Annotated in this window: 112 protein-coding genes, 2 tRNA genes and 1 riboswitch (1 of these 115 only partly in view); of the genes, 57 read left to right on the top strand and 57 right to left on the bottom strand. The window is 60.1% G+C overall.

Annotated elements, in window-relative coordinates; all coding sequences use genetic code 11:
- From ACR1XV_RS08010 to ACR1XV_RS07975, 8 genes are all read right to left on the bottom strand, one after another.
- A protein-coding gene (locus ACR1XV_RS08010) for an Ig-like domain-containing protein (RefSeq protein ID WP_480530057.1) crosses the window boundary here: on the bottom strand, positions 1-2,183 show its start. It extends 3,580 nt beyond the left edge of the window; the window shows 2,183 of its 5,763 coding nt (coding positions 1-2,183); it begins with the start codon at positions 2,181-2,183; its stop codon lies off the left edge, out of view.
- A 45-nt stretch (positions 2,184-2,228) separates the two neighbouring features.
- Positions 2,229-2,867 carry a hypothetical protein gene (locus tag ACR1XV_RS08005; protein WP_480530055.1) on the bottom strand — a complete coding sequence of 213 codons (639 nt, stop codon included), beginning with the start codon at positions 2,865-2,867 and terminating at the stop codon, positions 2,229-2,231.
- On the bottom strand, positions 2,864-3,541 hold the full coding sequence (locus ACR1XV_RS08000; RefSeq protein ID WP_480530053.1) for a hypothetical protein: 678 nt from the start codon (positions 3,539-3,541) through the stop codon (positions 2,864-2,866). Before ACR1XV_RS08000 ends, ACR1XV_RS08005 begins: the two co-directional genes overlap by 4 nt.
- Before the next feature lie 302 nt (positions 3,542-3,843).
- Positions 3,844-4,395 (bottom strand): recombinase family protein, encoded by a 552-nt coding sequence (locus ACR1XV_RS07995; protein WP_480530051.1) that lies wholly within the window; start codon positions 4,393-4,395, stop codon positions 3,844-3,846.
- Between the two features lie 254 nt (positions 4,396-4,649).
- Positions 4,650-5,819 carry a hypothetical protein gene (locus ACR1XV_RS07990; RefSeq protein WP_480530049.1) on the bottom strand — a complete coding sequence of 390 codons (1,170 nt, stop codon included), beginning with the start codon at positions 5,817-5,819 and terminating at the stop codon, positions 4,650-4,652.
- Between the two features lie 202 nt (positions 5,820-6,021).
- Positions 6,022-6,339: a helix-turn-helix transcriptional regulator gene (locus tag ACR1XV_RS07985; protein ID WP_480530047.1), complete on the bottom strand. Its 318-nt coding sequence runs from the start codon at positions 6,337-6,339 to the stop codon at positions 6,022-6,024.
- A gap of 337 nt (positions 6,340-6,676) precedes the next feature.
- A complete protein-coding gene (locus ACR1XV_RS07980; protein WP_480530045.1) occupies positions 6,677-7,045 on the bottom strand; it encodes a DUF3768 domain-containing protein in 369 nt (122 codons plus the stop codon).
- A 534-nt stretch (positions 7,046-7,579) separates the two neighbouring features.
- On the bottom strand, positions 7,580-8,311 hold the full coding sequence (locus ACR1XV_RS07975; protein ID WP_480530043.1) for an HNH endonuclease: 732 nt from the start codon (positions 8,309-8,311) through the stop codon (positions 7,580-7,582).
- 85 nt (positions 8,312-8,396) lie between these two features.
- On the opposite strand from ACR1XV_RS07975, the gene ACR1XV_RS07970 reads away from it, so the two are divergent.
- Positions 8,397-8,804: a very short patch repair endonuclease gene (locus ACR1XV_RS07970; protein ID WP_480530041.1), complete on the top strand. Its 408-nt coding sequence runs from the start codon at positions 8,397-8,399 to the stop codon at positions 8,802-8,804.
- A 61-nt stretch (positions 8,805-8,865) separates the two neighbouring features.
- The gene (locus ACR1XV_RS07965; protein WP_480530039.1) at positions 8,866-10,137 is read left to right on the top strand and encodes a DNA cytosine methyltransferase; all 1,272 of its coding nucleotides are present in this window, start codon (positions 8,866-8,868) and stop codon (positions 10,135-10,137) included.
- Here ACR1XV_RS07965 and ACR1XV_RS07960 read toward each other — a convergent pair.
- On the bottom strand, positions 10,134-10,973 hold the full coding sequence (locus tag ACR1XV_RS07960; protein ID WP_480530038.1) for a hypothetical protein: 840 nt from the start codon (positions 10,971-10,973) through the stop codon (positions 10,134-10,136). The genes ACR1XV_RS07965 and ACR1XV_RS07960 overlap by 4 nt on opposite strands.
- 335 nt (positions 10,974-11,308) lie before the next feature.
- Here ACR1XV_RS07960 and ACR1XV_RS07955 point away from each other — a divergent pair, with 335 nt between their 5' ends.
- Together ACR1XV_RS07955 and ACR1XV_RS07950 are read left to right on the top strand one after the other, a co-directional pair.
- Complete coding sequence (locus ACR1XV_RS07955; protein ID WP_480530036.1) at positions 11,309-11,776, top strand: hypothetical protein; 468 nt, start codon at positions 11,309-11,311, stop codon at positions 11,774-11,776.
- A 2-nt stretch (positions 11,777-11,778) separates the two neighbouring features.
- Positions 11,779-12,810, top strand: coding sequence for a serine/threonine-protein kinase (locus ACR1XV_RS07950; RefSeq protein WP_480530680.1), 1,032 nt, complete (start codon positions 11,779-11,781; stop codon positions 12,808-12,810).
- Between the two features lie 927 nt (positions 12,811-13,737).
- On the opposite strand, the gene ACR1XV_RS07945 is transcribed toward ACR1XV_RS07950, so the two are convergent.
- The 7 genes from ACR1XV_RS07945 to ACR1XV_RS07915 form a co-directional block, all read right to left on the bottom strand.
- Complete coding sequence (locus tag ACR1XV_RS07945) at positions 13,738-14,445, bottom strand: hypothetical protein (RefSeq protein WP_480530034.1); 708 nt, start codon at positions 14,443-14,445, stop codon at positions 13,738-13,740.
- Positions 14,433-15,059: a terminase large subunit domain-containing protein gene (locus tag ACR1XV_RS07940; protein WP_480530032.1), complete on the bottom strand. Its 627-nt coding sequence runs from the start codon at positions 15,057-15,059 to the stop codon at positions 14,433-14,435. The genes ACR1XV_RS07945 and ACR1XV_RS07940 overlap by 13 nt, the downstream gene beginning before the upstream one ends.
- Positions 15,060-15,198: 139 nt before the next feature.
- Positions 15,199-15,780, bottom strand: coding sequence for a hypothetical protein (locus tag ACR1XV_RS07935; protein WP_480530030.1), 582 nt, complete (start codon positions 15,778-15,780; stop codon positions 15,199-15,201).
- Positions 15,780-16,169, bottom strand: a complete 390-nt coding sequence (locus ACR1XV_RS07930; protein ID WP_480530028.1) for a hypothetical protein — start codon at positions 16,167-16,169, stop codon at positions 15,780-15,782. The genes ACR1XV_RS07935 and ACR1XV_RS07930 overlap by 1 nt, the downstream gene beginning before the upstream one ends.
- A gap of 102 nt (positions 16,170-16,271) precedes the next feature.
- A complete protein-coding gene (locus ACR1XV_RS07925) occupies positions 16,272-16,934 on the bottom strand; it encodes a hypothetical protein (protein ID WP_480530027.1) in 663 nt (220 codons plus the stop codon).
- Complete coding sequence (locus ACR1XV_RS07920; RefSeq protein ID WP_480530025.1) at positions 16,931-18,313, bottom strand: DUF4055 domain-containing protein; 1,383 nt, start codon at positions 18,311-18,313, stop codon at positions 16,931-16,933. Before ACR1XV_RS07920 ends, ACR1XV_RS07925 begins: the two co-directional genes overlap by 4 nt.
- Complete coding sequence (locus tag ACR1XV_RS07915) at positions 18,310-18,585, bottom strand: hypothetical protein (RefSeq protein ID WP_480530023.1); 276 nt, start codon at positions 18,583-18,585, stop codon at positions 18,310-18,312. Before ACR1XV_RS07915 ends, ACR1XV_RS07920 begins: the two co-directional genes overlap by 4 nt.
- Before the next feature lie 807 nt (positions 18,586-19,392).
- Between ACR1XV_RS07915 and ACR1XV_RS07910 the strand changes: the two genes are divergently transcribed.
- Positions 19,393-19,557: a hypothetical protein gene (locus tag ACR1XV_RS07910; RefSeq protein ID WP_480530021.1), complete on the top strand. Its 165-nt coding sequence runs from the start codon at positions 19,393-19,395 to the stop codon at positions 19,555-19,557.
- Here ACR1XV_RS07910 and ACR1XV_RS07905 read toward each other — a convergent pair.
- The 5 genes from ACR1XV_RS07905 to ACR1XV_RS07885 form a co-directional block, all read right to left on the bottom strand.
- Positions 19,545-20,525, bottom strand: coding sequence for a hypothetical protein (locus tag ACR1XV_RS07905; protein WP_480530019.1), 981 nt, complete (start codon positions 20,523-20,525; stop codon positions 19,545-19,547). The two genes, ACR1XV_RS07910 and ACR1XV_RS07905, sit on opposite strands and share 13 nt — an antisense overlap.
- On the bottom strand, positions 20,525-20,683 hold the full coding sequence (locus ACR1XV_RS07900) for a helix-turn-helix domain-containing protein (protein ID WP_480530678.1): 159 nt from the start codon (positions 20,681-20,683) through the stop codon (positions 20,525-20,527). Before ACR1XV_RS07900 ends, ACR1XV_RS07905 begins: the two co-directional genes overlap by 1 nt.
- 204 nt (positions 20,684-20,887) lie before the next feature.
- Complete coding sequence (locus ACR1XV_RS07895; RefSeq protein WP_480530017.1) at positions 20,888-22,117, bottom strand: tyrosine-type recombinase/integrase; 1,230 nt, start codon at positions 22,115-22,117, stop codon at positions 20,888-20,890.
- A 3-nt stretch (positions 22,118-22,120) separates the two neighbouring features.
- A complete protein-coding gene (locus ACR1XV_RS07890; RefSeq protein WP_480530015.1) occupies positions 22,121-22,384 on the bottom strand; it encodes a hypothetical protein in 264 nt (87 codons plus the stop codon).
- Positions 22,385-22,525: 141 nt separating this feature from the next.
- Positions 22,526-22,601: transfer RNA gene (locus ACR1XV_RS07885), tRNA-Lys, on the bottom strand.
- 212 nt (positions 22,602-22,813) lie between these two features.
- Between ACR1XV_RS07885 and dapF the strand changes: the two genes are divergently transcribed.
- Positions 22,814-23,656, top strand: a complete 843-nt coding sequence (gene dapF, locus ACR1XV_RS07880; RefSeq protein WP_480530676.1) for a diaminopimelate epimerase — start codon at positions 22,814-22,816, stop codon at positions 23,654-23,656.
- Positions 23,653-24,909 carry a tRNA (N(6)-L-threonylcarbamoyladenosine(37)-C(2))-methylthiotransferase MtaB gene (mtaB, locus tag ACR1XV_RS07875; RefSeq protein WP_480530013.1) on the top strand — a complete coding sequence of 419 codons (1,257 nt, stop codon included), beginning with the start codon at positions 23,653-23,655 and terminating at the stop codon, positions 24,907-24,909. Before dapF ends, mtaB begins: the two co-directional genes overlap by 4 nt.
- 142 nt (positions 24,910-25,051) lie before the next feature.
- Here mtaB and ACR1XV_RS07870 read toward each other — a convergent pair whose 3' ends face one another.
- Genes ACR1XV_RS07870 through petA form a run of 3 tightly spaced genes read right to left on the bottom strand, consistent with a single transcriptional unit; the run spans position 25,052 to position 27,779 of the window.
- Positions 25,052-25,834 (bottom strand): cytochrome c1, encoded by a 783-nt coding sequence (locus ACR1XV_RS07870; protein WP_480530011.1) that lies wholly within the window; start codon positions 25,832-25,834, stop codon positions 25,052-25,054.
- Between the two features lie 17 nt (positions 25,835-25,851).
- Positions 25,852-27,183 (bottom strand): cytochrome b, encoded by a 1,332-nt coding sequence (gene petB / locus ACR1XV_RS07865; RefSeq protein WP_480530009.1) that lies wholly within the window; start codon positions 27,181-27,183, stop codon positions 25,852-25,854.
- A gap of 11 nt (positions 27,184-27,194) precedes the next feature.
- Entirely contained in the window at positions 27,195-27,779 is a 585-nt protein-coding gene (petA, locus tag ACR1XV_RS07860; RefSeq protein WP_480530007.1) for a ubiquinol-cytochrome c reductase iron-sulfur subunit, read from the bottom strand.
- Positions 27,780-28,268: 489 nt separating this feature from the next.
- On the opposite strand from petA, the gene ACR1XV_RS07855 reads away from it, so the two are divergent.
- Positions 28,269-28,715 carry a c-type cytochrome gene (locus ACR1XV_RS07855; RefSeq protein WP_480530005.1) on the top strand — a complete coding sequence of 149 codons (447 nt, stop codon included), beginning with the start codon at positions 28,269-28,271 and terminating at the stop codon, positions 28,713-28,715.
- Between the two features lie 21 nt (positions 28,716-28,736).
- Here the strand turns inward: ACR1XV_RS07855 and ACR1XV_RS07850 are convergent, their stop codons facing one another.
- Positions 28,737-29,351 (bottom strand): FMN-binding negative transcriptional regulator, encoded by a 615-nt coding sequence (locus tag ACR1XV_RS07850; protein ID WP_480530003.1) that lies wholly within the window; start codon positions 29,349-29,351, stop codon positions 28,737-28,739.
- Between the two features lie 55 nt (positions 29,352-29,406).
- Positions 29,407-29,556: riboswitch (FMN riboswitch) on the top strand.
- Positions 29,557-29,627: 71 nt separating this feature from the next.
- Between ACR1XV_RS07850 and ACR1XV_RS07845 the strand changes: the two genes are divergently transcribed.
- The 5 genes from ACR1XV_RS07845 to cobO all read left to right on the top strand — a co-directional run bounded on the left by ACR1XV_RS07845 (position 29,628) and on the right by cobO (position 33,591).
- Positions 29,628-30,065 carry a 6,7-dimethyl-8-ribityllumazine synthase gene (locus tag ACR1XV_RS07845; protein ID WP_480530001.1) on the top strand — a complete coding sequence of 146 codons (438 nt, stop codon included), beginning with the start codon at positions 29,628-29,630 and terminating at the stop codon, positions 30,063-30,065.
- Positions 30,066-30,207: 142 nt separating this feature from the next.
- Positions 30,208-31,308: a chorismate synthase gene (gene aroC / locus ACR1XV_RS07840; protein ID WP_480529999.1), complete on the top strand. Its 1,101-nt coding sequence runs from the start codon at positions 30,208-30,210 to the stop codon at positions 31,306-31,308.
- Positions 31,292-31,954 carry an HD domain-containing protein gene (locus tag ACR1XV_RS07835; protein WP_480529997.1) on the top strand — a complete coding sequence of 221 codons (663 nt, stop codon included), beginning with the start codon at positions 31,292-31,294 and terminating at the stop codon, positions 31,952-31,954. The genes aroC and ACR1XV_RS07835 overlap by 17 nt, the downstream gene beginning before the upstream one ends.
- A gap of 43 nt (positions 31,955-31,997) precedes the next feature.
- Entirely contained in the window at positions 31,998-32,933 is a 936-nt protein-coding gene (locus ACR1XV_RS07830; RefSeq protein ID WP_480529995.1) for a DMT family transporter, read from the top strand.
- 58 nt (positions 32,934-32,991) lie between these two features.
- Entirely contained in the window at positions 32,992-33,591 is a 600-nt protein-coding gene (cobO, locus tag ACR1XV_RS07825; protein WP_480529993.1) for a cob(I)yrinic acid a,c-diamide adenosyltransferase, read from the top strand.
- On the opposite strand, the gene ACR1XV_RS07820 is transcribed toward cobO, so the two are convergent.
- The 4 genes from ACR1XV_RS07820 to ACR1XV_RS07805 form a co-directional block, all read right to left on the bottom strand.
- Positions 33,588-33,770, bottom strand: a complete 183-nt coding sequence (locus ACR1XV_RS07820; RefSeq protein ID WP_480529991.1) for a hypothetical protein — start codon at positions 33,768-33,770, stop codon at positions 33,588-33,590. The genes cobO and ACR1XV_RS07820 overlap by 4 nt on opposite strands.
- 247 nt (positions 33,771-34,017) lie before the next feature.
- Entirely contained in the window at positions 34,018-34,383 is a 366-nt protein-coding gene (locus ACR1XV_RS07815) for a hypothetical protein (RefSeq protein ID WP_480529989.1), read from the bottom strand.
- Positions 34,384-34,494: 111 nt separating this feature from the next.
- Complete coding sequence (locus ACR1XV_RS07810; RefSeq protein WP_480530674.1) at positions 34,495-35,445, bottom strand: AraC family transcriptional regulator; 951 nt, start codon at positions 35,443-35,445, stop codon at positions 34,495-34,497.
- 108 nt (positions 35,446-35,553) lie between these two features.
- Entirely contained in the window at positions 35,554-36,420 is an 867-nt protein-coding gene (locus ACR1XV_RS07805; protein ID WP_480529987.1) for a branched-chain amino acid aminotransferase, read from the bottom strand.
- 157 nt (positions 36,421-36,577) lie between these two features.
- Here ACR1XV_RS07805 and ACR1XV_RS07800 point away from each other — a divergent pair, with 157 nt between their 5' ends.
- The 14 genes from ACR1XV_RS07800 (at position 36,578) to ACR1XV_RS07735 (ending at position 48,527) form a co-directional block, all read left to right on the top strand.
- Positions 36,578-37,090 (top strand): MarR family winged helix-turn-helix transcriptional regulator, encoded by a 513-nt coding sequence (locus ACR1XV_RS07800; RefSeq protein WP_480529985.1) that lies wholly within the window; start codon positions 36,578-36,580, stop codon positions 37,088-37,090.
- Entirely contained in the window at positions 37,087-37,788 is a 702-nt protein-coding gene (locus ACR1XV_RS07795; RefSeq protein ID WP_480529983.1) for a response regulator, read from the top strand. The genes ACR1XV_RS07800 and ACR1XV_RS07795 overlap by 4 nt, the downstream gene beginning before the upstream one ends.
- 67 nt (positions 37,789-37,855) lie before the next feature.
- Positions 37,856-38,782: a histone deacetylase family protein gene (locus tag ACR1XV_RS07790; RefSeq protein WP_480529981.1), complete on the top strand. Its 927-nt coding sequence runs from the start codon at positions 37,856-37,858 to the stop codon at positions 38,780-38,782.
- Positions 38,779-39,021: an exodeoxyribonuclease VII small subunit gene (locus tag ACR1XV_RS07785; protein WP_480529979.1), complete on the top strand. Its 243-nt coding sequence runs from the start codon at positions 38,779-38,781 to the stop codon at positions 39,019-39,021. Before ACR1XV_RS07790 ends, ACR1XV_RS07785 begins: the two co-directional genes overlap by 4 nt.
- A complete protein-coding gene (locus tag ACR1XV_RS07780) occupies positions 39,022-39,888 on the top strand; it encodes a polyprenyl synthetase family protein (RefSeq protein ID WP_480529977.1) in 867 nt (288 codons plus the stop codon).
- A 14-nt stretch (positions 39,889-39,902) separates the two neighbouring features.
- Positions 39,903-41,831, top strand: coding sequence for a 1-deoxy-D-xylulose-5-phosphate synthase (dxs, locus tag ACR1XV_RS07775; RefSeq protein WP_480529975.1), 1,929 nt, complete (start codon positions 39,903-39,905; stop codon positions 41,829-41,831).
- A gap of 204 nt (positions 41,832-42,035) precedes the next feature.
- The gene (gene napF, locus ACR1XV_RS07770; RefSeq protein WP_480529973.1) at positions 42,036-42,545 is read left to right on the top strand and encodes a ferredoxin-type protein NapF; all 510 of its coding nucleotides are present in this window, start codon (positions 42,036-42,038) and stop codon (positions 42,543-42,545) included.
- Positions 42,542-42,814, top strand: a complete 273-nt coding sequence (locus tag ACR1XV_RS07765) for a chaperone NapD (RefSeq protein WP_480529971.1) — start codon at positions 42,542-42,544, stop codon at positions 42,812-42,814. The genes napF and ACR1XV_RS07765 overlap by 4 nt, the downstream gene beginning before the upstream one ends.
- 17 nt (positions 42,815-42,831) lie before the next feature.
- Complete coding sequence (gene napA, locus ACR1XV_RS07760) at positions 42,832-45,324, top strand: nitrate reductase catalytic subunit NapA (protein ID WP_480529969.1); 2,493 nt, start codon at positions 42,832-42,834, stop codon at positions 45,322-45,324.
- A gap of 27 nt (positions 45,325-45,351) precedes the next feature.
- Complete coding sequence (napG, locus tag ACR1XV_RS07755) at positions 45,352-46,170, top strand: ferredoxin-type protein NapG (protein ID WP_480529967.1); 819 nt, start codon at positions 45,352-45,354, stop codon at positions 46,168-46,170.
- Positions 46,167-47,084 (top strand): quinol dehydrogenase ferredoxin subunit NapH, encoded by a 918-nt coding sequence (napH, locus tag ACR1XV_RS07750; protein ID WP_480529964.1) that lies wholly within the window; start codon positions 46,167-46,169, stop codon positions 47,082-47,084. Before napG ends, napH begins: the two co-directional genes overlap by 4 nt.
- Before the next feature lie 12 nt (positions 47,085-47,096).
- Positions 47,097-47,525 carry a nitrate reductase cytochrome c-type subunit gene (locus tag ACR1XV_RS07745; RefSeq protein ID WP_480529962.1) on the top strand — a complete coding sequence of 143 codons (429 nt, stop codon included), beginning with the start codon at positions 47,097-47,099 and terminating at the stop codon, positions 47,523-47,525.
- 29 nt (positions 47,526-47,554) lie between these two features.
- The gene (locus ACR1XV_RS07740) at positions 47,555-48,253 is read left to right on the top strand and encodes a NapC/NirT family cytochrome c (protein ID WP_480529960.1); all 699 of its coding nucleotides are present in this window, start codon (positions 47,555-47,557) and stop codon (positions 48,251-48,253) included.
- 13 nt (positions 48,254-48,266) lie between these two features.
- Positions 48,267-48,527, top strand: coding sequence for a hypothetical protein (locus ACR1XV_RS07735; RefSeq protein WP_480529958.1), 261 nt, complete (start codon positions 48,267-48,269; stop codon positions 48,525-48,527).
- 35 nt (positions 48,528-48,562) lie between these two features.
- On the opposite strand, the gene ACR1XV_RS07730 is transcribed toward ACR1XV_RS07735, so the two are convergent.
- The gene (locus ACR1XV_RS07730) at positions 48,563-49,264 is read right to left on the bottom strand and encodes a Crp/Fnr family transcriptional regulator (protein ID WP_480529956.1); all 702 of its coding nucleotides are present in this window, start codon (positions 49,262-49,264) and stop codon (positions 48,563-48,565) included.
- 183 nt (positions 49,265-49,447) lie between these two features.
- Between ACR1XV_RS07730 and hemA the strand changes: the two genes are divergently transcribed.
- Positions 49,448-50,671, top strand: a complete 1,224-nt coding sequence (gene hemA / locus ACR1XV_RS07725) for a 5-aminolevulinate synthase (protein WP_480529954.1) — start codon at positions 49,448-49,450, stop codon at positions 50,669-50,671.
- A 60-nt stretch (positions 50,672-50,731) separates the two neighbouring features.
- On the opposite strand, the gene ACR1XV_RS07720 is transcribed toward hemA, so the two are convergent.
- From ACR1XV_RS07720 to ACR1XV_RS07690, 7 genes are all read right to left on the bottom strand, one after another.
- Entirely contained in the window at positions 50,732-51,019 is a 288-nt protein-coding gene (locus ACR1XV_RS07720; RefSeq protein WP_480529952.1) for a cytochrome C oxidase subunit IV family protein, read from the bottom strand.
- Between the two features lie 5 nt (positions 51,020-51,024).
- Positions 51,025-51,573, bottom strand: coding sequence for a cytochrome c oxidase subunit 3 (locus tag ACR1XV_RS07715; protein WP_480529950.1), 549 nt, complete (start codon positions 51,571-51,573; stop codon positions 51,025-51,027).
- A complete protein-coding gene (locus ACR1XV_RS07710) occupies positions 51,570-53,492 on the bottom strand; it encodes a nitric oxide reductase activation protein NorD (RefSeq protein ID WP_480529948.1) in 1,923 nt (640 codons plus the stop codon). The genes ACR1XV_RS07715 and ACR1XV_RS07710 overlap by 4 nt, the downstream gene beginning before the upstream one ends.
- 9 nt (positions 53,493-53,501) lie before the next feature.
- On the bottom strand, positions 53,502-54,311 hold the full coding sequence (locus ACR1XV_RS07705; protein WP_480529946.1) for an AAA family ATPase: 810 nt from the start codon (positions 54,309-54,311) through the stop codon (positions 53,502-53,504).
- A gap of 5 nt (positions 54,312-54,316) precedes the next feature.
- Positions 54,317-55,684: a cbb3-type cytochrome c oxidase subunit I gene (locus ACR1XV_RS07700; protein ID WP_480529944.1), complete on the bottom strand. Its 1,368-nt coding sequence runs from the start codon at positions 55,682-55,684 to the stop codon at positions 54,317-54,319.
- A gap of 16 nt (positions 55,685-55,700) precedes the next feature.
- Entirely contained in the window at positions 55,701-56,150 is a 450-nt protein-coding gene (locus ACR1XV_RS07695) for a c-type cytochrome (RefSeq protein WP_480529942.1), read from the bottom strand.
- A gap of 120 nt (positions 56,151-56,270) precedes the next feature.
- Positions 56,271-57,458: an NnrS family protein gene (locus ACR1XV_RS07690; protein ID WP_480529940.1), complete on the bottom strand. Its 1,188-nt coding sequence runs from the start codon at positions 57,456-57,458 to the stop codon at positions 56,271-56,273.
- Positions 57,459-57,689: 231 nt separating this feature from the next.
- On the opposite strand from ACR1XV_RS07690, the gene ACR1XV_RS07685 reads away from it, so the two are divergent.
- From ACR1XV_RS07685 to ACR1XV_RS07585, 21 genes are all read left to right on the top strand, one after another.
- Complete coding sequence (locus ACR1XV_RS07685; RefSeq protein ID WP_480529938.1) at positions 57,690-59,366, top strand: cytochrome D1 domain-containing protein; 1,677 nt, start codon at positions 57,690-57,692, stop codon at positions 59,364-59,366.
- 122 nt (positions 59,367-59,488) lie between these two features.
- The gene (locus tag ACR1XV_RS07680; RefSeq protein ID WP_480529936.1) at positions 59,489-61,279 is read left to right on the top strand and encodes a NapC/NirT family cytochrome c; all 1,791 of its coding nucleotides are present in this window, start codon (positions 59,489-59,491) and stop codon (positions 61,277-61,279) included.
- 50 nt (positions 61,280-61,329) lie between these two features.
- Positions 61,330-61,737, top strand: a complete 408-nt coding sequence (locus ACR1XV_RS07675; RefSeq protein ID WP_480529934.1) for a cupredoxin domain-containing protein — start codon at positions 61,330-61,332, stop codon at positions 61,735-61,737.
- A gap of 189 nt (positions 61,738-61,926) precedes the next feature.
- Positions 61,927-62,688, top strand: a complete 762-nt coding sequence (gene cobA, locus ACR1XV_RS07670; RefSeq protein WP_480529932.1) for a uroporphyrinogen-III C-methyltransferase — start codon at positions 61,927-61,929, stop codon at positions 62,686-62,688.
- The gene (locus ACR1XV_RS07665; protein WP_480529930.1) at positions 62,681-63,049 is read left to right on the top strand and encodes a c-type cytochrome; all 369 of its coding nucleotides are present in this window, start codon (positions 62,681-62,683) and stop codon (positions 63,047-63,049) included. The genes cobA and ACR1XV_RS07665 overlap by 8 nt, the downstream gene beginning before the upstream one ends.
- A complete protein-coding gene (locus tag ACR1XV_RS07660; RefSeq protein WP_480529928.1) occupies positions 63,046-64,191 on the top strand; it encodes a cytochrome D1 domain-containing protein in 1,146 nt (381 codons plus the stop codon). The genes ACR1XV_RS07665 and ACR1XV_RS07660 overlap by 4 nt, the downstream gene beginning before the upstream one ends.
- 3 nt (positions 64,192-64,194) lie before the next feature.
- On the top strand, positions 64,195-65,184 hold the full coding sequence (ahbB, locus tag ACR1XV_RS07655) for a siroheme decarboxylase subunit beta (protein ID WP_480529926.1): 990 nt from the start codon (positions 64,195-64,197) through the stop codon (positions 65,182-65,184).
- Positions 65,181-65,630: an Lrp/AsnC family transcriptional regulator gene (locus ACR1XV_RS07650; protein ID WP_480520008.1), complete on the top strand. Its 450-nt coding sequence runs from the start codon at positions 65,181-65,183 to the stop codon at positions 65,628-65,630. The genes ahbB (ACR1XV_RS07655) and ACR1XV_RS07650 overlap by 4 nt, the downstream gene beginning before the upstream one ends.
- Positions 65,627-66,109, top strand: coding sequence for a siroheme decarboxylase subunit beta (ahbB, locus tag ACR1XV_RS07645; RefSeq protein ID WP_480529924.1), 483 nt, complete (start codon positions 65,627-65,629; stop codon positions 66,107-66,109). Before ACR1XV_RS07650 ends, ahbB (ACR1XV_RS07645) begins: the two co-directional genes overlap by 4 nt.
- 3 nt (positions 66,110-66,112) lie before the next feature.
- Positions 66,113-67,327 carry a heme d1 biosynthesis radical SAM protein NirJ gene (gene nirJ, locus ACR1XV_RS07640; protein WP_480529922.1) on the top strand — a complete coding sequence of 405 codons (1,215 nt, stop codon included), beginning with the start codon at positions 66,113-66,115 and terminating at the stop codon, positions 67,325-67,327.
- The gene (locus ACR1XV_RS07635; RefSeq protein ID WP_480529920.1) at positions 67,302-68,855 is read left to right on the top strand and encodes a cytochrome D1 domain-containing protein; all 1,554 of its coding nucleotides are present in this window, start codon (positions 67,302-67,304) and stop codon (positions 68,853-68,855) included. The genes nirJ and ACR1XV_RS07635 overlap by 26 nt, the downstream gene beginning before the upstream one ends.
- Positions 68,812-69,075: a hypothetical protein gene (locus tag ACR1XV_RS07630; RefSeq protein WP_480529918.1), complete on the top strand. Its 264-nt coding sequence runs from the start codon at positions 68,812-68,814 to the stop codon at positions 69,073-69,075. Before ACR1XV_RS07635 ends, ACR1XV_RS07630 begins: the two co-directional genes overlap by 44 nt.
- A 124-nt stretch (positions 69,076-69,199) precedes the next feature.
- Entirely contained in the window at positions 69,200-69,664 is a 465-nt protein-coding gene (locus ACR1XV_RS07625) for a DUF2946 family protein (protein WP_480529916.1), read from the top strand.
- A gap of 44 nt (positions 69,665-69,708) precedes the next feature.
- Complete coding sequence (locus tag ACR1XV_RS07620; RefSeq protein WP_480530672.1) at positions 69,709-71,832, top strand: 4Fe-4S binding protein; 2,124 nt, start codon at positions 69,709-69,711, stop codon at positions 71,830-71,832.
- Positions 71,833-71,846: 14 nt separating this feature from the next.
- Positions 71,847-73,754, top strand: a complete 1,908-nt coding sequence (nosZ, locus tag ACR1XV_RS07615) for a TAT-dependent nitrous-oxide reductase (protein WP_480529914.1) — start codon at positions 71,847-71,849, stop codon at positions 73,752-73,754.
- Between the two features lie 2 nt (positions 73,755-73,756).
- Positions 73,757-75,013, top strand: coding sequence for a nitrous oxide reductase family maturation protein NosD (locus ACR1XV_RS07610; protein ID WP_480529912.1), 1,257 nt, complete (start codon positions 73,757-73,759; stop codon positions 75,011-75,013).
- The gene (locus ACR1XV_RS07605; protein ID WP_480529910.1) at positions 75,003-75,896 is read left to right on the top strand and encodes an ABC transporter ATP-binding protein; all 894 of its coding nucleotides are present in this window, start codon (positions 75,003-75,005) and stop codon (positions 75,894-75,896) included. Before ACR1XV_RS07610 ends, ACR1XV_RS07605 begins: the two co-directional genes overlap by 11 nt.
- Positions 75,893-76,714 (top strand): ABC transporter permease, encoded by an 822-nt coding sequence (locus tag ACR1XV_RS07600; RefSeq protein ID WP_480529908.1) that lies wholly within the window; start codon positions 75,893-75,895, stop codon positions 76,712-76,714. The genes ACR1XV_RS07605 and ACR1XV_RS07600 overlap by 4 nt, the downstream gene beginning before the upstream one ends.
- The gene (locus tag ACR1XV_RS07595; protein ID WP_480529906.1) at positions 76,711-77,226 is read left to right on the top strand and encodes a nitrous oxide reductase accessory protein NosL; all 516 of its coding nucleotides are present in this window, start codon (positions 76,711-76,713) and stop codon (positions 77,224-77,226) included. The genes ACR1XV_RS07600 and ACR1XV_RS07595 overlap by 4 nt, the downstream gene beginning before the upstream one ends.
- The gene (locus tag ACR1XV_RS07590) at positions 77,223-78,122 is read left to right on the top strand and encodes an FAD:protein FMN transferase (RefSeq protein ID WP_480529904.1); all 900 of its coding nucleotides are present in this window, start codon (positions 77,223-77,225) and stop codon (positions 78,120-78,122) included. The genes ACR1XV_RS07595 and ACR1XV_RS07590 overlap by 4 nt, the downstream gene beginning before the upstream one ends.
- Positions 78,123-78,314: 192 nt before the next feature.
- Positions 78,315-78,866 carry a hypothetical protein gene (locus ACR1XV_RS07585; RefSeq protein WP_480529902.1) on the top strand — a complete coding sequence of 184 codons (552 nt, stop codon included), beginning with the start codon at positions 78,315-78,317 and terminating at the stop codon, positions 78,864-78,866.
- A gap of 167 nt (positions 78,867-79,033) precedes the next feature.
- Here the strand turns inward: ACR1XV_RS07585 and ACR1XV_RS07580 are convergent.
- A tRNA-Thr gene (locus tag ACR1XV_RS07580) sits at positions 79,034-79,109 on the bottom strand.
- A 158-nt stretch (positions 79,110-79,267) separates the two neighbouring features.
- Here ACR1XV_RS07580 and ACR1XV_RS07575 point away from each other — a divergent pair.
- The 4 genes from ACR1XV_RS07575 to ACR1XV_RS07560 all read left to right on the top strand — a co-directional run bounded on the left by ACR1XV_RS07575 (position 79,268) and on the right by ACR1XV_RS07560 (position 84,141).
- Complete coding sequence (locus ACR1XV_RS07575; protein WP_480529900.1) at positions 79,268-80,461, top strand: YcaO-like family protein; 1,194 nt, start codon at positions 79,268-79,270, stop codon at positions 80,459-80,461.
- Entirely contained in the window at positions 80,458-81,780 is a 1,323-nt protein-coding gene (locus tag ACR1XV_RS07570) for a TfuA-like protein (RefSeq protein WP_480529898.1), read from the top strand. Before ACR1XV_RS07575 ends, ACR1XV_RS07570 begins: the two co-directional genes overlap by 4 nt.
- A gap of 42 nt (positions 81,781-81,822) precedes the next feature.
- Positions 81,823-83,121 (top strand): gluzincin family metallopeptidase, encoded by a 1,299-nt coding sequence (locus ACR1XV_RS07565; RefSeq protein WP_480529896.1) that lies wholly within the window; start codon positions 81,823-81,825, stop codon positions 83,119-83,121.
- A 153-nt stretch (positions 83,122-83,274) separates the two neighbouring features.
- Positions 83,275-84,141, top strand: a complete 867-nt coding sequence (locus ACR1XV_RS07560) for a pentapeptide repeat-containing protein (RefSeq protein WP_480529894.1) — start codon at positions 83,275-83,277, stop codon at positions 84,139-84,141.
- 64 nt (positions 84,142-84,205) lie between these two features.
- On the opposite strand, the gene ACR1XV_RS07555 is transcribed toward ACR1XV_RS07560, so the two are convergent.
- From ACR1XV_RS07555 to ACR1XV_RS07540, 4 genes are all read right to left on the bottom strand, one after another.
- Positions 84,206-85,975 carry a tetratricopeptide repeat protein gene (locus ACR1XV_RS07555; RefSeq protein WP_480529892.1) on the bottom strand — a complete coding sequence of 590 codons (1,770 nt, stop codon included), beginning with the start codon at positions 85,973-85,975 and terminating at the stop codon, positions 84,206-84,208.
- 78 nt (positions 85,976-86,053) lie between these two features.
- Positions 86,054-86,698, bottom strand: a complete 645-nt coding sequence (locus ACR1XV_RS07550; protein WP_480529890.1) for a GNAT family N-acetyltransferase — start codon at positions 86,696-86,698, stop codon at positions 86,054-86,056.
- A gap of 108 nt (positions 86,699-86,806) precedes the next feature.
- A complete protein-coding gene (locus tag ACR1XV_RS07545; RefSeq protein WP_480529888.1) occupies positions 86,807-87,106 on the bottom strand; it encodes a lipid-A-disaccharide synthase N-terminal domain-containing protein in 300 nt (99 codons plus the stop codon).
- A complete protein-coding gene (locus ACR1XV_RS07540; RefSeq protein WP_480529886.1) occupies positions 87,103-87,864 on the bottom strand; it encodes a glycosyltransferase family 2 protein in 762 nt (253 codons plus the stop codon). The genes ACR1XV_RS07545 and ACR1XV_RS07540 overlap by 4 nt, the downstream gene beginning before the upstream one ends.
- Before the next feature lie 117 nt (positions 87,865-87,981).
- On the opposite strand from ACR1XV_RS07540, the gene ACR1XV_RS07535 reads away from it, so the two are divergent.
- Positions 87,982-89,472: an ArnT family glycosyltransferase gene (locus ACR1XV_RS07535; protein ID WP_480529884.1), complete on the top strand. Its 1,491-nt coding sequence runs from the start codon at positions 87,982-87,984 to the stop codon at positions 89,470-89,472.
- A gap of 5 nt (positions 89,473-89,477) precedes the next feature.
- Here ACR1XV_RS07535 and ACR1XV_RS07530 read toward each other — a convergent pair whose 3' ends face one another.
- The 4 genes from ACR1XV_RS07530 to ACR1XV_RS07515 form a co-directional block, all read right to left on the bottom strand.
- Positions 89,478-91,034 carry a hypothetical protein gene (locus tag ACR1XV_RS07530; protein ID WP_480529882.1) on the bottom strand — a complete coding sequence of 519 codons (1,557 nt, stop codon included), beginning with the start codon at positions 91,032-91,034 and terminating at the stop codon, positions 89,478-89,480.
- Positions 91,035-91,436: 402 nt separating this feature from the next.
- Complete coding sequence (locus ACR1XV_RS07525) at positions 91,437-93,221, bottom strand: FkbM family methyltransferase (RefSeq protein WP_480529880.1); 1,785 nt, start codon at positions 93,219-93,221, stop codon at positions 91,437-91,439.
- A 1-nt stretch (position 93,222) separates the two neighbouring features.
- Positions 93,223-94,029, bottom strand: a complete 807-nt coding sequence (locus ACR1XV_RS07520) for a class I SAM-dependent methyltransferase (RefSeq protein WP_480529878.1) — start codon at positions 94,027-94,029, stop codon at positions 93,223-93,225.
- A 12-nt stretch (positions 94,030-94,041) separates the two neighbouring features.
- A complete protein-coding gene (locus ACR1XV_RS07515; protein WP_480529876.1) occupies positions 94,042-95,199 on the bottom strand; it encodes a GSCFA domain-containing protein in 1,158 nt (385 codons plus the stop codon).
- 219 nt (positions 95,200-95,418) lie between these two features.
- On the opposite strand from ACR1XV_RS07515, the gene ACR1XV_RS07510 reads away from it, so the two are divergent.
- Positions 95,419-98,580 (top strand): glycosyltransferase family 2 protein, encoded by a 3,162-nt coding sequence (locus ACR1XV_RS07510; RefSeq protein WP_480529874.1) that lies wholly within the window; start codon positions 95,419-95,421, stop codon positions 98,578-98,580.
- Here ACR1XV_RS07510 and ACR1XV_RS07505 read toward each other — a convergent pair.
- The 8 genes from ACR1XV_RS07505 to ACR1XV_RS07470 form a co-directional block, all read right to left on the bottom strand.
- Positions 98,577-99,641: a glycosyltransferase family 2 protein gene (locus tag ACR1XV_RS07505; RefSeq protein ID WP_480529872.1), complete on the bottom strand. Its 1,065-nt coding sequence runs from the start codon at positions 99,639-99,641 to the stop codon at positions 98,577-98,579. The genes ACR1XV_RS07510 and ACR1XV_RS07505 overlap by 4 nt on opposite strands.
- A 1-nt stretch (position 99,642) precedes the next feature.
- Positions 99,643-100,632, bottom strand: a complete 990-nt coding sequence (locus tag ACR1XV_RS07500; protein ID WP_480529870.1) for a C45 family autoproteolytic acyltransferase/hydolase — start codon at positions 100,630-100,632, stop codon at positions 99,643-99,645.
- 8 nt (positions 100,633-100,640) lie between these two features.
- A complete protein-coding gene (locus tag ACR1XV_RS07495) occupies positions 100,641-102,089 on the bottom strand; it encodes a biotin carboxylase (protein WP_480529868.1) in 1,449 nt (482 codons plus the stop codon).
- Between the two features lie 17 nt (positions 102,090-102,106).
- Positions 102,107-104,839, bottom strand: a complete 2,733-nt coding sequence (locus tag ACR1XV_RS07490; protein WP_480529866.1) for an aminotransferase class I/II-fold pyridoxal phosphate-dependent enzyme — start codon at positions 104,837-104,839, stop codon at positions 102,107-102,109.
- Positions 104,840-104,883: 44 nt separating this feature from the next.
- Entirely contained in the window at positions 104,884-105,852 is a 969-nt protein-coding gene (locus ACR1XV_RS07485; RefSeq protein ID WP_170449058.1) for a carbon-nitrogen hydrolase family protein, read from the bottom strand.
- A 113-nt stretch (positions 105,853-105,965) separates the two neighbouring features.
- Positions 105,966-106,316, bottom strand: coding sequence for a hypothetical protein (locus ACR1XV_RS07480; RefSeq protein ID WP_480529864.1), 351 nt, complete (start codon positions 106,314-106,316; stop codon positions 105,966-105,968).
- 70 nt (positions 106,317-106,386) lie between these two features.
- Positions 106,387-106,908 (bottom strand): VOC family protein, encoded by a 522-nt coding sequence (locus tag ACR1XV_RS07475; protein ID WP_480529862.1) that lies wholly within the window; start codon positions 106,906-106,908, stop codon positions 106,387-106,389.
- 138 nt (positions 106,909-107,046) lie between these two features.
- On the bottom strand, positions 107,047-107,613 hold the full coding sequence (locus tag ACR1XV_RS07470; RefSeq protein ID WP_170674640.1) for a cupin domain-containing protein: 567 nt from the start codon (positions 107,611-107,613) through the stop codon (positions 107,047-107,049).
- 151 nt (positions 107,614-107,764) lie between these two features.
- Here ACR1XV_RS07470 and ACR1XV_RS07465 point away from each other — a divergent pair, with 151 nt between their 5' ends.
- Both ACR1XV_RS07465 and ACR1XV_RS07460 read left to right on the top strand, forming a co-directional pair.
- Positions 107,765-109,042, top strand: coding sequence for a 4-aminobutyrate--2-oxoglutarate transaminase (locus ACR1XV_RS07465; RefSeq protein ID WP_480529860.1), 1,278 nt, complete (start codon positions 107,765-107,767; stop codon positions 109,040-109,042).
- Positions 109,043-109,044: 2 nt separating this feature from the next.
- On the top strand, positions 109,045-110,520 hold the full coding sequence (locus ACR1XV_RS07460) for an NAD-dependent succinate-semialdehyde dehydrogenase (protein WP_480529858.1): 1,476 nt from the start codon (positions 109,045-109,047) through the stop codon (positions 110,518-110,520).
- A gap of 59 nt (positions 110,521-110,579) precedes the next feature.
- On the opposite strand, the gene ACR1XV_RS07455 is transcribed toward ACR1XV_RS07460, so the two are convergent.
- The 3 genes from ACR1XV_RS07455 to ACR1XV_RS07445 form a co-directional block, all read right to left on the bottom strand.
- A complete protein-coding gene (locus ACR1XV_RS07455) occupies positions 110,580-111,785 on the bottom strand; it encodes an MFS transporter (protein ID WP_480529856.1) in 1,206 nt (401 codons plus the stop codon).
- A 184-nt stretch (positions 111,786-111,969) separates the two neighbouring features.
- A complete protein-coding gene (ggt, locus tag ACR1XV_RS07450; protein ID WP_480529854.1) occupies positions 111,970-113,718 on the bottom strand; it encodes a gamma-glutamyltransferase in 1,749 nt (582 codons plus the stop codon).
- Positions 113,719-113,785: 67 nt separating this feature from the next.
- Positions 113,786-113,913 (bottom strand): universal stress protein (locus ACR1XV_RS07445; RefSeq protein WP_480530670.1); only part of this gene is annotated, 128 nt, incomplete at its 5' end.

The raw sequence follows: 113,913 nt of genomic DNA, 5'->3' as shown, positions 1-113,913 counted from the left end.
ACGATAACATCGGTCGTGTTGAAGCCTTCGAACCGGACTGAGTCAACAAAGCGCCCGTCTCCCTGGATCAGGTCGTGACCAAAATCGGCGCCATCATCGCCCAGGACAATCGTTAAATTATCGGATGCAGCATTGCTGATCCCGGCGAGCTCGGTCGCTGTATAGAGGTCATTGCCCTTGCCACCGTAGTAGGTGTCGGTGCCACCGGAATATACCAGGATATCCGAACCATCTCCCGCGCGGATCTCGTCATTGCCTTCGCCATCGTAAGCAAGCGTCCGGCCCACATATTGGTCGAGAGACTCTCCCTCCCGGATGCCATCATCCACGCCACGGTCATAAATGAAATCAGCGCCAGCTCCGCCAGTGATGATGTCGTTCCCAAGTCCGCCATGGATTTCGTCGTGACCTTCACCGCCATCTATCGTGTCGCCCTCATCGCCACCACGCAGGTTGTTGCGGCCGCTTCCACCGGTGATCGTGTCCGCATGCTCAGAACCGGTCACGTTATCAAAATTGGCCAGTGTTAGGGTTGCGCCGTGAGACGAAATTGAACCGGCAGAACCATCCGGCTCTTCAAGCGTAATCTCGAAGCCTTCGTCGAGTTTTGAGCCGTCTAGAAGATGGCCTTCTTCGAGTGCGTCGTCCGCCTTAAAGGTATAGTTGCCCTCAATCTGCAAATCATAAAACGCTGGGTCGAATTCAATGACATTGGCTTGGTTGTTTAATATGATTGTTTCGAAGTTCGTGAAACGATCTTCCCATAGTGAGGGATCATTTACATCTGTGGCACTGAAGACCGCAGCAGTGTCACCAAACGCTTCTTCGTGAACACTAATACGAACCCCAGATGTCAGGTTTGCATACGATAGAGTATCGTTGTCTTCAGTACCGTTGGAGTTTTCGCCGCCGCTTAAAACGTCGCTGCCCAATGATCCGAAAACAGTGTCATTTCCGCCCTCGGTCGTGATATCATTATCTTCTAAATTTCCATGAACTTCATCAGACTGTTCAGAACCAATAACGTTTTCAAACCCTGTTATGGCGATGCTGTCTTCTTCAATTTGTATGGAACCCTGATTGTCGCCTAAAACAACGACAGTCTCGCTGTCCGAGACACTTAGAATCAAAGTGTCTCCGTTTTCCTCAAGATCGTCGACCAGCGTATCATTTTCATTGTATGCATCCGCAGTAAGTTCAACGGTTTCCGTCGCCACAGCAGAAAGTGATCCAATAATCTCAAAAATATCATCTCGCGCTGAGCCGACAATTACTTCAACGGAGGTTAGTGTGTCAGAGCCCCCGTAACCGTCAAAAACAGTATCGACACCAAATCTTAATTCAGCGTAGATGCCCACATTCGATATGGGGCCTGCGTCTTGATCATTGTGGTAGTATAGAGCAGCGTCTTCACCTGATCCGCCGTGAATATAATCGTCACCGCTCCCACCTCGAATAAAGTCGTTGCCGCCATAGGCGTAAATGAAATCGTTTCCTTGACCAGTCGCAATTAGATTGTCAAGGTTGGCGGGGTCCATTATCAGGTCTCGAATTTTCTCTTCATTTCGAGAGGTGTTTATATCAGGTCCCGGAAGTTGCGTTCCACTATCACTCACGGTTCCTTCCGACGCGGTTAAGAAAAGATCAATATCATTGCCGTTTGTGAGATTTTCTCCCAACGTAAGATAATCCAAACTGTTTCCAATTAGGTCAGCACCAGCGTAAGAAAGTCGTTCGTCCTGTGCCAAATCCTGGAGAATGCTATTCGTCTTATCGACCGTATCGCCTCGATAGTTTGGATCAATTACGGCTCCGGTCAAATCTTGCCGAGGATCCAGGAGACCCAGAACAGCGTGAACGACTTCATGCATCACAAGTCGCTCAAGTCCGCCATCAACGACACTCCCCTGGTCGTTGACATAGTAGATCGTCAAATCCGGATCTATCGAAACAACGTGGCTAGAAGGAAAGGCTTCGGCGCTCTGTGATTTATACTCAAAATGCAGTACCTTGCCGTTTGCGCGAACACTATCGAAAATGTTAGAAGCTTCAACGGACCCCACATCAACAGGATCATCTTTATATAGAAGATGCAGAGCCGAAATTATCTTTTGTTTCTGTTCGTCGCTAAATGCTTGATCAAACGTAATTATCTCATCATCGAGAAGCTGCTGCATGCTCATTTGAAGTTCCTTAGTACATATTAAAATTTGATATAGATGAGGTCTTCAATAGGGCGCGGGAGGCGATTCCTTTAAAGACTTAAAGGGTTCAAGATTGTTTCTATGAAGGTTGCCATCGCCATCCATGACACTTCGACACGAGTAATAAAGTGTCGGCCCGTCTTTTTGCTTTAGCTTAATGCCTATGTTTACATTGCATGTCTTCGCTGCGAGCTCGAATTCTGGGAGCCAATTAAACAGATTGACCCATCCGTTCGTGCTACCGGATAGCAATTTTTCTTCTCCAGTTTCAGGAGAAGCCCAGCAGTCGACATAATACACATCGTCTAGTTTCGTCACGACATGGCATCTTAGTGCCCGATCACTTAAGAAAGCTGAAGTTCTAATAGAGTTCGTGATTTCCATACCCCAAAATCGAAAAGGACCAACCAAGTCGCTTGGCCTTTGCAGTGAGTACGAAAAGGAAACGACACCACCATCCGAGAGGTCAGCAATTCCCCAAAACTCTAAAATATCGGTAATAGTATGTATCTGCTCATTTTCCTTTTCACTTGATTGAACGGGTTCGACTGAAAACACATGCGCAAACAATGATAATGCAATTACGCACGCCAGTTTACATTGCTTTAGGAGGCATCCGAAACTGCTGTTTCCATAATTCGTTACTGCACTTTCAATGATCATACTGTTGATCCGTGATATTGTGAGTTTTGGTTTTGCTTCAGTAAGAATACTAAAGGAAGCTGCAATAAATGGCGGCATGCTACGCACGTGTTTCCTGTCATTTTCGCGTGGCGACACAGCCTGGCTAGGTACTGGTCGAGGGACTCCCTCTCCCGGATATCGTCATCCGCCCCGAGGTCACAAAAGAAAGCAGCGCCAGCATCGCCAGTGACAATATCGTCGCTGAGGTCGCCATGAATCTCATCATGGCAGTCGCCACCGGCTGCCAGAATGGTTCCAGCACGCCGTGCTTCAATATCTTCGGTAGCTTTTGGCCCAGGCGAGAAAAACCTTACGGATCTGACGCGCACACCCTCGATACCTGGGACGCTGAATTTCCCGTGACCCAGCCTTGGATCAATGAAACCACCCCAAAGGCCAGTTGCATTTATCGGCTCGACTTGGCAGGGCAGGAAATTCAAAAGCTGCCCGCCGGTTCCGAGGACAGTCACCAGCCAGCCATTCGGGTTAGGGAACGCGAAAACCGTCCGCTCAAGTACCGTACCGTCAGCATCAATCACTGAACGTAGTGAGACTTCCAATTCATCACCGTAACATTCAGCCAGATCCGTTTCGTCGGAAGAAGCTAATAAAATCACATGCTCAGAATCAGATCTGCCGACTAGTACTCCCATTCCAATTTCTGCTGGGAAAGCCAGTCCTGCGCCCTCATATCCGAGTGTATTAGACGCATTTGCATATGCCTGTTGGCCAGCCAGACATATTAACACTATGCAAATTGAGAGATAGGCGCTCAAACGGTATTTTATCAATAAATTCAATTTTGTGCACTCCACTGGAGGTCACCACGGCAATCCCTGCCATGCATGCATAAATTGAAAAGTGAGTCAAAAGAAATCTCACTGATTGTCGAGGGATCTCCTCAACAACTGATCTAAAGCCCTAACAATTCCGAGTCTGTTCAGGAGCAAGTGGATCAGGCTTCGTCCTTGGCCAACGCCCGGTAGACGGTCATTCTCGAAACCCCCAGCTTTCGCGCGATCTGTGCCTTTGCAACGCCCTGACTTGCCAATCGTCGGATTTCCTCATCATCAACGGATTTCCGCCTCCCCTTGTAAACCCCCTTGCTCTTGGCAGCTTCAATCCCAGCACGTTGCCTGTCACGAATGAACTTGAGCTCCATGTCGGCGACCATGCCGAGAACCGTGATAACCATGCGACCCATGTCTCCGGCTGTGGTAACTTCGGGTTCCAGTACGCGGAGAGATGCGCCTTTGGCATCCAACTCATGGACCAGGTTCAGCACATCGCGGGTGGATCGGCCAAGGCGGTCGAGGCGATGAACAACCAGTTCGTCGCCTTCTCGCAGGAATTCCATCACCGTTGCCAGTTCGGAGCGATCATCACGAAACGAACCAGAAACTGTTTCCGAACGGATCACCTCACATCCTGCCGCCTTAAGTTTGGCTTTCTGGATATCCAGATCCTGACTTGACGAGCTGACGCGGGCATATCCAATCTTCGGCATGGCAAACCGTCACATTAGGGTAGTTTGGATCCTGATACTGTAACAATTGACGTTTAGCCACTCATTTGTGACATTTCACGTTGTAACATCAGCCTGTCTACTGCGGGTGTACCCATATGTTGCAACTGGACAGACTAATCTGACTTATCACGCAGTTCTCGGCCTGCGTGGAGCTGGGTTTGTTAGCAGTGTCGACACCACCATCTTCTTCTCAGAACACCATAGGCGGGATATTACTCCCGCCTAGATATCTATCACTTGCGTTTTGTGGGCTTCTTCCAATTAACCTTAAACGGCCGGTAGTTCTTAAACCTCTTATTGTCCGAGAAAAAACGTTTGAACACATTGTTGATCCGGTTTCCAAGTTTGACTTCGGTGCCCTCTCTCTGTGATTGCCATTTCTTAAGGCCAGAGACAATTTTGTTTCTGAGCTTGGCGCCGTCACGCACGCCGAAGATCGTCTGTTCCATCGGCACCTTTGCACAATACTCAAACAGCCGAAAATCATGGTGTTTGTTCAACTCCCGCGACGGGAACAGACAAGGTTCACCCGTTCCAAATTTACGGTAATCAACCTCTTTACCTAGGTAGGGTGGCTTAGTCATGTACCGTCCAAGTTTGCTGAAACTGCCTTCAAGAACGGTTGCCGTTTTGGAGAGTATCGGCAAGTCGGAGATGTTGCTCTTGAAGCCTTTAGCGTGATCCTTGAGCGCCTTGGGGTCACAAGTATCGTATCCCCAGCAGAGGACGTGAGCATGTAGAGAAAAGAACTTCCCTTTCTGATCTTTGGGATAGTTTTTCATCGCCTGAACTTCGAGAACGCCAAGGGCGCTCATAGACGTGTAGTTGCGGATTGCTGATTGAACCTTTTGCTTAAACTTAAATACCTGAAACGTGCCGCGTCTCTCGTTGACCATGTTGGCTTCATCAACGAAGGTTATCCAATACACCTTCAGAAGCGGATCTTTCTTGGCTCTGAGATGAAGGTGATGGAGTTGATCAATCGTCAATTCTCCAAACTTTTTCCGCAACTCAAGATCACTGGCTGGCATGTGATCTGCGTAGAGGCCGTTGCGGCCCAACAGCGCATCAAAGTCTGAAATATCAGTTTTTACAAACCTGCGCTTCTCGTAAGAACTGAAAACAGTTTCGCTGTACTTGTCGCAAGTTTCTCTGTGGATTTCTTTGCTGTGAGCCCGGTCATCGTCGAAGCGTGTAACATTATTTTTTAGGCTGAGTTTAGGGTGGGAAGTACTGATATCCTTTAGTGAACTCCCTAAATTAAAGCGTGTATCCCAATATTTAGACTGTTTCTTAGTATTACTCGTTGCCTTACAAGCATTGTCGCTTTTTTCCTTCTCCTGACGCTTCTTCTTCGTTGTTCGAGTGGGCTCAGATTTTGAGTTTCTTTTCTCAGGTCGCATCTTTGGATGCCCTCTTTGAATGGCAGCCACACCTGAGCCAGCGGTTACAAAGGCAACCGTTTGGTTCTGCGCTGAGGCTGGGCTGTTTGATTTGGTGGCAACCGACCAGAGGGAAGGACTTCGTCAATGCTCTGGTCGGCCTCTTGCCGACACGTCTACAAATCTGCTGTTTGCAAGCTTTACAATCTAAACGGATCAGGCGTTAGAAACGTACCTTAGTTCCAGAGCTAGATTTCCAATCTCTTGAAGTGGCGACACATTGGTCAGCCCTTTCTACATCCTGCCCAGTAAACTGGCGGCTTGATTGCGAGATGTAGTTTTGAAGATCGGCGATGGGATAACGGATAGCTTGACCAAATTTCTTCCATTTGGGCCCAGTCCCGTTTGATCGGCACTTTCTTAGCCACTGCACCGACATATTGAGATAGGATGCGGTTTGCTTCTCAGACAGAAACGCGGGTGCGAGTGCTCCCTTGGGTTTGATTTGGCAAACCTCTACCAACCCCTTTGCTTGGGTCATAGCTTTCTCCAGCAATGATTGCAGGCTTGTGCGGTCTTTTCCTTGAGACCTTCAGCCTTCCAACCAACAGTGCTCGATTTCGTATCTGGTATAATCAGAGTTTTTGTCGGTCCATGTTTGACTACAGCTACATAGAAGATGTTATGAAAATCTTACGTAAATTTTCGTTTCACACCCAACGCATCGATAACAACTTCGGCCAAAACTGATCGCAGCGTTTTATGCGGCGAGTTTTGCATACACGTAAGGCGCTAGTGTTCGATAGCTCGGGATGAAAGCACCAATGCTCGCCAGAAAACAAAAAAGCCAACTCTCACAGGAGAGTTGGCTCGCATAGTCAGTATTCCGTGGACAGCAAAACAGTCATATGCCTTGTTGTCTGCAGCGGGTCCGTCGAATCCGGGGATTCATCATCAAGGTCTTTGTTGTAGTAGTTGATTTCCCAATCCACGGTTCGATTGTTCACCTTGATTGAACCCACATCATGTTCGCCGCCAGATTCTACGCTTTTGTCGCCCGCATCCCCGGCAAGCTGTTTCATGATCGCGTCAACGGTGGCTCTTCCCAGAAGATGTATTCCCATCGAGATCATGACAATGCCACCTTCCCCAGTTTTTCGGAAATGATCGTTCAAAACTCGGTTCTTCTGAGTGGGGGACATATCTGCTGACAGTTTGACATGCGAAGAGATTTTGCTGTCCGTCATGGAAAGCTCCTGTGCTTTTGAGATTTTGATTGTTGTGATGAGGTACAGGCAGGCACGCCTGCGCATTTTTGGGCGCAGCCGTTCCAGTTTTCCGTGCTCTTTTGGAAGGTGCACGCGACAGTCGATTGCCGCTCTGTACATAGTCAGTGTACCAGAAACTCTTCGAATTGTCAAAAAGCATCAAAATAACAATGCCTTACGGTTTCATCAAAAGAGGGAGGTCACGCGTTCAATGAAACGGTTTTCTACACGTTTCTACGTCAATCTATGCCGCGTGGTTGCTAGGTGGTTGCTGTAGGCGTGAGAAATTCTCGCCTATTCTTGCTAACCCTTTGAAAAAAGTGGTGAGCCGTGCAGGATTCGAACCTGCGACCCACTGATTAAAAGTTCCTAGCGCTAGGGCCTAACCCACTTGAAATCAGGCAGTTTTTCGAGGCGACCGAGCCGCGTTACAAGGATGTCACAAGGACAACGCGGTGGAGAGCAGAACGAGCGTGAAACGGTTTAGAACGTTCGACAAGTTGGCTCTAGCCGTCATCTCGACGTTTCGACGGCAATCTTAAGTTCCTCCACCGTCCACCACGGGCGAGCGGCATGAACCATCCGATGACAGTTGGCGCAGAGCAGTGCCAGATCCGTCAGTTTCGTCGTATCGCCTGTAACCAATTCCGAAACCGGCTTCGTGTGGTGGCACTCAATGAAACCGTCTCCGCGCTCTCCATAGGTTTCGCGGAAGTCAAAACCGCAGGCTTCGCAGCAGAGGTGCCCGTTTTGTTTCAAGAATGACGCTTTCTTCCTTTTCACGAGGGCCGCATTGCGCTCGCGGTAACGATGCATACGGGTAAGCAACTGGCCTTCCTTAGCCTCAGTCACATCATCATCAGGCAATACCGGTGCATCATGCGCGGTTGCAGCCTGGGTCACGCCCAGAATGCCGGCCACAGCATTTTTCAATGCCTTCCGGTCGTCGGCGAACTCGGACCAAATGACCTCCTCTAACTTGTTGCCTCGACTGAGGCCCTTCGTATCGTGGTTCGGATCGTGAGAGCGGAAGTTCAGCAGCTTCATCGAAACGCCGTTTGCGTTCCGCAGCGTGTCCGAACCGGTTAAACCCAACGCCTTCGCGACCTGACTGATCTTCACTGTTAGTTCGAGGAGACCCTCACCTGTGGGCGAGAAGTAATCATCTGGGTTGTCCAGGTAATAGTCGAGAGCGACGAGTAGTTCATCGCGGGTCCAAGGAGGGTTGCGGTTCGTTTCAGCCATAGTCGTACGCTAAGTTACCCTTCCTAACTCAGCAAGTTACCGTTGTGCTCGAACCGCTGCCGTCTAGCCACTATCTTGATATTCGATGCCCGATCACGTCACACCCGAACGCCGGTCCTTCATCATGTCCCAAGTGAGGCAGAAGGACACCAAGCCTGAGCTCGCACTGCGTCGTGCGTTGCACAGGCTCGGGTACCGTTACACACTCCACCGGCGCGATCTTCCCGGACGACCAGACATCGTTTTTCCATCCCGACGCAAAGCGATATTTGTGCATGGCTGCTTCTGGCACGGCCACGGATGTCGTTGGGGCCAGTTACCCAAGTCTCGACCCGAGTACTGGGCTCCCAAGATCGAAATGAACAAAGAGCGCGACAAGCGGGTGTTAACCGACTTGCAGCAAACTGGCTGGGGAGCGATGGTCGTTTGGCAGTGTGAACTACGCGATCTCGACGCTGTTGTGTGCCGCGTCGAGGACTTCTTGAAACGCTAGGTTTCGCTGGTCAACGACTCGTCGCGCCGATATGTTGTTTGAAAACGGCGGGAGGCAGAGCATGGCACGACCGATTGGTGTCGATCTCTTTTCAGGTGCAGGCGGAATGAGCCTCGGCTTTGAGCAAGCCGGGTTTGATGTCGTCGCCGCTGTCGAGCTCGACCCAGTTCACGCCGCCGTCCACAAGTACAATTTCCCCGAATGCGCCATCATCCCAAAGTCGGTCACGGATGTGTCCGGCAAAGACATCCGAAAGGCCGCAGACATCAGGAACCGAAAGGTCGATGTCGTGTTCGGTGGCGCACCTTGCCAAGGCTTCTCGCTGATTGGTCAACGTGCACTCGACGATCCGCGCAACTCGCTTGTGAAGGACTTCGTGCGCATCGTGAAGGAATTGGACGCCACCTATTTCGTCTTTGAGAACGTGAAAGGTCTGACCGTCGGCAAGCATCGCAAGTTTTTGTTCGAGCTAATTGAGGAATTTGAGGCGCTCGGATACGACGTTCAAAAGGACTGGCGTGTCCTAAATGCTGCCGACTACGGCGTTCCGCAGGATCGGCAGCGTTTGATCCTGATGGGCGTCAAGCATGGTAGCAAGCTGCCTAGCTATCCGAAAGTGATATCAAGACGCCCAACCTGCGAGGATGCGCTCGGCGATCTGCCCGACGCGGAAGCCTTCGAACAGCTTCGAGTGACAGATGCGGTCCAGGGTGTGGCATTCGGTGAACCGAGCAGGTACGCGGCAGCCTTGCGAGGGCAAGGGAACGACGCTTGGGGCTACGGCCATCCGCGCAACTGGGACCAGGGGTCGCTGACGTCCAGCGCTCGGACAGAGCACACCGAAATCTCGCGGCGGAGGTTCCACGAAACTGAACAAGGTCGCGTTGAACCGATCTCGCGCTTCTTCAAACTGCCAGCGGACGGCGTGTCCAATACACTGAGAGCCGGGACCGATTCCGCTAGAGGCGCGTTCACGAGCCCGCGCCCGATCCATTATGCCTACGACCGCTGTGTGACCGTCCGCGAGATGGCGAGGCTACACGGTTTTCCCGACTGGTTCCGCTTCAACACAACGAAGTGGCACGGGGCACGGCAGATAGGAAACGCCGTACCACCACCACTTGCCCGCGCCGTTGCGAACTCGATCATCACAGCTTTGGGCAAACGCCGCACCCGCCCAGCGGAGGCACTCGACCTTGGCGATGTGGCGTTGCTGACGATGGGCAATACAGAGGCAGCAGCGCACTTTGGGGTAAAGAACCCAATCGGTCGTCGCGACAAGAAGAGCGGCGCGAAGAAGCGCAAGCAATCCGAGATCGAGGCCGCTGCCTAGATGCCTTTTACCGATGGTTTAAGTTGGTAGATAGCGTCACTCGCTAGCTTTAATTCTTGCAAGCTGTCGGCGTCTTCCCGTTTTACAGCTTCAAATTCGGTCAGATAGAACCCAATATCTTTAATCGCTCTCAGCCCTATTGGCACAACGGTAGACACCTCTGTTTCACCAAAAGCTGCCTGAACCTGATTTATAATTTGCTGTGGAATAATTGGGTCATTATAGTGCTTTGCTTCGCAAGTCACCAAAACCGGATAGTTGTCTTTTTCAGAGCCAGCTTTTCCTAGGAACAATGCGTCAATTTCAGTTTGGCGTAGTTTAATCCCCATTTGCAGGTGCGCAAGTTCGAGGAGCGGAAAAGCCGCTGCCACCGAAAAGTGAGTTTCTACAACGCGCAGATTGATTGCTGTTTGCACCAACCAAGTTTCGTCCACGCGGCCCAGCGATTTCGTGACAAGCGGTAAGCTAATGGACTGAACAAAGAACGTCTCGGCGTCTTCTCGAACCTTGAACGCGTCTGGAAAAGGCTCGGTTTGGCCTGGGCGGTAAGGGATGAACTCAAACACATCTCCGGTGCCGGTGCGCTGCACTGCGGTGTAGCCAAGAGCTGCGACTGACGCAGGCCAATTCTTTGAAGCGTTGGCACCTCGCATGAGGTCCTTCATAAAGTTCGCTGGATTTCGATCACTCAGTGAACGGCCCAGAAGCTTGTTACATTCACGAATAGCTTGAGCGACGTCTTCAAGACTCATTAGAGATTTGGTCAACCGCCCAGCATTCTTATCCCAGTGTTTCTGGAACAAGTGCTCTACGACTTCTGTTTTGTGCGATGCCATCGACCACCTCTAACTTCTTTTCAATGAGATACCCGGTAAGCGCAGACAATGGAAGCACGGCATCTATAATTGTCGACCAAACCAGCGTCGGATAGATGGTCGTGTCGGTGAAGATGCGGCGTATGCCCTGCAGAGCGCGTCAGAGACGCGCGATAGCAGCAGAGTAGGCATCAACATGGGGCAGCGTTTGCACTCACAACCGACGCGCCTGATGCGGTTCTGCGAGTAGTGGAAAACAGGTCTAAGTAGAAGATTCGAGTGGTAGAACCTTCCATGAACACAGCTTTTCAGGTATCTAGGAATCGGCGAGAAATCGAAAATGAAAGAGCGAGTAGATGCCTGAAAGATGGGTTGGAATTGTTGTGAGTGGCGACAAGGTGATCGCTGTCGATGCAGAAATCCCAGATGATGGTCCCATTGTTCTGCAAGCTGACCAGACGTTTCAACTTCAAGAAGGTGAAAAATCCGCTGCCTTGAATCATCTGTTCCATCAGCTTTCCGACTACTTTCGAGAAAACGAGATTTCTCGAGTTGTGGTGAAGGCGAGCGCGGTGGCCAAAGGTGGTGGCTTGTCACATCTTCATAGCGCGGAACTTCGAGGCGTCGTTATGGCAGCAGCTTCTGAGAGCTGTGTGGTAAGTGTTTTGCAAAAGGCTCAAGTCAGTAAGCGCTTCGGCAAACGAAAGGCCGATGAATACATATCTGATGGTGATTTTTGGGACGAAAATGTCGACGGCGTTAAAATGCGAATTGGTAGTCGCGAGGCGGCACTGATGCTGCTTTCGGATAGGAAGCTAAATTGACTGTGCCTAAAACAACGCTTGGAAAGCAGCTTGGTGCCGGTCACTTTGGAAAAGTCTACCTGGCAAACGACCCGGTGCACGGAGAAGTTGCTGTTAAGGTAATCGAACGAGACGCCAGCAAACCTTCTGCCAAATGGGATGAACAGAAAGATCGCTTTCTAAAAGAAGCGCAGAACCTCGCCAAGGCGACGCATCGAAACACAGTGCGGGTTTTCCACCTTGAGGAAGCCGATGGGGGCAATAGTGTAAGAATCTGCATGGAGTTGTGTCGGGGAGGATCGCTGCAAGGCGCTTATGAGGCAGGTCCGATGAATCTCTTGCAGGTTCGCGATATTGGATCGCAAGTGTTACTCGGCCTCGGCGCTTTGCACGCGAGGGCAATGCTCCACCGAGATTTGAAACCAGGAAACATCCTCGCGGATGAACATGGGAAAATCAAAATCGGCGACTTCGGTTTGGTCACGGATGACTTGATCCTCGGCTATGCTGATGTCGGAGGCTACATCTACGTTGACCATCTCGCCTATGAAGTCTGGCATGGGCGCGGCACCAGCGAAAAGAGCGATGTATGGGCGTTTGGTATGACGATGTTCCGTCTGCTTCACGGTCACGATTGGTACCAGTATGCACCGAAACCACGCGGGGAAATTGTCAACGGCGGTTTTGCGGACACTTTGGAATGGCTCCCTCACATCCCAAAGCGCTGGCGGCGTGTGATAAGAGAGATGTTGCGTGACGACACGTCGACACGGCTCCAAAATGTAAGTGCGGTTCAGGCAAAGTTTGCAAACCTGCCGGTCGCGCCGCTTTGGAACTGTAAGGTCGAGACAGACAAGGTAGTCTGGGAGCGTCGTGCAAAAGGTCGCCGGATCGTAGTTGATTGGTTGCGACACTCGGCAACTAGGCATGAATGGTCAGCGCGCAGCGAGCCGACGACAAGCGGTAGGACGCGAAAACTTGGTGGATCGGCTGGCGTTATTGGGCGCCGAATGGCAATCAAGCAGTTAGAGAACTTCTTCGCCAATAGCACCTAAGCGGTTTTTCGAAGGTTCTTAGGTAGCAGGTATCCGTTCTCGACATCTGCGGGTTTCAGCTCCCGCAAGTCAAACTTGCTTTTGGCGATGCTGCGGCGCTCCGCAGCACACGCTCCACAGTAGCTCTTTGCGGCGACAATACCCTCTTGTGGATGCCACACACGTCCGCAGTATCTGCACTTTGGTAAGCACAAAGCCTTCACAACTGTAACAGCATAATGGTTGGTCCTCCCGAATAATTGAGAACATACATCGAACATAGGCAAAACGCAATTTTTCGGAAAGGTGCCGCGACGAAGTGACTCGCAAATGAGTCCGAAGGGCAACTGCCGTTTCAATCCGATTGGCGCTTGTTTCGATGCCGATGGCATCCTGGCAAGCAGCACGGCGTTGAGGCGGGACGACGTAGCTTAAGGTATGTCGATGCCCAAAATCCCGAGTCGCCGGTCAGCGCCGCAAAAAATCCGGGTCGCTCGTCGAACTCAAGGCACGTCGAACGAGGCAGCTACCTCACGGCCACCAAGATCAGCGAGTTTCGCGCGGGAACAGTGTTTTTGGATTGTGGAGCGGGTGGCACAACGGCCACCCACGCTGGGTGTCAAAGTACCAACACCCACATCCATTCCATCGAGCTCGCGCACTGCATGTATCGGTAAGTCAGAAGTTGCTCACTTTCCGGGCAGTAGTACTCAAAACTTGCTTCGGTAAGTTCGATTGCGCCATCAGGCTCGGACAGAAATCGGAGAGCGCTTATGAAGTCATTTGCCATTGTGTGGGTCCTTTCCCTTTGCTGTACCCACACTTCAAAAACAACACGATTGTAAGTTCGCGCAAGAGCTAAGTTTCCATTAAATAACAGATACTTGAATTCTAGTTGTGCCGTTTAAACACTGAGTGCCTTTTTGCATGCTGGCTGATTCTGTGGCCTTACGCCCAACCACGTATTCGGTGAGCAACGGAGCTGAGTTGCGTTTCAAGGTGCGTGACGGATAGGTACGCCAGCGCGGTCGCGATGGCGCGGTCGGCGTGGTGTCCTTTGCCTCCGCCTTGCAGGACGAGGTTGCCAGCCGACGTGGACGCGAGTTCAAAGCTGGCGATCTCGTTGAGCAGGTCCTGCTTGCCTTCGAGATCGTGCGCGACGGTCAGTGCGCCGGTCTCGAGGCCCACGGCCATGTTCTCGAGCAGGATCGTTTTCGCGACGGTGACGTTCTTTCCCTTCTTCGACATGTTCGCGCCTGCGGTCATCACGACGGCGTGGTGCTCGATCCCGGCTTGGTCGAGCGTTGACGAGAACGGCGCGCCAAGGCCTGATGCGTCGATGGTCAGCGTCCAGTTCGGTATCTGCCCGAGGCGCTTTGCCAGGAAGTCGGCGAGGTCGGTGTAGGAGTAGAGTTGGATCGACTCTTGGAACACGATGGTGCAGCGGCGTTCGCCGAGCTCCTGCTCGAAACCGCGTCCCGAGAATTGCGGATAGCATTCGTCGCGGATGACGACGATGGCAGACGGGTCGTTGCGCCCAAGGTCCATGCCGACGTGATGCCGCACCCAACCAAGGACGGACGTGCCTGCGGCGGCGGGATCGGCATTCGACGGGAGCGACACGCGCCCGTCCTTGTGGAAGGTCAATTCAGGCATAGCGCGGACACCTCCTTGTTGCTCGTCTTCTCGAGAGTCTCCCAGGACAGGAGCGGCGATCCTGATCCGACAAACTCGCAAAGGTGCTCGCGGCGGAACGTCGTCTCAGACATCGTTGCGCGGTCGAACTCGACCTGCGCCCGACGCCTCGGAATGTCGATGGATCGCGCCGTGATGCGTCGCACCTGTTTTCCTGATGTCCAGGTCTCATAGAAATAGCCTTGGCGCAGGTTCGGCGTGGACAGGAGGAAAATGCGACCTGACTCCTTCCGCATCGGAAAGAACGCGGTAAGCGCGTCGTCGTCCAGGAAACATGCCTCGTCGGCTAGGATCGTGTCGGCAGTCATGCCGCGCGCCTGATCGGTCGCGGGCACGACAATGATCCGCCCGCCGTGTGACGGGTGGGCCTCGAGTTCGGTTTGCGTTTGGCGCACGATGGGCGGGCAGAATGGATCGGTGTTTTTGAATTCCAGGATGCGCCGGAATAACTCAGTTGATTGCCGCAGCGACGGCGCGGTCAGGATCACCGTTTTGCCAACAGAGAAGTCGTCATAGGCGAGGCAACCGCATGTCGTCGATTTGCCGGATTGCCGCCCGCACAGAGCCTGGACCATTCGGTCCTCCTCGTTGGTGCCAGGATCTGTGCGGAGCAGCTCCACCTGCCAAGGATCGGGTTCACCGATTGTCATCCGGAAACGTTGCACCGGGTCTAGGCTGACAGTCAGCCCCTGGAGGAAGGATAGGAGGTGTGGGTTATGGACGGTCATCGACAAGCACGGGCTCTTGGATCACGCCCAAAGCGTCCATCTCGTTCAGGAAGTCGTGTTTCGCCTCCGGGTGGCGTTCCAGGACTCGAATGATGATCTGGCGCAGTTGGATAAATTGCGGTGACTCGTTCAGGTTCAGATGGATGTCCATCTTCTTGTTCAGCTTGCCGTGGAGGTCAGCCAAGGCCATGAGGCTCTGCCGCAGCTCCTTCAGCGTGCCGAGCGCCAAGGTCTTGTCGTCGTCGCCTTTCGCGTCGGTCAGTAGCACCTTGAGTTCACGCAGGACCCACTTCAAGTCCTTGTCCGTGTCCTCGCCGAACTGATTGACCAGGTCTGCCTTCTCCTGCAGCTCGGCCATCTTCGCCTCGCCCATGGCGGTCGAGATGATGTGCAGGCGCTCGTCCTCGTCGACCGTCGCCATGTAGCGCCCGACTGTCGTGTCGGATACTTCAAGCCGCTTCGCCGCCGCGTGCATCGACAACCGCCCGAGGACAATATCGCGGACGATGGCGTCGCGCCGGCCTCGTGGAAGTTTGTCGAGCTTTGACTGTTGACCGCGCGCGCCCATCACTCGTCGGCAACGATCTCGAGCTTCCGGCCTTCTTTCTCGGCCAAGGCGCGGGCGTCGCGATACTTCGTGACGTCGCGAGCGTCGGTGCGGGAGATTTTGATCGAGTCAGAGGGTGAAGGCGGACGGTAATTGCCATCAGCGTCGAGGCGCTTCTGGTGTGCGGCTTCCGCGTTGTTGAGCAGCTTCTGAGCCGAAGCGACCAGGCTCTTGTGGTCGTCGTCAGCTTTCTGCTTCGCGATCTTGTCCAGGAGCTCGTTGTTCTTTTTCAGAACGCCGCCAATCTGTTCTTCGACCTTCTCGGTGATTTGGGGAATGATCACATCGGCGATCTTTGGAGCAAGCGCCGCAATCAGCGCCTCAGCTTGCTTGTCATTGTCTTCTGCCATGATTCTGGTCCTTGTGTTGGGAGCGAGTCAGCCCCGCTCCCAGGTCACACAAAGGAGCAGAATTCGAGCCTAACCCGGCACTCTGTAGAACAACGTTCGGCCCTATCCGCAGTTGGCTGCAAGCGCAGTTTGAGGTGGAGTAAGCGAGTATTCCCACGACTTCGGGTCTTGCTCGACTGTGCCTCTCTCGATCTCTTCTTTCAGCACAATGCGCGCGACGCTGTCGGACATGCCGTCTGCCGCGAGCATGAGGTCCTTGAACTTCATTGGACGCGCGTCGAGCAGGGAAAGTATGGTTTCGCGGATTTCTTCCTTTGCGCGGATTTTGTTCAGCGCTTTCTCTCTTTTCATCTGCACGACCTTCGCCTGCTGCTTGCGCGCGGCGGCGGCAAGAATCGGTTTGCGCTTCTCCTCGAACCAGAGTTTTCGCGCCGCCTCGATGTGGGTCAGGAGCTGCCGCTCGTCATATACAGCGAGCGCTTTTATTTCGCCTTCCAGGACTTTGATGACGCGCTTCCGCATGTCGTTGCCGTCAATACCCACGCTGTCGCAGAGTTCCGTCCTACGTTTCGCCCAAGGTCCGGTTTCGCGTGTGAGAAACAGGAGCGCATCCTGTCTGACGGTCCTGCCTTCTTCCTGCGTGCTCAACTGGGCGACACTACCGAACAGATCGAGGACTGCGCGACTGAGCACAGCCAGGATCAAGTCGATCTCGGGCTGGCGGCGGGATTCGTGACTACCAAAATCTGGATCGAGAATTGTCATGTCGCCGTTGGCAGTGTCGAGAACGGCAGCACGTTTTCATCTTCTTCGATCAAGTCACGCTCTGCGTCGAGCGCGCGGTTCACGTCCATCAGTTCTCCCTTCTTGAGATTCATCAGGAGCGTGTCGTGGCTGATTGCTCCGGCCTGCCATGCTTTGACCAAGGCTGTGAGAACAGCTGGGTCCATCTGGGCCGTCACGAAGTCGCGGTGCAGTTTGAACGAAACCTGATCGGCCGTGCCGGGCGCGGTCCATTCAGCCGCGAGGCGCAGGAGTTTGACGACTGCCGCTTCGACCATGTTTACGGATGAGGCGAGCAGTGAGAGCTCGGAGCGTGTGCGCAGTTTCGCCGTGTCGGTCGTCTCATTGCGGCCTTTGCCGTCATAGACCATGCGCGCGCCCAAGGTCGCCATTTGCGCCGTCAGATCGTCGAGCGCCGTCTTCTGGGCGGCGATACCGGCCCCGCTGAATTCCAGCATCCCCGCCTTCGCGTTCTCAGGTAACACCCAAAACGCACCGCTGCCGATTTGCGTCGGTTTGTTCTTCTCGTTGATCGCGCCTGCGATCCACGGCGTTGGTTGGGAGGTCAAATACAGCGACCAGTAGTAGTCCGCCGATACGCGCCAGTGGGCAAGATTGACGTTGACGAGATCGAGAAACGGCGGCTTCTCGACGTCCACTTTCAGGTTGTAGGGACTGACGACGACCGCCGGAATGTCAAACAGAGGAGAGCCGTTGACTGTCGGAATGATGTCTTCGCCGACCTGGACTTCTGTGGTGGTTCCAACCTGACGGTCGTGCTGAACGTGATAGCGGCGCACGGTGTAGGCCGGGTCCAGTGTCAGAACCAGGTGCTGCTCGACGCCCGTGTCTTCGAGGTCTGCGTTGAACTCGTGCAGGCGTAGGTAGGTCAGCTTCTGCCGACCATCGAGCAAGCTCTCAGTCCAATCGAGGATCGACTCGGCGTTGAAAGTCGAAATGAATGGCGCAGAGCCTGGTGCGCTTTGCTCCTTCGGGTAGTCGAGAACCATTGCATAGCGACCCAGGGACATCGTTTCGCGCAGGCAATCCTCGACGAGCACGTCCATTGAATTGCCTTCGAAGCTCGCCGCGTTGCGCATCGGTTCGAGGCGCGGTGGCAATTCCAGGACTGCCTCGTTGCGGGTGATCGCACCGACCATGCCGCGAAGCGTTCTCTCGGCGACCGCATAAAACGATCCGCCTGCCAGATACCGCGTGTACTGCGCTTGGGTCATGCCTTCCGGTTGCGGCAGATAGATTGTGCCTTGCTTCTTGAGGCGATCCTCACCTGCCACAACGTCCCTGATTTTGTCGTAGGCGGCGCGGTTCTCAGCATACGAGCGGTGCTGCATCTTGGTCATTTGAGATGGATTCCTCGTGCGATGATCTCCCAGGGAATGTCGAACCAGGAGTTGTTTGCGACGACGCGGAGGCGGACGCCGCTTTGGGTCCGGTCGGCGATCACGCCACTGAGTTCGACGCGCGGTTGGTCGTCGGGAGACCGGAAAGCGGCCTTGATCATGGTGTGCAGGTCGGTCGGTGAGACTGGCACGTCCAAGTGGAAGACGGTGTGAAGCTCTTCGCCGAGTAGGCGAGAACCGTGGGGAGTTGGTAGGATGCGGACAGATTTCACTTTCAGTTCCTTTGAGGCGTTGTCGGCGGGCCCATGTGATCAGGCGGAAAGGTATGCCTGGTGCGAGCGACCCGCCGACTGGGCCATGCACGCACATGCAGAACATAAGTGGAACATGCGGGTTGCTGTTACCGGAGTTTCAGGTCTTTTTGAGGAATTTTCGGACAGCATTGTCGGGCGTGTTGCGCATGCTGAAAGCAAACCGGACAGAGCTCGGCAGAGCTCATCGCTAAGGCGGTTTGTGCGGTTTTCGGGCACGACGGTGGGGCAGAGGTATTTGCGCGCCTGTACGCGTTGCTGAGGCGGCGGCGGGATATTTCGGAGATTGTGATCTTCTAAATCTGCCCGGGGCCGGAGGGCCGATGGTCAGAAAGAGGGTGGTCGAGGCGCAGCATCTTTGCTGCCTTGTAATTCGCGCAGTTTACAAGGCGATGCGCCCGCCAACCGGTTGATGAACCAGCGTGTTTTTGGCTAGCGCCAGGTATTGCTGATCACTTGAGCAGCATCGAACGCGTCAGAGGACGGATTTCTGCCGGGAGTGAGGCCTCGGAATGCTGCATGCTTACGCGTACGCGCGCGCGTGAATAATAATATGATGATGCAGAAACCGACCAGAAATACATCATCATAATATTATTTACGTGCGCACGCGCGCGAATATGGTGCAGCACCAATCCTGCCTCTGGATCCTGGCACCTATAACTGTTTTGTCGCCACCTGTGTTCGCCGCTCGGATACCGCCGTCCTGAAATGCTAAACGCACACCATCGTTGCAATGCAACGACAGTGACAACGGAGACCGCGCCAATGCCATTCGACATGATCCCGAACCTCGTCCTGACCACCGCCCAAACGAAACACGCCGCAGGCGCTACTCAAAGCGAACTGCGACGCTGGCTGACTACGCGCACGACACGCGACGTCCGCAACGCGATACTCACCAACCTGTATGGATCGGTCTACACGGCGTAGTAGGCGCTTATCTGCTGACGACGTTCCTCGCGCAGCTCCGCCCAGAAACCCTCTTCCCAGCCTTTCGATTCTCGCTTGGTCGGCTCGCGACCTTCGACCTCGATCACCGTCTCCTCGGTGACGAGATAGGCGCGGTAGTCTCGATTCCAGGACTTCACCTGGCGCACTTTGTAGTGCTTGCGGTATAGCGGGATATTGTAGTTCTTGGGATCTGCCCACGGACCGCTCCACTGCTTGTCGACCACCTCCTCCTGTTGCCACACGTCGTCGGGTGGCAATGTAGACTCGACGGTTGACCAATCTGCTGGGATCAATTCGCGCAGTTCATCGACGACGCTCTGAGGCGCTGGGTCATACGAGTGACCGCACTTCGGATTCTGCCAGTCGATCACTTCTGGATCATGCCAGTGAACGGACGCGACTTTGGTCAGGAGTTCGTCGTTGATCGGTTCACCGTCTTCGTGTCGCTGCTTCAGGAGGTTCAGTAACTTCTCATCTGATGATGCCCAGGCGCGAGCATATCTGGACAAGAGAGACGTTTCATTCGCCGCCTCGATCAATTGCGCGTACCAATCCTGGACACCGGCAACAATGTCAGCCTCGATCTTCTTCGCGCGACCAGCATACCATCCTTGCAGTTTCGCCTTGTCGATTTGCAGTGTCTCGGACCACCACGGGACGGCCGCAATTTCCATCATCCAGGCACGCAAATCCTCGCCTGGAGATTCAGGCATGTACTGGGATGGGTCGGAACATTGCTCGAACAGGAGATACTCGAGGTCGCCGACCAATTCATCGGGTGCCGGTTTACCGTTGAGCGCCTTGTTCCATGAGCCTTGTGCGCGTTGGTCGACCACGGGATCGTCTTCTGGGTCAACAAGCGCAATGATGTGCTTCTCGCGACGATTGAACTTCAGGAGCTCGTCCTTGTGCTCAAACCGCGTCTCGTGATGTCTGGTCGCTCGCATCACTGACTCTCCTCCAACCACGCAACCACGTCATCGCGTAGGTACCGGACTATCCGGCAATTTGGCTGAGAGTATGACGGACCGAATCCGTCTTTGCGCCACCGGAGCATCGTTTCGTCCGAGACGCCGAGGAAAGCAGCGGCTTCTGCGCTTGTCATTACTAGTGGTGGGTTTGAGCGGATCGGGTCCGCGCGGAGTGCGTCGAGTTGCGACGCGAGGTCGTCGAGGGTCATGTTTCTGTTCCTTGTGTGGAACCCACATGACCGCCGCGTCTCCTGCTCCTGGGCGCAATGCCCGCTCACGCGTCGGCCTCACGTCTGGTCAGGTCACTACACCCAAGCGTGGAGGCTTATCAGTTTGATTTAGGCACTGTCTCGGCGCAATTCAACAACGGATGAAGGTGCCATTCCCAACCGCGAATTGATCGCCGCCGCAATCGCATTTGCCGCCGACTTCTGCTCGTCCATGGTCGGTTCGCCGTAGTGGCCGAGCATTCGAAGATCGTTGTCAGTCATCGTTTGCTGAGCAAGCCACCTGTGAACATGTCGCGGCGCGACTTCGCGCGCGGCGGTCATCCAGAAGTGGCGCAGGTCGCCAGGTTTCGTCAGACTCAGAGCATCCATCTGCCCGAGGTGCCCGCGGCGATCACCGACTATACGGCGAGACGGAAACACCCAATCGCAATCGTCGTATCTGATCTTGGACAGGCGTCTAAACAGCCTGACCGCGTCATCCGAAATTGCGATCTCCCGGTCATAAGTGTGCTTGCTGCGCCGGAATGTGATCGCGCCTGTTTCGAGATCAACCTGATTCCAAGTCAGTGTGCGGAATGTCTCCTGCCGGAAGCCCGTGTACCAGGTCAGCATCCACCAAAGGCGAATGTGCTCATTGCCGATCTGCTCGATTTCGGCCCAGCGATCCGTCCACGGAACCGACATATCCAGTTTGCCAGTCTCGACACGGCTCCTGATCGTTGTGTTGTCCAGCAGCGACGGAATCGGCAAGGCGAGCGCGCAGAGGCGATTGATGAACCGGACGACCGCGCCCGCAACAACAGACGCTGTTCTTGCACCGTGCGGGCGCGTCAGCTGAAGCGTGTTCAGATATTGATTGATCTCGAGGATCGGCAATTCGTCCACGTATGTGTCGGTCCAGCGCTTGAAATGCAGGTTGAACGAGTTGCGATAATCCTGCGCCGTCTTCTCGACCATCGGTGCCTTGCCAGATGCACGCTCACTCGTGCGGTGCTCAATGTACTGATCAAGCGCCTCCGCGAAGGTCGGGATGCCGAGTCGATTCTTTTCAGCTTGTCGTTCCTTGCGCGTGTGGACATTGCCTTCCTGAATATCGAGCAGCGCTGCGCCCATTTGCTTCTTCGCCCAGGCGCAGTGTGTGCCTTTGCTTGCCCATTGGCCAAGCCTAACAGCCCGTGTCTTTTGCGCGCCTGGATCCCACTTGCTGACCCACCAAGTTTTGACGCCACCTTTGGTGACGCAGAGGCGCAGACCTTTGACGGTCGGGTCTGTGAACCACGTGGTCTTATCCGCCGACAACTTGCCAAGTGTCGAATCCTTGAACTTGATCTGTGGCATCGTTCACGCCTCCTTCTTTGAGGCGAGTTCGCGGAGAGCGGCGCGAAACCTGTTTTCCAACTCACCGCCTTTGCACGAAATCAGACAAGACCAACCTGCGATGCCGCCTGCGGCAACCAGTGCACCATGCTTTTCGGCGATACCTTCAAGCAAGTTGTTGTAGGCGTCACGCGGCATACTCAGCCGCATGTTGATGAGCTTCAATTCGAGGCTCTGTTGGTCTTCGTCGATACCGAAGTCTTCGAATCCGTGCTTGTCTTTAGCCATAGTCGTGATCCTTGTAATGACCGTTTCGTTACAAGGTTCATGTTATGTTCTAACCACACTCAAACCCAACCACAGTTTCAGGAAGCACCTCAAACTATTGAGGAAACTTGTTTGAAACTCGGTATTTGATCGGTGTTTCAGTGGTGAGCCGTGCAGGATTCGAACCTGCGACCCACTGATTAAAAGTCAGTTGCTCTACCAACTGAGCTAACGGCCCACTCTTTTTGATGGATCTGCGCGATCCGTAGCACTCAGTAAGGTATTTCCCCGACCGGGTTCAAGACCTTAACTTGCACCTCGTTTCGCCAGCATTCAACAGGATACCAGCGCCCCGATAGGCGGCCTAATTAGGCAGGTGGCGCGGGGGGGTCAAGCCCTTTTTTCAGGAATCTGCGCGGCGGGGTGGATTCATTTCAGACCCGGCGTTATATGCCCGCCATGCAACGCTCAATCGATACCGGTTTGCCCTTTATGAAGATGCACGGGCTAGGCAATGACTTCGTCATTGTCGACGCGCGGGCCCAGTCTGTGCCGATCACCCCGGCTCTGGCAAAGGGAATCGGGCACCGGCAGTTCGGAGTAGGGTTCGATCAGCTCGCCGTGATCGAAACCGGCGAGGCTGATGCGCATCTGGTGTTCTATAATGCCGACGGTTCGAGCTCGGCCGCTTGCGGCAATGCCACGCGGTGCATCGCGCGGTTCCTGATGGACGAGACCGGGGCATCCGACCTGACACTCACCACCGAACGCGGCACCCTGCACGCCCGGGATGCGGGCGATGGGCTGACCTCGGTCAACATGGGCCAGCCGCAGACCCATTGGCGCGACATCCCGCTGGCCGAAGATGTGGATACGCTGGAGCTGCCGATTGAGGGCGGCCCCACGGCCACCGGCATGGGCAACCCGCACTGCACGTTTTTCGTCGAGGACGCCGAGGCCATCCCACTGGCCGAATTCGGATCGCGGTACGAATATCATCCGCTCTACCCCGAGCGCACCAATGTGCAGGTGGCGCAGGCGATCGGGCCCGACCACATCCGTATGCGCGTGTGGGAACGCGGCGTTGGAATCACGCTGGCCTCGGGCTCGTCCTCCTGCGCGACCGCCGTGGCCGCCGCACGGCGCGGGCTGACCGGGCGCAAGGTGCGGATTGATCTGGATGGCGGCACAATCCGGATCGACTGGCGTGAGGATGGCGTCTGGATGACCGGACCCACGGCGCATGTCTTTTCGGGCACGCTGACGCCGGACTTTCTGAGGGCGCTTGGATGAATCCGCCCAAATTCACCACTTTGGGCTGCCGTCTGAACGCCTATGAGACCGAGGCGATGAAGGAACTGTCGCAGCAGGCCGGTCTGGGCAATGCCGTGGTGATCAACACCTGCGCCGTCACCGCCGAGGCCGTGCGCAAGGCCCGGCAGGAGATTCGCAAGCTAAGGCGCGACAACCCCGATGCGCGCCTGATCGTGACCGGTTGTGCCGCTCAAACCGAACCCGAAACCTTCGCCCGGATGGACGAGGTCGACGCGGTGATCGGCAACACCGAAAAAATGCGCCCGGAAACCTGGCAGGGCATGGCCGCCGATTTCATCGGCCAGACCGAGGCGGTGCAGGTCGACGACATCATGTCCGTCACCGAAACCGCAGGCCACCTGATCGATGGCTTCGGCACGCGGTCGCGTGCGTATGTGCAGGTCCAGAATGGCTGCGACCACCGCTGTACCTTCTGCATCATCCCCTATGGCCGCGGCAACTCGCGCAGCGTGCCTGCGGGGGTGGTGGTGGATCAGATCAAACGGCTGGTGGACCGGGGCTATAACGAGGTCGTGCTGACCGGGGTCGATCTGACCTCATGGGGGGCAGACCTGCCCGCGCAGCCCAAACTGGGCGATCTGGTGATGCGCATCCTCAGGCTGGTGCCTGACCTCCCGCGCCTGCGGATCAGTTCCATCGACTCGATCGAAGTAGATGAGAACCTGATGCAGGCCATCGCGACCGAGCCGCTCCTGATGCCGCATTTGCACCTGTCGCTGCAACATGGCGATGACCTGATCCTCAAACGCATGAAACGCCGCCACCTGCGCGACGACGCCATCCGCTTTACCGAAGAGGCCCGCAAGCTGCGCCCCGACATGACCTTCGGTGCCGACATCATCGCAGGCTTCCCGACCGAGACCGAGGCGCATTTCGAGAACTCGCTGAAGCTCGTCACCGATTGCAACCTGACCTGGCTGCACGTCTTCCCCTACTCCAAACGCGAAGGCACACCCGCCGCCCGCATCCCGCAGCAGATCAACGGCACCATCATCAAAGCCCGCGCCGCTCGCCTGCGCGCAGCCGGCGACAAGCAGATCGCCAAACACCTCGCAGCCCAGACGGGAAAGACCCATCACATACTGATGGAAAACCCCCATATGGGCCGCACCGAACAATTCGCCGAGGTCACATTCACCACCCCCCAACCCGAAGGCCAAATCGTCCACGCCCCGATCACCGGACACACAGCAACCCAACTGCTGGCCTGATCCACCCTTCATCTGGCCAAAAATATCCCGGGGATGAATTGGCCGCAGGCCAAGAAGGGGCTGGCCCCTTCAACTCGCTCTCAACAAAAAACCCCCGCGGCCAGCGGCGCGGGGGCTCTCATCAAGCGGATAGAAGAACGCTTTAGTCTTTCTTGCCCTTCACGGGTGCCCACAGACGCTTGTTCACAAGATACAGCAGCACCGACAGAACGGTCAGGAACAGAACACCGACAAAGCCTGCATTCTTGCGATCCATCATCTTCGGCTCGGCCGCCCACATCAGGAAGGCGGAAACGTCTTCCGACATATGCTCGACCGAGTTCGAGTGGCCATCGGCAAACTCGACCTGCTCATCCGACAGCGGCGGGGCCATCGAAATCCAGCCGCCAGGGAAGGCTTTGTTCTCATAAAGAACCGTGCCGGCCTCTTCCTTTTCCTCACCGGTATAGCCATCCAGCAGCGAGGCGATGTATTCCGCGCCACCCATACCTTTGACTAGCTGGTTGATGCCCAGACCGTAGGGCCCGTGGAAGCCCGCGCGGGCCTTGGCCATCAAGCTGAGGTCCGGCGCGCCAACACCGTCATTGGCTGGGAAGTGGTCGGTCGGAATGGCCGGACGGAAATCATCCAGCTCGGGATCGAACACTTCGAAGTTGCCCGCCGCATAGGCGATCACTTCTTCTTCCGAATAGCCCAGCGCTTCCAGATCCCGCAGAGGCACATAGCGCAGGCCGTGGCAGGCCGCGCAGACCTCGGTATAGATCTGAAGACCACGTTGCAGCTGGTTCTGATCCCAGGTCCCGAACGGGCCCTCGAACGAGAACTGGAAGTCCTCGATATGCTGCTCACCGCCACCTGCCGCAAAGGTCGAGGCGGGCGCAAGGGCCAAGGCAAACGCGGCACCGATTGCAAGTTTCTTGAACATGATTCCGGTCCCTCTTCTTACTCGGCCGGCGTGGCGTCGGCATCAGCCTTGCCATAATGCGCGTTGAAGTCTTCTTCGATGGTCTCGGGCTGCGCCTCGGGCTTCTCGATCACGCCAAGGATCGGCAGGATCACGAAGAAATAGGCGAACCAATAAGCCGACGCGATCAGCGAGAAGGTCGCATAGGGCTCCTCGGCGGGCATCGCACCCAGCCACATCAGGGCAAAGAAATCGATGACCAGCAGGTAGAACCACCATTTGAACATCGGACGGTACTTGCCCGACCGCACGCTCGAGGTATCCAGCCACGGTGCCAGCGCCATCGCCAGGATGGCACCGAACATCGCGATCACACCAAAGAACTTGGCGTCGATGATGCCACCAGTGATGAAGCTGGCGAATTGCACAACCCAGACCTCACCGGTGAAGGCGCGCAAGATCGCGTAGAACGGCAGGAAGTACCATTCGGGCACGATGTGTGCAGGCGTGACCAGCGGGTTGGCCTCGATATAGTTATCGGGGTGGCCCAGATAGTTCGGCATAAAGCCCACAATCGCCCAGAACACCACGAGGATCACGGCCAGCGCAAACAGGTCCTTGATCACGAAGTAGGGCCAGAAGGGCAGCGTGTCTTTCTCGGCCTCGGCTTTCGAGCCACGGCGCACTTCAACACCTGTCGGGTTGTTGTTGCCAGTGGTGTGGAAGGCCCAGATATGCACGATGACCAGCGCCGCAATCACGAACGGCAGCAGGTAGTGCAGCGAGAAGAAGCGGTTCAGCGTGGCGTTGTCCACCGCGGGTCCGCCCAGCAGCCAGGTCTGGATCGCGTCACCAACAAAGGGGATCGCGCCAAACAGGCCGGTGATCACGGTCGCACCCCAGAAGGACATCTGGCCCCAAGGCAGAACATAACCCATGAAGGCGGTGCCCATCATCATCAGGTAAATCAGCATCCCGACGATCCACGTGATCTCACGCGGGGCTTTGTACGAGCCGTAGAACAGGCCACGGAAGATGTGGATGTAAACCGCAACAAAGAACAGCGACGCGCCGTTCATGTGCAGATAGCGCAGCATATAGCCGCCATTCACGTTGCGCATGATGTGTTCGATGCTGGCAAAGGCCAGATCAACATGCGGGGTATAGTGCATCACCAGAACGATACCGGTGACGATTTGCAGCGCCAGGCAGAACGCCAGGACGATGCCCCAGATCCACCACCAGTTCAGGTTCTTGGGGGTGGGGATCATGATGGTGTCGTAAATCAGGCCGACAACGGGCAAGCGGCTGTTCAGCCACTTCTCGCCGTTTGTCTTCGGCTCGTAATGATCGTGGGGAATTCCGGACATCTGGGTCTCCCTTAGCCGAGTTTGATGGTGCTGTTGTCGACCCACTCGGCGGGCGGGACAGGCAGGTTTTCAGGCGCGGGGCCTTTGCGGATACGACCGGCAAGGTCATAGTGCGAGCCGTGGCAGGGGCAGAACCAGCCGCCAAAATCACCGGCATCGCCCAGCGGCACACAGCCGAGGTGGGTGCAGACACCCATCTGAACGATCCACGCGCCGGGCGCTTCGCCCTCGGGCGAGGGCATCACGCGGTTGGCGTCGGTCGCAGGCGCATCCGCCGGCTGGTTGAAGTTGCGGGCCAGCGGATCTGGCAGCGCATCGACACCTTCGGCATCCTGCTCTTGCGCCTTCTGGATTTCGGCACCGGTGCGGTGACGGATAAAGACGGGTTTACCCAGCCATTTCACGGTCAGCTGCGTACCCGGCTCGACCCCGCTGACATCCACGCGGATCGACGACAGCGCTTGAACGTCTGCCGATGGGTTCATTTGATTCACCAGGGGCCAAACGGCTGCCCCCGTCGCAACGACACCTGCGCCGCCAGCGACGTAGTAGAGGAAATCTCTGCGGGTGCCTTCGTGGTCTTCTGCGTGGGACACGAGGTTTTCTCCGATTCCGACGCCCGGGGTTTCGGGCAAACATGCATAAGCACCGCATCAAAGCGGCATCATATCGCGGCTATCTAGCCGGGAGAAATCGGTTCGTCCAGCGGTCAAAGGCGCGCACTACGCCGCATCCGGGCATTCATGTCACTACGAAGGGGTGAAATTTCAAGTTCTGCGCCCGGTTTCGGCGGTGGACCCCACAAAAACCACCGAATCATCCGGCAGATGATTCGGCACGTGCCTACCGGCGACGCCGCATCTTTCATCCGGCAATCGCGGGGCCTTAAAAATGGCGCGGTGTCGCCCAGGTCTCGTCACGGATTTGCCAGCGTGTTTTCAATTTTCAGACGAAGAAGGGCCTCGTAAATAACTAGTCCAAAATAGATATTTCACGGGTCCCGGTTCCCTCCAGATTTCTGTTGCACTTTATGCGCGAGCCGTCCAACCCGATCCGCAACTCCAACTCGCAACACGGGAAAAGCCATGTCAAAGATCACAGCCATCGCCGCGCTGCTTGCGCTCGTCACATCCGGTCATGCTCAGGCCGCAGGCGACCCCGCGAAAGGCGAAAAGCTCTATAATCGCTGTTCCTCCTGCCACGCGATCATCAAGGACGGTGAGGTTCTGGTCAAAGGCGGCATCACAGGCCCGAATCTCTATGGGGTGGTCGGGCGCACAGCTGGCACCGAATATGACTACCTGAACGGCAGTGAACGCCTGCCTGTTGGCATGTTCACCGACGACATGATCCGCGCGGGCGCAGAAGGGCTGGTCTGGACCGAAGAAAACATCGCGGCCTATTCCAAAGACCCGATCGGGTTCATCAAGGATTATCTCGACGACGAGAAGGCCCGCCCGAACATGAGCGTCAAGCTGAAGAAAGGGGCCGAGGATATCGCGGCCTATCTGGTCACGTTCAGCGACCAATAAGCCCGAACCACCGGGCGACGATCAAAGGTCGCGCATCAGCGCGGCCAATTGCCCGATCTCCGATCCGATGCCACTGGCATCAACCTGATCCGCCGCCGCTTGCCGCACCGCATCCGGTTTGTTCTGGCTCAGCTTCCAGGTGCCCTGAATATCCCCGATCACCAGACGGCAAGGCACGATCATCCGCATCATCCTGTCCAGCGCCTCTGCGGTCATCTTGCGCGTCATCCAGGGCGGCTTAGGCAGCAGACGGTTCTCAAACGCCGCGGACTGCCGATCCAGCAACGCCCTCAACTCCTCTGCGGGCCGCAATTCCAAACGGCCTGCCAGATGCACCGCCACATAGTTCCAGGTGGGCACCTGGTCCTCGATCCCGTACCAGTCGGGCGAGACATAGCTATCAGGCCCCGACACCGCGATCCGCGCAGGCTGGGCCTGCTGCAGCGCCCGTACAATCGGATTCGACCGCACCAGATGCAGTTCGGCCAGCGTTGCATCCTCGCTCAGCAGAAACGGCACATGGCTCAACAATGGCGCCTCGGTGCCAGAGACGGCCAACACACCAAAACCCCGGTCGCGGGCAAAGGCGATATGACGCGCGCGGTCCTCGGCGCGGAAGGCAGGGTTGGGGTGCATCGGCGGTCCTCCTGTCAAATCTCTTGCAGAGCACAGCGGTCCTTGGCAAGGTCCGTTCTGTTCTCAGGGCGGGGCGAAATTCCCCACCGGCGGTATGCGGGCTGCGACCCGTAAGCCCGCGAGCGGCTTCGGATCATCCGAGGTGTCAGCAGATCTGGTGAGACGCCAGAGCCGACGGTCATAGTCCGGATGAAAGAGAACGTGCAGCGCGTCGCACAGCGGCGCGTCTGCCCGTGATCGCCTTGGGTGACGTGTCTGTTGCGAAAGGAGATCACCATGACACACACCCGCTATGCTTTCATCAAAGCCAACTGGCATTCCGACATCGTTGACCGCGCGCTGGATGGGTTCCTAGAACTCATCCCCGCCGACCAGATCGACGTCTTTGACGTCCCGGGCGCGTTCGAGATGCCTCTTCTGGCCCGCGATCTGGCCCAAACCGGACGCTACGCCGCGGTCGCCTGCGCCGCCTTTGTGGTGGATGGCGGCATCTACCGCCATGATTTCGTGGCTCAAGCCGTGGTCGACGGCCTGATGCGCGCGGGGCTCGACACCGGCATACCCATACTGTCGGTCTCGCTGACCCCGCACCAGTATCAGGAAACCGACCACCACAACGCCATCTACCGCGATCATTTCGTGCAAAAAGGCCGCGAGGCCGCGCAAGCTGCGCTCAGCATCACAAGAACCCGGCTGGCCCTGAAAGCGGCCTGATCCTTCTTCTGTTCAAAAATACTTCGGGGGAGTCGCGCCTGCGCGACGGGGGCAGCGCCCCCTCCCCCGCTTTCCACATGCAAATCCACTTGAGGCCAAGGGCTCTCCCCGCTAATCACAACCCCGCAAAGGAGCACGCCCCATGTCGATGAACAGTTTCGGACATCTCTTCCGCGTCACCACCTGGGGCGAAAGCCACGGGCCCGCCTTGGGCGCGACGGTGGATGGCTGCCCTCCGGGCGTAACAATCGACGAAGCGACGATCCAGCACTGGCTGGACAAGCGCAAACCGGGGCAGAACAAGTTCACCACCCAGCGGCGTGAACCCGATCAGGTGAAAATCCTGTCCGGCGTGTTCGAGGGCCAGACCACCGGAACCCCGGTCCAACTGATGATCGAGAACACCGATCAGCGCTCGAAAGACTACGGCGATATCATGGACAAGTTCCGTCCGGGCCACGCGGATATCACCTACTGGCAGAAATACGGTATCCGCGACTATCGCGGTGGCGGGCGCAGCTCGGCCCGTGAAACCGCATCCCGCGTCGCCGCTGGCGGGCTGGCCCGCGAGGCCATCAAACAGATCGCGCCGAATGTGCAGATCACCGGCTATATGACGCAGATTGGCCCGCACAAGATTGATCGCGCCAATTTCGACTGGTCGCAGATCGAACAGAACCCCTTCTGGACCCCAGATGCCCAGGCCGCCAAGAACTGGGCCGCTTATTTGGACGACCTGCGCAAATCCGGCAACTCGGTCGGTGCCGTGGTCGAGGTCGTGGCCCGCGGCGTTCCCGCCGGGATCGGTGCGCCGGTTTACGCCAAGTTAGACACTGATCTGGCCTCCGCGATGATGTCGATCAACGCGGTCAAAGGCGTCGAGATCGGCGAGGGCATGGCCGCCGCCGAACTGACCGGAGAGGCCAACGCAGACGAGATTTTCATGGGCCAGAACGGCCCGCAATACAGCTCAAACCACGCGGGCGGCATTCTGGGCGGCATCTCGACCGGGCAGGATGTCGTGGTGCGCTTTGCGGTCAAACCGACCTCATCGATCCTGACCACCCGCAAGACCATCACCAAGTCCGGCGAAGAGACCGAGATCATCACCAAGGGCCGCCACGACCCTTGCGTCGGCATCCGCGCCGTGCCGGTCGGTGAGGCGATGATGGCCTGCGTGATCCTCGATCACCTGCTGCTGCATCGCGGTCAGATCGGCGAGAATCGTGGGCATATCGGCTGATCTGCGCACCCGCCTGCGCGGCATTGTTGCCCAGCGGATGGAAACCGATCCGGCGCATGATCTTGCGCATCTGGACCGGGTCTGGATCAACGCGCAGGCCATTGCGGATGCAGATACCGACAGGGCGGTTCTGCTGGCGGCCAGCTATCTGCATGATCTGGTGAACCTGCCCAAGAACGACCCTGAAAACCATCTGGCCTCACGGCAATCTGCGGTGAAATCAGAGCCTATTCTGCGGGAACTGGGCTATTCATCGGCCGGCATCGCTGCCGCGCAACACGCGATTGAAGCGCATAGTTTCTCGGCCCAGATCCCCCCGGAAACGCCCGAGGCCCGCATTCTGCGCGACGCAGACCGTCTGGACGCGTTGGGCGCGGTCGGGATCGCGCGTACTTTTTCGGTAGCAGGCGCGCTGGGGCGAGCACTTTACGATTCTGCAGATCCTTTTGCCGAGAACCGCCCGCTGGATGATCTGCGTTACTCGATCGATCACTGGAAGGTGAAACTGCTGACGCTGCCCGGAGACATGCTGACCGATGCGGGGCGGGCCATGGCGCAGGACCGGGTGGATGTCATGCTGCGGTTTCTGGAGCAATTCGCCCGGGAAATCGCGGCCACGCTGCCAGCGGATTGGAAAGCCCCCTAGCCAACCGTTGATCTTTTGGCCGTAAAAGCGCAGGTTCGCGCCAATGGCAAAACCCTTAACATCGCATCGACCCGTCCTGGCCGTGGTCCTGAAGCTGTGTGCCTTGTTCCTGTTCACCTCGATGGGTGCGCTGGTCAAGGCGCTGTCGGCCGAGTTCCCGCCGGGCCAGATGGTGTTCTTCCGGTCTCTGTTTGCGATTCCCGTCATCATCGGCTGGCTGCTCTTGCGCGGGGAACTGGCGCAGGGCTTTGTGGTGAGGAAACCCATGGGCCATTTCTGGCGCGGCGTTCTTGGGACCAGCGCCATGGGCCTGACCTTCACCGGCCTCAGCCTGCTGCCGCTGCCCGAGGTGACCGCGATCGGCTATGCCACGCCGATCTTCACCCTGATCCTTGCCGCCGTAATGCTGGGCGAGCGTATCCGGTTGATCCGCATCGGCGCGGTGGCCATCGGCCTACTTGGGGTACTGATCATGATCTGGCCCAGATTGGGGGGCAACAACATCGAGGCTACGGCCACTATCGGCGCGCTCTGCGTGCTGGCGGCGACCATCGCGCGCGCTTTTGTGCAGATTCACATCCGCCAGCTGGTGCAGGTCGACCACCCCGCCGCCATCGTGTTCTATTTCTCCCTGACCGCCACGCTGCTGTCGGGGCTGACCGCGTTCTGGGGCTGGACGATGCCGAACTGGCAGCACGCCGCCACGCTGATCGCCATGGGCCTGACCGGGGGTGTGGCGCAAATCCTTGTCACCTCGTCCTATCGGTTCGGGCAGGCGTCGATGCTGGCGCCCTATGATTACACCACGATGCTGTTTGCCATCGTTATCGGTTATGTCTGGTTCGACGAATTGCCGACTCTGGTGATGCTGGCGGGGGCGGCGCTGGTGATCGCGGGCAATGTGCTGGTGATCCTGCGCGAACGGCAACTGGGGCTGGAACGCGGCAAGGCGCGGTCGGTCACCGATCCCAAAGGCTGATCTTTACCTTTCCCGAACTTCGCTTACCTTGGGCCGGACAATCAACAGAGGTTTCCCGATGAGCGACGCGCAGGACCACAAGGAAAAGATGCAGAAGGTGCAGGCCCAGCACCGCAAGAAAGTGTCCGAGGCCGTTGATCCCGGCCGCGGTCTGGTGCTGATCAACACCGGCAAGGGCAAGGGCAAATCCTCGGCCGCGTTCGGCGTGGTGATCCGGGCGCTGGGCTGGGGTCAGAAGGTCGCCGTGGTGCAGTTCATCAAGGGCAAGTGGAAAACCGGCGAGCGGCGGTTCTTCGAGGACCGCGATCTGGTCACATGGCACACGATGGGCGAAGGGTTCACCTGGGACACACAGGACCGCGAGCGCGACATCGCTGCCGCCAACGCCGCCTTTGACAAGGCCCGCGCGCTGATGGAGAGCGGAGAGTATGATCTGGTCGTTCTCGACGAGATTAACATCGCGCTGCGTTACGAGTACCTCTCGGTCGCGCAGGTGATCGACGGGCTGAAGGCCCGCTCGGACAAGACCAGCGTGTTTCTTACAGGGCGCGATGCACCACAGGACTTGCGCGATTACGCCGATCTTGTGACGGAAATGACCGAAGAGAAGCACCCGTTTCAGGCCGGGATCAAGGCGCAGCGCGGGGTGGATTTCTAACCTTTCGATCCGTCTTTTGCGGCTGGATCTGTCGACGGTTTCTGGTGATCGCGCCTGCGGCAGCGTTCGGCGTCACAGGTCTTGTGATCCAGATAGGCCGCAACGTCCAAGGCCAGCCCATCGCAATCGCAGGACGTGCAGCAGGGATCAGCCAGCAGTTCTTCGAAACGGTCGCGCAAGCGGGCCTCCTTAGGGTCGTTTCCGGGGCGGTGGCGGGCCGTCACGCGTCATTGCTAAGCCTACTGACCGCCCCGAAAGCCGGGGCTTGATGCCGGGGCATCTGGCGTTGCGTTATATCTGATTGTTTTTGTCGGAATTTTCAAGGGTGAAGTTTCAGCACCAAAAAAGCCGGTATTAGTGCCAAATGATGAGCCGCGCGTGGGCAACGCGCGGCTCGAAACAACGACGGGCAGTGTATGGGATGGCTCACGCCGCCGCTGTTTGCTCGGGCGCGCTCAGCGAGATCACGGCCACCACGGCGGCACCGTTCAGCCAGTAGAACCACGCATCCAGACCCGAAAAGCCGAACAGGCTGGGTGTCAGCAGGAACACGATGCCCACGGTCAGATCCACGGCCAGATGGAACTTATAGGGCAGGACGCGCCAAATCCCCAGATGGTGATCGGTCAGCACGGTCAGCACAAAAGCCGCAACGCCGGTGGCAACCGACAGCCACAGCGCCAGCGGGTTGGATTGACCCAGCCCCAGCAGAAACGGCAGCCCCATCAGCGCAAAGGCGACGGGATAATCGAGATACGCATGGACCGAGCGGGTGACGAAACGCAGGGACATCAGAACTTCCTTTCCTGAAACAGTGATACCCCAAAGATAGGCCCGGATTCGGGACCCGTGCAGGCCAGATCGTTTCAGAGATATTGCCGATCGTTCAGAAGTTCCGGCGGATCAATGCATCGCCCGGTACGCGGCGGGCGACAGGCCGACCTGTTTCTTGAAGACGCGCGAAAAGGCGGCCTCGGACGCATAGCCGACCTCGGCCGCCGCATCGGCCACGTTCCAGCGGCTTTCGGTCAGCCCGTGGCAGGCGATCTGCATCCGCCAGTCGGTCAGGTATTGCATCGGCGTGGTGCCCATCTTCTCGGCAAAAAGCTGGGCAAAGGCGGTGCGCGACATCCCCGCCTCACGCGCGAGGGTCGCCACGCTCCAATCCTCGGCCGGGGACTGGTGAAACGCAGTCAGCGCGCGCGAGATGCGGGGGTCGGCAAACCCGGCCAGCGCCGCGCCGTCGGGGCTTTGGTGTTCCAGATAGGCGCGGATGGCCTGCGCAAACAGCACTTCGGACAGTTTCAGCGCGATCAGGTCGCCGCCGATGCGCGCGCCCGATACCTCGGATCCGATCATACGCAACGTGGCCTCGATCCAGGCGCCGGCCTCTTCGCCGTAATTCTCAATCAGAATATAGGGCGGCAGGCGGTCGATCAGCATATGCCCGGTGCCGCCGCGCCCCGCCGGACCGGTGAACGAGAAATGGCCACAGATCAGCTGCGTATCGCGCTCTTCTTCGTTGCCGCCATAGATCAGAACGCCATCCCCGTTATAACCCGCCAGTTCCAGCACCTGTTCCAGCGGCAGGGCATCGACGGGCTTGACCTCGTTGCACAGCAGGGCATGGGCCGCTCCGTGGGGGATCAGGATCAGATCACCCTGCCGCAGGCGCAGGGTCTCGCCCGTGGTCGAGATATATACTTTCATCTCGCCGCGCTGGACGAAATGAAACCGCGCCACGTTTTCGAACGCAGGCACCTGAATGCCGAAGGGCGGCGTGAAGGAGGTGCGGAAATAGAACGTGCCCCGCAGGGACAGACGGGTGAGGATATCGCTGAGAAGGTCCAACATGGGCGTCATGTTAGGCGTTTCCGTGCGTTCGTCCAGCCAGCGGGACGCTCTGCACGTAAAATTGCACGGGCTGCAACAAGAACCCCCGCCGGGGCGGGGGTTCGTTGGTCAGGCGCGGACCAGCTTTTCGTAGTCTTCGGCGATCTCACGGGTCAGGTCGCCGACCTCGAACGTATAGTCACCGATCTGCCCGACCGGCGTGACCTCGGCGGCGGTGCCGGTCAGCCAGCATTGTTCGAAATCGGCCATCTCTTCCGGTTTGATACGGCGTTCGTGGACGGTGATGCCCTTGTCTTTCAGCATCCCGATCACCGTTTGGCGGGTGATGCCGTTCAGGAAGCAATCGGCCAGCGGGGTATGCACCTCTCCATCCTTGACGAAGAACACGTTCGCGCCGGTCGCCTCGGCCACATTGCCGTTGAAATCCATGAACAGCGCGTCCGAGCAGCCCTTAGCCTCGGCCTTGTGCTTCGAGATGGTGCAGATCATGTAAAGGCCCGCCGCCTTGGCGTGAACCGGGATGGTCTCGGGGCTGGGGCGTTTCCATTCTGCAATGTCCAGCTTGGCCCCCTGCATCTTGGCGTCGCCGTAATAGGCCCCCCACGGCCAGACCGCGATGGCCATCCGCACCGGGTTCTTGGCAGACGCGACACCCATATCCTCGCCCGAGCCGCGCCAGACCAGCACGCGAACATAGGCGTCCTGCAACCCGCTGGCTTTCAGCGCCTCGTCCTTGGCGGCTTCGATCTGGTCCACGTCATAGGGCATCGGCATGTCCAGCGCCTCGGCCGAGGCGATCAGACGCTCGGAATGTTCGCGGCTTTTGAAGATCTTGCCGTTATAGGCGCGCTCACCCTCGAACACGGATGAGGCATAGTGCATCGCGTGCGACAGGATGTGCACGTTGGCCTCGCGCCAGGGGACAAGCTCTCCATCCATCCAGATGACACCGTCACGATCATCATATCCCGCCATGCGAACCTCCTGCGCCGGGTTAGATTTACAATTATTGCGCAAATTAAGTCCGATCTGGTCATAAAATTGCGCAAATTCTGCGATTCGATACCTGTTCGCTCTTGGAATGTCAACAACACTGACATAAACTCGGGCGCAGCAACACATGAGGCCCATCATGTCCGACACCCGGCCTGCCCCGGTTTTTGGCGGCGAAAGTCTTTTGTTTCTGACGGATGAGCAGCTTCGTCAGGGGATCGAGGCGATGTTTTTCGCCTATCGCGGCTTTACCGCCGACCCTGACCGCATTCTGGCCGAGATGGCCTATGGCCGCGCCCATCACCGGGCAATTCACTTCATCAACCGCGCGCCGGGCACGACAGTCAATAATCTGCTGGCGATCCTGGGGGTGACGAAACAGTCTCTGAACCGAGTATTGCGGGCGCTAATCGAGGACGGGTTGGTCGAAAGCCGGGTGGGAACGGTGGACAAACGCGAACGACACCTATTTCTGACTCAGAAGGGCAGCGCGCTGGAGGCCACCCTGTCGGACGCCCAGCGCGCCCGGATGCGCGCCGCCTACAAGGATGCGGGCCCCGAGGCGGTGGCCGGGTTTCGCAAAGTGCTTGAAGCGATGATGGATGCTGATATGCGTCGTGCATATACCAAACTGCGGGATACCACCTCATGAGCGATATGGACGCCCATCTGCTGATCGTCGACGATGATGAACGCATCCGCGACCTGCTCAAGAAGTTCCTGATGCGCAGCGGCTTTCTGGTGACGGCCGCGCGGGATGCGGCCCATGCGCGACGGGTGCTGTCGGGGCTGGATTTCGACTTGATCGTGCTGGATGTGATGATGCCGGGCGAGGACGGGGTCAGCCTGACCCGCGCCTTGCGCGACAGCAACGCAACGCCGATCCTGCTGCTGACCGCCAAGGGCGAGACCGAGCATCGCATCGCGGGGCTTGAGGCCGGGGCGGATGATTATCTGGCCAAACCGTTCGAGCCCAAAGAGTTGCTGTTGCGGATCAATGCGATCCTGCGGCGGATGCCCGAGACCCCGGCGCAGGAGACCGCGGCCAAGATCCTGACTCTGGGGCCCATCCGGTATGACATCGAGCGCGGAGAGATGTGGCAGGGCGAGGATCCGGTGCGTCTGACCGCGACCGAGAGCCAGTTGATGAAGATTTTCTCGGCCCGGCCCGGCGAGCCGATCAGCCGCGCCAAGCTGGTTGAGGATCTGGGCCGCGACAAGGGGCAGGCGCAGGAACGGGCGGTGGATGTGCAGATCACCCGTCTGCGGCGCAAGATCGAGCAGGACCCCAAGCAACCCCGCTATTTGCAGACCGTTCGGGGCGCGGGGTATATGCTGGCGCCTGATTGATTTGCCGCTGCGCGGCGATTCTTGCCTTCGGCGAGGATATTTTTAGCCAGATGAAGAGGGGATCCCGATGGCAACCGCGCTTTTGACCCATGCCGATTGTCTGGGCCATGTGACACCGGATGGACATCCCGAGCGGGTGGCGCGGTTGGAACATGTGTTGCATGCGCTGGAAGGATTGGACCTGAAGCGCGTCACCGCCCCGTTGGCCGCCGAGGACGATCTGTTGCGGGTGCATCCGCAGAGCCATATCGACGAGATACGGCGCAGCAGGCCGGTTGACGGGTTCACGCAGATTGATGGCGATACGTTTATGTCACCGGGCTCGGTCGATGCGGCTTATCGCGCGGCGGGGGCGGCAGTGCGGGCGGTGGATCTTGTACTGGGCGGAGACGTGCAGAATGCGTTCTGTGCCATTCGTCCACCGGGGCATCATGCGGAATCCGAGACGGCGATGGGGTTCTGCCTGTTCGGCAATGCCGCGCTGGCCGCGAAACATGCGCTGGATCACCATGGGCTGAGTCGCGTGGCGGTGGTCGATTTCGATGTGCATCATGGCAATGGCACGCAGGACCTGTTGTGGGATGAGGCCCGCGCGCTGGTGATCACCAGCCAGCAGATGCCGCTGTGGCCCGGGTCGGGGCGACCGGATGAGACCGGGGTGCATGACACTGTTCTGAATATCCCTCTGGCCCCCGGCACCGGCGGGGCCGAGATGCGGGCCGTCTACGCGGCGCAGGCCTTTCCGCGTCTGCGGGCTTTCCGGCCCGAGTTGATCATTGTCTCGGCCGGCTTCGATGCGCATCAGGACGATCCGTTGGCCAATCTCAACTGGTCCACCGGCGATTTTGCCTGGCTGACCGCCGAGCTGTGTAAGATCGCCGATGAGATGTGTGAGGGCCGTATCGTCTCGACTCTGGAAGGCGGGTATGATCTGAACGCGCTGGCCGAGGCGTCCCGCGCCCATGTAGAAGAACTGATGAAGGCAGCCCGATGACCGATACTCCCGTAGATCAGATGACATTTGAACAGGCGATGAAAGAGCTTGAGGCCGTGGTCGGCCAGTTGGAACGCGGCGATGTGGCTCTGGATCAGTCGATTGCCTTGTACGAGCGCGGCGCGGCGCTGAAGAAGCGCTGTGAAGATGAGTTGAAGCGGGCCGAGGAAAAGGTGGCCGCAATCACTCTGGATGCCGGAGGGCAGCCGACCGGGACGACACCTGTCGACGGTCAGTAAATGTTTCGTGAGCAACTGGCGCAGGATGCGGCGCGGATTCAGGATCACTTTGATCTGGTTCTGGGGGCGTTTGACGATCTGGATGTGACGCGCGCGATGGCTTATGCCGCGCAAGGCGGCAAGCGGCTGCGCGGGTTTCTGGTGCTGGAAAGCGCGCGACTGCATGATGTTGACGGGACCCGCGCGATCTGGCTTGCCGCAGGGATCGAGGCGCTGCACGCCTATTCGCTGGTGCATGACGATCTGCCCTGCATGGATGATGACGACCTGCGGCGCGGACGGCCCACCGTGCATGTGAAATGGGATCAGGGCACCGCTGTTCTGGCGGGTGATGCGCTGCAGACGCTGGCCTTTGAGCTTTGCACCCGGCCCCAGGTCGGGGACGCTGAAATACGTGCCGAACTGGCTCTGACATTGGCCAAGGCGAGCGGTGCGCAGGGCATGGTGTTGGGGCAGGCGCTGGATATTGCGGCAGAAACGGCGGCAGCGCCGCTGACGCTGGAGCAGATTACACGGCTTCAGGCCGGGAAGACCGGTGCGCTGATCGAATGGGCGGCCTGCGCGGGCGCGCGGCTGGCACAGGTCGATCCGGAACCGTTGCGCCAATATGCCCAAGCTCTTGGCCTTGCCTTTCAGATCGCCGATGACATTCTGGATGTTGAGGGCGATGCCGAAAAGGCCGGAAAGCGGCTGCAGAAGGATGCCGATGCGGGCAAGGCGACCTTTGTTTCGCTGCTGGGTTTGGATGCGGCGCGGACCCGTGCCACGGAACTGGTCGACGAAGCCTGCGCTGCGCTGGACACCTATGGCGCGCGCGCCGAAACCTTGAAGGACGCCGCCCGCTTCGTTATTGCCCGGGACAGCTAAGCCAGGAACGCCATATGTCTGACCGCCCGAATACGCCTCTGCTGGACCTTGTGAACCGCCCTGCGGACCTCAAGCAGTTTTCGGACGCGCAGTTGCATCAGGTGGCGCAGGAGTTGCGGGCCGAGACGATCTCGGCTGTCTCCGTCACTGGCGGGCATCTGGGGGCGGGTCTAGGCGTGGTGGAACTGACCACGGCGCTTCATGCGGTGTTCGATACGCCGCGGGACAAGATCATCTGGGATGTCGGCCACCAGTGTTATCCGCACAAAATCCTGACCGAACGGCGGGATCGTATCCGTACCCTGCGGATGAAGGACGGCCTCAGCGGTTTCACAAAGCGCAGCGAGAGCCCTTATGACCCGTTTGGCGCGGCCCATTCCAGCACCTCGATCAGTGCGGCGCTGGGGTTTGCCGTGGCGCGCGATCTGGGCGGTGTGACGCCCGAGGGGTTGGGGGATGCGATTGCGGTGATCGGCGATGGCTCGATGTCGGCGGGCATGGCCTTTGAGGCGATGAACAATGCAGGCCATCTGAAGAAGCGCCTGATCGTGATCCTCAACGACAATGAAATGAGCATTGCGCCCCCCGTAGGCGCGCTGTCCAACTACCTGTCGCGCATCTATGCCGAGGAACCGTTTCACGAGCTGAAGGCCGCCGCCAAGGGCGCGGTGTCGCTGCTGCCCCAACCGTTCCGCGAAGGGGCCAAGCGCGCCAAGGAGATGCTAAAAGGCATGGCCATGGGCGGCACCCTGTTTGAAGAGCTGGGTTTTTCCTATCTGGGCCCCATCGACGGGCATGATCTGGACCAGTTGCTGCCGGTGCTGCGGGCGGTCAAGGCGAAGGCGACCGGGCCGATCCTGATCCATGTGCTGACCAAGAAGGGCAAGGGCTATGCCCCCGCCGAGCAGGCCCGCGACAAGGGCCATGCGACCGCCAAATTCGATGTGGTGACGGGTGAGCAGAAAAAGGCACCCTCTAACGCGCCGTCCTATACGTCTGTCTTTGGCAAGACGCTGGTCGAGGAAGCGGCGCGCGATGACAAGATCGTGGCCGTCACCGCCGCAATGCCGGATGGCACCGGGCTGAACCTGTTTGCCGAGCGCTACCCGTCGCGTTGTTTCGACGTGGCGATTGCGGAACAGCATGGGGTGACCTTCTCGGCGGCGCTTGCTGCAGGCGGGATGAAGCCCTTCTGCGCGATGTATTCGACCTTCTTGCAACGCGGGTACGATCAGGTGGTGCATGATGTGGCGATCCAGCGCCTGCCGGTGCGCTTTGCCATCGACCGCGCGGGGCTGGTGGGGGCAGATGGGGCTACCCATGCGGGCTCGTTCGACATCGCCTATCTGGCCAATCTGCCGGGCATGGTGGTGATGGCCGCCGCCGATGAGGCAGAACTGATGCATATGGTCGTCACCGCCGTGGCCCATGATGACGGCCCCATCGCGTTCCGCTATCCGCGGGGCGAGGGCGTGGGCGTCGACCTGCCCGAACGTGGCGAGGTGCTTGAGATCGGCAAGGGCCGGATCATCCAGACCGGCGCACGGGTGGCGCTGTTGTCCTTCGGCACCCGTCTGGCCGAAGTGCAAAAGGCGGCCGAGGCTCTGTCAGCCCGCGGCATCACCCCCACCATTGCCGATGCGCGCTTTGCCAAGCCGCTGGATCGGGACCTGATCCTTGATCTGGCCGCGAACCATGAGGCGCTGATCACCATCGAAGAGGGCGCTGTGGGCGGGTTCGGCAGCCATGTGGCGCAGCTCTTGGCGGATGAGGGCGTCTTTGATGCGGGGTTGAAATACCGCTCGATGGTGCTGCCGGATATCTTCATCGACCAGGCCAGCCCCGCGGATATGTACGCGGTCGCGGGCATGAATGCGGAACAGATCGAGGCCAAGGTGCTCTCGGTTCTGGGTGTCACGACCATCGGCGAAAAACGCGCCTAGGCGGTGCCGGGGCCGATTCCCGGATTGGTGTGAGGCGTTGAAAACACCCGGAAATACGTATTTTCGACTCACCATTATGCAAACCTGCCTGAAAAATAAACTTTTTCAGAAATGACATAAGTCAAGTAGCAGCCTTCCCACCTGCGCTAACAGCAGACTCGGGGTGCATCCAACCACCGCCCCACCGCACAAGGTCGCAAGCGTATGAGTAAGCTAGCCAGCCGCCGCGCATTTCTACGGGGAGAAGTGCTGCGGTCCGACAAGGCATCCATCTACCCCCCGGGGGCAGAGCCTGATTTTACCGGGCTGTGTACGCAGTGCGACGAATGCCGCGAGGCCTGCCCCGAGGATATCATCACCTTCGACGCGCAAGGCTGGCCCGTGGTTCAGCTCGAAGCGGGTCCCTGCACCTTTTGCGGCGATTGCGTCAGCGCCTGCCCCACCGGCGCGCTCAACGCCGATCTGATGGCGGACTGGCCATGGCGCGCCAAGGTGTCCGCCTCGTGCCTGTCGATGAACCGTGTCAGCTGCCGCGTCTGTCAGGACGTTTGCGACCACAACGCCATCCGGTTCCGTCTTCAGACAGGCGGCCGCGCCGAACCCGTTCTGGACACCGACAACTGCACCGGATGCGGAGCCTGCGCCAGCGCCTGCCCCGCCGGATCGGTCAGCTTTGAACGCCACACCCCACCCGCACCGGAGGTTGCCTTATGAACATCTGTGGATGCCTCGTGCATGTGACCCCCGAAACCACCCAAAGCGCGCAGGACGCGATCGCGCGTACGAACGGGGCCGAAGTTCACGCGGCGGCCGAGGATGGCCGCCTTGTTGTCGTGGTCGAGGATACGCCGGAAAAACTGGCGTCCGAGACGATCATGGATCTGCACCAGATCCCGGGCGTGATCTCTCTGTCCCTGACCTATCACCATTTCGAAGACCTTGCGGAGACCCGTCCGCACCTCAACGCTTCCCGCCAGATATAAAGCCGGAGACCCATGTCATGACCATCTCTGAATCCCGCCGGACATTCCTGAAATCAACCGCGGCCGCCGCGACGGCCTCAGCCGCCGGTCTGCCGCTTGCGACCGGGCAGGCCAACGCGCAGATCGGCAACCCGGATATCCGCTGGGACAAGGCCGCGTGCCGGTTCTGCGGCACCGGCTGCTCGGTCCTGATCGGCACCAAGGACGGGCGCGTCGTCGCCACGCAGGGCGACCCGGACGCGCCGGTGAACCGGGGTCTGAACTGTATCAAGGGCTATTTCCTGTCCAAGATCATGTACGGCAAGGACCGCCTGACCACACCGATGCTGCGCAAATCCAACGGCCAGTACGACAAGAACGGCGAATTCGAGCCCGTTTCGTGGGACGAAGCCTTCGACGTCATGGCCGCCAAATGGAAAGAAGCGCTGGCCAAGAAAGGCCCGACAAGCGTGGGTATGTTCGGCTCGGGCCAGTGGACCGTCTGGGAAGGCTATGCCGCCGCCAAGATGATGAAGGCGGGCTTCCGCTCGAACAATATCGACCCCAACGCGCGGCACTGTATGGCCTCTGCCGTGGTGGGCTTTATCCGCACCTTCGGTATCGACGAGCCGATGGGCTGCTATGACGACCTTGAGCACGCGGATACCTTCGTGCTGTGGGGCTCGAACATGGCCGAGATGCACCCGATCCTGTGGTCGCGCCTGACCGACACGCGCCTGACCAAGCCGGGCTGCGAGGTGCATGTGCTATCGACCTATGAACACCGCTCGTTCGAGCTGGCCGATAATGGCATGATCTTTGCGCCGCAGACCGATCTGGCGATCCTGAACTATATCGCCAACTACATCATCCAGAACGGCGCGGTGAACGAGGAATTCGTCAAGAACCACGTCAACATCACCAAGACCGCCACCGATATCGGCTATGGCCTGCGCGACAATCACCCGCTGCAAGAGGCCGCCGAGAACCCCAATGTCGGCAAGATGGAACCGATCAGCTTCGAGGAATATGCCGAAGCGGTTTCGAAATACACGCTGGAATATACGTCCGAGCTGTCCGGCGTCCCCGCCGCCTCACTCGAACGTCTGGCCCAGCAATACGCCGATCCCAACCGCAAAGTGATGAGCCTGTGGACCATGGGCTTCAACCAGCACACCCGCGGATCGTGGGTGAACTCGCTGATGTATAACGTGCACCTGCTGGTGGGTAAGATCTCGGAACCCGGCAACTCGCCCTTCTCGCTGACCGGTCAGCCGTCGGCCTGCGGCACAGCGCGCGAGGTCGGCACCTTTGCCCACCGTCTGCCCGCCGACATGGTGGTGATGAACGACAAGCACCGCGAGATTTGCGAGAAAGCCTGGAACGTGCCCGCCGGCACTATCCCGGCCAAGCCCGGCTTCCACGCCGTGCTGCAGCACCGCAAACTGAAAGACGGCGACCTGAACGCCTATTGGGTACAGTGTACCAACAACATGCAGGCCGCGCCCAACATCAACGAAGAAGGCTATCCCGGCTACCGCAACCCCGAAAACTTCATCACCGTGTCGGACCCCTATCCGACCGTGACCGCGCTGTCGGCTGACCTGATCCTGCCCACCGCCATGTGGGTCGAGAAAGAAGGCGCCTATGGCAACGCGGAACGCCGCACACAGTTCTGGCGTCAGCAGGTCAAGGCCCCGGGCGAGGCCAAGTCGGATGTCTGGCAGGTCATGGAGTTCTCAAAACGCTTCACCGTCGAGGAAGTCTGGGGCGAGGAATTGCTGGCCACTATGCCCGAACATCGCGGCAAGACCATGTATGACGTGATCTTCGCCAACGGCACGATCGACAAATACCCGCTGTCGGAAACCGCCGAAGGGTTCGACAACGACGAATCCGAACACTTTGGCTATTACGTGCAGAAAGGCCTGTTCGAGGAATATGCCGAATTCGGGCGCGGCCATGCGCACGATCTGGCCCCGTTCGAGGTCTATCATCAGGCCCGCGGCCTGCGCTGGCCGGTCGTGGACGGCAAGGAAACGCTGTACCGCTTCCGCGAAGGCTATGACCCCTATGTCGAGGCCGGGGCGGGCGTGCAGTTCTATGGCAAGCCGGATGGCAAGGCGAACATCATCTTTGCGCCCTATGAACCGGCGGCCGAGGAGCCGGATGACGAATTCAATCTGTGGCTCTGCACCGGTCGTGTGCTGGAACACTGGCATTCGGGGTCGATGACCCGCCGGGTTCCCGAACTGCACCGCGCCTATCCGGCCGCCGTAGTCTACATGCATCCCGAAGACGCCAAGGAACGTGGTCTGCGCCGCGGTCAGGAGATCGTCCTGTCCACACGTCGGGGCGAGGTCAACAGCCGGGTCGAGACCCGGGGCCGCAACAAGGTGCCGCGCGGTCTGGTCTTCATGCCGTGGTTCGACGAAGGCCAGCTGACCAACAAGCTGACGCTGGACGCGACCTGCCCGCTGTCGAAAGAGACCGACTTCAAGAAATGCGCTTGTAAGATCGAGCGCGCGTAACGGGCAGACAAGGCAAAGGTTGTCCCCATGTCTCGTGTTGGCCCTCCCCTCTCGCCACAGCGGCGCCGGTTCCTGCAGGACTCGGCGCGCGCTGCGGGTGGCTGCGTTGCAGCCGGGTCGCTGCTGGCCTGGCTGGCGCGGGACGCACGGGCATTGCCCGCCGAGGCGCTGCGCCCCCCCGGAGCGCTGCCGGAAAAGGACTTCCTGTCCGCCTGTATCCGCTGTGGTCTGTGCGTGCGGGACTGCCCCTATAACACGCTGAAGCTGGCCGAACTGGGTGTCGATGCGGTTGCCACCGGCACCCCCTATTTCACGGCGCGCGACGTGCCCTGCGAGATGTGCGATGACATCCCCTGCGTCGCTGCCTGCCCCACCGGGGCGCTGGACCCCGGGTTGGACAATATCGACGACGCCGAGATGGGCGTGGCGGTGCTGGTCGATCAGGAAAACTGCCTGAACTTCCTCGGCTTGCGCTGCGACGTCTGTTACCGCGTCTGCCCCGTCATCGACGAGGCAATCACGCTGGAAACCGAACACAACGCCCGCTCGGGCCACCATGCGGTATTCATCCCGACGGTCCATGCCGACCACTGCACCGGCTGCGGCATGTGCGAAAAAAGCTGCGTTCTGCCCGAGGCCGCGATCAAGGTGCTGCCGACGCGTCTGGCGCGTGGCAGCAGCGCCGAACACTACCGCAAGGGCTGGGAAGAAAAAGAGGCCAAGGGCGCGCCGGTTGTCGAAGGCATCATCGACCTGCCCGACCGCCTGCCCGGACCGGGCACCGACAATCTGGTCACGCCGGGCGGGTTCGAGCCCAGCTTCAAACTGCCGGAGGTCACGCAATGACCGCCCGCACACATCTGCCGCTGGGACAAGAGGCCATCGAGGTCAAGGGTTGGGTTGGAGCCCATAAATACCTGCTGCTGCGCCGCGCCAGTCAGCTGTTCTTTCTGCTGCTGTTCCTGCTGGGCCCGTGGTTCGGCATCTGGATCGTGCAGGGCACGCTGGCGGGCTCGTTGACCCTTGGTGTGCTGCCGCTGACCGACCCGTTTGTGTTCCTGCAAAGCCTTGTGGCCGGGCACTGGCCCGAACTGACCGCCGCCCTCGGCGCGGCCATCGTGCTGGTCGCCTATGCGCTGATCGGGGGCCGCGTCTATTGCTCGTGGGTGTGCCCGATCAACCCGGTGACCGACGGGGCGCACTGGCTGCACCGCAAGCTGGGGCTGCAAAAGGGCTGGCAGCCCAAGCGCACCACCCGACTGTGGATCATGGTAACGGTGCTGATCGTATCCGGCCTGACGGGCGTCATCGCGTGGGAGTTGGTGAACCCGATCACCATGCTGCATCGCGGGCTGGTCTTTGGCATGGGCTTTGTCTGGGCGATGGTCACGGCCATCTTCCTGTTCGACCTGTTCGTCTCGCGCCATGGATGGTGCGGGCATGTCTGTCCGGTCGGTGCCTTCTACGGGCTGGTGGGGCACAAGGCGATGCTACGGGTCAGCGCGACCAACCGCTCGGCCTGTAACGACTGCATGGACTGCTACGCCGTCTGTCCGGAAAACCACGTGATCTCTCCGGCGCTGAAAGGCATGGAGGACAGCACCCCATTGATCCTGTCGCCCGACTGCACCAATTGCGGCCGCTGCATAGATATCTGCGCCGTGGACGTTTTCAAATTCACCCATCGGTTCGACGCGCTGACCGTCGCGCCACCGGAATCAACCGCCGCGCCCGAGCCGCGCGCCTCAAGACCTTTTTGAAGGAGTGAGAAGATGAAGAAATCGATCTTGTTGGGCCTTGCCCTGATCCCGCCGCTGCTCCTCGGTGGCCTGGCCCTTGCGCAGTCCAGCGGGGTGTCGACCTTGCGCGGCGCAGAAGTCGACGAACCGGTCATTCTGGATCAGGTTCACCGCAATGCCGAAGGCCGCGTGCAGCGCAACTACCGCCAGCAGCCGCCAGTGATCCCACACAAGGCGGACCAGTACCAGATCGACCTGCGTACCAACCAGTGCCTGTCATGCCATGACTGGACCAAGGCGGGCGAGCGCAACGCGCCCACCTTGTCGATGACCCACTATCTGGACCGCGACGGCAACGAGTTGGATCAGATCGCCGGCACCCGGTATTTCTGCAACCAGTGCCACGTGCCGCAGGCCGATGCACCCCCGCTGGTCGACAATGTCTTCCAGCCGTCCAACTGATCCACTGATTGTCTGAAAGGAGCACCAATATGGCCGACTCCCCCGAAAAACGCGGCTGGCTTGGCCGTCTCTGGAACGGGTTCTGGACACCGGCGGTGATGTTCAGCTCGGGGTTCTTAATCCTTGCCGGCTTTCTGGCGGGTATCCTGTTCTGGGGCGGTTTCCACTGGACGCTCGAGATTACCAACACCGAAGAGTTCTGCGTGTCCTGCCACACGATGGAAACCAATCTGGGCGAATACCGCGAGACGGTTCACTACAACAACCACTCGGGCGTACGCGCGATCTGTTCGGACTGCCACGTGCCGGATGAATGGAACCACAAGATCAAGGCCAAGATCATGGCGGTCAAGGATGTCTATCATGAACTGGCCGGAACCATCAGCACGCCCGAGAAATACGAAGAGCATCGCCTGAGCATGGCCTCGGCCGTGTGGAAAAAGATGAAGGCGTCGGACAGCCGCGAATGCCGCAACTGCCACAACTTCGACTATATGGACTTTACCATTCAGGAAACCCGCGCCGCCTCTGAGCACCAGCGCGCCATCGACAACAATATGACCTGTATCGACTGCCATCAGGGCATCGCACACAGCCTGCCGCCGGACTATCTGGAGGAATACCAGAACGTCACCGAGGCGCTGAATGCCGAAGGCAAGGCCCTGCAGCAGCAGGCCGCGGTGGACGGAGACGACATCCGCACCTTCCTGAACACCAGTACCGATTAAGGCGGGGGCACAGATGCTTGAATTACTTGGAACCATCGGCGGCAACATCCTGAGCCTGCCGGGCATCCTGGGCCTCGGCCTTGGCATGATGACGCGTCAGATCTGGCTGGGGGCCCTGCTGGGCGGTCTGGTCGGAGTGCTGGAAACGCTGGTCTTTGCGGGTTGGCAGTTTTCCCATGTGGAAGGGCTGGAACTGGGGATTGCCATCGCTGTCGGCCTGTGCGCAGGCAGCCTGGGCAGCGTCATCCGCCGCAAGGGCACCGTCGCCGCCTGAAACAGACCGGTCCGGCGGCACCGCCGGGCCAGCCTTTAGCGGCCCCAGTTTTCAGCCGGGTCGCTTTCTGCATAGTCCCGCAACAGCGAAACATCCGATATTTCGGCATGGTTGCGGTTGATCTTCACGCCCACCGCCTTGAGCCGCGAAAACGCCCGGCTCAGGCTCTCGGGTTTCATCCCCAGACGCCCCGCGATCAGCATCTTGTCATAGGGCAGCGCCACATCGCAGGCACCCTGCTGATCATCGCACAGCCCAAGCAGGAACTCGGCCACCCGCTGCGCGCCGGTCTGCGCCTTCAGCTGTTCCAACTGCGCCACCAGCGAATGCAGATGGGTAAAGGTGGCCGCCAGGATCGAGATCCCGATCTCGGGGTCCTCTTTCATCAGCGAGGTCAGGATCGGGCTGGGGATGTGCATCACATCGCAGGCCGAGACCGCCTCGGCCGAGACCGGGTAGGGCACATTGCGCAGCGCCACCGCCTCGCCGAAGCTGTCGCCGCGGGTGAACACGCTGACCACCGCCTCGGCCCCGGTGGGGGTCATGCGGAACAGCTTGACCCAGCCGTCAAGAACCACGTGAATGGCCTGTGCCTCTTCCTCTTGCAGAAAGATGGTCTCACCCCGGTCATACTGGCGCCAGATCGCGTGGCTCAGCAATGTCTCGACATGCTGATCCGGCAGACTGCGCAGCAGCAGCGATTGCCGCGCGATCGCCTTTTGTGCCTCATGAGACATGAAAACACCCCCCTTATTCCTGCCGACGCTGATGCGCGGTGGGTCCATCCCTGTTTCTGCTATGACAGAACCTGCCTGCGTTCGCCATCCCATTATACGGCCCGAACTTGACTATTGTCATGTTACGGGGTCTGCCGCTGGCCTAAACTCGCCTCAAAGCCAGTATTCCGGGGAGCACGCAAGATGGACTACGAGCGATTTTTTAACCAGAGCCTTGATGCCCTTCGGGATGAAGGGAATTACCGTGTTTTCATCGACTTGCAACGCCGCTGCGGTGCCTTCCCCAATGCGCGCCAGACCGATGGAGCGGTCGAGCGTGACGTGCGGATCTGGTGCTCGAACGATTATCTGGGCATGGGACAGCACCCCGCTGTGATCGGTGCGATGCATGACGCGCTGGACCGCTGCGGCGCGGGGGCGGGGGGCACGCGCAACATCTCGGGGACGACCCATGATCACGTCCTGCTGGAACGTGAACTGGCCGATCTGCACGCCAAGGAAGACGCGCTGCTGTTTACCTCGGGCTACGTGTCGAACTGGGCGGCGCTGGGAACGCTGGCGTCGAAAATACCCGGTCTGATCGTGTTCTCGGATGCGCTGAACCATGCCTCGATGATCGAAGGCATCCGCCATTCGCGGGCGCAGAAGGTGATCTGGAAGCACAATGATCTGGAAGACCTCGAGGCGAAGCTGGCCGCCGCCGATCCCGATGCACCGAAGATGGTGGCGTTTGAATCGGTCTATTCGATGGACGGTGACATCGCACCTATCAAGGAAATCTGTGATCTGGCCGACAAGTACGGCGCGATGACTTATCTGGACGAGGTCCACGCCGTTGGCCTGTATGGCCCGCGCGGTGGCGGCATTGCCGAGCGCGAAGGTCTGATGGATCGCCTGACGGTGATCGAAGGCACGCTGGGCAAGGCGTTCGGTGTGGTTGGCGGCTATATTGCCGCGTCGGCCGCGCTGTGCGATTTCGTGCGCAGCTTTGCCAGCGGGTTCATCTTCACCACTGCTCTGCCGCCGTCGATTGCCGCCGGGGCCGCTGCGTCGATCCGCCATCTGAAGCAATCGAACGCTGAACGCGATCTGCAGAAGGCCCGCGTGGCCGAGGTACGCGCGCGGCTGGATGCGGAAGGTATCCCGCATCTGCCCAACCCCAGCCATATCATCCCGGTGATGGTGGGCGATCCGGTGAAATGCAAGTTCATCTCGGACACGCTGCTGGAAGAGTTCGGAATCTATATTCAGCCGATCAACTATCCCACCGTGCCAAAAGGGACCGAGCGCCTGCGGATCACCCCCTCGCCGGTGCATACGGATGAGGATATCGATCATCTGGTCGGCGCATTGTCGGCGCTGTGGCAGCGCTGCCAGATCGCGCGGATGCCGATGGCTGCACAATAACACCAAAGCGCCCCTTCGCTTGGGAAAGCGCCGCCCTTCAGGGGCGGCGTTTTTCTTTGGTCAGATCAGGTAGAGGCCGAAGACGGTCAGCGCGAAGCCCGTCAGCACCAGGGTGAAGCCGCGCAGCCAGGCGGGACTGGCGGCAAGGTCCAGATAGCGCGCAAGGATGATGCGGGATTTGGCCAATGCGAGGATCAGGATGCAAGCGCCGAGGGCTTTGGGGGCTATCGGCAAAAGTGTCAGAATCGCAGATGCAATGCTGAGCGCCAGAAGGGCGAGCCATGCGCGTGTGAGCGCATTCGAAAGCCTCCGGCGGGAGTATTTTCGAAAAGATGAAGGTCCGGGCATCGCCTTTATCCCAGCAGGTAGATCACGGGAAAGAGCATGATCCAGACCAGATCGACCATGTGCCAGAACTGCGCGCCTGCCTCGATGTTCCGGGGATCGTCGCGCCATGCGACCAGAAGCAGGATGGCGATGCCGGCCAGCACATGCGCGGCGTGAAAGCCGGTGAGCAGATAGTAGAACAGGAAAAACGGATGGGTTTCGTAGGTGATGCCTTGCGCGGCTTTGCCTGCGTATTCCGCGCCTTTTATGATCAGGAACACAACGCCCAGCGCAGCCGCCGCAATCAGCGCCATTCGGGCGGCGGCGCGGCGCGCGGCTTGCCGCCAGTGCAGGGCCTGCGCGGCGAGATAGCCGGACGTGATCAGGACGGCGGTGTTGAGCGCCGCGCCAGTGCGGTAGAGATGCGATTGTGCCTCGGCAAAACCCGCGGGGTCGGTCAGGCGCACGCCCATGAACGCGATCAGCCCTGCGCCGAAGACCAGCAATTCCGAGATGATCAGCACCCACATCAGCAACTCGCCCGGAAGCTCGTCGATGAGGGAAGTGCTGCTCATGCGCCGACCAGTTGGCGGTAAATCTGCGGCAGCGCCATGGTCAGGCGGTGCGGGTCGGGGATGACGGCGAAACCGCCTTGACCGAACATGCGCGGGAACCAGCTTTTGCCGGTTTTGTCGATGGTGACGCCAAAGACCGATTGCCCGGCGCGGCGGGCCTCGCGGACGGCCATGCAGGTGTCTTCGATACCGTGGCGACCTTCATAGTGATCCAGATCGTTGGGCTTGCCATCAGTGATGACCAGTAACAGGCGACGTTTGCGGGATTGCTCTGCCAGATCGGCAGAACAATGGCGGATCGCTGCGCCAAGCCTTGTGTAGTGGCCGGGACGGAGGGATGCGATGCGTTGTTCGACAGTTGACCCCATCGGCTCATCAAACTGCTTGCAGCGCTGCACATAGACGCGCTGGCGTTTCAGCGAGCTGAAGGCGTGGATGGCGAAATCGTCTCCGCAGGCGTTCAGGCCCCACGCCAAAGCGGCCAGCGCCTCGCGTTCGATGTCGATTACAGCGCGACCGGTGACGGCGCTTTCGGTGGAGCGGCTGACATCCAGTAGGATTGAGACCGCCAGATCGCGCGCCTCGGGGCGGGATTGCATCCAGATGCGCTCATTGCCTTCGCCGCTGGCATGGCGGTCAGTCTCGGCGCGTACGGCGGCCTCGATATCCAGTTGATCACCGTCCAGATGGCCACGCGTCATGACGCGGCCCGGGCGCAGGGCCTCGAACTGGCGTTTGACGGCGCGGATGCGGCGGGCGGTGGCGGGGTCCTTGCCGAATTCCGCCGCGTCTTCGCGGATGTCGGCGTCGGACAGCAATACGTTCACATGCTCCGGCAGGTACTGTCCGGTGCGCACATCCCATTCGGGATATAGAATGCGGCCAGACAGACGTTCGCGGTTCACGTCCTCGGGCGCGAGGTCCAAGTGCAGTTTCAGCTTGGTCGGCGGGGCCTTGGAGATCTGGCCCAGCCCGATCTCTTCCTGATCGTCGGCGGCTTTCTTGGCGTTATCGGGGTCGTCGTCGTCGATGCGGCGGTTGATATTCAGGAACTCGGCCCAGCTTAGGATTGCTTCGAACTTATGCAGGATGAAACTGTCGCTGCGGTTCGCCTGATCCGATTTGCGGCGGCGGGCGCGGTGGGTTTTCTCGCCCGACTCCTCGGGTTCACCTTCCGTGTCAGGGTTTTCGACCTCGTTATGTTCGGAAACGCCAACCGCGCGCAGTTCGGGCCACAAGGGCACAGGGCGCATCGGCTGATAACCGCCGGGGGCGGTCAGGTCGTCGTCTAGCGTCAGAAGCTGCTCGGCTTTCTCAGACAGCGGCGCGGGGTCGCCCAGCATATGGCGAACCAGTTCCTCAACCGCAGCCTCAACCGGCGGCAGGCCGGGAATGTCACGGTGGTGCAGGACGCCCTTGCAAAGCTCGGTATAAAGCGGGCGCAGGCCGGGGGCGTCGTCGAGCGTCGCCGCTACCATGTCCTGCGCTGCCATCAACGCGCGCAGATCGGCGCGCAGTGGATCATCTTCGTCAATTCGTGTTCCGGCATGGGCGGCAGCAGCGGCAAGCCAGACATACAGCGCGCCGTTGGCTTCACGCGCGGGGAATACGGCAAGCCGGTCGGGCAGACGCAGAACTTCGCCATCGAAGGACGCGCGCGGCATCAACTCGGCCTCGGTTGCCAGTTTGCGACGCCAGCTCAGGCGGTGGCGTGAAATCTCGGGTGAGACCGGGCGCAATTCAACGCCCGGGCTACCCCCAAGTCCTCGGAAGAGGACGGCCAGCCGCCCCGCGACCTCTGAGAGGTCGACCGCGGCTCCAACATGCACCTCAGGTGCATCGAGGCGGCTGGCAAGGGTGTGCCACAGTTTCCCGATCGTTTCTTCGGGTTCCCATGGCTCAAAATCGATCCTGACCATCGGCCGGCCTCACCCAAAGACAGCCGTGACAAGATCGAGGAGCCCGCGTTTGATGTCCTCATCATCCGTCAGAGGTTCAACCATAGCGGCAAGGATGGCGCGGTCGGTGGACATGCCCTGTGCGATCAGCGTCGCGGCATAAACGACCAGACGGGTGGAGACGCCTTCCTCAAGGTCCTGACCCTTGAGCCCGCGCAGCTTGTTCGCCAGCCGGATCAGCGGCTTGCAGCGTTCCAGCGGCAAGCCGCTTTCCTGCGCGACAACCTCGGCCTCCATCTCAGGCGACGGGAAGTCGAATTCCAGCGAGATAAAGCGCTGACGGGTCGAGGGTTTCAGGGTTTTCAGGATATTCTGGTATCCGGGGTTGTAGGATGCCACCAGCATGAAGCCGGGTGCGGCCTCAAGCTCTTCGCCCGTACGGTCGATCGGCAGGATGCGCCGGTCGTCGGTCAGCGGGTGCAGCACGACGGTGACGTCCTTGCGGGCCTCGACCACCTCATCCAGATAACAGATCGCACCTTCACGCACCGCGCGGGTCAGGGGGCCATCGACCCAGACGGTTTCTCCGCCTTTCAGCAGATAGCGCCCGATCAGGTCAGCGGCGGCAAGGTCATCGTGGCAGGCCACGGTGTAAAGCGGGCGGCCGAGCTTGGCGGCCATATGCGCCACAAAGCGGGTTTTGCCGCAGCCTGTCGGGCCTTTCAGCAGAACCGGCAGGTCATTGGTGTAAGCGGCGCAGAAGACGTCGCATTCATCGCCCTGGGCGAGGTAGAAGGGGGCGCTTGCCGCCCCCTCTGTCTGTTTCATGGAGCCGTCCATAGTCATCACTCCGCAGGGGTTTCAGCTGCGCCGGGTTCAATGATCTCTTTCCGGGGAACCCAGATCGAGTAGATGAACAGCAGCGCCCCAAGGACCACGACGATGCCAGAGCCAAGGCGCATCCAGTAGAAGATGGCGACCTGATCCTGCACATCCATGAAGTAGTCGCCTACGACCCGTTGCATGTGCGTCTGAACGGTTCCGGCAAAGGTCAGCACGAAGGTCATGAAGACCATGCCGCTGGTCATCAGCCAGAACGAGCCCATGTTCAGAACCTGATTATAGGGATCGCGGTTCTTGAGGATTGGCATCGCATAGCTGAAGATCGCCAGATTGAGGCAGACATAGGCACCGTAAAAGGCCAGGTGACCGTGAGCTGCGGTGATCTGCGTGCCGTGGGTGTAATAGTTCACACCGTGCAGCGTGTGCAGGAAGCCCCAGACACCGGCCCCGAAGAAAGCCAATGTGGCACAACCCAGCGACCACAGCAGAGCGGCCTTGTTCGGGTGGTCACGACGGCCCTTCCAGACCATGACGAAGGCAAAGGCCATCATCGCGAAGAACGGGATCACTTCGAGGCTCGAGAAGATCGACCCGATCCACTGCCAATACCCGGGGGTACCGATCCAGTAATAGTGGTGCCCTGTGCCAAGGATGCCCGAGAACAGTGCCGCGGCGACGATGACATAGAGCCATTTCTCGACGATCTCACGGTCCACACCGGTCAGCTTGAGCATCAGGTAGGCGAGGATCGAGGCCATGATCAGCTCCCACACGCCTTCGACCCACAGGTGGACAACGTACCACCAGTATTGCTTGTCCAAGGACAGGTTGCCGGGGTTATAGAAGGCAAACAGGAACAGCAGCGCCAGACCCCACAGACCCAACAACAGGATGTTGGTGATGGCGGTCTTCTTGCCCTTCAGAACGGTCATCGACACGTTGTAAAGGAAGATCAGCGCGGCAACGACGATGCCCGCCTTGACCCATTTGGGCTGTTCAAGGAACTCGCGCCCCTCTTTACCCAGCAGCCAGTTGCCTTCGAACAGGTTGAAGACATATGTCACAACCACGCCCAGCGTGCCGACCACGAGGATGATCAGCTGCAGATAGGCCAGTTTGGGCGAATGGATCTCACGCTCGGCCTCTTCCGGGATCAGGAAATAGGCCGCCCCGAAGAAGCCCAGGATCAGCCAGACGATCAGAGAGTTGGTGTGCAGCATCCGCACGATGTTGAACGGCAGAAGCTCGCTCAGGAAGTTCGGGAAGACATAGATCAGACCGGCCAGAAGGCCGCCGATCACCTGTATCGCGAACAGGGCCATGGCTACGGCGAAGTAGGCGTAGGCGATTTTTTGGGATTCGTATTTCATTGTCCTTGTCCCTTTCTCAGCCTGCCTCGTTGGGCGGCCAGCCCTGCGCGTCGATATTGTCGGTCCAGATCAGGAAGTTTGCCAGATCGCGGATCTCTTCGTCGCTGAGGTTGAAGTTGGGCATTTGCCGGCGACCGGGAATGCCGGTCGGTTGTGCTTCCATCCAGCCCTTGAGCGATTCAAAGGCCGATTCCGGGTCGTCCAGGACGCCCCAACGGGTCATTACATTCGCGACTTCAGGCGCATAGTAAGCCCCTTCACCCATGATCGTGTGACAGTTGATGCAGGCGTGTTTTTCCCAGACATGCTTGCCCCGAACCACACTTTCATCGAGCTTTGCCGAGTTTTCGGAATTCACGATGTACAAGTGCGAATGGGCCGACAGGGCCAGAAAGATAAGAATGAAGAACAGTGACCCGCCATAGAATATGTTGCGAGCCATGCTCTTTGTCATGACTTCTCGCATTGCGCTCTCCTTTGCGCAGATTAGTTCGTATGGTGACAATGGCGGTTGGGCCGCGGGGCTTCCTTAACGAAAGTCAAGACTGCGTGAGGGAATGGTTACAACCTTGGAATATATGAATATTCAGGCCGCACGCGGACCGGTCAGGGCCGACCACATGGCGATCAGATAGAGCGCAAAGGCCCCGATCCACAGCCCGTCCACCAGCAACATCACGGTCAGATAGCCGGTGGTCAGATCCGATCCCACCCATCTGAGAATCGCCGCCAGCGCCATCAGCCCATAGGCCACCGCCATCGGCGGCGGCGCGATCAGCGCCCGCCCGCTATGGCCCAGCGCGGCGCGGCTCATGACCGCCAGGGTCATGCCGCCAACGCAGCCGATGCCCAGAACATGCAGCGCCGCGATTTCATTGCCGATGCCCAGCAGGGACAGGCCCCACAGGATCAGGCCCAGCGCCAGCATCCCCAGCCCGACATGCAGGGCGATCAGGATCGGCTGACGCAGCGCCCAGACCGACCGCCAGCGCACCATCCGCAGGATCTGCACCGCGCCAAGCAGCAGCGCGACCACGCCGGTTACCGGGCCGAGGCCCAGCACAAGCGCGCTCAGCGGGAGCACAAGGGCAATGACCATTCCGGCCTTGTCCAGCGCCGCCACCGAGACGGGCCACGCCGCCTCGGGCGCGCCGTCGCGTTTCATTGCGTTGCGGGTGAAGGCGGGGGTGATCCGCCCGCCCAGAATCGCGATCATCGAACATAAGGTCAGCAACCCTGCGCGCAGGCCGAGATTCAAAGTATCATCGGTGACCCCAATCCATTCCAGATGGGTCAGAAGATTGGCAACCCAGATCAGGCTGAGCAGCAGCAGGAACACCATATTCTGCGGTTTTGGGCGTCGGATCAGCTGAGTCGCGATCTTCGCTGCCAGAATCGGCACGAAGGCCAGATCAAGCACAGCTACCAGCACCGGCGGCACCACGCCCGAGAACCACATCGCCAGACGGCCCAGCAGCCACAGGCCCGCGGCCAGGGTGATGAACCGGGCGCGCGCCTCGGGCGCTCCGGTCCAGTTTGGCACGGCAGTCAGGAAAAACCCGCCCAGCGCGGCGGTCGAATAGCCAAAGATCATCTCATGCGCGTGCCACATCGGTGGGGTCATCGCATAAGAAGGATCAGCGTAGGGCACCGCCCCGGTCTGCGTCATGAGCCAGATACCCCAGACGCCGCCCACGAACAGGCCATAAAGCCCGGCGGATAGGAAAAACACCCGAAACCCCTCGCCCAAAACGCGTGCGATGACTGCCGACATGCCTGCTCTCCTCGGCCCTGATGGCGTTGGCGCAAACCCTAGCGGGGATCGGATCGGGTTGACTTAACCAAGATCAAGAAGGGCAAAAGATATCTCAAAAACCTTTGTTTTGCGGGGCCGTTTTTTGGTCCCGCAGCCCAGTTTGCGCGCCTTCCGTTGACTTTCGTCAAGGATGACATCCGCGTGATGTCCCACCCTAGGACCTGCCTCACCAGCAAACGGAGAGTGATCATGTCACTTGGAATCAGCTACACAAAAGCCAGCCGCACTCTGGGTGTTGGTCTGGCGATGCTGCTGGGTTCTGCGGCCGCACCGGTCCTGGCCCAAGAGCCTACATTGAGCGATGAAGCCTTTGAATCCTCCAAGCAGCTTTACTTTGAACAATGCGCGGGCTGCCACGGCGTCCTGCGTAAAGGTGCGACCGGTAAGAACCTCGAGCCGCACTGGAAAAAGACCGCAGCCGACGGCACCGTGACCGAAGGTGGCACCCTTGCCCTTGGGCAGGAACGTCTTGAAAAGATCATCGCCTGGGGTACCGAAGGCGGGATGAACAACTTCTCGGACATCATGACCGAGCAGGAAATCAAGGATATGGCGACCTACATCATGATGGAGGCCCCCAAGCCGCCTGAAATGTCGCTGGATCAGATGAAGGCCACCCGCAAGGTCTATGTCGAAGAAGCCGACTATCCGACCGAGCCGCTGCACGGCCGCAACTGGGAAAACTTCTTTGTCGTCATCGAACGTGACGTGGGTAAAGTTGCCATCATCGACGGCGACACCAAGGAAGTTCTGGTTCACATCCCGACCGGTTATGCGGTGCACGTGATCAAAGCGTCCGAGCACCACAAGCTGGAAGAACCCGACAACCCGGGCCGCTTCTGGTACACGATGGGCCGCGACGGCAAGATGACCAAGATCGACCTCTGGCAAACGCCGGACAAGATGTTGGTATCCGAAGTCAAGATCGCCTACGACGCGCGTGACGTGGCCATTTCCGGCGACGGCAAATACGTGATCGGTGGGGGCTACTGGCCGCCGCACTTCGCGATCGTCGATGCCGTGACCATGGAACCGCTGAAGGTCGTCTCGACCCGTGGCGTGAACGTGGATGGCGACTATGTCGAAGAAAGCCGCGTGGCTGCGATCTACACCACCCCGAACGAGCCGAGCTGGCTGGTTGCGGTGAAAGAGCTGGGCCAGATGTGGCAGGTCGACTATTCCGACCTCGACAACCTGCGGATCGACAAGATCGACACCGCCAAGTTCCTGCATGACGGGTTCTTCGACCCGACAGGCCGGTACTTCCAGATCGCCGCAAACGCGTCGAACAAGATGGTTGTTGTCGACACCAAGGATCGCAAACTGGAAGCGTTGATCGACGTTGCCGCCCTGCCGCACCCCGGCCCCGGCGCCAACTGGAACGATCCGAACTGTGGTCCTGTAGCCGGTACGACTCACCTTGGCGTGGGCACCGTGACTGTCTGGGGCAACGACCCCGAAGGCCGTCCGGACGACGCCTGGAAGGTCTGCTACGAAGTTGAAACCGACGGCCCCGGCCTGTTCATCCGTACACACCCCAATTCGAAATACGTGTGGGCGGACCAGACCAAGCACCCCGAGCCTGAGATTCAGCAATCGGTGCAGGTCATCGACAAGGAAACCGGTGAGATCGTGAAAACGATCCAGATCACCGAAGAGGAAGGCAACGCTGCCGTTCACTTCGAATTCAACGCTGACGGCACCGAGGTCTGGGTTTCCAAGTGGAACCTGGCCGACTCGAAAGAGCCCAACGGCGAGATCGTGATCTTTGACGCGGAAACCCTGGAAGAGAAAACACGCATCAAGGGCCTGTTCGCTCCGACCGGTAAGTTCAACGTCTACAACCGTTCGAACCACGTCACCTGACGGGTTCAGCACCTGACACCGGAAAGGGCGGGCCCCTCGCCCGCCCTTTCCCCGTATTAGACATCAGCCAATCCACAGGCCTGACACCGAAGGCCAGAGAAGAAAGCCAACGGAGACCGGATATGACCTCCGAACCGGAAAAGAAAAAACCAATCTGGCGCCGGTATTTCCTGTGGGGAATGCCCGTGGCCGGCATCGCCGCAGCCTTTGCCGCCGGCATCATCTTCTGGGGCGGGTTCAACACCGCCATGGAAGCGACCAACACCAAGGATTTCTGCATCTCGTGCCACGAGATGCGCGATTTCGTCTACGAGGAATATACCGGCACGATCCATGACGTGAACCGGTCGGGCGTCGGTGCCGTCTGTTCCGATTGCCACGTGCCGAAGGACTGGACGCATAAGATCATCCGCAAGATCAAGGCCAGCAAAGAGCTGTATGGCAAGATGGTCGGCACCATCAACACCCGCGAGAAATTCGAAGCCAAGCGCGTGCATCTGGCCATGAATGAGTGGGAGCGGATGAAGGCCACCGACTCGCGCGAATGCCGCAACTGTCACGATTTCGAATCGATGATGCCCGAGTTCCAGAAACCCCGCGCACGGCAGCAGCACCTGAACGCGATGACCGTGGGTCAGACCTGCATCGACTGTCACAAGGGGATTGCACACTCGGATGCGCGGGACCGGGCCGAGGAAGAGTATCTGGAGAAACTCGAAGCCCCGAATCCTGACTTTATCCGCGAGATCCCGGCCGAATATCTGGCCAGCCTTGAGCGGATCGAAGCCAAGGAAGCCGCAGAGGCCGAGGCTGAGAAAGCCGCCCGTGCAGCGCAGCAAGAGGCCGTGCAGGCACAGATTGCAGCCGCTGTTGATGCAGCTGTGGCCGAAGAACGCGCCAAGGCCGCTGGCGATGAAGCCGCAGCGCCCGCAGGCGGCGGTGGCGGCGGCGAAGTCGCGACCAGTTTCGACTGGAACGCGGTTGCCAGCGCCGACTTGAAACTGTTCTACCCCGGTCAGGCTTCGTTTGAATGGGTGCAAAACGGCAAGTTCCATGGCGGTGCGCGTCCTCTGACCAAGGGCGGTGATCAATGCACCACCTGTCACGCCAAGGAACTGGACACGATCGGCAACAAGATCGTCGCCGGTGGCGAGTTGGAACCAACGCCGATCCCCGGCAAGCGTGGCGTGATCGATGCGACCGTGCAGGCGGCCCATGATGATGAGAACCTGTATATCCGTCTGCAATGGCCGGATGCGGGCCATAACCCGGCACCCTTCGTCGATGGCGGCAAGATGGACCCCGAGAACCAGATCAAAGTGGCGATGATGATCACCGGCACTGGCATCGAGATGGGTGATCAGGTGGGTTGCTGGGCCTCGTGCCACGCAGACAATACCTACATGCCCTTCGCGCCCGAGGCGGATGCAATTGCCGCCAACGGAGATGTCTCGGGCCGTCTGACCGCGCAGGACACGGTGACCAAATACATCAGCGAAAGCCGCACCGAGGTCGACACCAAAGGTCGCCGCGGCAAGCCGATGGGCGGCTGGGACAAGCTGCACGCCGCCGAACAGATTGAGCAGTATCTGGCCGACGGCACCTATCTGGACCTGATGCGTGTCTACGCCGACGGCAGCGCCACCAACGGGTATCTGCTGGAACAGCGCGTGGTCAATGACGGCGAGATCGCTGCCTCGGCCAGCCTCGATGGTGGCATCTGGACTGTGGTCTTCACGCGCCCGCTGAACTCGGGCGCAGCAGGTGACGTGCCGCTGGAGGCGGGCAAAACCTACACGGTTGGGTTTGCCATCCACGATGACTTTGCCGCCGCGCGGTTCCACCATGTTACACTGGATACCAGCCTGGCGCTGGATGATGACAGCGCCTTCATTAACGTGGTCAAACAATAAAGGATGGGGCCGGGCAATCCGGCCCCTTTCCACAAGAAGAGGAGTGATCGATGAAACCCCAACACCTTCTTCCCGCGCTGTTGCTTTTGGCGTCCCCCGCGCTGGCCGCAGATGACGACATCGCCGCCACCTGCGCCGAGGCCGAAGAGCGCTATGTCGAACTGTTCGGCCAGCCCTCATCGGCGGTCGAAGATGCCGAGGTGGTGCTGATGTACAAATACCTCTTTTGCCCGGTTGAACTGACAGTCAAGGCAGGCACCACGGTACGCTGGGTGAATGTCGACAAACGCACCAGCCATTCGGTTCTGCTGAAAGACGGCAGCGAACCCGAAAGCGACCGGCTGTTTCCCGAGGAATCGGTGGACATGACTTTCCTCACTCCCGGCCCGCAGGATTACCTGTGCGGGCCGCATTGGGAGACACAGAACATGATCGGAATGATCACCGTCGAACCCTAAGCCGAGGCAACCATACAGGCGCGAAAGAGGAGCGCGGGCGCAAAACCCGCGCTCCTTAACTTTAGTCAAGGAGGTTTGTTTTGGATTGCGCCAGTCTGACCCCATGACACGCCCGGCTCACCCAGCAACGTCACCGGATCGCGCAGGACCTTCGGGCTCAAGGAACATTCAGACCAAGCGAGTTCACACATGAGCGGTAAGGTTTTTCTGATTGGCGCAGGCCCCGGCGACCCCGAACTGATGACCCTGCGCGCCCTGCGGATGCTGCAAGAGGCGGATGTGGTGGTTTATGACCGTCTGGTCTCGGACGATATCCTGAATCTGCATGCGGATGGTGCGCGGCTGATCCCTGTGGGCAAGGCCCCCAAGTGCCATACGGTGCCGCAAGATCGCATCAATGACATCCTCGTCGAAGAAGCCCGCGCAGGCCATACGGTTGCGCGTCTAAAGGGCGGCGATCCGATGATCTTTGGCCGTGGCTCGGAAGAGGCCGCGTATCTGATGGCAAATGGCATCCCGGTCGAATACGCACCTGGGATCACGGCCGCGCAGGGCGCGTCCTGCTCTACCGGTGTACCGCTGACCCATCGCGGGTTGGCGACCTCGGTGCAATATGTCACCGGGCATCGGCAGGCCGACAAGGTGCTGGATCTGGACTGGAAACGCCTGGCCGATCCCGACTCGACGCTGGTCGTCTATATGGGCGTTGCCAATATCGGCCAGATCGCAATGGGGCTGATGACCGAGAACCTGCCCGGCTCGACCCCAATTCTGGCCGTTGGCAAAGCCACCACCCCCGAGGAACGCCGTATGGTGTCCCGGCTGGACAGGCTGGCGGCGGATGTGCGCGAGGCTGATCTGAAAGCCCCGACATTGTTCATCATCGGCAAGGTGGTTTCGCTTTATTCGGAACAGCCTGTGGCTGAGTTATTGGAGCAGGCTCATGGCTAAGCTTGGCCGTAGAAAACCGACACAGCGACCGTCGGCGGGGCACAAGGGCTGGACCGCGCGTGCCACCCTCTCAACGGCTGTGCTTTTGGCCACAACAGCCTTTGCTGCCGACACGCTCGACCCCAACGCCCTGAAACGCCTTGTCCATCAGGATTGCGGCTCGTGTCATGGGCTGTCGCTGAAGGGCGGCCTTGGCCCCGATCTGCGATCCCAAACCCTTGAACATTATGACGCCGAGGTTCTGACCGGCGTGATCCTCGATGGCATCCCCGACACCGCGATGCCCCCCTGGCGGCCCCTGATTAGCGAAGAAGAGGCCGAATGGATCGCCCGTTACCTGCTGGCACAGGAGGCACAATGAAACAGCTGATCCTCACCCTTGCCGCCACCCTGCTGATGACCACTGCACAGGCGGAACCCACAGCGACCGGAGATCTGGGCCTTGTGATCGAACGCGCCAAAGGCTCGGTCCTTCTGGTCGATCAATCCGACCGTGTCGCGCTGGCCCGGATCGAAGGGCTGGGCGACCTGTCCCATGCCTCGCTGGTCTATTCGCCCGATGAACGCTTTGCTTATGTCTTCGGCCGTGACGGCGGGCTGACCAAGGTCGATATCGTCACCCGTCAGATCGTGAACCGCGTGGTGCAGGCTGGCAATGCCATCGGCGGTGCGATTTCGGATGACGGTAAACTGGTCGCCGTGTCGAACTATGAACCCGGCGGCGTGCGTGTCTTTGATGCGGACACGCTGGAAATGGTCGCTGACATTCCCACCGACAGCAAAACCATCGGTCTGGTCGACGCGCCGGGTCGCCGGTTCGTGTTCACCATGTGGGACACGGGTGAGACCTGGATTGCCGACTTCGCCGAGGGCGACCCTGCGATCACCAAGATCCCCGACATGGGCAAGAACCCCTATGATGCGCTGATCACCGCCAATGGCCGCACTTACATCACAGGCCTGTTTGGTGAGGACGGTCTGACCGCGCTGGACCTGTGGTCTGAGACGCCCGAACCGATCCGCGTGCTGCCCAACTACGGGCGCGGGCAAGAGGAAATGCCGGTCTACAAGATGCCCCATCTGGAGGGCTGGGCGCTGACGGGGCGCGAGTTCGTCCTGCCCGCCGTCGGCCATCATGAGGTTCTGTGGATCGACGCCGACACCCTGTCTGAGACCGGGCGTACCCAGACCCATGGCCAGCCGGTCTTTGCCATGGCACGACCCGACGGGCGGCAGGTCTGGGTGAATTTCGCCCACCCGCTGAACGACACGATTCAAGTGATCGACAGCGTCAGCAAAGAGATCATCCACGAATTCAAACCGGGCCCCGCCGTGCTGCATATGGAGTTCACGCCGCGCGGGCATGAGGTCTGGATCAGCGTGCGCGATGCCAACAAGGTCATGGTCTACGACACGCAGAGCTTCGAGAAACTGCGCGAGATTGAGGCTGACAGCCCCTCGGGCATCTTCTTCACCGCACGCGCGCACAGAACGGGGCTGTAACCGATGCAACATATCACTGACCCCATCGATTGCCGTCTGCTGGACGAGTTCCAGCGCGATTTCTCCATAACCACGCGTCCGTTTCAGGTTCTGGCCGATGCGCTTGGTCTGGACGAGGCCGAAGTGCTCGACCGGCTGGCGCGGATGCGCAAAACCGGGCGCATCACCCGGGTGGGCGCGACCATCGCGCCCGGCGCGGTCTCCGCCAGCACCCTTGCCGCAGTCGCCGCCCCTGACGCGCGGCTGGAAGAGGTCGCAGCCCTGATCGATGCGGAACCCGGCGTGAACCACAATTACCAGCGCGAGGACAACTGGAACCTGTGGTTCGTGGCCACCGGCCCGGACCGCGCGCATGTGAACGAAACGCTTGCACGGATCAGCCGCCGCACCGGATTGCGCGTGTTGGACTTACGGCTGGTGCGCCCATTCAACGTCGATCTGGGCTTCCGGATGTCGGGCGAAACCCGCAATGTCCCCGGCCCCCGCAAAGTGGATTGTTCAGCCATGAAGGACGGCGACCGGCCGCTGCTGCAGGCGCTCAGTTCCGGGCTATCGCTGGTCGCAGAACCCTATGCAGCACTGGCCCGGTCGCTGAGCCGCAGCACAGTCGATGTGATGGGACGGATCGAGGCCCTGCACGCGGCCGGGATCATCTCGCGCCTCGGCGTCATCGTGCGCCACCGCGCTTTGGGTTGGTCCGCCAATGCGATGGTAGTCTGGGATATGCCGGCCGATCAGGTTGGCGCCGCAGGTCCGGCGCTGGCCGCTCATCCAGGCGTGACGCTCTGTTATGAGCGCAACCCGGTCGAAGGCGTCTGGCCCTATCGCCTTTATTCCATGATCCACGCCCGCTCACGCCCCGAAGCGCTTGAAGTTCTGGCCAATGCCGCCACCCTGCCGGAACTGGCTGGTGCGCGGCACAAGGTTCTATTCTCGACCCGGTGTTTCAAACAGACCGGCGCGCTGATCCAACCGAAAGAGGTGGCGGCATGATACTGGACGACACCGACCGCGCGATCCTGAATCGGATGCAGGATGATTTGCCGCTGATCTCACACCCCTATGCAGCGATTGCTGAGGAGTTGGGGATCGCGGAAACCGAGCTTCTGAACCGTCTGACCCGCATGAAAGAGGACCGCGTTATCACCCGGTTCGGCCCGTTTTTTGACGCCGCCGCCATGGGTGGGGCCTTCTGTCTGTGCGCGATGGCCGTACCTCCCAAGGATTTCGAAACCGTCCTGACCAAAGTCAATGCGCATCCAGAGGTCGCGCATAATTATGAGCGCACGCACCGGCTGAATATGTGGTTCGTTCTGGCGACCGAAACACCCGAGGGGATCGCAACCGCGGCCGAGGCCATCGAACGGGAAACCGGGATCGCAGTCCTGCAATTTCCCAAACTTCAGGAATTTTTCATCGGCTTCCGGGTGGCGGCATGATCGACGCAAAAGACAGAGAGATTATCGCGGCGCTGCAAACCGGCCTGCCGCTGGTGCCCGCGCCTTACGCGCAGGTGGCCGAGGGGCTGGGTCTGGATGAAGACACCCTGATGTTCCGTCTCGCCGACATGAAGTCGCGCGGCGTGATCCGGCGCATTGCGGCGGCCCCCAATCACTACAAGCTGGGCATGACATCGAACGGGATGACCGTGTGGGATGTGGCGGATGATCAGGTGGCCGAGATGGGTACCCAAATCGGCCTTCTGCCCTTTGTCACCCATTGCTATGAACGCCCCCGCGCGCTGCCTGACTGGCCCTATAACCTGTTTGCCATGGTCCACGGCACCGACCGGGCCGAGGTCGAGGAGAAGCGCGCCGAGATCGCGGCCATTCTGGGCGATGCCTGCCGGGCGAAAGATATCCTCTATTCCACGCGCATCCTGAAAAAGACCGGGCTGCGCCTGAAAACGAAAGGCTGAGATATGTTCCGCCTGACCGAATACATGCACCAGCTGGTCAAGCCGACCCCGGTGCGCAAGCGCCGCCCCGGCCCTGTGAAACCGGTGGTGATCTGGAACCTGACCCGGCGCTGCAACCTGAAATGCCGCCATTGCTACACCGTCTCGGCGGATGTGGCCTTCCCCGGCGAGCTCAGCCATGAGCAAGCCATGGTAACCCTTGAGGATCTGGGCCAATTTCGCGTCCCGGCCCTGATCCTCTCGGGTGGGGAACCGCTGGATCGGTTCGATTTCTTCGACATTGCCAAACGTGCGCGTGACCTGGTGCCGATGCTGGCGCTGTCCACGAACGGCACCCGGATTTATGATGAAACCGCCGACATGATCGCCGATGTAGGGTTCAACTATGTCGGAATCTCTCTGGACGGTATCGGGGCCACCAATGACTGGTTCCGGGGCGTCGAGGGTGCCTTTGCCGATGCCCTGCGCGGCGTGCGTGAATGCAAGAAACGCGGCATCAAGGTCGGCCTGCGGTTCTGCCTGACCGAAGGCACCCAGCACCATCTGCCCGACCTGTTGAAGCTGTGTGATGACGAGGGTGTCGACAAGTTCTACCTTTCCCACCTTGTCTATGCCGGGCGCGGCGACAAGAACCGGGGCGAGGATGCCGAACATCTGCGCACGCGCACCGGTCTGGATTTGCTACTGGAACGCGCGTGGGAAGCCGCAAGCGGTGGCCGCCCGCTGGACATCGTGACCGGCAACAACGATGCCGATGCCGGGTATTTCCTGAACTGGGTCCGGGCGCATTTCGACGACGATAAGGCAGCGCATGTGCGAGAGCATTTGGCGGCGTGGGGTGGAAACTCCAGCGGGCTGGGTGTGGCCAATATCGACAATCTGGGCCGGGTGCATCCCGACACCTATTGGTCGGATTACACGGTTGGCAATGTGAAGACCAAACCGTTCTCCGAGCTGTGGACCGGCGATGACCCGATGCTGGCGATGCTGCGCACCCGTCCGCGCCCGCTGAAGGGACGCTGCGGGGCCTGTCAGCTTAAGGACGTCTGCGGCGGCAACACCCGTATCCGGGCGCTGCAACTGACTGGCGATCCGTGGGCCGAAGACCCGGCCTGCTATCTGTCAAATCAAGAGATCGGTGTTGAGGATGCGGGCGAGCGCCTGCAGGTCACACCGTTCCGGGGGAAAAGCCATGATCCAGCGCATCAATTCTTTTAACACCCTGAAAGTCAGCACGTTTTGCTCGCTCCTGCTGGCGGGCGCAGCGTGGGCCGATGCCCCGTCGGACTATGCCGAATTCTGCGCCTCTTGCCATGGTGAGAACCGGCTGGGCGGGGTTGGCCCAGCGCTGATACCCGAGACGCTGAAACGGATGCGTGGGCCACGTGTGGCCGCCGTCATCGCCGAGGGACGCGCGGCGACGCAGATGCCGGCGTTTTCGCACGAACTGGATGCGTTGCAGATCGAGGAACTGGCGGGGTGGCTGAAATCTCCGCTGGAAACAAACCCGGATTGGGGTGAGGCCGAGATCATGGCCAGCCGTACTCTGGATGAGGAGTATGCGCCGGTGGACGCGCCCGTCTGGGACAGCGACCCGATGAATATCACGCTGGCGGTTGAGACCGGGGATCACCATGTCAGCGTGCTGGATGGGGATACGTTCGAGGTTCTGGACCGGTTCGAGACGCCTTTTGCCGTGCATGGCGGGCCGAAGTTCAGCCCCGATGGGCGCTATGTCTTCATCATGTCGCGCGATGGCTGGGTGCAGAAATATGACATCTGGGCGCTGAAACAGGTGGGCCGCGTGCGCGCCGGTTTGAACAGCCGCAACATCGCCATGTCGGGCGATGGCAAATGGGTCGCCGTGGCGAACTATCTGCCGAACTCTTTGACGCTGCTGTCGACCGAGGATCTGTCGGTTGCGAAAGTCATTGATGTTAAAAGCAAAAAGGGAAATCCAAGCCGCGTTTCGGCCGTCTACCAGGCCCCGCCGCGCGAAAGCTTTGTGCTGGCGCTGAAGGATGTGCCCGAGATCTGGGAGGTGTTCTACGGCGATAACCCTCCGCAATCCGGGCTGGGGCACGATTTCCGCATCGAGGGGCAGTTCAAAAACCCCGATCCGTTCCCGGTGCGCAAGATCACGACGCCGGATTATCTGGACGATTTCTTTTTCGACCAGAGCTATGAATACGTCATGGGCGCCTCGCGCGATGGCAAGGGCGGGCAGGTGATTGATCTGGTGATCGGGCAAAAAGTGGCGGATCTGGACCTGCCGGGGATGCCTCACTTAGGCTCGGGGATCACATGGAAACATGGGGATACCACGGTGATGGCAACCCCGCATCTGACCGATGGCACGGTGTCGGTGATCGACATGGAAAGCTGGGAAACGGTCAAGCGGATCAAGACCGAAGGGCCCGGTTTCTTCATGCGCAGCCATGAGAATTCGCCTTATGTCTGGGCCGATGTGTTCTTTGGCCCCAACAAGGATGCGATGCATGTGATCGACAAGCAAAGCCTTGAAATCGTGAAGACTTTGCGTCCTGCGCCGGGCAAAACCGTGGCCCATGTGGAGTTCACCAAGGATGGCAGCCATGCGCTGGTTTCTATCTGGGAAGATGACGGTGCGGTGATCGTTTATGACGCGCAGACGCTTGAGGAAGTGCGGCGTCTACCGATGCGCAAACCCTCTGGGAAGTATAATGTCTGGAACAAAATCACCTTCTCGGAAGGCACCAGCCACTGAGGGCAAATGGCCGGTCTGGAAACTGGCCGTTTTGCTCTATCCGGCCACGGCGCTGACCGTGGCCATCAACCTGTTTCTGGCCGGGCTGATCCTGCACAGCGCGGGGTTCAGCGCCATCGCGCCGGTGCCTGCAATCCTGTGGTCGATCCCTCTGGGCATACCCGCTGCGTGGCTGGCCGGACGGTGGGTACGTGGGTTGATGGATGAGGCAGATACTTGATTATAAATGCAAATTCAGGAATACGATTAATTTTTGATCGCCCTGAAAACAAATGACCTAAGTCAAGTATCCACCCGGACGAATCCCCTACCACAGAGGCATAGCTTCCCGAGTCGGAGACTCCATGCCTGCCCTGAACCCATTGCACAATCTCCCTGCCCGCGCGGTTCGCGCGGCGGTCGGGTTGGCGGGCATCGTCCTTTTGTTGTTGCAGACCTTTGGGCCGGCGCTGGCGAGTCCCGATGAAAGTGTCTGGGTGGAGATCTGCTCGGAAGGCGGCGCGGTCTGGGTCGAGGTTGACCTTGAGGAGGGTGCCGAAGACCCGGCCGCGTATTGCCCGAAATGCGCCGATTGCGCGCTGTGCGCTGTCACCAGCGCCGCACCGATCCCTGAGCTGCCAGAGGTGGCGCGGGTGGGAATCTTCCGTTTTGTACATGGGGAAATCGGGGCTTCTTCCGTTTTGTACCAAACTCATCGGCTGTGGCCCGAGACCCGAGGGCCCCCGTGCGCGCCCGAAATCACAACCGAACGCGCCCTGCGCGCGTCCATGGCGTTCACCCAAATTCCCGGAGGTGCGCCGTGGTCGTAAGTCGCGCAATCCATTTCCTGCTGGCCTTTGTCCTGTCCTGCCTGATGGCGATCAGTGCCCAGGCCGACAGCCTTGCCAGCTTCCTGCCCGAGATTGAGCCCGCCGATCTGGCCCCCGGTGCCGATGCCTTTGGCCCGGTGCGGGAGGACGTGCCGGTGGCCCCCGTTCTTAAAGACGGCGACCGCATCGCCTGGGCTTTCTTAACCTCTGATCTGGTGGGCACCACCGGCTATTCCGGCAAGCCCATTCATGTGGTCGCCGCCATCGATGATCAGGCGGTGCTGACCGGGGTGCAGCTGGTCAAGCACTCGGAACCCATCGTGCTGATCGGCATCCCCAATTCCCGCATGGTAGAACTGACCGAAGGTTATGCCGGGCTTGATCTGAAGATTGAGGCCGAGACGGGCGGTGAAGGGCACGACCTCGACATCATCTCGGGCGCAACCGTCACGATCATGGTGATCGATGACAGTCTTGTGCGGGGCGGCATCAAGGTGGCGCGCGCGCTGGGGCTGGGTGGCTTGGCACCGGCGCAGGCCGATGGGCCCAAGCGCGAGGTCGATTTGGCGCAGGACGCCATCTATGACTGGACGACGCTGTCGGGCGACGGCTCGGTCCGGCGGCTGACGCTGGATATTGGGCAGGTCAACGCGGCGTTCGAGGCCACGGGCGATCAGCGGGCGATCAGACGCCCCGAACCCGGCGAACCCGACGACACCTATATCGATATGCATATGGCGCTGGTCTCGGTGCCGTCGATCGGCAAGTCGCTGCTGGGCGAGGCCGAATATCAGAACATGGTCAATTGGCTGGACGAAGGCGAGCAAGCCATTCTGGTGCTGGGTCGCGGGGCCTATAGCTTCAAGGGCTCAGGCTACGTCCGGGGCGGGATTTTCGACCGGATTCAGCTGATCCAGGGCGACAATTCGGTGCGGTTCTTTGACAAGCAACAACGCCGTCTGGGCGAGGTTGCCGCCCCCGATGCCCCAAGCTTTACGGAGCTGGACATCTTCAAAATCCCCGCCGAGGCCGAGTTCGACCCGGCCGAGCCTTTCCGCCTGCAACTGCTGGCGCAGCGGGCCGTGGGCGCGGTCGAGAAAACGTTCCTGACCTTCGATCTGGGCTACAAACTGCCCGAGCAGTATCTGCTGCCCGTTACGGCCCCTGTAGTCGTCGATGACGCCACCGGCGAGGCAGCAGCCAAGGCTGCGCTGTGGAAACGCATCTGGAAGGACCGCACGGTCGAGATCGGGGTGCTGGGCGCGATGCTGCTGGTGCTGACGGCGACCTTCTTCTTCCAGTTCCACGCCACCATGAATGCGCGGGTCTTCTACTGGTTCCGCATCGGATATCTGACCATGACGCTGTTCTTCATCGGCTGGTATGCCAATGCGCAGTTGAGTGTGGTGAACCTGATGGCGCTGGCGGGCAGCCTGCGCACAGGCTTTTCATGGGATGCCTTCCTGCTGGACCCGTTGGTGTTCATCCAGTGGTTCGCCGTGGCTGCCGCGCTGCTGTTCTGGGGGCGTGGGGCCTATTGCGGCTGGCTGTGCCCGTTCGGCGCGTTGCAGGAACTGACCAACAAGATCGCGCGGGCCTTCAAGGTGCCGCAATGGACCTTGCCTTGGGGCCTGAACGAACGCCTCTGGCCTGCGAAATACATGATCTTTCTGGTGCTGTTCGGGATCAGCTTTGTCTCGATCCCGCTGGCCGAGACCTATGCCGAGGTCGAGCCGTTCAAGACCGCGATCATCCTGAAATTCATGCGCGACTGGCCATTTGTGGTCTTTGCGCTGGCCCTGCTGGGGATCGGGCTGTTCGTGGAACGGTTCTACTGCCGCTATCTCTGCCCCTTGGGCGGAGCGCTGGCGATCCCGGCCCGTATTCGCATGTTCGACTGGCTGCGCCGCTACAAGGATTGCGGCACCCCCTGTCAGACCTGCGCCAATGAATGCCCCGTTCAGGCGATCCACCCCACGGGTGAGATCAATCCGAACGAGTGCGTCACCTGCCTGCATTGTCAGGTGCTCTATCAGTCCGAGGACAAATGTCCCGTCGTTATCCGCCAGCTGAAACGGCGGGCCAAGACAGGGTCGGTCCAGATGAAGACCCCGCTCGGACAACCACCGGCGAACCATCCGAACGCCAAACCGCAAACCGTTTCCTAAAAGGAGGGACGATCATGTCGGAACATGACAAGAAACTGAACATCACACGCCGCGGGATGCTGGGCGCAACCGCAACCGGTGCGGTGATTGCCGGGACCGGGCTGGGCTCGACCCTGATGACCGCGCGCGAGGCAAGTGCCGCCGCGAATGCGCATCTTGAGCCGGGTGAGCTGGACGAATATTACGGCTTCTGGTCCTCGGGCCAAACCGGCGAGCTGCGCATTCTGGGCGTGCCCTCGATGCGTGAGCTGATGCGGGTGCCGGTGTTCAACCGCTGCTCGGCCACCGGCTGGGGTCAGACCAATGAATCGCTGAAGGTTCTGACCGAAGGTCTGCTGCCCGAAACCAAGGAGTTTCTGGCCGCAAACGGCAAGGTCACCTATGACAATGGCGACCTGCACCACCCGCATATGTCGTTTACCGATGGCACCTATGACGGCCGCTATCTGTTCATGAACGACAAGGCCAACACCCGCGTAGCCCGTGTGCGCTGTGACGTGATGAAATGCGACAAGATCATCGAGATCCCGAACGCGCATGACATCCACGGTCTGCGTCCGCAGAAATACCCGCGCACTGGTTATGTCTTCGCCAATGGCGAACACGAGGCTCCGCTGGTCAATGACGGCCAGATCCTCGACGATCCGTCGCAATATGTGAACATCTTTACCGCCATTGACGGTGACACGATGGAAGTCGCATGGCAGGTGATGGTGTCGGGCAACCTCGACAACACCGACTGCGACTATCAGGGCAAATATGCGTTCTCGACCTCGTATAACTCGGAAATGGGTATGAACCTGGCCGAGATGACCGAGAATGAGCTGGACCATGTGGTCGTGTTCAACCTCAAAGGCATCGAAGAGGCCGTGGCTGCCGGGAACTATCAGGAGCTGAACGGCGTCAAGGTCGTGGATGGCCGCAAAGAGGCAGGTGGCAACCTGACCCGTTACATCCCGATCCCGAACTCGCCGCATGGCGTGAACGCCGCGCCCGACAAGAAACACATCATGATCAACGGCAAGCTGTCGCCGACCGTGTCCGTGATCGATGTGGAAAAAGTCGACGCGCTGTTTGCCGACAACGCCGATCCACGTTCCGCCATCGTGGCCGAACCGCAGCTGGGTCTTGGCCCGCTTCACACCGCGTTTGACGGCAAGGGCAATGCCTATACCACCCTGTTCCTGGACAGCCAGGTGGTGAAATGGGACATCGCCAAAGCGATTGAAGCCTTTGGTGGTGCCGACGTTGATCCGATCCTCGACAAGGTGGACGTGCAGTATCAGCCGGGCCACAACTCGACCTCGATGGGTGAGACTGCGGAAGCCGACGGCAAGTGGCTGATTTCGATGAACAAGTTCTCGAAAGACCGCTTCCTGAACGTGGGTCCGCTGAAGCCCGAAAACGAGCAGTTGATCGACATCTCGGGCGACAAGATGAAGGTGGTCCATGACGGCCCGACCTTCGCCGAGCCGCACGATTCGATCCTTGTGCACCGGTCCAAAGTGAACCCGGTCAATGTCTGGGATCGCAACGACCCGATGTGGGAAGAGGCACGCCAGCAGGCCGCCGCCGATGGTGTCGATCTGGATGAAGGCGCCGAGGAGCCGATCCGGGATGGCAACAAGGTGCGGGTCTACATGACCTCGACCGCGCCGGTGTTCAGCCTTGAGAAGTTCACCGTCAAGCAGGGCGATGAAGTGACTGTCTATGTCACCAACCTGGATGATGTGGACGATGTGACCCACGGCTTCTGCCTATCGAACTTTGGCATCGCGATGGAGGTTGCACCGCAGGCGACCGCCTCGGTCACGTTCATTGCCGACCGTCCGGGCGTGCACTGGTTCTATTGCCAGTGGTTCTGCCACGCGCTGCACATGGAAATGCGCGGCCGGATGTTCGTTGAGCCGCGGAGCGCGTAAACATGCGTTGGTCCCTGCTCATACCGCTCCTGCTCGGCTCGCCCCTTTGGGCGGCGGACTGGGATGTGCCCAACCGGGCGGGGGCCATCAATGAAATACTGGCGCAGGCGGCGGATGGGGACACCCTCCGCCTGAGCCCCGGTGTTTACACCGAAACACTTGTTCTGGACCGGCCCGTCACAATCGACGGGCTGGGACACGCCACCATTGACGGACAAGCTGAGGGCAGCGTCATCACCGTGACCGGGCCGGGCGTGACCCTGCGCGGGTTGACGGTGATTGGCTCAGGCTCGGACCATGACGGGATCGACAGCGGCATCCAGCTGACCAAAACGGCCCACGCGCCGGTGGTCGAGGACAATGTGTTGCTGGGCAATCTCTATGGCATCGACATCCACGGGGCCAAGGACAGCATCGTGCGTCGCAACCGGATCGAGGGGCGGCAGGACCGCCACATGAACGCGCGCGGCAATGGGGTCTATGTCTGGAACGCACCGGGTGCCGTTGTCGCCGACAATGACATTCAGTTTGGCCGCGATGGGATTTTCGTGAATTCTTCGAAGAAGAACTTGTTCACCGGCAACCTGTTCCGCGATCTGCGCTTTGCCGTGCATTATATGTATGCCGACAATTCCGAGGTCAGCAACAATGTCTCGATCGGCAACGATCTGGGCTATGCGGTGATGTTCACATCGAATGTCAAAGTCACCGACAACGTCTCGATTGACGACCGCGAACATGGCGTGATGCTGAACTATGCCAACAAGAGCGTCATCACTGGCAATGTGGTCAAAGGTGCGAAAGAGAAGTGCACCTTCCTGTATAACTCGAACAAGAACGAATTCACTGACAACTGGTTCCAGGGCTGCGGCATCGGCATCCACTTTACCGCCGGCAGTGAACGCAACCGGATCGTCGGCAACGCCTTTGTCGGCAACCGGACGCAGGTGAAATACGTCTCGACCAAATGGGTCGAGTGGTCAGAAGACGGGCGCGGCAATTACTGGTCCGATTTCGCCGCCTATGATGTGGATGGCAACGGCGTGGCCGATGCCCCTTATCGCCCCAACGATTCAATGGACCACGTGCTGTGGACCCAACCCGCAGCCAAATTGTTGCTCGGCTCGCCCGCCGTGCAGTTGGTGCGCTGGTCGCAATCAGCCTTCCCGGCGCTGCTGCCGGGCGGTGTGATGGACAGCAACCCCTTGATGCAAGCCCCTGAACCCCCAGCTATGAAAAAGGTGCCTCATGACGGATAAGGCCCTGACGATTAACCAAGTCTGCAAGGACCGTGGCAAGACCCGCGTTCTTGACGACATCACCCTGTCTCTTGCCCCCGGTCAGCGCGTTGCGCTGCTGGGCCATAACGGCGCGGGCAAGTCGACCCTGATCAAATCCATCCTCGGCCTGATCCCGATTGAGGGTGGCACCATTCGCATCGGAGACGCCACCCCCGGCAGCGCACAAGCGCGGCGCGAGACGGCCTACCTGCCCGAAGCGGTGTCATTCCACCCGGCTCTGACAGGACGCGAGCAACTGACGCTGTTCGCGCAGCTCTCGGGCGCGAAGGCAGATGTGCCCGGCCTGTTGGAGCGGGTTGGCCTCAGCGACGCGCTGGACCGTCGGATCGGAGCCTATTCCAAGGGGATGCGGCAACGTCTGGGTCTGGCGCAGGTTCTGCTGGGCCAGCCGAAAGTGGCTTTGCTGGACGAGCCGACCAGTGGGTTGGACCCGATCTCGCGGCAGGATTTGTATGCCATCATTGACGAATTGGCCGGGCAAGGCACCGCTGTTCTGATCGCATCCCACGCGCTGACCGAGGTCGAAGCCCGCACCGACCGCATCGCCATCATGCGCAAGGGTCGGATGGTGGCGGATGACACGCTGACCAACCTGTCGGCGCTGGCCGGTCTGCCGATCCGCCTGAAGGTGCGCGCCAGTGCCAACCCTGACGCCTTGGCCGCCGAACTGGGCGGCAACCGGATCAACGGGGCGTCTGTGGAACTGCTCTGCACCCCCGATGACAAGATGGAGGCCCTGCGCCGGATCGCCGAGTTGGGCGACGCGGTGGCGGATGTGGAAATGACCCCACCCAAGCTGGAAGATCTCTATCGCCACTATGCACAGGAGGAGAGGCTATGACCCGTTTCCTCGCCATCACCCGCACCGAAATGCTGATCCTGCGCCGCAACCGCTGGCTGTTGGTCGCCACACTGATCATGGTGCTGTTCGCGCTGGCGCTGACCTTTGCGGGTAGCGCCCCGACCGGCACGCTGGGGGTCGATATGCTGACCGTCTCGGTCGCGTCGATGACCACGCTGTCGGTCTATTTGGCTCCGCTCCTGGCGCTGATGATTTCTTTCGATGCCATCGCAGGCGACGTGGACCGGGGCAGCCTGTCGCTGCTGCTGTCCTACCCTGCGGGGCGCGGCGAAATCCTGTTGGGCAAGTTCACCGCCCATCTGGCTGCGCTGGCCTTTGCCATGACCGTCGGTTTCGGCACCGCAGGCGCGGTTGCCGCGTTCTTTGGTGGCGCGGGGCCCGAGAGCCTGATGGCTCTGGCGCGCCTGATCCTCACCTCGATCCTGCTGGGCGCTGTCTTTCTGGCGTTGGGATACCTGCTGTCCGCCTTGGCAAAGGGGGCCACGGCGGCGGCGGGTCTGTCGGCCGGGCTCTGGCTGGTTTTTGTCGTCCTCTATGATCTGGGCCTGTTGGGGGCCGTCGTCATGGACAAGGGCGGCGTCTTCACCCAATCCGTCTTTCCTTGGGTGATGGTAGCCAACCCGGCCGACGCATTCCGTCTGTGGAACATCGCCGCAACCGACGGCGTTGCCATGGCATCCGGCATGACCGGGGCAGCGCAGGCCCTGCCGGTCTGGGCCGCGCCCGTATCGCTTTTGATCTGGCCGGTGATTGGCTTTGCCCTTGCACGGGCCGCGTTTAGGAGGGTCGAGCCATGAAACGTCTGTGCCTGATTGCCCTGATCGCGCTGAGTGCCTGTAAGGAAGAGGTCGCCGAGGCCCCCGACCCTGTGGACCTGACCCCTGACGCGCTGAGCTTTTTCTGCCAGATGAACATCGCCGAACATGGCGGGCCCAAGGGGCAGATCCATCTGGAAGGCTACCCCGCGCCGCTGTTTTTCGCACAGGTGCGCGACATGGTGGCTTACCTGAAAAGCCCCGAACGTGACGCCAAGATCACCGCCGTTTATGTCAGCGACATGAGCGTCGCACCCAGTTGGCGACAGCCGGGTATCTCGAACTGGATCAACGCGGATGAGGCCAGCTTTGTCGTTGGTGCCAATGTGGCGGGCGGCATGGGCGCGCGCGAGGTTGTGCCGTTTGGCGATCCCACCGCGGCCGAGGCCTTTATGGGCGAGTATGGCGGCGCGCCTCTGTCCCTGTCCGACATCCCCGACGCCGAGGTTCTGGGCCCCGTCGATCTGACCCTGGTTCTGGAGACACCGGAATGACACAGCTGTCCCGCCGCCGCTTTCTTGCCATCTCGGCCGCCTGTGCGGCAGTCCCCGCCTGGGCCGCCAGCAGCGCCGCGCACTGGTCCGGCATCGCGCTGGGCGCACCGGCCAGCCTGCGGCTTGAGGGTCTGTCGGACGCACAAGCCGCGCCGATCTTCGCCGCCGTCGAGGCAGAGCTGAACCGGCTTGAAGAGATCTTCAGCCTCTACCGCCCCACCTCGCAAATCAGCCATCTGAACCGCACCGGCCTGCTGCACGCCCCTGCGCCCGAGCTGCTGAACCTGCTGAGCCTGTGTTCGGCGATCCACGACGCCTCGGGCGGGGCGTTCGATCCCACGGTTCAGCCGCTGTGGCAGGCGCTGGCCACCGGGGCCGACCGGTCCGACGTGGAGCGCGCCCGGCGGCTTATCGGCTGGAACCGGGTCTATGTGGGCACGGATGCGGTCCGCCTGCCCGACCCGGGGCGGTCGGCCATCACCCTGAACGGAATCGCGCAAGGGGCGATCACCGACCGCATCGCCGACCTGCTGCGCAGTTCCGGCCTGCGCGACGTTCTGGTCGATATGGGAGAGGTCGCTGCCCTCGGCCACCGCGCACCGCACGACCCCTGGCGCATCGGGCTGGCAGGGCCGGACGGCAGCGTGATCCGGCGCATCAGACTGCAGGACCGCGCCGTTGCCACCTCGGCCCCCGGCGGCACGATGCTGCGGGGCGAGCAGGGCCATATCCTTGGCCCGCAGGGTCAGAGGCCGACCCATCAGGCGATCTCGGTCTCGGCCCCGCAAGCGGCTATGGCCGACGGCCTGTCAACCGCGCTGTGCCTGACACCAGAGGCTGAGATACCGCGCGTGCTGGCACATTTCCCGCAGGTGCAGGTCGAGATGCTGGTCTGAACCGAGGGAGACATTGCGCGAGGTGATGGTGTTCAAGAGGGGCTCGAAGCCCCAAGCTGGTCCTTTGACCTTGAACCCATGCTATCAATCGAGACACAGGCAGCTACGGTCGCCGTTGGAAAAACACGCGGCGAGGGACGATTCTCGAATGTTTGCAAATCCCCCGACGTTGCCCTTTGGGTTTGAAGGCCAATGAAGATCCTTCTGGTAATATCCTTGTCATTAATGGCTGCTTCGGCACTGTCTGCTCAGGGAATCGCACTGGGGAATGGTCATAAGCTGTTCACCTACGGGTGGGACGATCAACGCGTCAGAACACCTGACCTTGAAGCAGTTTTGACTATTGAAGAGCAAGACAGCGGACCAGTTTATCGGATCGTACTTTCTGAACCAGCGGTTGGAATACGCACTACCCACACTTTCCCGCAAGAGCCGGGACAGCTGGAATTATCGGCCTTCAATCGCGCGAACTACTGCGGTGAAGATATCATATTTTTAACCCTTCGGTACGCACCGCCGCGCTTTGCGGATATCAGGCAATTTCGGTCTGAAACTCATGCGTTTCACGGCCATACGCTTCTCTATCTGGATTCAGCGCCGGTCGCATTTGAAGCAATCGCGCTTCAGGAAATCGGCGCCGATCTCGGCTGGCATTACATTGCCCCGCAACCCTATCAGGTAAAGTGCGAAACCAGCCCAGAGAGCTTTGCGCTTGAACTCGTCGAAACTACTGAAACGCCGTAACGTCAAACCATCAACTCCGTGCCCCAGCGGACTCCCCGACCATAGGTCCTGACGAGGCGGATCACGGTCTGCGCCGCCGAACTGAGATGCCCGAAAGCGCAAATGTCACGCACGGGCTTTCCGAGAGCGTTGAGTTCAGTGTTTAATTTGCGCGCGATTGAGAAGAGTGGTGCCTCAAGAGGGACTCGAACCCCCGACCTTGTCCTTACGAAGGACCTGCTCTACCAGCTGAGCTATTGAGGCGCTGCGCAAGCCGTTTACCTGCAGGGCGCAGGCGGTGCAAGGGTGGATCTTGCACGCACCCCGCGGTTGACCGGTTCGATTTCATCCCGCATCCTGCCCCCGTTGGGCCGGGCGCTGGGGTTCGGGTGTTTTATCAGATATTTGACAAGGTCATTTGAATGCCCGGAACGTCGCAGAAGACATATGTGCTGGATACTCATCGGATGCGCGACCCGGAACAGACCCTCGCCATCGTGAAGCCGTTCCTGCAGGACATGGGCATCACCCGGATCGCCAATCTGACCGGGCTGGACCGGATCGGGTTGCCGACGGTGATGGTGACACGGCCCAATTCACGCTCAGTCGCGGTGTCGCTGGGCAAGGGGCTGTCGCTGAGCGCTGCGCAGGCCTCGGGCGTGATGGAGGCGATCGAATCCTGGCACGCCGAGCGGATCGAGCTGCCGCTGCGGCTGTGCAGCCATGCCGATCTGGACCCCGATCACGTGGTTGATGTGGACCGTCTGCCGCGCGTGACCGGCGGGCAGTTTGACCCCCATGCGGCGATGCTGTGGGTACAGGGGCACGATCTGAACGCCGGGGCCGCCTGCTGGGTGCCTTATGAAATGGTGGATACGGATTACACCACCTCGGCCAGCGCAGCGAGCCGGGCGTTTCCGCGAACGACGAACGGGCTGGCCTCGGGCAATGACGTGACCGAGGCCAGTTGCCATGCGATCTGCGAACTGATCGAGCGGGACGCCACAACACTGTGGCACCACCGCGCGCCGACGCCGCGGGTGAATCCAGAAACGGTGGACGATCCGCGCTGCCGTCAGGCGATGGACCGGATCACCGCAGCGGGCCTCGATCTGGGGATGTGGGAGACGACCTCGGATATCGGCATCGCCAGCTTTCGCTGTGCGATCTGCGAGGGCAACGAGACGGCGGGTCATATCGGCATCGGCGATGGGTGTCACCCGGACCGCGCCATTGCGCTGCTGCGCGCGCTGACCGAAGCGGCGCAGACGCGGCTGACCTATATCTCGGGCGCGCGGGATGATCTGGACCCCGAAGAGTTCTCGGACGCCGCTCGCACATGGCGCAGCGGGTATGTGCGCGAACTGATTGATGGCGCGCCGGCGACGGGGGATTTCAGTGATTGCCCCTCTTATGTCACCGCGTCGTTCGGCGAGGATCTTGAGCTGCTGCTGACGCGGTTGGCGGCGGCGGGCATGGATCAGGTGGTGACGGTCGATCTGTCCCGGCCCGGGATCGACATCGGCGTGGTGCGCGCCGTGATCCCCGGGCTCGAGGCCCCCCATGACGATCCCGATTTCATCGCCGGACCCCGGGCGCGGGCGGTGTCGGCATGAGCGTGGTGATCTTTGTCGGCCCCACCCTGCGCCCCGAGGCGGTGCGGACGTATCTGGACGCCACTTTGCTCCCCCCGGTCCGGCAGGGTGACGTATACCGCGCGGTGCGCGACCGCCCTCGCGCCATCGGGATCATCGACGGGTATTTCGACGGGGTGCCCTCGGTCTGGCACAAAGAGATTCTGTGGGCACTGGAACAGGGCATTCCGGTTTTTGGCAGCGCCAGCATGGGGGCGCTGAGGGCGGCGGAACTGGCCGATTTCGGGATGATCGGCGTCGGGCAGGTGTTCGAGGATTATCTGAGCGGCGCGCTGGCCGATGATGACGAGGTGGCGGTGCTGCACGGCCCTGCCGAGCTGGGCTTTGTAGCGCTGAGCGAGCCGATGGTGTCGATCCGCGCCACCGTGGCGCGGGCGCAGGCCGCCGGGGTGGTGCCGGATGCGGTTGCGCAGGCGCTGACGGACGCGGCAAAGGGGCTGCACTATCGCGACCGGAGCTGGGACAAGGTGATGGCAGCCGCGGATATGGTAGATGATCTGAGCGCGTTTCGGGATTGGCTGCCCAGCGGTCAGGTGGATGCCAAGGGCGATGACGCCCGTGCGATGCTGGATCGGATGGCGCAGGCTCTTGCGGCGGGCGAGGCGCCTTCTGCCACGCCGCGGGTCGAGCGTACGCTGGTCTGGCGTGGATTGCGCGACCGGGTGGATTCCGAGCGCGCGCCCGAGGAGACGGATGCGCAGGGGCTGGTCGATGAGCTGCGGCTGAACCCCGCGCTTTATGCCGATCTGCGCGACCGGGCGGTGCTGAAGCTGCTGGCGCGGGACGAGGCGCATCGGATCGACCGTCAACCCGACCGCGATGCGCTGCTAAAGCAGATGTCGGACCACCGGATGCAGGCCCGCCTGCCCCGGCAGGCCGATCTGATGGCGTGGCTGCAGGACAATGACCTGACCCCCGACCAGTACGAGGCGATGCTGGCCGACCGCGCCCATAAGGATGCGGCGATCACCGCCCGCGCGGATGCGATGGATGCCGCCCTGCTGGCCGAGCTGCGCGCGCATGGCAGCTATGGCGCGCTGCGGGACCGGGCGCGGCGCAAGGCCGGTCATATCGGGGGGCTGGACCGGGTGAACGGCACGGGCAGGACCCGGTCGCTGATCTGGTTTTTTGAAACACGGCTTGACCAGACGGTACCGGATGATCTTGAATCCTATGCAATTGCGCTTGGCCTTGAGGGGCGCGAGGCGTTTCTTGATTTGATTGAAGCTGAATTCATGTTTTGCCACGCTGGTGGCGACCCCAAGGATCAGACGCCCTGAACAGGCGCAAAGATCCCGCCGGGACCATAACGGGAGGAGACATTGACGATCTGGCCCGACCCATCGGACGCTGAAACACCGGGCACCCGGTTCCTGCTGTATCCGCAATCGCCCTTTCTGGAACCGGATGCGCGGCCCGAACTGGTCGAGATCTCGGCCCCTCAGGGCAGCATCGGCGCAGGCCCTGCAGGGCCACGCATGTATGCGTCAAACCCGGTGGGCAAGACTACGCCCTATGGCGCGATGATCCCCGGCCCGGGCGGGCCGCAGATGTATCTGCCGCCCTGGGACGGCTATATCCAGCCGCCGCCAGAACCGGATGTGTTTGGCAATTTCGCCCATATCGACCCTGACGATCCATCCTTTGAGGCCGCGCATCTGTTCGGCTCGGCCCATTTCACCATGGATGTATGGGAGGGGTATTTCGGCCGCCCGATCCCCTGGCATTTCGCCCGCGATTTCGACCGGCTGGAACTGTCGCTGCTGCCCAGCCTCGACAATGCCCATATCGGCTGGGGCTTTCTGGAAACCGGCGGCACCTGGGAGCATGGCGACGAATACCGCCCCTACAGCCTGAATTTCGACGTCGTTGCCCATGAGATCGGGCATTCGATCATCTACAGCGTCATCGGGATGCCCTCGGACGGGGATGCGGGGGGCGAATACTACGGCTTTCACGAATCGGCGGCCGACATGGTGGCGCTGCTGGCGTCGCTGCATTTCGGCTCGGTCGTCGAGACGCTGCTGGAGAACACGCGCGGCAATCTTTACACCTTCAACCGGCTGAGCCGGTTTGCGGAACTGTCGGGCAATGCCCAGATCCGCATGGCCGCCAACAACCGCGTGCTGTCCGAGTTCGCCCATGGCTGGTCCAGCGAACACGCGCTGTCCGAGCCCCTGACCGGCGCGATGTTCGACATCTTCGTCGATATCTATCACGAACGGCTGCTGGTCCACGATCTGATCCCCCCCGAGATGGAGGACCTGTCGGACCGGCTGGAAGGCTCATCCGACTACAGCGCGGTGATGCAGCAGATGTTCGATGCGGCCTACGGTGCCAACCCCGAAGGTTTCCGCATTGCGCTGATCGAAGCGCGGGACTTTCTGGGCTCGTACCTGGCCGACGCGTGGGAGATGCTGGACGCGGATATGCTGAGCTATTTCGGGGTCGAAAAGGCGCTGCTGGCGGTGGATCACGAGATCACCGGCGGGGCCTTCCGGCAGATCATCGAGGGCAACTTCCGGATGCGCGAAATCGGCCTGGTCGAACCCGGCCCGCGGCTGGCCGAGGCCGATGCCGACAGCCACGCCCATTCGGTCCGCACCCAGGTTCCGTCATGAGCGCTGCAAGAGTCTTTGATTTTAGGATGTTTTGTGGCATTTTACCCGCGCGGGGTGATATTTTTTGCAATTAGGCACGCGCTGGACGCGGGCCAACAAAGGGGGGAGATGAGGTCCTGGACGTCGTCGATCCTGTCATAGGGAGATAGTGATATGTCTGAGTCCTTGCTCAGTTTTTCAGAAGTGCTTTTGTTCGGGCGCGAAATTGAGGACATCGAGGTCAAGCAACAGACCGATGTGCGGCTGGCCATCGAGACAAATGATACCGCTCTGCCGTCGATAGGCGGCGAAATTGACGGTGTTGATGTGAAGGATGGAGATCATGTCCTCGTACAAATCGACGACAAGGCGCTTTCGGGAATCTACACGGTTTCCAAATCCGGAACCACTTTTACACTTACCGGCCGCGCAACGGTGGACAAGAACAGTTTTGTCTATGTGGAAAAAGGTAAGACCTTCAAGAAAACATTTTGGAAACAACGACTGGAAAAAACAGGGGAGCAGCTGTTCAAGAACAAGGGGAAACGTAGACGTGGAAAAGGCAAAAACAACTTTGTCGGCGATCAATTTGCAGGTGATCCGCGCCTAGCCCGCATCTATGGTTTCTCGTACGAAGGCACATTTTATGAGCTTCCCGAGCCGACCATTTTTCTGGTTCACGGCAAAGGTGCTAGTGCCACAAATAAGAACAAACCCGGAGATTTGGCTTCGCGAGCGCCGAACGATCCGTCGCTTAGTGGCGTTGCTGCCGCAGACTATCAAATCGCCGACGACATCTTGGTTTGGGAATATGACAAGGCCGATTACACGATCCGTATGGATGTGATGTCGGGTCAGTTCGAACAGGTCCTGCTGGATCTGTATTTCGGCTTTGACAGCCCGGCGATCAGCGGCGCGAAGGTCAGCGGGGCCAAAGTAAGTGGTGCCAAGGTGAGCGGCGCGAAGGTCAGTGGCGCAAAGGTCAGCGGGGCCAAGGTGAGTGGCGCGAAGGTCAGCGGCGCAAAGGCGCATGGCGACTGACGTCACCGCAAGGAACGGTATCAGGGCGCGCGGTCAGCGCGCCCTTTTTTGTGGCTGAGGTGGATCAGAACCCTGCCTTTTTCAGCCCCTCGACAAAGTGCTGGGTGTCATCCTCAAGCCGGTCGGGCAGAACCCTGGCCCAGCGCGTCAGCGAGAAATTGGGATGCGCCGCGCGGTGCTTGTCGGCGATCTGGCGGGCCAGATCCATCTGGCCCAGCTGGGCATAGCTGGCTGCCAGCATCCGCTGCCCCTCGGTCGGGTTATTCATCTTGTTCACCGACGCGATCACATCGTCATAGCGTTTGAGGTTGTAATAGGCCCCGCCCAGATGCCACAGGTACTGATCCGGGAAATAGGGGTTCAGCCGCATCGCCTGCTGAAGGTGCTTGATCGCCGTCTCGTTATCCCCCGAATGGGCCAGCGCGTCGGCATAGTCCGAGTGCATATCCGCATCGTTGGGGTTCAGCTGCAGGGCGCGCTTGTAGGATTCGATCGCCGCGTCATGTTCCTTGCGATAGAGCTGAACATAGCCCAGTTCGCCAAAGCCGCGGGCGTCGGTGGGATCCAGCTCGACCGCGCGCTGCGCCAGCGTCAGGGCCTTGTCCAGCGCGCTGCTTGGGTCCTCGGTCCAGGAATAGCGCCAGTCGATGTTCAGCGTGCGCGACAGCGCCGCCGCCGCCCGGGCATAGCCGCCATCCCGCTCCAGCGCCGATTCATAGCAATGCTGCGCCTTGCGGTTGTCGCTGCGGGTGTATTTGAAGATGTGATGCTGACCCTGCAGCACCGAGCCATAGGCCTCGAGGTCGGACGGGGTGGTCTGCACCATCCGCTGCTTTTCATGGGATTCGATCATCACCGCGGTGGCCGCGACGATGCATTCGGTCACCTCGTCCAGAATGTCGAAGATATCGTCGATCCTGCGATCGAACCGTTCGCCCCAGATGGTGCGTTCGGTGTTGGCATCGATCAGTTCGGCGGTGATCCGGATGCGGCTGGCCGAACGGCGGACGCTGCCGCGCGCCACATAGCGGACATTCAGCCGCCGCGCCGCCTCTTGCGGGGCCATCGACTGGGTCTTGAAGAAAAAGGACGAGTTGCGGGCAATCACGAACAGGTTCCGGAACTTGGACAGGTTCATGATGATGTCGTCGGTCAGGCCCTCGGCGATCCAGCTGTCATCCTCGTTGCTGCCCTGGCTGGCAAAGGGCAGGATTGCGACCGAGGGCAGATCGGGCCGTTCCAGCACCTCAAGCTGCATCTCGGGGCGCAGGGTGGCGGCCATGGTGGCGCCTTCGACCTCGCTGCGGACGCAGTAGGTGGCGACCGGCGACAGGATGTTCTTGAGCTGCTTGGGGCCGAGGAATTCATAGCCATAGCGCAGGCGGTTGCGGATTTGTTCATAGACCGCGGCGCTGACATAGACGCGCTCGGGCTCGGCGATTTCCTGCAGCCGTGCGGCGATGTTGACATTGTCACCGTGAATGCCGCGCTCATCCAGCAGCACCTCGCCCATATGGACACCGGCGCGGAATTTGATCTGCTGATGCGCCATCCGCGCCTGATTGTGCTGGCTGGCGATCCGGTGCAGCTCGATGCTGAATTCAACCGCGCTGGTGGCGGTCTCGAACAGCGCCAGAATGCCGTCACCGCGCACCTCGATGACCTGACCCTGATATTGCGGGCAAAGCTCTTCAAGCTGGGACAGCAGAGATTTCAACGCGTTATACGTATCCATCTCGTTCTCGCTCATCAGTCGGGAATAGCCGACGACATCGGCAAACAGCACCGCGCCAAGCTTCTGTCTGATGAAAGGGTCCGAACCGGTCGTGTTCACTGGCAATACTCGATTATGGCGTCTCGTCGAATCCGACAGAACCGTTGTAGCAAAATTTGCGCGGAATTTCGCACTCTTTCAGCCATTGCACCCCTGTTGCGGGGGCCAGCACCACCCCGGGGCGGATTGCGAGCCGAAGCTGACCACCGTTTCCGGGCCCAGTTCGCGGGCCAGAACCTGCCGGCGCGCGGCCCAGTCCTGCTGCAGCATACCGACCACCACCATGTCGTGAAACTGACCGTCGGCGAACCAGGCCTGCCGCATGGTGCCTTCGATCTTGCAGCCGACCTGCGCGATCAGATCGCGGCTGCTGTGATTGTCGGCGCGGTAATACGAGGTGATGCGGTTAAGCCCTAACTGCCGGAAGGCAAAATCCAGCAGCAGCGCGATCGCGCGCACCGCAACCCCCTGTCGTCGCACGGATTTATCGATGAAAATCGGCACCACCGCATCGCGGTTGATGTTCGACATCGCCTCAAGCCCGATCATGCCGACCGGCGTGCCATCGCCGGATTCGATGACAAACCAGCACTTACCGCAGTCGCGGGTGGTGCAAATCGCATCCTCCCATATCTGTTCGGTCTGCAAAAGGTTCAGCGGAACCCGCGATGTACGGTCGAAAAAGGCAAGGTCCTGAACGTCCTGAAACCATCGGGCGACGGTGTCCATATCCGCTTTTTCAAGGGGGCGCAGCCGGAACTGCCGGGATGTGGAATCGGGCAAGGGAAAACGACCTCCGAATACAAATACACAAATCTATTCGCGCGATAGTAGCACAAAATATTCAAAAAAAAGAAATCACTTGTTTCCGCCCGGCCCGGTGCGGGCTGGTCAGCGTCTTTCCGCGCGGATCAGGAAGATATTGCGCAGATAAATCGACAGACCCATCGACTGACCCAGAATGAACACCGGGTCGCGGCGGTAGATCGCATAGCTGAGCAGGATCAGGCCACCGCCAATCGACAGGTACCAGAACGCCATCGGAATGACCGATTTCTTGGCCCGTTCCGAAGTGATCCACTGAACAATGAAACGGGCGCTGAACATCAGCTGCCCAGCCAGACCGATGGCGACCCAGATCGCCTCGGTCGGGTTTTCGACATGCAGGATTTCGAGAATGGTTTCTTTCACGACCGGGGTGCCTCTTGTGCCGAGACCGATTTCGCGCGCCGCGCCAGCCAGACCACGCCGAGCAGGTCCCAGATGCCCACCATGGCGCGGCCGAAATTGGTATATTTCGACTGCCCCGACAGGCGCTGCTGATGCGCCACGTCAACCAGCGCGATGTTCCAGCCATAGGCCCGGAACAGAGCGGGCAGATAGCGGTGCATGTGATCGAAATAGGGCAGGTCCAGAAACGCCTGGGTCCGAAATGCCTTGAACCCGCAGCCGGTGTCGCGGGTGCCGTCCTTCAGCATCCAGCCCCGCAGCGCGTTGGCAAAGCGCGAGGCCAGCTTTTTCGACATCGTGTCCTTGCGCCCCAACCGCTGCCCGGCCACCAGCCCGATACTTGCATCCTCGCCCGAGATCAGCGGCGACCAGATCTTCGGCAGCTCGGCGGGCGGGTTCTGGCCGTCTCCGTCCAGTGTGCAGCAAATCTCGGCCCGCGCGGCCTTGACCCCGGAATGCACCGCCGCGCTTTGGCCGCCAGCGGTTTCGTGTTGCAGGATGCGCAGCTGCGGGCAATCGCGCTGAAAGCTGCGCAGCGCCTCATAGGTTCCGTCGGTCGAGCCATCATCGACGGCAATGATCTCGAACCCCGCAAGATCCGAGGCCGCGTCGCAGATGCCCCGCAGCAAATCGTCGACGGCCCCCTGCTCGTTATGCATGGGGATGACGACCGATACGGCGGGCCGACTATCGGCAGGGGCAGCAGGATCAGCTTGCATCGCAGACGAGTTTTCTTGTTCCGTTCACGAAGGCTTGTGATTGATCCGAACCTGAAATTCAAGTAGCCAGCGTGCCGCAACGCAGGTTTCAGCGCAACAAAACACGAGGCAGCAGCCGTGACCGACAAGTCAGCATTGAACCATGTGCAGACAAGCGGCTGGGGGCCTTACGTGGTCACCGGCCTTGTTATCATGCTGTTGTGGTGCTGGTACATGATCGGTCTGGGCGAGGGCGGGCTGTCCAAGATCGACGAATTTTTCACCTATGACCGCAGTCTGGGCTTTGCCCGCAACAACGACTGGTTCACCGTCTTTTCGCAAAACGCCCCCAGCCTGAAGAAACCGCCGCTGCAATACTGGATGACGGCTCTGATGATCGAGGGCGGGCTGCCGCATATGCTGGCGCTGCATCTGCCTTCAATGCTGTTTGCGCTGGGGGCTTTGGTGGCCACCGCGCTTCTGGCGCGGATCATGGTGCCGGATCAGCCCTGGCTGATGCTGCCCGCGGTTCTGTTGGTCTCAAGCTCGAAGAATTTCTGGAGCCACGCGACATCGGCCATGCTGGACAGCGGTGCGATGCTGTTTTCGACCCTTGGGGTTGCCGCCATGCTGGCCGCGTTCGAACGCCCGCGCCTGTGGCCCGTGTTCGGGGTTATCGTGTTTCTGGCCGGGATGCAGAAAAGCCCCACGCCGCTGGCCTTTCTGGCGCTGGCGCTGGTGACGCTGATGCTGACCCGCAGATGGCAGGACCGGCCCGTCAGCGAAATCCTGACGAACCGCACCTTCCTGTGGACCATGGCGCTGTGCATTCCGCTGGCCTTTGCCTGGCCGCTGTTTCAGTATTTGCGGCTGGGCTTCGGTGCCGAGTTCCAGGGCAGCGTCCGCACCGAGATGCTGGACCGGTTTGCGCCCAGCGTGTCCGACCGCAGCCTGCAGAAACTGACCGAGATCATTCTGGGCAATGCCCCGGGTCTGCGTCTGGCCGGGTTTGCCGGTCTGTGCGCATTACCCTTTGCATTGAACCGCCCGCGCCTGCTGGCGATCACCGGGATCGCGGTGAGTTTCGTTCTGGCGATGTGGCTGGCATCCGGCAAGGTCTATGACCGCTATACGCTGCTGATCCTGCCCATGCTGATGGTGGGCGCGGCGGGCGGTATCATGCTGCTGACCAAACGGCTGTGGCTGCGTGCCTTGCTGTTGGCGGTGCTGTGCCTGTCCGAGATGGGCCCTCTCAAGCGCAGCGAGGATTACGATTTTCCCCCCACCGAAACGCAGTTCGGCCTCAGCCTCGAGGCGATGTTATCACCGCTGAGGTCGGCCACGGCGCCGGACGAAACACTGGTGGTCTGCGGCTTTGCCCACCGGCACCGGATGCCTTTGGGCGCGGTCGCCGTCTATGCCGCGCCGGACCGGCCGTTTGTGTATATGAGACACCCGGATTTGCGCGGCTATCTTGAACGGTCGGGCTATTCCACCGGGCCGCTTCGGGGGCTGTGCCGCACGCAAGAGCTGGAGAAGATCGCAGATGATCTGACCGGGCTGGATATCGAACCGGTGGCCGGCACCGAGCATGTCTATTGGACCGCCACCGGGGTGCAGGCCGACTGAGGCCTTTACCGCAGCACGCAACCGTAGTCGTAGCCGCTTGCGATCAGCGCGGTCAGTTCAGCGTCATCCTCGCCATCGAGAATGCGGATGCCGGGCTGAGCCACCCATCGCGGCGACACCAGATAGGCCAGCCGGTATCCGGCTTCGGTATAGCGGTCGCGGTCGATGCCATAGGTCAGCTGACCGTCGCCCCAGACATGCGAACAGATGATGTCGGGCTGCTGCGAAAACACGAAATCGGGGTCGAACTTGTTATGGCCGGGGTTGGCCCCGCGCGCCTCGGTAAAGGCGATCTCGGGCGTATTGAGGCCCAGCATGTCCAGCGTCCGCAGCCCACTGTAATAGGGTATCTTCCCCGCCGCGCCGGTGGCCAGATAGGCGCCCTCGTGACGGTCGGCAAGAAAACGGCCCAGTTCCAGCCATCGGTCATATTTTGGGTATTCAAAGCGATAGTCGAGGCGCGGATCCAGCGCCACCGAGGTCACAACACCACACAGGATCGCTGCAGCCGCCGATGCGGTCACCCAGGCCGATCCCAGCGGCACCAGCACCCGGAACAGCAGCACCAGACCAAGCGGGTAGGTGATGATGATGAAGCGCTCGCGATAGATGTCGCCACCCACCATGAAGTAATAGGCGATCACCGCAGCAAAGGCGAAGAGTTCAAAGCTTGGCGGGTTCGCGACAATGCCGCGGCCTTCTTTCAGCACACCCCGAAGATAGGCGAAGACGGCCAGACCGGCCCCCAGCGCGGGAAACACAAACCCGTTCTTGTAGCTGACCCCGGCAAGGTATCTGGCCGCCACCATGAACCGATCCAGCAGCGGACCACTGGCCTTGACATAGGCCGGCAGCGGCAGCGGCAGCCCGTAATACCACAGGCGGAATGCCGTCAGCGCCCCGACCATGACAGCACAGGTGGCAACCACCGCAGCGGCCTGAGCCCGCCGGCCCGACCACATAAGCCAGACGGCGGCAATCATCGGAAAGAGAAAACCATCGACCCGCAGCGTGATCAGCAGCGCAGAGGCCAGCACAAGGGCGGCCAGACCGTCGCCGCCACCCCGTGTCAGGCGCACAGCCGAGAGCCAGACGATCACCTGCAGGAAGAACACAAAGGCAGTCTCGAGGCCCGACGTCCCGTGTATCCAGAGCGGCGGCAGGGCGGCCAGAACCAGCGCGATGGCGATCCCGGCCCGGCGGTCCAGGGTCCGGGCAACGTCGACCCCGATCATGGCAATTGCGGCGGCCACCGCCAGCGCACCAAGTGCTGCCATCGCGGGGTACAACAGATCCGTGCCCAGGAACCGATAGACAATCGCCGACAGCCCCACGTGCAGCGGGTTCGAATACCCTTCGACGAGGCGGGGCTCGTCAATGTTGAAGGTCGGCAGTCCGGCGTCGATCAGATTTTTCGCATAGCGGTAGCTGATGAAGGAATCGTCGTTTCCGACCGAAAAGCCGCTTTGACCGCCGAAGTAATAGCCAAAGAGCGCATGGAACAGCGCCAGCCCTAGAAAGGCGACAACCGCAACGGAAAGTCCGATCTTATGGCCGTTCATGGAAACCATCTTTTCCCGCAAAACACTCGATACCAATTGCATTGTCCGTCCAATCCCGACGATTAGATACGCCGTCCCTGAGGAACGCAAGAAGTTGTTCGGAAGCTTGGCGTTCCAGACACGGAACCGGGTTCATGCCGCGGGCGTCTGCCGCAAGGTCGCGCCCAGTACCATCTGCGCAGCGGCCCCAACACGGTGCCAGCGCATTGATTTATATACACTCTGCGACGAGGCCATGATCCCAGAGGCGCAACTGTCCCCATCGGGCGGCGGCCTCTGAAACACGTGGAGCCGGTCACAGAGATTGTTGCGGAGACGGAGTCAATTGCCGATCCTGCGCAGGGTTGTTCAAGATCCGGCGATCCCCGAAACCTTGCCGTATACGCCCGCGGTCAGGCCGGTTCAGCCCTCGTCTTCGGGCGCAAAGTAGCTGCTTTCGATCCAGTCGCGCAGGTCGCGGACATCGGGCTGATCGGCGATCTCTTTGATCCGCCGGGTGTGCCGGTCAACGCAGAGCTGATGCAGCTGCGCGGTTTCCGCATCGCTCAGCAGGTCGGCCCAGACCGCGCGCGCGGCGGGCAGTTGATGAGCGATCCAGTTTCCGGATTCGCCGCCCCGTGCCCGTATCCGGTAGTATTTCCGGTTCACCTTGCGCCACTTGGCCACCACATCGCCCCGGTCCATCTTGATCAGATACGAGTCGACCGAGCGCAGGGCATGGTGGTTCAGCGCCACCAGATCATAGGCCCCGCGGCAATCGAAGCTTTTGATCGTACTGTCGGTGACGAACTCTTCAGGCACCGGGCGGCCCGATCCGTCCAGCCAGATCAGGTCCGGCTGAGTGCCCGGGTGAATCTGCGGCCGGTGGTTGGCGACGCGTTCAAAGGTGGAAAACCCGTGCAGGATCGTTTTGACGCCGCGCCGTGCCCGCCAGCGGCCGGGCCTGTGCGTTTCGTGGATGGTATAATCCTCGGTCAGCCATCTGTCCTGATAGGTCTGATGCCCGCCGGACGAGAAGTTGAGCTCGGACATCGACAGGGCGTGAAATGGACCGGCGGCGCGCAAAAGGTCGGTGAAATGACCCTGGCCCGCCCGGATATTGACGAACTCGTCCACATCCATCGAGATGACGTAATCCGACCGGCGCACGACGGGCAGCTGAGCCGCGTATGTCAGCGCCGCGGGCTGGAAGTAGGTCTTTTCCATCATCACCGCCGGGTTCGGCAGATGGGTCACCACGCCCAGTTCATCCAGCCGGTCCAGCAGCAGGTCGGTACCGTCGGTACAGTGATTGGTAAAGATCACGAAGTTTCGGATGCCAATCGAGCGGTGAAAGGCCAGCCATTCCAGAATGAAGGGCCCTTCGTTCTTCATGCAGGTGACGATGGTGACGTTCGGGTCTTCCAGTTCATGCGCGGGATCGGGCAGCGACACCGCAGGCACCACCGCGGGTGCCCCGACCGGGGTGCGCTGCAGCACCCAGACCGACCCTTTCAGATAGTCCTGATCGACCTCGAACCCGAGCGCCCGGAAGGTGGCAAAGATACGTTCCTGCCCGGCCTCGCCATAGACCTTGGGATGCAGTTCGAGGATGACGGTGCGCACACCCTCTAGCGTGGAACGGTCGAACAGGTCCAGCTCGGCCCCTTCAATATCGGCGATCAGGATCGTCGGGCGCAGTTCTTCCACCAGATCGTCGATGCCAAGGCCGGGTACCGAGACCACGCGGGTATAGGGGCGCGAGTCGGGCTCCATGCTGGCGGCCCAGAAATCGCGGCGCAGATAGAAATCCTGCGCCGGGGTATTTTCGGTACAGACGACGCCATTGCGGATCTCGACATTGTCGATGTCGTTGATGCGGTGGGTTTCCTCGATCAGCCCGATCAGTTCCGGATTCGCCTCGAGCGCGACGACGCTCTCGACCCCGGGCACCTGGGCTGCGACCGCCGAGATCAGGCCGATCCCCGCCCCCAGTTCCAGCACCCGGTCGCCGCTGCGGACCAGTTTGCGCACCGCTTCGCATTCGCCGCCCTCATAGCGGTTGTTGCGCATGGGGCGTTCGATCTTGGGGGTAATGATCTGGGGAACGAAGGGGATGCTGATCCCCTGCACCTCGATCACCTCATCATAGCTGAGACCGGGCTTCTGCGCAGTCGTGGCGTCAGATGCGGAATTGCCGTCGGACATCTCAGCCCTCCTCGGGGGCGGTCACCTGATAGCCGCGGTTACGCAGGCAGCGGGCGGCTTTGCGTTGAAGATCAGGTTGCTTACGCAGAAAGCGGGTCATGCTGCGTTTGATGTGGCTTTTCGCCAGAACCTCATCGTAGTTGGCCGCGATCGTCTCGCGGGTGACGCGGTTTTCGGGTGTGACCAGCACGGCCCGGTCCCCGGCATCGGCCCCGATGAAGATCGCGGTGATACCGCCACCGCCATGGACCACCGTATGTTCGGTTCCCACATGCGCCAGATAGGTGGCCGCGTTGCGGACCGCGGGATAGACGATATGCGTGTCGTCAAAGGCCACGATGCAGGGATCGTTCATCACGGTTATGACATTCAGGAAATCCGCAAACGCAGCCTCGATCGTGTGTTCGGCATCGATGAAGGCCAGATCGAACCGGGTATCGGGCGGATCGCTGCGCAGCGAGTCCGATCCCGTCTCGCGCGTGGTCAGCTTTTGCATCTGGCGGTCGCTGGCATATTGGCGCAAGCCGTCCAGCATATGCTGCGTGGTGATGTGCTGATAGTCGGTCAGCGGTCCACGCTCATCCGGGGTCAGATCGGGCCGCAGGTCGATGGACAGGGCGCTGAGGCAATCGTCATCCATGACATGAGGCTGCAGGGATTTCCCCAGATAGGACCCGACCTCGAGATACCGGTAGGGGCCGTCCATCGACGCGATTTCGTGCAGGTTGATCAGGGTGCGCATCCCGCGCTTGCCGATCTGTCCCTTCAGCCGGAAATCGTCCGGTGACAACGTGTTGGGTGCGACCATGTGCAAATACCCTCAGGTGGTGGGTGATGCCGCGGCATCGACCAGATCCTGCGCCAGTTTCAGCAGCGCCTTGTTGATGGCCGGATCCTCGTCCAGATCACCCTTGTCGATCAGGCCCTGCAACCGGCCCCAGCGCCCGGCCAGAATGCAGCGCGCCATGGGGGGCGGAAACAGGCCCGCCTCGGCCCCGGCGGCGGCCCAGGCGCGCAGCAGGGACGGTTTCGGCGCGTCACCATCGACGCACCATGTATGTTCGAACAGCGTCATGATGAACCGCAGGGGCGCTTGTTTGGGATGCCTGCGATCCGCGACATAGGGCAGTTTGAAGACATCCGTCACGATCTCGTAGGATGGCCAGTAATACAGGACGCCGTCATCCTTGAATTCGCGCACCACCTCGTCCAGCGCGACCCGCAGAACGCTTTTCGACACCGAGTTCGAGGTCAGGCAGGAATTGTCGCGGAAAGTCGCGATCAGCGGGATCGGCGACAGGGTGAACAGGATCTTCGCATCCGGGCGGTGCTTGCGGATCAGGTGATAGATCGCGCGCAGATTATCCTTGTTTTCCTCGACCGTCGAGACGCGGAACTTGTGACGGGACGGGTCGTAGACATCCTTGGGAATGGTACGCCAGAACACATTGCCGGAGACCTCGTCATACCAGATCTCGGACAGGCCGAAGGTCAGGATGAAGACATCGGTTTCGTCGAAAATCCGCTTGGTTTCGGCCTGAACCTCGGGGTCATAGCCGTAGGATTCGGCCTTGTAGCCATGCCACAGCTCTTCATCGAAAACCTTGTTCTCCCACGCCCATTCGAATTGCTGACGGATCACGAAGGAATTCACCATGCCCTCGCCGCAGGTCACGACATAGGCATCCTTGGCCTTTTCGTCCTTGTTCAGCACCCGGTAGTTCCGACGCGACAGCCATTCCGAGATATTGGCCGCAAAGCAGCTGCCGAAGGCGGTGATCTGGGTGTCGGGGGTGATGAAGGGCTGATCGGGGGTCCAGCCTTTCAGCACGTATTTTCCAACCGCATCGGCAGGGATCATCCGGGCCATGTTGGGATTGGCGTTGGTGTGTTCGCCACGAAACCATGTTCTGAATTCGGGCGTGTGCTTGTTGGTGCGCTGAAAATTGATATGCCGCGCCCGGTTCGATCTTGCCATGTCGCCCTCAACTCTGTTTGCCTTGGCGCTTATCGTTGCCTATGCGCTGCACCTTTATTTTCGGTATATATCTACCCATAACGCCGGTCGTGTTCCAGCGGTGTTTTATCGCGCGCCCCGGCCTTGCTGGACGCCCCCGCCGCGATCCAATAGAGTTTGCAAAAAATAAACCGCTTTGGGTCTACCAAGGCGAACCCCCGCGAGGTTGCAGAGCGTGACATGACAGAGCTTCATCAAATCGGAATGCTATGGATGCGCGGATCGCTGAGCTTTCTTGAGCAGCTTTGCGTGCAGTCCTTTCTGGATGCCGGGCATCATACGATCCTTTACACCTACGAAGATGTCGACCGCGTGCCCGACGGGGTTGAGTTTCGCGACGCTGCCGACATCCTGCCCGAGACCGGGTTTCTGGTGCATGAGCGCACGGGCTCGCCGGCGCTGCATTCCGATCTGTTCCGCTATCACATGCTGCACGGGGCCGAGCGGATGATCTGGGCCGACACGGATGCCTATTGCCGCAAACCCTTCGTCACCGAGACCGGGCATTTCTTTGGCTGGGAAAGCAAGAAACACATCAATGGCGGCGTACTGGGCCTGCCCCGCGACAGCGCGGCGCTGGGCCTGCTGCTGGATCATTGCTCGGACGAGTTTGCCATTCCAACATGGTATGGCGAGGATTACGTCAAAGAGCTGGAGGAGAAGAAAGCGGCCGGAAACCCGGTCCACGCGGGCGAACAGCCGTGGGGGGTCTGGGGGCCCCATGCGGTGTCTCACTTCCTGCACAAGACGGGCGAGGATCGCTATGCGTTCGCGCAGGAGGGGCTCTATCCTTATACGTTCCGCGACCGCCGCAAGATCGTCAAACCCAAGGTCCGGGTCAGCGACTATGTCACCGACAACACCTATTCGGTGCATCTTTACGGGCGGCGGATGCGCAAGTTTCTGGCCGAGAAATACGAGGGCGTCCCCGACCCGACCGGCCTGCTGGGGCAATTGCTGATCAAGCACAAGATCAACCCGCTGGACGCGCCGCTGCGCGATTGTCCGAACCCCGATCCCGACAGCCATTTCGCCAAGGCCTTCCGCGAAGAGATCAACGGCAAGAAATACCTCTCGGCCACGCCGGCATCCGAAAACCCCGCGCCGCTGAACGCGGTTGTCGGGGTCACGACGATGAAGAACGAAGGCCCCTATATCATCGATTGGGTCGCCTATCACCTATGGCTGGGGTTCACGCATTTCCTTGTCTACACCAACGACTGTTCCGACGGCACGGATCAGATCCTGGACATGCTGGCCGAGCGCGGGCTGGTGACGCGGATCGACAACCCTGCCCGTATGGACAAGGGCGAACGGCCGCAGCGCGTGGCGCTGTCGCTGGCGCAGGACCATCCGGTGATCCAGTCGGCGGATGCCTATATGGTGTTCGATGTGGACGAATACATCGACATCCACACCCCCGAGGGCACGTTGCGGTCGCTAATGGACGCCACCGGCAACCCCGAGATGATCTCGATGACCTGGCGGTTCTTCGGATGTTCCGGCGTTGCCGATTTCGCCGACAGCCCGGTGCCGATGCAATTCGACCGCTGCGCGCCCCGGCTGGTGCGGTTCCCGCATCACAACTGGGGCTTCAAGACCTTCGCGCGCCTGCCGTCCAGCTATGCCCGGCTGGGCATTCACCGCCCGCTTGGGCTGGTGGCCGAGGACATGCCGCACTGGGTCAACGGCTCGGGCGAACATATGCCCGACCGGTTCCGCGAAAAAGGCTGGCGGTCCTCGTTGGAAAGCTGGGGGTATGGGCTGGTGACGCTGAACCATTACTCGGTGCGCTCGCTGGACAGCTATCTGGTCAAGCGCGACCGGGGACGCACCAACCATATCAACCGCGAACAGGGCATCGAATACTGGAACGTCCACAACCGCAACGATCAGCAGGATCACTCGATCAGCACCAATTTCGAGCGGTCGCTGCCCCTGCGCAACGATCTGATGGCGGACCCCGCGCTGGCCGCGTTGCACGAGGCCAGCTGCAACTGGCATCGCGCGCGCATCAATGAGCTGAAAGAGCGGCCTGAGTATAACAAGCTGTATCAATGTCTTGCGCTGGATATCCTGTCACACGGCGTACCCGACAGCGAACAGCCCGGCCCCGTCCCGCTGCCTCGGCTGCCGCTGACCGGGCCTGCTTTCGATCTCTCGGCAGTCAAACCCGTGGCCAAGCCGCAGCCGGTGCAACCGGGCCCTGCCCCGCGCGCCGAAAAGATACCCACAGGACATACCGCGCAGGAGGCCTATGAGCGGCTGCGGAAACGCGTCGCACAAGAGCTTGCACCGCTGACCCCCATCGACCCGTTGCCACGCGACCGGATCACCATCGTCTCGACCATGCGGAACGAGGCCCCTTTTGTGCTGGAATGGATCGCCTATCACCGCTCGATCGGGGTGACGGATTTCCTGATCTACACCAATGATTGCACCGATGAGACGGTGGCGCTGCTGGATCGGTTGCAGGCGCTGGGATACGTGACCTGGCGGGACAATCCGGGCCGCTCGGACCCGCCTGCCAAGCTGCAGCGCAAGGCCCTGAACCACGCGGCCCGCCAGCCGCTGGTTACCGAAACCGACTGGCATGTCTGCCTCAATTGCGACGAGTTCATCAATATCCACGTGGGCGACGGCACCCTGCCCACGCTGTTTGCGGCGATGAACGAACCCAATCTTGTATCCATGACCTGGAAGCCGTTTGGCAATGCCGGGGTTGCACGGTTCGCCGACGGCTGGGTGACGGAAACCTTCGACCGCTGTGCGCCGCAATTCATCGCAAGGCCGGGGCGGGATTGGGGCTTCAAAACCCTTGTGCACCGATCCGCCCCGTTTCGGAAACTGGGGCCTCATCGGCCACTGGACCCGGACATGGACCGGATCGCCGAACTGCGCTGGGTCAATGGATCGGGTCGAGAAATGCCCGAGCAGTTGCATGGTTCGAACGGCTGGCGGTCAACCAAACGGTCGCTGGGCTATGATATGGTGACGCTGAACCATTACGCGCTGCGCTCGGCCGATAGCTATCTGGTCAAGCGCGACCGGGGCGTGCCGGGCGATGAGGATGTGGGCAGGGCCTACTGGGATCGGCGCAACTATAACAGCGAACGCGACGACCGGATCCAGCAACATCTGCCCCGCGCCCGAGCCGAGTTGGACCGGATGATGGCGGACCCGCAGGTTGCGACACTGCACCGCTCGGCGGTCGATACCCATCAGCGCAGGGTGGCCGCGCTGAAGGCGCTGCCGGATTATGCGCGGCTTTACGAAGAGATATCGGCGCCCGACCAGCCGGATGCGATTTTCCTGTCGGACCGGGCCGAGGCTGCGAACTAGCCGTCGTTTTCGCGCGCCTGCTTTTCAGCGTGGATCGCCTGACGGATCGACATCAGCTGGCCCCACATGCGCCGCTGGGTGCTCATCGGCAGTACGCGGGTGGGGCCGATCTGGCAGATGCGGGCATAGGTGTAGAACATATCCGATTGCTGCAGCAGCGCCCGGATCCGTGCCTGTCGCCATGCGACGGCCCGGATGTGCAGCCGGTCCAGCTCGGGGTCGGCGCGCAGTTCGGCCATGCCCTGGGCAATGGCATCGGCGTGACGCAGGATCGCGGCATCCTCGACCTGATTGAAATCGCGGTCGATCCAATAGGCCAGATCAATCGGATCCTCGCTGTGATTGGGGCGGCCCCGTTCGGCCTTGACCAGATAGTTCTCGACCGCGCCCAGCGCATAGTGGTTCAGCTGCGCCAGCCCGTATCGGGGGGCGACGCTGGGGATGACCGTGCCGGGGACGGCGGGGGCCGGGTCGCCATTGCCGTCGACCATGGTAAAGGCAGCACCTTCCTGCAATCGGGGCCGATGTACGCCCAACCGGTCCAGCCGGTGATCGGCGCGAAACAGGGTCTTGAACTGCACCGCGCGCCATGGCCACAGCAGCGTTTCGGGGGCCGCGCGGGTAAACAGACCCGTCACCGGCTGATCCTGAAACGCCACCTGCTGATTGTGCCCGAACATACGCCACGGCACCGCAAAGGCGTCCGCGTCAGGGCGCGCGGCAATCAGATCGGCGATCTGGCCATCGCCTTGGTGAATGCACAGAAACTCATCCACATCCGAGACAAGTATCCAGTCGGCCTGCGCCACAAGCCGGTGGTTCGAGGCGCGGCTGAGCGCCTGCCATTGCACCGTCTTCTTGCCCTTGCGCGGGTTGGGCTTGTGGCAGATGATCTTCAACGCGTGCAGACGGTCCAGAATGGCGTCGGTGCCATCGTCGCAATCATTGCTGAAGATCAGGAAATCGGTCACGCCGATGGCGCGGTGATAGGCGATCCATTCCAGTATGAACGGCCCCTCATTGCGCATCGAAGTTACGATCAGGCAGCGCGGTCCGCTCACGTCAATATGCCGCCTCTGATGCTTCGGGCAGCAGCAGGCTCAGCTCGCCTTCCGGGAAGTCATCGAAGGACAGATCCCATGCCGCCCCGGGCCAGAGCAGTTGTAGCTGCTTTTTCGCTGGCCGGTAGACGGCGGTGTAAAGCGTGCCGAAGCCCGATTTGAACGCGGTTGAATAGAGCGGCGGGCGCAGGAAGGCGTCAATGAACCGCTTTTCGCTTTCGGGGTGCTGGTTCAGGCGGTTCAGCAGGAATCGCTCGCGTTCGACTGTTGCGGTGAACCGCGCGTGTTTGGACCATTCCACATGGCCCTGATGGTTCGTCGCGACCGGCACGTCCGAGATTTGCGGGTGGCGGTCAGGGGCAAGATACACCGTACTGTGGTTGTATTTCGCATCCAAAACGGTGACGTTGTAACTCATGTGACAGGGAATACGGCAGAGGGCGTCAACCGCCTGGGCCGTGGTCTCGCAGGTTTGCAGCACATAGCGCAGGATCAAGGGCACGCCGAACCCATCGCCCACCTCGCGTCGTCCGCCGAAGGTCAGGGATACGGCCAGACCGGCATCGTTTATGCCGTCGAGCAGACCCAGAATACCGTCGCTCATCCCGATCACACCGCGCCCGTCCCAGCGGGTTTTCAGCATCGCCGCGTCGAAGGTTTTCGGGTGATAGTCATAGTTGCGCACCAGAAACGGCGTCTTGCCGCGCCAGATCGCCTGACTGCAGCCCGACAGGTATTTCGGCGGGCAATAGAAGCTGAGGAACCGCGCCTGACTGTCGCTGCCGCCGACCAGTTCGACCACTTGATTATACAGCGGCACGATCTCGGGCATGTGGCGTTCCAGCGCCCGCAGGCATTCGCGATAGGTGGGGCGCGCCGAATACCCCTCTTTCGCCCACCATTTGCGGTAGGCGGGCCAGTATTCGGCAAACAGCCCGGCCAGCTTGGGGCCGGGCTGCGCCTCATCGATTGAGCGAAATACAAGCGCCATGGGGCTTTCTACATGATTTTGAACGCGGGGTCTTCCATCGGTTGCGCCGCAGGCAGAGGTTCAGCCGCATAAGCCGAGGTGATCCCGTGAATCCATTTCTTCGACTTCTCAGTCAGCTTAAAGCCTTTGGTCATCGACCGGCCGCGCGTCACCAGAATGCCCAGATCGGCCCCTTCATAGCGGTAATCACCGACATTCGAGATACGCAGGAAGAACGCCTCGTTCTCGCCCACCGCACGGCGGTGATAATCGAAGCGGTCGAACACGACGCGACCATCTTCCAGCATCTTGTAGATGCCCGATTGCGGCGCCTGCGTGATGCGATCGACGCTGTCATCGGTATGCTTGATCACCATCTGTGACCAACTGTCGATCATATCCGGGTCGGCCCAGCGGGCGTTCAGTTCCTCGACATCCAGCTTGAAGGGTTTCTTGGTGAATTCCAGCAGGTGGAACAGGAACAACGGCGCATCGGCATGGGCAAAGGCCGCATGGTTGGTCATGGAACTGGCCCCGGTGATGCGCGGGTTCAGCTCGCCCAACCAAAGCTCTCCGGTCTTCTTGTCGATCAGGAAATCCAGTTCGAAATAGCCGCGATAACCGGACTTGCGCAGTTCCTCGCCGAACTGGAAGGTCAGTTGCCGCGCCTGTTCGCGAGCCTTGGGCGGGAATGCGGTCGAGAAGATTTCGTTCCCGCACCAGCCACCGCGATAGGGGGTGAGTTCCTTGAAGCCCACAAGCTCGGTCATCAGCGGGCCCACAATCGTGCCTTCGGACGTGGCACAGGCCTCGATCGCCGCACCGCGACAATCGATCCGCTTCATGATCTTGATCTCGCCTTCGCCGACGATCTCGTCCTTGTGCTTGTTGAAATCAGCCTCGGACTTGATGAAGAACGTGGTGTGGCCGCTGTCGCCAAAGGCCGATTGCAGCACCAGATCGTGGCCCAGCCCGGCCTTGTCGCAGATTTTCTGCAGGTGATCATAGCTTTTGACCACACTCAGCGTATTGGGCACCGACGGCACACCCGCCTTGTTGCCAATACGAACCGTTTCGATCTTGTTATCGCATTTGGTGCGCAGCTTGGCCTTGGGGAACCACAGCTGACCGCCCAGTTCCTTGACCAGTTTCTCGGTCGTCTCGTCAAACATCAGGAAGACAAACTTGGGCTTGCCGCCGCGCCGTTTGATCAGGTCGATGACCTCTTTGTGCTGCAGCAGATAGTTGTTGATGTCTTCGATGGACTGGAATTCGTCATGCGGCATCTCGGAAGGCACGAACACGTTCGGATGCCGCCCGTCAAAGCAATCCATGTAGCAGATATAGGTGAAATTCATCACCCATTCATCCAGCCCCAACAGGTTGAAATTGGTCGCCGACACGAAATAGATCGGGTCCTTGTTGGTGTGGAAATACCGGCGGATTTCCGAGATGTTCTTCAGCACCTTCTTTGGCATATGGTCCTCCCAGTCCCTTATGTTTTCTTGACTGATTTCAAAGCGTCTTCGGTAAAAATGCGCAGGCCCAGATCGGCGCGGAAACCGTGGATTTCCGACACGTCCAGCTCTTGCATAAATTTCAGAATCTCGGGGCTGATCACCTGCCCCGGCACCAGAATGGGAAAGCCCGGCGGATATGGGATCACGAATGTGGCCGAGACCATTTCCTCACCCGCTTCCAGCCGATCCAGCATATCCTTGTCGGGTTCCACGTAATCGCAATTATCCTCGTCATAAGACAGGAAGAACGCGGTGCGGATGTCCCCGGCCTCGGTGCCGTCAACACAGCGGAACGCGTCGTGGAAGCGGCTGAAATCAGGCAGCGGTGGGACGTGTTCACTCAGGTTTTTGACGCGTTTTTCGAAGGCGCGCTTTTCCATCTTGGACGCGTCGTCCATCAGATCGTCCAGCTCCTTGGCGATCTCGACCAGCACCTCGATCAGATAAGCGACCGAGCTGCGCGTGGTGCCGATATTGGTCATGAACAGCACGGTATTGCGCGAGGTCTTGTTGATCTGGATGCCGTATTTGTCCATCAGAATCTTGGTCTTGAACGTATCGCCATCCCAGCCCGTCGCACCCACATGCAAGGTGATGCGGGTGGCATCCAAAACGAATTCATCCTTGGCCCAGCAATCCCACACATCGGCCCAGCCCTGATCGGGGTCGAAATAGCTGGTCATGCCGCTTTCGCGGTATTCCTCGGGGATCATGTCGCCCGCCGTGACCAGCCGGAAGTATTTCCTGAGCAGCGGATGGGTCGTCACCGCCCGGCGGATCGCCATGGCGCTTTCCACCTGACGCTGAACGAATTCATAGCCTTCGATCTCGACCTGCCTGCGGCCCACATCCAGAGACGCAATGATCTGGTAATTGGGCGAGGTCGAGGTGTGGGTCATGTAGGCCTCGTGAAAGGCCTCTTCCACCGCGCCTTTGAACTGCTGGTCGTTGACGTGGATCATCGAGCCCTGCCGCAGCGCGGTCAGCGTCTTGTGCGTGGATTGCGTTGCATAGACCCTAACCCGCGCGTCCGGCGGCGCGATCAGGCGGGTGTTGAGCAATGTCTCGTCATCCGCGCCCTCCAGCTCGGCCTGCTGGGCGGCGTAGGCTTCGGCGTGCTCGGCGGTGCGGAATTGTTCACGCAACAGGTTGGCCGAGCGCATCGCCGTGCGCACGCGGGTGTTGGGGGCGAACCGGGCATAGCCGAACCAGGCCTCATCCCACAGGAACACAAGGTCTTTCTTGATCGCCAGGCATTCCTGCATCACCCGCTGGACGTTGTAGACGATGCCATCGAACGTGCAGTTGGTCAGCAGCACCATGCGCACCTGATCCAGCTTGCCTTCGGCCTTCAGGGTCAGCAGCTTGTGCTTGATCTCGCGGATCGGCACCGCGCCGTACATCGAGTAGTCATGCAGCGGATAGCTGTCCATGTAGACAACGCTCGCGCCTGCTAACACCATGCCGTAATGGTGCGATTTGTGGCAGTCGCGGTCGACCAGCACGATATCACCGGGCCTGACCAGTGCCTGCACCACGATCTTGTTGCAGGTCGAGGTGCCGTTGGTGGCAAAAAACGTCTGTTTAGAGCCAAAAGCACGCGCGGCGGCCTCTTGCGCCTCTTTGATCGGCCCTTTCGGTTCCAACAGCGAATCCAGCCCGCCCGAGGTGGCCGAGGTTTCGGCCATGAAGATGTTCGAGCCGTAAAACGCCCCCATATCCTGAATCCAATGGCTGCGGCTGATGGATTTGCCGCGGCTGATCGGCATCGCATGGAACACACCGGTGGGCTGTTTGGAATATTCTTTCAGCGCGGTGAAGAACGGCGTCTTATACCGCCGTTGCACCCCGCGCAGGATGTTCAGGTGCAGTTCCAGAAAGTCTTCCTGATTGTAGAACACACGCCGGCACAGACCCAGATCAAGGCCCGCGATATCCTCGGCCGAGCGGTCGGTGATCAGATAGGCGTCCAGCTCGGGGCGCAGCTTGCCGATGCGGCGGCAGGTCTCGGGGCCGTATTCCGAGGGCGACAGCGCATCCAGATCAGCGCCTTCGCCATAGAGGCTGACATAGCGGCCCAGCACATTGGTTTCATTCTTCGATTTTAGGCTCAGACCCGGGCGGACAATGACGGCCTGCACATTCTGGTTGAACAACACCCCAATCAACGCATCCTCGACGCTGGGGACGACGACGGTTTCGTAGATAAAGGGGTCTTCGCTGCGGCGCATCCGCTGCAGGCTGGTTTGCAGGAACCTTTCCTGATGCTCGTTGACATTGTCGACGATCATCACCTCGAAATAGGGTCGCCCCAGGGTGCGGGCTTCGAGGCTTTGGGCGGTTTCGTCCTCGAACTCATCGACATCTGCCTCATCCGCGATCAGCGGGATCGAGCGGCGGCGATAGGCCCCCGAGGTCAACGCCCGCGACACCCGGCGCACGGCGGTCGAGAAATCGGCGAAATTGTCATGTTCCAGCAGCCGGCGCAGGTGGTCGAAGGCGGACGGCCCCGGAAAGGCAAAATACCTCTCGATTGGGGCCAGCGCCTGAAGCAGACGGCGTGCGCGGTCCCGGTCCTTGTCGCTGGCATTCTGGTCAAGCGATTCCGCCGTTTCCCGCAGCGCGCTCCACCTGTCCGCCCTCAGTTGCGAGGCGCTGTAGTAGTCCGAGATGGAATGGAGCTTTTCGCTGTCGGATAAGCCGTGCATGAAATCCTTGTCCTTTCTGCCGATACCGAAAAGCCGCCCCGGTGTCAGTCTGTCCCTGAGCGCCCTTTGTAGAGATAGAGATTATCGGGCTTTTTCGCGGCGTCTTCACTATATCCCAGCGCCGTTCTGGGATCGGATGCAGCAACGCCTGCCACGTCGCCTTTTTGCGGAATGCGCAGCGGGCCAAGCGTGTGCAGATAGGCATCCGCACCACTGTTGCGATCGTAGACGGGGAAATCCGCCTCGCGGTCGCGGAAGCTTTTGAGGACCTGACCCAGACCTTTCAACCCGACCTCACGCTGGCGGCGGACCTGATCCAGATCGATCTCGATGGGGAAGATATCCTCTTGCCCCGCCGACTGGTGCAGGACGGTTGCCGACGGATCAACGACCAGCGAACGGCCCACGCCACCGGCGGCCAGCCCGTTCACGTCGAACACGTAGCACTGGAACTGTGCGGCGGTGGCCTTGGCGATCGACAGCTCGGCCTCGCGGTCGGTGGTGCCGGTCAGAACCGGGTGCAGCAGAACCTCGACCCCCTGACTGGTCAGGTGGCGGGTGGTTTCGGGGAACCAGATGTCATAGCAGATCGACAGGCCGAACCGGCCCACATCCGGGACATCAAAGATGCAGAATTCGGTGCCCGACGAGATACTCTGCTCATAGGGCTTGAACGGGAACATCTTGGAATATTTTGAGACGATCTCACCATCCGGGTTGATCACCACCGAGGTATTGAAAATCCGCCCGTCCTCGTGCTTTTCGAACATCGAGCCGGGGATCAGCCAGATGCCATAGCGCCGCGCGGCATCCTGAAACCGCGACAGGTCGTCATTGGGGAAGGGCTGGGCAAACCGGTCAAGCGGGCCGTAAGGGGCCAGTTCGCTGAACAGCGCCATCTGTGTCCACGGGAACCGCGCCATCATCACGTCGATCCGATGCAGCATCGCCTCGACATTCGAATGCATCGCGCCAACGTGCATCTGGATTCCGGTTATCGCAAAGGGGGTCATTTTTCGTTTCTTCTCTTTTTCTTGCCGATTGCGACTGCCGTGGTGATCCGGCGTTCTTCATCGGAACATAAAACCGCGTGTTCGCGCAAGCCCGCTGTCCGCAGGCGATTGATTTATCCGGCCTCTTCCTCGGCGACATCCTCGCCGAGTGGTTCCACAAAGTCGATGTCGTTACGAACCCAGAAGAACCGGAAGCCACAACTGCGCAGCCATTTTTCCAACCGGTCCAGACTGGACCATTCCCGGCGCAGACCGCGCGTGGATTCGACCAGCGCCCATTGGCCATCGACCAGAAAGTAGACTGTCCAGGTGTTGGGATGCGCCGACTGGTTGGCAAAACCGCCGCTAACCACCTCGCGCGCGGTGCGCACGGCGACCGGATAGTCTCCGATCCGGTTTTCAGCGGCGAGGATGGCCAGATCGTTCTGGCGGATCGTGAAAGTGGGAAGGGGTGCGTCGTTCATGATTTGCCTGTTAAAGAACACACCCATTCCGGTACCTCACGATCCGTCTTCTGATCAACCTCTGACGGGCTCACGCGGCCTCGGTCTGTTCGGTGACTTCGGCGTTTTCGACCACAGCTTCGGCATCCTGATCGTGAATCGCACGGAACAGCGCCTTGCGACGCTCGCTGATGTCCTCGGATTTCAGGTTCTCGATCCGGGTTGCCAGCGTCCAGATATGGCCGAACGGATCGGCAACGGTGGCGCAACGCTCGCCCCAATAGGTGTCATTTGCGTCAGCGATCAGGGTTGCGCCGTTTTCCAGTGCGGTCGCCAGCGCGGCATCCGCGTCTTCGACATACATGTGGTGACCAACGGGGATGACGGTGCCCGGAGCGGTCGGAACATGCGCGCCCCAGCCAGCGGTGACGAACAGCATCGAATTGCCGATCTTGATGGCGGCAAAGCCGGGGGCCTCTTCCGCGTCATAGGCCTGAATCTTGGCGTCAAAGGCGTTTTCATAAAAGGTCAGCGCCGCAGGAACATCGGCAACGGCAAGCGATGCGGTGCAGGTGCGATAGCCGCGGGGCAGGGTGGCAGGCTTCTTTTTCATAGCTCAAATCTCCGAATTGGGCGGGGGTCACCCGTTGGAACATGCGGGGCAACTCCCGCACTATGCACCATACTGTGGATCAACTCGGCAAGTATTGCAACACTATGATGCATAGTGCTGAGATTTCTGTGCTGAAGGTCAGAATGTCGGGGGTGTGCAGGCGCTGACGATCCGGCATTTCTCCGGGCCCACCTGCCGGAAGCGGTGCGGCGTGCGGCTGTCAAAGTAATAGGCATCCCCCGGCCCCAATACCTTACGCTGATCGCCCACCGTGACCTCGACGCGACCCGAAATCACGATGCCGCCCTCTTCGGCCTCGTGCCCATACATCACCCGGCCCGTGTCCGCGCCCAGATCATAGGTTTCCTGCAGGATCATCATCGCGCGGCCATAGAGGTTCGAGCCCACCTGCCGCAGCGACAGCCCGCCCTTGCCGATCTCGGTCAGATCCTCAGCGGCGTAGAACACGGTCTGTTCGCTTTCGATCTCAAACGAGAAGAAATCGGACATGCTGATCGGAATGCCCTGCAATATCCGCCGCAGCGCCCCGACCGAGGGGTTCATCTTACCCGACTCGATCAGCGAGATGGTCGAGTTCGGCACGTCCGATTTCTTGGCCAGCGCCCGCTGCGACAGGCCAGCACGTTCGCGCAGGGTCCGCAAGCGCAATCCAAGGGTCAGATCATCCTGATTGGCGTTCTTCATGTTCACTATCCGCATCACTTGAGGGGTGCCGGGACCGTAAATCAAGGGCTTATGATTCACAAGAAACAGGCTTTCGCCTGAGGCTGTGGGCACTACAGTCACGCGGTCAGATTTGCGGGCGCGCACGCCCGGTAACCCGAAAGGACGCAAGATGCTGAATGCTCAGATTGCTGAACGCCGCAACACCTCGATCGCGCAGGGCGTGGGGATGCAGACACAGGTCTATGTGGACCGCGCCGCGAATTCCGAGGTGTGGGACGTCGAGGGCAAGCGCTATATCGATTTCGCCGCAGGCATCGCCGTTGTGAATACCGGGCATTGCCACCCCAAGGTGATGGAGGCGGTGCAGACACAGGCCGCGAACTTTACCCATACCTGCCATCAGGTTTTGCCCTATGAAAACTACATCCGTTTGGCCGAGCGTCTGAACGAGAAGGTGCCGGGCGATTTCACCAAGAAGACCGTCTTTGTGACCACCGGCGCCGAAGCGGTTGAGAATGCGGTCAAGATTGCCCGCGCCGCCACCGGTCGCCCCGCCGTGATCGCCTTTGGCGGCGGTTTCCATGGCCGCACCTTCATGGGCATGTCCCTGACCGGCAAGGTGCAGCCCTATAAGGCTGGCTTTGGCGCGATGATGCCCGACACCTATCACGTGCCGTTCCCGGTTGAACTGCACGGCACCTCGGTCGAGGATTCTCTGGGCGCGCTGACCAAGCTGTTCAAGGCCGATCTGGACCCGGGCCGCGTAGCCGCGATCATCATCGAGCCGGTTCAGGGCGAAGGCGGCTTCTACCCCGCGCCAGCTGAGTTGATGCGCGGCCTGCGCGCGCTGTGTGACGAACACGGCATCGTTCTGATTGCGGACGAAGTGCAGACAGGTTTCGCTCGCACCGGCAATCTGTTTGCGATGGACGCCTATGACGTGGCCGCTGACATCACCACCATGGCCAAAGGTCTGGCGGGAGGTCTGCCTCTGGCCGCTGTCACAGGGCGCGCCGACCTGATGGATGCGGCGCAACCCGGCGGCCTGGGCGGCACTTATGGCGGCAACCCGCTGGGCATCGCTGCCGCCCATGCGGTGATGGATGTGATCGAAGAAGAAGACCTGTGCGCCCGTGCAAACGAGTTGGGCTCGCGACTGAAACAGCGTCTGGAATCGATCCGCGCCCGCACGCCCGAAATCGTCGACATTCGCGGCCCCGGCTTCATGATCGCGGCTGAGTTCAACACCACCGACGGCAGCACCCCGAACCCCGACATGGCCAACGCCGTGCGCGCCGAGGCGCTGACGCGCGGATTGATCCTGCTGACCTGCGGCGTATATGGAAACGTAATCCGTTTCCTCGCGCCGCTGACGGTGCAGGACGAGATCTTCGCCGAGGCGATGGATATCCTCGAAGCCTCGATCGACGCTGTCAAAGGAGCCTGAACATGCTGGATACCAAAGTGACCAAGCTGGAACTGAAAGATCCCAGCCTTCTGGAAACCCGCGCCTACATCAATGGTGAGTGGGTCGAGGGTGAGGCGACATTCCCCGTCCACAACCCCGCCACCGGCGATCTGATCGCGAACGTGACAGATATCAGCGTCGAAGGCACCGCGCAGACCATTGATGCGGCTTACGCGGCCAAGAAAGAGTGGGCGGCGCAAACCGGCAAGGAACGCGGTGCGATCCTGCGCAAATGGTTCGATCTGATGGTCGAAAACGCCGACGATCTGGCCACAATCCTGACCGCCGAGATGGGCAAACCCTGGCCCGAGGCACGGGGCGAGGTTCTGTATGGCGCCTCCTTCATCGAGTGGTTCTCGGAAGAGGCCAAACGCGTTTACGGCGACGTGATCCCCGGCCACCAGCGCGACAAGCGCATCGTGGTTCTGAAACAGCCTGTGGGCGTGGTCGGTTCGATCACCCCGTGGAACTTCCCCAACGCGATGATCGCGCGCAAAGTCGGCCCGGCGCTGGCGGTGGGCTGTACCTTTGTGGCGCGCCCCGCAACGCTGACGCCGCTGTCGGCGCTGGCGATGGCAGTGCTGGGCGAACGCGCGGGTATCCCCGCGGGTGTACTCAACGTCATTCCGGGGACCGACAGTTCCGGCGTGGGCAATGAGCTCTGCACCAATGACAAGGTCGCCAAGATCACCTTTACCGGCTCGACACGCGTGGGTCAGATTCTGATGCGTCAGGCGGCGGGCACGATCAAGAAGATGTCGCTGGAACTGGGTGGCAACGCGCCCTTCATCGTCTTCGATGACGCCGATGTAGATGCCGCCGTCGACGGTGCGATGATCGCCAAGTTCCGCAATAATGGCCAGACCTGCGTCTGCGCCAACCGCATCTATGTTCAGGCGGGCGTCTATGACGAGTTCGCCGCCAAGCTGGCCGAAAAGACCAAAGGTCTCAACATTGGCAACGGGTTTGCCGATGGCGTCACCACGGGCCCGCTGATCAATCAGGCAGCGGTCGACAAGGTCGAGGAACATATCTCGGACGCGGTGTCCAAGGGTGCCACGGTCACGCTGGGTGGCAAACGCTCGGATCTGGGCGGGACGTTCTTTGAACCCACCGTTCTGACCGGCGTGACCCCCGACATGGTGGTGGCAAAGGATGAAACCTTTGGCCCCGTCGCGCCCCTGTTCAAGTTCGAGGACGAGGATGACGTCGTCGCCATGGCCAATGACAGCGAGTTCGGTCTGGCCTCATACTTCTACAGCCGCGATCTGGCGCGCGTCTGGCGCGTGGCCGAAGGGCTGGAATCGGGAATGGTGGGTATCAACACCGGCCTGATTTCGACCGAGGTCGCGCCGTTCGGCGGCGTCAAACAATCCGGTCTGGGCCGTGAAGGGTCGAAATACGGGACCGAGGATTTCCTTGAGATCAAGTATCTCTGCATGGGCGAAATCCAGTAAACCGGCCCAGGGTAGCTGAAGTTCAACGCACCCGCAGTCCGCTGCGGGTGCTTTTCTTTTCAGACCGATGCGTGCCCGCGCAAACGGACCACCAAAGGCATCATCGCCAGCACCAGAGCGGCCGAGAAAAAGAACGGTGCGCCGGGCAGGTAAATCCCCTCGCCATCGACCGATGCCTGAAACAGGCCGGTCATCACCAGGGGCGACAGAACCGCAGCAACGGATGAAAGTGACGCGATGACGCCCTGCACCACGCCCTGTCGGTCTTCGTCCGCCTGGTTCGAGGCCATTGCGGTCATCAGTGCGGGCACGAGATCAGACAATGCGGCCAGCAACAAAAAGACCACTAGGGCCGTGACCGTCGCGGTGAACCCAAAGCCGATCATCCCGATCAGCGCTGAAATCATACCCAGCATCAGGGTTCGGTAATCGCCGATCCACCTGATGAAGACCGGCATCAGCCCGCCCTGAACGATGGCCAGCAATACGCCATAGGCCGCAAGCGACAGGCCGATATAAAGCGTGGGCCAGTCGAATACCTCGCGCGTCCAGAACGCCCATAGGGTCGGGTAGACCATGTTGGCGAACTCGAAGATGAAGATGCACAGCAGCGGCACCGCCAGACCCGGAAACCGGAAGGCGTCAAAGATCGATTTGAACGGGTTCAGATCGCGTTTTCCAAAGGGGCGGCGCTTCTCCGGCGTCAGGCTTTCGGGCAGGACAAACACGCCAAACAGAGCATTGGCCGCCGACAACGCGGCTGCAATCCAGAACGGTGCGGCGATGCTGATCTCGGCCGCAAGCCCTCCGATCGCAGGTCCGAGGACAAACCCGATCCCGAATGCCGCGCCGATCAACCCGAAGTTCTTGGCTTTCTCGGTTGGTGACGAGATGTCGGCAATATAGGCCGTCGCGGTGATGTAGGTCGCCCCCGCCAGACCCGCCAGCGTTCGCCCGAGCAGAAGCAGCCAGAAGCTGTCCGCCAGCGCCATGATCACATAGTCCAGCGCCAGCATGACCAAGGCGGCAATCAGGATGGGCCTGCGGCCAATGGCATCCGAGATGCTGCCGACGATAGGGCCGCAAAGGAACAACGCCCCGGCATAGGCCGCCATCAGCAGCCCGCCCCAGAATGCCCCCTGTCCGGTATCGCCAGCGCCAACCCGGTCCATCAGGTCCGGCATGATCGGGAACACGATGCCGATGCCGATGGCATCGATCATCAGAGTGATCAGTATAAAGGCGATGGCGCGGTTCTTGAACATATCGCCCTATCGGACGGGCGGATATGTAAAGCAAGTGAAAAGGGCCGCCGAGGACATCCCGAATGTCCCATGCGGCCCTTCCCGGATTTATATGTGTTGCTGCATGGAGCGTTTGTCTGCCTCGGGAGCCGGAAACTTTGAAAGTTTCCGGCCCGATTTCATTTCATGAAATCGGTTCCCGCTGCTACTGCCCCAGCGCTACACCTTCACGGCGCGGATCCGCAGCACCGATCAGTTGGCCATCCTTGATCAGGATCGCGTGCAGACCCGAGTTCAGGTCGGCCGCCTTGACCTCATGCCCTTTCGCGGCAAGCGCATCGAGGAAATCGGCGGCAGCGGTTTCCTGTTCCACCTCCATGCTTGATCCGTTGCGGTGCACGAAGTGGCCGGTCTCGATGGCATCCTGCGGGTCCATGTCCCAGTCGAGGATCGCGATGATGGTCTTGGCCACATAGTTGATGATGCGGCTGCCACCGGGCGAACCGATCAGCAGATAGGGCTCACCATCCTTCATCACGATGGTTGGCGACATCGAGCTGCGCGGGCGTTTGCCGCCCTCGACCCGGTTGGCCACCAGACGGTCACCATCTTTGGGCGCGCGGTCAAAGTCGGTCAGTTCGTTGTTCAGCAGGAAGCCCCGAACAAAGACACGGCTGCCAAAGAAGGTCTCAATCGTCGTGGTCATCGACAGTGCGTTGCCATACTGGTCGCGGATCACGATATGGCTGGTGCCGGGACGATCCGGGTTCTGCGACGGCGCAAACAGCGCGGTGTGATCGCGCGGCGGCTCACCGGCCGAACGCTTTTCACTGGCGGCTGCCGGATCGATCATTTCGGACCGCAGTTTCAGGTAGTCCTTGTCGAGCAGACCTTTGACCGGAACGTCAACGAAATCACTGTCGGCCATGTAGAGCGCGCGGTCGGCATAAGCCAGCTTGGCGGCCTCGGCATACAGGTGCGCCAGCTCGGCGTTCCAGCCAGCGCTCTTGAGGTCGAAGTTGTTCAGGATACCCAGAATCTGACCCACGGTCAGACCACCCGAGGTCGGCGGGCCCATGCCGCAGACGTCATAGCCGCGATAATCGGCGCAGACGGCGGGACGGACTTTGACCCGATAGGCGGCCATGTCTTCCAGCGTGATGTTGTTTTCCACCTTGGACGTAGAGTCTACCGCAGCCACGATATCTTCGGCAATGGGGCCGTGATAGAACGCATTCGCGCCCTGATCGGCCAGAATACGCAGGGTCTCGGCAAAGGCGGGGTTCTTCAGCAGGGTGCCTTCGGCCAGCGGGCTACCATCTTCGTTGAAGAAGTATTCCTTGGCACCGGGGAAGACGTCCAGATAGCGCTCGCGGTCGATGGTCGACTGGATCGAGTTCGCCATGCGCGGCGACACTTCGAACCCGTTTTCGGCCTGCTCGATGGTCGACTGGAACAGCGACGCCCAGTCTTTCTTGCCATAGAGGTTATGGGTCACTTCCATCAGACGCAGGATGCCGGGCACACCCACGGCCTGCCCGCCCGAGATTGCCTCGGCAAACGGGATCTTTTCGCCTTCGGCGTTCAGGAACCGTTCGGGCGTAGCTTTGGCGGGTGCCTTCTCGCGCGCGTCAAACGTGGTCAGGGTTTCGGATTCCGCGTCCCAATACAGCAGGAACGCACCGCCGCCGATGCCGGACGACTGCGGCTCGACCAGATTCAGCATCAGTTGCACGGCGATCATCGCATCTGCTGCGGTACCGCCCGCAGCCAGCACATCATAGCCCGCCTTGGCAGCAATCGGGTTGGCGGCTGAGACCATGAACTCGGTGCCGGTGACCGAATCCTTGTCCTCCCAGCCATAGCCATATTCCGGCGCAGGATCCTGAGCGCTGGCTGCACCCGCGATGACCCCTAGGGCCAAGGCGGCGCTGGTTCTCAGAAATGTCCTCATCATAAACTCCTCCGGGTGATGATTGACGGTTGATCGGTTTGTTCTGCTCTTATGGTTTCCTGTTGTGCTAGGCGCCGACAGCGGTCGAACGCACCACATATACGGACACTTGGGAGTGTCTGACCACGCGGGCGGCGTTTGGGCCCAGCAGATAGTCTTTGAGGTCTGGTTTATGGGCGCCGATGACGATGAGGT

Source organism: Ruegeria sp. AD2(2025) (assembly GCF_056542385.1).
The sequence above is the reverse complement of the archived record's forward strand: the minus strand, read 5'-3'. Positions and strand labels throughout refer to the sequence as shown.

Coding starts and splice junctions, on each gene's coding strand:
- ACR1XV_RS07530 (WP_480529882.1), bottom strand. CDS start 91,034: ATGAACGGCCATAAGATCGGACTTTCCGTTGCGGTTGTCGCCTTTCTA.
- ACR1XV_RS07855 (WP_480530005.1), top strand. CDS start 28,269: ATGTCAAAGATCACAGCCATCGCCGCGCTGCTTGCGCTCGTCACATCC.
- ACR1XV_RS07650 (WP_480520008.1), top strand. CDS start 65,181: ATGATACTGGACGACACCGACCGCGCGATCCTGAATCGGATGCAGGAT.
- ACR1XV_RS07900 (WP_480530678.1), bottom strand. CDS start 20,683: ATGACAAGCGCAGAAGCCGCTGCTTTCCTCGGCGTCTCGGACGAAACG.
- ACR1XV_RS07475 (WP_480529862.1), bottom strand. CDS start 106,908: ATGAAAAAGAAGCCTGCCACCCTGCCCCGCGGCTATCGCACCTGCACC.
- ACR1XV_RS07520 (WP_480529878.1), bottom strand. CDS start 94,029: ATGGTCGCACCCAACACGTTGTCACCGGACGATTTCCGGCTGAAGGGA.
- ACR1XV_RS07515 (WP_480529876.1), bottom strand. CDS start 95,199: ATGGCAAGATCGAACCGGGCGCGGCATATCAATTTTCAGCGCACCAAC.
- ACR1XV_RS07930 (WP_480530028.1), bottom strand. CDS start 16,169: ATGGCAGAAGACAATGACAAGCAAGCTGAGGCGCTGATTGCGGCGCTT.
- ACR1XV_RS07955 (WP_480530036.1), top strand. CDS start 11,309: ATGCCTGAAAGATGGGTTGGAATTGTTGTGAGTGGCGACAAGGTGATC.
- ACR1XV_RS07745 (WP_480529962.1), top strand. CDS start 47,097: ATGAAGAAATCGATCTTGTTGGGCCTTGCCCTGATCCCGCCGCTGCTC.
- ACR1XV_RS07935 (WP_480530030.1), bottom strand. CDS start 15,780: ATGGGCGCGCGCGGTCAACAGTCAAAGCTCGACAAACTTCCACGAGGC.
- ACR1XV_RS07980 (WP_480530045.1), bottom strand. CDS start 7,045: ATGACGGACAGCAAAATCTCTTCGCATGTCAAACTGTCAGCAGATATG.
- ACR1XV_RS07995 (WP_480530051.1), bottom strand. CDS start 4,395: ATGCCGAAGATTGGATATGCCCGCGTCAGCTCGTCAAGTCAGGATCTG.
- ACR1XV_RS07970 (WP_480530041.1), top strand. CDS start 8,397: ATGCCCGATCACGTCACACCCGAACGCCGGTCCTTCATCATGTCCCAA.
- petB (WP_480530009.1), bottom strand. CDS start 27,183: ATGTCCGGAATTCCCCACGATCATTACGAGCCGAAGACAAACGGCGAG.
- ACR1XV_RS07910 (WP_480530021.1), top strand. CDS start 19,393: ATGCCATTCGACATGATCCCGAACCTCGTCCTGACCACCGCCCAAACG.
- ACR1XV_RS07685 (WP_480529938.1), top strand. CDS start 57,690: ATGTCACTTGGAATCAGCTACACAAAAGCCAGCCGCACTCTGGGTGTT.
- ACR1XV_RS07500 (WP_480529870.1), bottom strand. CDS start 100,632: ATGGCGCTTGTATTTCGCTCAATCGATGAGGCGCAGCCCGGCCCCAAG.
- ACR1XV_RS07490 (WP_480529866.1), bottom strand. CDS start 104,839: ATGCACGGCTTATCCGACAGCGAAAAGCTCCATTCCATCTCGGACTAC.
- ACR1XV_RS07810 (WP_480530674.1), bottom strand. CDS start 35,445: ATGTTGGACCTTCTCAGCGATATCCTCACCCGTCTGTCCCTGCGGGGC.
- ACR1XV_RS07945 (WP_480530034.1), bottom strand. CDS start 14,445: ATGCCTGAATTGACCTTCCACAAGGACGGGCGCGTGTCGCTCCCGTCG.
- ACR1XV_RS07800 (WP_480529985.1), top strand. CDS start 36,578: ATGTCCGACACCCGGCCTGCCCCGGTTTTTGGCGGCGAAAGTCTTTTG.
- ACR1XV_RS07790 (WP_480529981.1), top strand. CDS start 37,856: ATGGCAACCGCGCTTTTGACCCATGCCGATTGTCTGGGCCATGTGACA.
- ggt (WP_480529854.1), bottom strand. CDS start 113,718: ATGAGGACATTTCTGAGAACCAGCGCCGCCTTGGCCCTAGGGGTCATC.
- ACR1XV_RS07985 (WP_480530047.1), bottom strand. CDS start 6,339: ATGACCCAAGCAAAGGGGTTGGTAGAGGTTTGCCAAATCAAACCCAAG.
- ACR1XV_RS07480 (WP_480529864.1), bottom strand. CDS start 106,316: ATGAACGACGCACCCCTTCCCACTTTCACGATCCGCCAGAACGATCTG.
- ACR1XV_RS07700 (WP_480529944.1), bottom strand. CDS start 55,684: ATGAAATACGAATCCCAAAAAATCGCCTACGCCTACTTCGCCGTAGCC.
- ACR1XV_RS07460 (WP_480529858.1), top strand. CDS start 109,045: ATGCTGGATACCAAAGTGACCAAGCTGGAACTGAAAGATCCCAGCCTT.
- ACR1XV_RS07495 (WP_480529868.1), bottom strand. CDS start 102,089: ATGCCAAAGAAGGTGCTGAAGAACATCTCGGAAATCCGCCGGTATTTC.
- ACR1XV_RS07710 (WP_480529948.1), bottom strand. CDS start 53,492: ATGGTCAGGATCGATTTTGAGCCATGGGAACCCGAAGAAACGATCGGG.
- ACR1XV_RS07560 (WP_480529894.1), top strand. CDS start 83,275: ATGTCTGAGTCCTTGCTCAGTTTTTCAGAAGTGCTTTTGTTCGGGCGC.
- aroC (WP_480529999.1), top strand. CDS start 30,208: ATGTCGATGAACAGTTTCGGACATCTCTTCCGCGTCACCACCTGGGGC.
- ACR1XV_RS07465 (WP_480529860.1), top strand. CDS start 107,765: ATGCTGAATGCTCAGATTGCTGAACGCCGCAACACCTCGATCGCGCAG.
- ACR1XV_RS07510 (WP_480529874.1), top strand. CDS start 95,419: ATGACAGAGCTTCATCAAATCGGAATGCTATGGATGCGCGGATCGCTG.
- ACR1XV_RS07720 (WP_480529952.1), bottom strand. CDS start 51,019: ATGCCCGGACCTTCATCTTTTCGAAAATACTCCCGCCGGAGGCTTTCG.
- ACR1XV_RS07695 (WP_480529942.1), bottom strand. CDS start 56,150: ATGCGAGAAGTCATGACAAAGAGCATGGCTCGCAACATATTCTATGGC.
- ACR1XV_RS07525 (WP_480529880.1), bottom strand. CDS start 93,221: ATGTCCGACGGCAATTCCGCATCTGACGCCACGACTGCGCAGAAGCCC.
- cobA (WP_480529932.1), top strand. CDS start 61,927: ATGAGCGGTAAGGTTTTTCTGATTGGCGCAGGCCCCGGCGACCCCGAA.
- ACR1XV_RS07665 (WP_480529930.1), top strand. CDS start 62,681: ATGGCTAAGCTTGGCCGTAGAAAACCGACACAGCGACCGTCGGCGGGG.
- ACR1XV_RS07630 (WP_480529918.1), top strand. CDS start 68,812: ATGTCTGGAACAAAATCACCTTCTCGGAAGGCACCAGCCACTGAGGGC.
- ACR1XV_RS07610 (WP_480529912.1), top strand. CDS start 73,757: ATGCGTTGGTCCCTGCTCATACCGCTCCTGCTCGGCTCGCCCCTTTGG.
- mtaB (WP_480530013.1), top strand. CDS start 23,653: ATGAATCCGCCCAAATTCACCACTTTGGGCTGCCGTCTGAACGCCTAT.
- ACR1XV_RS07905 (WP_480530019.1), bottom strand. CDS start 20,525: ATGCGAGCGACCAGACATCACGAGACGCGGTTTGAGCACAAGGACGAG.
- ACR1XV_RS07830 (WP_480529995.1), top strand. CDS start 31,998: ATGGCAAAACCCTTAACATCGCATCGACCCGTCCTGGCCGTGGTCCTG.
- ACR1XV_RS07815 (WP_480529989.1), bottom strand. CDS start 34,383: ATGTCCCTGCGTTTCGTCACCCGCTCGGTCCATGCGTATCTCGATTAT.
- ACR1XV_RS07590 (WP_480529904.1), top strand. CDS start 77,223: ATGACACAGCTGTCCCGCCGCCGCTTTCTTGCCATCTCGGCCGCCTGT.
- ACR1XV_RS07920 (WP_480530025.1), bottom strand. CDS start 18,313: ATGACCAAGATGCAGCACCGCTCGTATGCTGAGAACCGCGCCGCCTAC.
- ahbB (WP_480529924.1), top strand. CDS start 65,627: ATGATCGACGCAAAAGACAGAGAGATTATCGCGGCGCTGCAAACCGGC.
- ACR1XV_RS07870 (WP_480530011.1), bottom strand. CDS start 25,834: ATGTTCAAGAAACTTGCAATCGGTGCCGCGTTTGCCTTGGCCCTTGCG.
- napG (WP_480529967.1), top strand. CDS start 45,352: ATGTCTCGTGTTGGCCCTCCCCTCTCGCCACAGCGGCGCCGGTTCCTG.
- ACR1XV_RS07805 (WP_480529987.1), bottom strand. CDS start 36,420: ATGGCGGGATATGATGATCGTGACGGTGTCATCTGGATGGATGGAGAG.
- ACR1XV_RS07780 (WP_480529977.1), top strand. CDS start 39,022: ATGTTTCGTGAGCAACTGGCGCAGGATGCGGCGCGGATTCAGGATCAC.
- ahbB (WP_480529926.1), top strand. CDS start 64,195: ATGCAACATATCACTGACCCCATCGATTGCCGTCTGCTGGACGAGTTC.
- ACR1XV_RS07635 (WP_480529920.1), top strand. CDS start 67,302: ATGATCCAGCGCATCAATTCTTTTAACACCCTGAAAGTCAGCACGTTT.
- ACR1XV_RS07575 (WP_480529900.1), top strand. CDS start 79,268: ATGCCCGGAACGTCGCAGAAGACATATGTGCTGGATACTCATCGGATG.
- ACR1XV_RS07455 (WP_480529856.1), bottom strand. CDS start 111,785: ATGTTCAAGAACCGCGCCATCGCCTTTATACTGATCACTCTGATGATC.
- cobO (WP_480529993.1), top strand. CDS start 32,992: ATGAGCGACGCGCAGGACCACAAGGAAAAGATGCAGAAGGTGCAGGCC.
- ACR1XV_RS07735 (WP_480529958.1), top strand. CDS start 48,267: ATGCTTGAATTACTTGGAACCATCGGCGGCAACATCCTGAGCCTGCCG.
- napF (WP_480529973.1), top strand. CDS start 42,036: ATGAGTAAGCTAGCCAGCCGCCGCGCATTTCTACGGGGAGAAGTGCTG.
- ACR1XV_RS07965 (WP_480530039.1), top strand. CDS start 8,866: ATGGCACGACCGATTGGTGTCGATCTCTTTTCAGGTGCAGGCGGAATG.
- napH (WP_480529964.1), top strand. CDS start 46,167: ATGACCGCCCGCACACATCTGCCGCTGGGACAAGAGGCCATCGAGGTC.
- ACR1XV_RS07595 (WP_480529906.1), top strand. CDS start 76,711: ATGAAACGTCTGTGCCTGATTGCCCTGATCGCGCTGAGTGCCTGTAAG.
- ACR1XV_RS07795 (WP_480529983.1), top strand. CDS start 37,087: ATGAGCGATATGGACGCCCATCTGCTGATCGTCGACGATGATGAACGC.
- ACR1XV_RS07785 (WP_480529979.1), top strand. CDS start 38,779: ATGACCGATACTCCCGTAGATCAGATGACATTTGAACAGGCGATGAAA.
- ACR1XV_RS07960 (WP_480530038.1), bottom strand. CDS start 10,973: ATGGCATCGCACAAAACAGAAGTCGTAGAGCACTTGTTCCAGAAACAC.
- ACR1XV_RS07890 (WP_480530015.1), bottom strand. CDS start 22,384: ATGGCTAAAGACAAGCACGGATTCGAAGACTTCGGTATCGACGAAGAC.
- ACR1XV_RS07485 (WP_170449058.1), bottom strand. CDS start 105,852: ATGACCCCCTTTGCGATAACCGGAATCCAGATGCACGTTGGCGCGATG.
- ACR1XV_RS07600 (WP_480529908.1), top strand. CDS start 75,893: ATGACCCGTTTCCTCGCCATCACCCGCACCGAAATGCTGATCCTGCGC.
- hemA (WP_480529954.1), top strand. CDS start 49,448: ATGGACTACGAGCGATTTTTTAACCAGAGCCTTGATGCCCTTCGGGAT.
- ACR1XV_RS07715 (WP_480529950.1), bottom strand. CDS start 51,573: ATGAGCAGCACTTCCCTCATCGACGAGCTTCCGGGCGAGTTGCTGATG.
- ACR1XV_RS07990 (WP_480530049.1), bottom strand. CDS start 5,819: ATGCGACCTGAGAAAAGAAACTCAAAATCTGAGCCCACTCGAACAACG.
- ACR1XV_RS07975 (WP_480530043.1), bottom strand. CDS start 8,311: ATGGCTGAAACGAACCGCAACCCTCCTTGGACCCGCGATGAACTACTC.
- ACR1XV_RS07620 (WP_480530672.1), top strand. CDS start 69,709: ATGGCGATCAGTGCCCAGGCCGACAGCCTTGCCAGCTTCCTGCCCGAG.
- ACR1XV_RS07845 (WP_480530001.1), top strand. CDS start 29,628: ATGACACACACCCGCTATGCTTTCATCAAAGCCAACTGGCATTCCGAC.
- ACR1XV_RS07850 (WP_480530003.1), bottom strand. CDS start 29,351: ATGCACCCCAACCCTGCCTTCCGCGCCGAGGACCGCGCGCGTCATATC.
- ACR1XV_RS07605 (WP_480529910.1), top strand. CDS start 75,003: ATGACGGATAAGGCCCTGACGATTAACCAAGTCTGCAAGGACCGTGGC.
- ACR1XV_RS07690 (WP_480529940.1), bottom strand. CDS start 57,458: ATGTCGGCAGTCATCGCACGCGTTTTGGGCGAGGGGTTTCGGGTGTTT.
- ACR1XV_RS07675 (WP_480529934.1), top strand. CDS start 61,330: ATGAAACCCCAACACCTTCTTCCCGCGCTGTTGCTTTTGGCGTCCCCC.
- ACR1XV_RS07540 (WP_480529886.1), bottom strand. CDS start 87,864: ATGCAAGCTGATCCTGCTGCCCCTGCCGATAGTCGGCCCGCCGTATCG.
- ACR1XV_RS07570 (WP_480529898.1), top strand. CDS start 80,458: ATGAGCGTGGTGATCTTTGTCGGCCCCACCCTGCGCCCCGAGGCGGTG.
- ACR1XV_RS07585 (WP_480529902.1), top strand. CDS start 78,315: ATGAAGATCCTTCTGGTAATATCCTTGTCATTAATGGCTGCTTCGGCA.
- ACR1XV_RS07470 (WP_170674640.1), bottom strand. CDS start 107,613: ATGAAGAACGCCAATCAGGATGATCTGACCCTTGGATTGCGCTTGCGG.
- ACR1XV_RS07680 (WP_480529936.1), top strand. CDS start 59,489: ATGACCTCCGAACCGGAAAAGAAAAAACCAATCTGGCGCCGGTATTTC.
- ACR1XV_RS07730 (WP_480529956.1), bottom strand. CDS start 49,264: ATGTCTCATGAGGCACAAAAGGCGATCGCGCGGCAATCGCTGCTGCTG.
- dxs (WP_480529975.1), top strand. CDS start 39,903: ATGTCTGACCGCCCGAATACGCCTCTGCTGGACCTTGTGAACCGCCCT.
- ACR1XV_RS07895 (WP_480530017.1), bottom strand. CDS start 22,117: ATGCCACAGATCAAGTTCAAGGATTCGACACTTGGCAAGTTGTCGGCG.
- ACR1XV_RS07740 (WP_480529960.1), top strand. CDS start 47,555: ATGGCCGACTCCCCCGAAAAACGCGGCTGGCTTGGCCGTCTCTGGAAC.
- nosZ (WP_480529914.1), top strand. CDS start 71,847: ATGTCGGAACATGACAAGAAACTGAACATCACACGCCGCGGGATGCTG.
- ACR1XV_RS07765 (WP_480529971.1), top strand. CDS start 42,542: ATGAACATCTGTGGATGCCTCGTGCATGTGACCCCCGAAACCACCCAA.
- ACR1XV_RS07940 (WP_480530032.1), bottom strand. CDS start 15,059: ATGGTCCAGGCTCTGTGCGGGCGGCAATCCGGCAAATCGACGACATGC.
- ACR1XV_RS07660 (WP_480529928.1), top strand. CDS start 63,046: ATGAAACAGCTGATCCTCACCCTTGCCGCCACCCTGCTGATGACCACT.
- ACR1XV_RS07925 (WP_480530027.1), bottom strand. CDS start 16,934: ATGACAATTCTCGATCCAGATTTTGGTAGTCACGAATCCCGCCGCCAG.
- nirJ (WP_480529922.1), top strand. CDS start 66,113: ATGTTCCGCCTGACCGAATACATGCACCAGCTGGTCAAGCCGACCCCG.
- dapF (WP_480530676.1), top strand. CDS start 22,814: ATGCCCGCCATGCAACGCTCAATCGATACCGGTTTGCCCTTTATGAAG.
- ACR1XV_RS08000 (WP_480530053.1), bottom strand. CDS start 3,541: ATGGGAGTACTAGTCGGCAGATCTGATTCTGAGCATGTGATTTTATTA.
- napA (WP_480529969.1), top strand. CDS start 42,832: ATGACCATCTCTGAATCCCGCCGGACATTCCTGAAATCAACCGCGGCC.
- ACR1XV_RS07705 (WP_480529946.1), bottom strand. CDS start 54,311: ATGGACGGCTCCATGAAACAGACAGAGGGGGCGGCAAGCGCCCCCTTC.
- ACR1XV_RS07625 (WP_480529916.1), top strand. CDS start 69,200: ATGCCTGCCCTGAACCCATTGCACAATCTCCCTGCCCGCGCGGTTCGC.
- ACR1XV_RS08005 (WP_480530055.1), bottom strand. CDS start 2,867: ATGATCATTGAAAGTGCAGTAACGAATTATGGAAACAGCAGTTTCGGA.